This is a genomic window from Pseudomonas sp. PDM30, from assembly GCF_019218985.1.
Lineage (GTDB): Bacteria > Pseudomonadota > Gammaproteobacteria > Pseudomonadales > Pseudomonadaceae > Aquipseudomonas > Aquipseudomonas jessenii.
This window is the reverse complement of the sequence record NZ_JAHUWM010000005.1, coordinates 286,012-401,354: the sequence shown is the minus strand read 5'-3', so window position 1 is coordinate 401,354 and position 115,343 is coordinate 286,012. Positions and strand designations below refer to the sequence as shown.

Annotated in this window: 89 protein-coding genes and 1 pseudogene (2 of these 90 only partly in view); 40 read left to right on the top strand and 50 right to left on the bottom strand. The window is 60.9% G+C overall.

Going from position 1 to position 115,343, the window contains the following annotated elements:
- The 9 genes and pseudogenes from KW840_RS15205 to KW840_RS15165 form a co-directional block, all read right to left on the bottom strand.
- A protein-coding gene (locus tag KW840_RS15205) for a BatD family protein (RefSeq protein ID WP_218496011.1) crosses the window boundary here: on the bottom strand, nt 1–1,022 show its 5' portion. It extends 406 nt beyond the left edge of the window; only the first 1,022 of its 1,428 coding nucleotides appear in the window; it begins with the start codon at nt 1,020–1,022; the stop codon falls past the left edge of the window.
- Complete coding sequence (locus KW840_RS15200) at nt 1,019–2,599, bottom strand: VWA domain-containing protein (protein ID WP_218496010.1); 1,581 nt, start codon at nt 2,597–2,599, stop codon at nt 1,019–1,021. The genes KW840_RS15205 and KW840_RS15200 overlap by 4 nt, the downstream gene beginning before the upstream one ends.
- A gap of 1 nt (nt 2,600) precedes the next feature.
- Nucleotides 2,601–3,593 carry a VWA domain-containing protein gene (locus tag KW840_RS15195; RefSeq protein WP_154860080.1) on the bottom strand — a complete coding sequence of 331 codons (993 nt, stop codon included), beginning with the start codon at nt 3,591–3,593 and terminating at the stop codon, nt 2,601–2,603.
- Entirely contained in the window at nt 3,580–4,164 is a 585-nt protein-coding gene (locus KW840_RS15190; RefSeq protein ID WP_218496008.1) for a DUF4381 domain-containing protein, read from the bottom strand. Before KW840_RS15190 ends, KW840_RS15195 begins: the two co-directional genes overlap by 14 nt.
- Nucleotides 4,161–5,096 (bottom strand): DUF58 domain-containing protein, encoded by a 936-nt coding sequence (locus KW840_RS15185; protein WP_057714978.1) that lies wholly within the window; start codon nt 5,094–5,096, stop codon nt 4,161–4,163. The genes KW840_RS15190 and KW840_RS15185 overlap by 4 nt, the downstream gene beginning before the upstream one ends.
- Complete coding sequence (locus KW840_RS15180) at nt 5,093–6,073, bottom strand: MoxR family ATPase (protein ID WP_218496007.1); 981 nt, start codon at nt 6,071–6,073, stop codon at nt 5,093–5,095. Before KW840_RS15180 ends, KW840_RS15185 begins: the two co-directional genes overlap by 4 nt.
- 8 nt (nt 6,074–6,081) lie before the next feature.
- Nucleotides 6,082–7,029, bottom strand: a complete 948-nt coding sequence (locus KW840_RS15175; RefSeq protein ID WP_218496006.1) for a transporter — start codon at nt 7,027–7,029, stop codon at nt 6,082–6,084.
- A gap of 115 nt (nt 7,030–7,144) precedes the next feature.
- Nucleotides 7,145–7,558: pseudogene (locus KW840_RS15170) on the bottom strand (hypothetical protein); the annotation flags it as partial.
- Between the two features lie 302 nt (nt 7,559–7,860).
- Nucleotides 7,861–8,286 carry a YciI family protein gene (locus KW840_RS15165; RefSeq protein ID WP_057714975.1) on the bottom strand — a complete coding sequence of 142 codons (426 nt, stop codon included), beginning with the start codon at nt 8,284–8,286 and terminating at the stop codon, nt 7,861–7,863.
- 178 nt (nt 8,287–8,464) lie between these two features.
- Between KW840_RS15165 and KW840_RS15160 the strand changes: the two genes are divergently transcribed.
- From KW840_RS15160 to KW840_RS15125, 8 genes are all read left to right on the top strand, one after another.
- Complete coding sequence (locus KW840_RS15160; RefSeq protein ID WP_057714974.1) at nt 8,465–8,908, top strand: hypothetical protein; 444 nt, start codon at nt 8,465–8,467, stop codon at nt 8,906–8,908.
- 147 nt (nt 8,909–9,055) lie between these two features.
- A complete protein-coding gene (tpx, locus tag KW840_RS15155; protein ID WP_057714973.1) occupies nt 9,056–9,556 on the top strand; it encodes a thiol peroxidase in 501 nt (166 codons plus the stop codon).
- Nucleotides 9,557–9,733: 177 nt separating this feature from the next.
- A complete protein-coding gene (locus KW840_RS15150) occupies nt 9,734–11,050 on the top strand; it encodes an MdtA/MuxA family multidrug efflux RND transporter periplasmic adaptor subunit (protein WP_218496005.1) in 1,317 nt (438 codons plus the stop codon).
- A complete protein-coding gene (locus KW840_RS15145) occupies nt 11,047–14,142 on the top strand; it encodes an MdtB/MuxB family multidrug efflux RND transporter permease subunit (RefSeq protein WP_218496004.1) in 3,096 nt (1,031 codons plus the stop codon). The genes KW840_RS15150 and KW840_RS15145 overlap by 4 nt, the downstream gene beginning before the upstream one ends.
- 148 nt (nt 14,143–14,290) lie before the next feature.
- Nucleotides 14,291–17,398, top strand: coding sequence for an efflux RND transporter permease subunit (locus KW840_RS15140; protein ID WP_090455060.1), 3,108 nt, complete (start codon nt 14,291–14,293; stop codon nt 17,396–17,398).
- The gene (locus KW840_RS15135; protein ID WP_057714969.1) at nt 17,395–18,876 is read left to right on the top strand and encodes an efflux transporter outer membrane subunit; all 1,482 of its coding nucleotides are present in this window, start codon (nt 17,395–17,397) and stop codon (nt 18,874–18,876) included. Before KW840_RS15140 ends, KW840_RS15135 begins: the two co-directional genes overlap by 4 nt.
- A 284-nt stretch (nt 18,877–19,160) precedes the next feature.
- Nucleotides 19,161–21,278: a bifunctional diguanylate cyclase/phosphodiesterase gene (locus KW840_RS15130; protein WP_218496003.1), complete on the top strand. Its 2,118-nt coding sequence runs from the start codon at nt 19,161–19,163 to the stop codon at nt 21,276–21,278.
- Nucleotides 21,279–21,363: 85 nt separating this feature from the next.
- A complete protein-coding gene (locus KW840_RS15125; RefSeq protein ID WP_218496002.1) occupies nt 21,364–22,110 on the top strand; it encodes an SDR family oxidoreductase in 747 nt (248 codons plus the stop codon).
- A gap of 150 nt (nt 22,111–22,260) precedes the next feature.
- On the opposite strand, the gene mapR is transcribed toward KW840_RS15125, so the two are convergent.
- The 3 genes from mapR to KW840_RS15110 form a co-directional block, all read right to left on the bottom strand.
- Nucleotides 22,261–23,670: a GntR family transcriptional regulator MpaR gene (gene mapR / locus KW840_RS15120; protein WP_218496000.1), complete on the bottom strand. Its 1,410-nt coding sequence runs from the start codon at nt 23,668–23,670 to the stop codon at nt 22,261–22,263.
- Nucleotides 23,671–23,849: 179 nt separating this feature from the next.
- Complete coding sequence (gene ccoG / locus KW840_RS15115; RefSeq protein WP_218495998.1) at nt 23,850–25,262, bottom strand: cytochrome c oxidase accessory protein CcoG; 1,413 nt, start codon at nt 25,260–25,262, stop codon at nt 23,850–23,852.
- 195 nt (nt 25,263–25,457) lie between these two features.
- A complete protein-coding gene (locus tag KW840_RS15110) occupies nt 25,458–25,691 on the bottom strand; it encodes a DUF3203 family protein (protein ID WP_057714965.1) in 234 nt (77 codons plus the stop codon).
- A gap of 121 nt (nt 25,692–25,812) precedes the next feature.
- Here KW840_RS15110 and KW840_RS15105 point away from each other — a divergent pair, with 121 nt between their 5' ends.
- Complete coding sequence (locus tag KW840_RS15105; protein WP_057714964.1) at nt 25,813–26,310, top strand: MgtC/SapB family protein; 498 nt, start codon at nt 25,813–25,815, stop codon at nt 26,308–26,310.
- 37 nt (nt 26,311–26,347) lie between these two features.
- Here the strand turns inward: KW840_RS15105 and KW840_RS15100 are convergent, their stop codons facing one another.
- Nucleotides 26,348–26,515, bottom strand: coding sequence for a hypothetical protein (locus KW840_RS15100; protein ID WP_167362862.1), 168 nt, complete (start codon nt 26,513–26,515; stop codon nt 26,348–26,350).
- Between the two features lie 215 nt (nt 26,516–26,730).
- Here KW840_RS15100 and KW840_RS15095 point away from each other — a divergent pair, with 215 nt between their 5' ends.
- The 3 genes from KW840_RS15095 (at nt 26,731) to glgB (ending at nt 34,468) form a co-directional block, all read left to right on the top strand.
- The gene (locus KW840_RS15095; RefSeq protein ID WP_218495996.1) at nt 26,731–28,725 is read left to right on the top strand and encodes an alpha-1,4-glucan--maltose-1-phosphate maltosyltransferase; all 1,995 of its coding nucleotides are present in this window, start codon (nt 26,731–26,733) and stop codon (nt 28,723–28,725) included.
- Between the two features lie 167 nt (nt 28,726–28,892).
- On the top strand, nt 28,893–32,234 hold the full coding sequence (gene treS, locus KW840_RS15090) for a maltose alpha-D-glucosyltransferase (RefSeq protein WP_218495992.1): 3,342 nt from the start codon (nt 28,893–28,895) through the stop codon (nt 32,232–32,234).
- A 2-nt stretch (nt 32,235–32,236) separates the two neighbouring features.
- A complete protein-coding gene (gene glgB / locus KW840_RS15085) occupies nt 32,237–34,468 on the top strand; it encodes a 1,4-alpha-glucan branching protein GlgB (protein ID WP_218495989.1) in 2,232 nt (743 codons plus the stop codon).
- A 175-nt stretch (nt 34,469–34,643) separates the two neighbouring features.
- On the opposite strand, the gene KW840_RS15080 is transcribed toward glgB, so the two are convergent.
- From KW840_RS15080 to glgA, 9 genes are all read right to left on the bottom strand, one after another.
- Complete coding sequence (locus tag KW840_RS15080) at nt 34,644–37,232, bottom strand: autotransporter outer membrane beta-barrel domain-containing protein (protein WP_218495986.1); 2,589 nt, start codon at nt 37,230–37,232, stop codon at nt 34,644–34,646.
- A gap of 181 nt (nt 37,233–37,413) precedes the next feature.
- Complete coding sequence (locus KW840_RS15075) at nt 37,414–38,178, bottom strand: endonuclease/exonuclease/phosphatase family protein (RefSeq protein ID WP_218495984.1); 765 nt, start codon at nt 38,176–38,178, stop codon at nt 37,414–37,416.
- A gap of 114 nt (nt 38,179–38,292) precedes the next feature.
- The gene (locus tag KW840_RS15070; protein WP_057714959.1) at nt 38,293–39,051 is read right to left on the bottom strand and encodes a PIG-L deacetylase family protein; all 759 of its coding nucleotides are present in this window, start codon (nt 39,049–39,051) and stop codon (nt 38,293–38,295) included.
- A 213-nt stretch (nt 39,052–39,264) separates the two neighbouring features.
- A complete protein-coding gene (gene glgX, locus KW840_RS15065; protein WP_057714958.1) occupies nt 39,265–41,427 on the bottom strand; it encodes a glycogen debranching protein GlgX in 2,163 nt (720 codons plus the stop codon).
- 229 nt (nt 41,428–41,656) lie between these two features.
- On the bottom strand, nt 41,657–41,974 hold the full coding sequence (locus KW840_RS15060) for a DUF2934 domain-containing protein (protein ID WP_218495982.1): 318 nt from the start codon (nt 41,972–41,974) through the stop codon (nt 41,657–41,659).
- A 21-nt stretch (nt 41,975–41,995) separates the two neighbouring features.
- Nucleotides 41,996–44,791 (bottom strand): malto-oligosyltrehalose synthase, encoded by a 2,796-nt coding sequence (locus KW840_RS15055; RefSeq protein ID WP_218495980.1) that lies wholly within the window; start codon nt 44,789–44,791, stop codon nt 41,996–41,998.
- Nucleotides 44,788–46,866: a 4-alpha-glucanotransferase gene (gene malQ, locus KW840_RS15050; RefSeq protein WP_057714955.1), complete on the bottom strand. Its 2,079-nt coding sequence runs from the start codon at nt 46,864–46,866 to the stop codon at nt 44,788–44,790. Before malQ ends, KW840_RS15055 begins: the two co-directional genes overlap by 4 nt.
- Nucleotides 46,863–48,659 carry a malto-oligosyltrehalose trehalohydrolase gene (treZ, locus tag KW840_RS15045; RefSeq protein WP_218495978.1) on the bottom strand — a complete coding sequence of 599 codons (1,797 nt, stop codon included), beginning with the start codon at nt 48,657–48,659 and terminating at the stop codon, nt 46,863–46,865. Before treZ ends, malQ begins: the two co-directional genes overlap by 4 nt.
- A gap of 12 nt (nt 48,660–48,671) precedes the next feature.
- Nucleotides 48,672–50,255 (bottom strand): glycogen synthase GlgA, encoded by a 1,584-nt coding sequence (gene glgA / locus KW840_RS15040; protein WP_218495976.1) that lies wholly within the window; start codon nt 50,253–50,255, stop codon nt 48,672–48,674.
- 559 nt (nt 50,256–50,814) lie between these two features.
- On the opposite strand from glgA, the gene KW840_RS15035 reads away from it, so the two are divergent.
- On the top strand, nt 50,815–51,627 hold the full coding sequence (locus KW840_RS15035; protein ID WP_057714952.1) for a crotonase/enoyl-CoA hydratase family protein: 813 nt from the start codon (nt 50,815–50,817) through the stop codon (nt 51,625–51,627).
- Nucleotides 51,628–51,633: 6 nt separating this feature from the next.
- Nucleotides 51,634–52,464, top strand: coding sequence for an NAD(+) diphosphatase (nudC, locus tag KW840_RS15030; RefSeq protein WP_057714951.1), 831 nt, complete (start codon nt 51,634–51,636; stop codon nt 52,462–52,464).
- Here nudC and KW840_RS15025 read toward each other — a convergent pair.
- The 3 genes from KW840_RS15025 to KW840_RS15015 all read right to left on the bottom strand — a co-directional run bounded on the left by KW840_RS15025 (nt 52,432) and on the right by KW840_RS15015 (nt 54,497).
- On the bottom strand, nt 52,432–53,211 hold the full coding sequence (locus KW840_RS15025) for a TSUP family transporter (protein WP_057714950.1): 780 nt from the start codon (nt 53,209–53,211) through the stop codon (nt 52,432–52,434). The genes nudC and KW840_RS15025 overlap by 33 nt on opposite strands.
- 190 nt (nt 53,212–53,401) lie before the next feature.
- Complete coding sequence (locus tag KW840_RS15020; protein ID WP_020799197.1) at nt 53,402–53,878, bottom strand: nuclear transport factor 2 family protein; 477 nt, start codon at nt 53,876–53,878, stop codon at nt 53,402–53,404.
- 55 nt (nt 53,879–53,933) lie between these two features.
- Complete coding sequence (locus KW840_RS15015; protein WP_218495974.1) at nt 53,934–54,497, bottom strand: TetR/AcrR family transcriptional regulator; 564 nt, start codon at nt 54,495–54,497, stop codon at nt 53,934–53,936.
- 217 nt (nt 54,498–54,714) lie between these two features.
- On the opposite strand from KW840_RS15015, the gene pssA reads away from it, so the two are divergent.
- Nucleotides 54,715–56,058 carry a CDP-diacylglycerol--serine O-phosphatidyltransferase gene (gene pssA, locus KW840_RS15010; protein WP_218495972.1) on the top strand — a complete coding sequence of 448 codons (1,344 nt, stop codon included), beginning with the start codon at nt 54,715–54,717 and terminating at the stop codon, nt 56,056–56,058.
- A gap of 183 nt (nt 56,059–56,241) precedes the next feature.
- Entirely contained in the window at nt 56,242–57,258 is a 1,017-nt protein-coding gene (locus KW840_RS15005; RefSeq protein ID WP_218496088.1) for an AraC family transcriptional regulator, read from the top strand.
- 35 nt (nt 57,259–57,293) lie between these two features.
- Here the strand turns inward: KW840_RS15005 and KW840_RS15000 are convergent, their stop codons facing one another.
- From KW840_RS15000 to KW840_RS14980, 5 genes are all read right to left on the bottom strand, one after another.
- Complete coding sequence (locus KW840_RS15000) at nt 57,294–57,764, bottom strand: LEA type 2 family protein (protein WP_218495971.1); 471 nt, start codon at nt 57,762–57,764, stop codon at nt 57,294–57,296.
- Between the two features lie 57 nt (nt 57,765–57,821).
- Nucleotides 57,822–59,294, bottom strand: a complete 1,473-nt coding sequence (locus tag KW840_RS14995; RefSeq protein WP_218495969.1) for a nucleobase:cation symporter-2 family protein — start codon at nt 59,292–59,294, stop codon at nt 57,822–57,824.
- 97 nt (nt 59,295–59,391) lie between these two features.
- Nucleotides 59,392–60,099 carry an HPP family protein gene (locus KW840_RS14990; RefSeq protein WP_057714944.1) on the bottom strand — a complete coding sequence of 236 codons (708 nt, stop codon included), beginning with the start codon at nt 60,097–60,099 and terminating at the stop codon, nt 59,392–59,394.
- Nucleotides 60,100–60,257: 158 nt separating this feature from the next.
- On the bottom strand, nt 60,258–61,469 hold the full coding sequence (locus KW840_RS14985; RefSeq protein ID WP_256353334.1) for an MFS transporter: 1,212 nt from the start codon (nt 61,467–61,469) through the stop codon (nt 60,258–60,260).
- A 183-nt stretch (nt 61,470–61,652) separates the two neighbouring features.
- Nucleotides 61,653–63,032 (bottom strand): UDP-glucose/GDP-mannose dehydrogenase family protein, encoded by a 1,380-nt coding sequence (locus KW840_RS14980; protein ID WP_218495965.1) that lies wholly within the window; start codon nt 63,030–63,032, stop codon nt 61,653–61,655.
- Between the two features lie 461 nt (nt 63,033–63,493).
- Here KW840_RS14980 and xerC point away from each other — a divergent pair, with 461 nt between their 5' ends.
- Nucleotides 63,494–64,432 carry a tyrosine recombinase XerC gene (gene xerC / locus KW840_RS14975; RefSeq protein ID WP_057714942.1) on the top strand — a complete coding sequence of 313 codons (939 nt, stop codon included), beginning with the start codon at nt 63,494–63,496 and terminating at the stop codon, nt 64,430–64,432.
- 4 nt (nt 64,433–64,436) lie between these two features.
- Here the strand turns inward: xerC and KW840_RS14970 are convergent, their stop codons facing one another.
- From KW840_RS14970 to KW840_RS14925, 10 genes are all read right to left on the bottom strand, one after another.
- Complete coding sequence (locus KW840_RS14970; protein WP_057714941.1) at nt 64,437–65,507, bottom strand: ABC transporter ATP-binding protein; 1,071 nt, start codon at nt 65,505–65,507, stop codon at nt 64,437–64,439.
- Nucleotides 65,504–67,102: an iron ABC transporter permease gene (locus KW840_RS14965; protein ID WP_218495963.1), complete on the bottom strand. Its 1,599-nt coding sequence runs from the start codon at nt 67,100–67,102 to the stop codon at nt 65,504–65,506. The genes KW840_RS14970 and KW840_RS14965 overlap by 4 nt, the downstream gene beginning before the upstream one ends.
- A gap of 3 nt (nt 67,103–67,105) precedes the next feature.
- Nucleotides 67,106–68,119 (bottom strand): iron ABC transporter substrate-binding protein, encoded by a 1,014-nt coding sequence (locus tag KW840_RS14960; RefSeq protein ID WP_218495961.1) that lies wholly within the window; start codon nt 68,117–68,119, stop codon nt 67,106–67,108.
- A 376-nt stretch (nt 68,120–68,495) separates the two neighbouring features.
- Nucleotides 68,496–69,053, bottom strand: a complete 558-nt coding sequence (locus KW840_RS14955) for a membrane integrity-associated transporter subunit PqiC (RefSeq protein ID WP_090455082.1) — start codon at nt 69,051–69,053, stop codon at nt 68,496–68,498.
- 17 nt (nt 69,054–69,070) lie between these two features.
- The gene (locus KW840_RS14950; protein ID WP_218495958.1) at nt 69,071–70,747 is read right to left on the bottom strand and encodes an intermembrane transport protein PqiB; all 1,677 of its coding nucleotides are present in this window, start codon (nt 70,745–70,747) and stop codon (nt 69,071–69,073) included.
- Nucleotides 70,728–71,384 carry a paraquat-inducible protein A gene (locus KW840_RS14945; RefSeq protein WP_090455084.1) on the bottom strand — a complete coding sequence of 219 codons (657 nt, stop codon included), beginning with the start codon at nt 71,382–71,384 and terminating at the stop codon, nt 70,728–70,730. The genes KW840_RS14950 and KW840_RS14945 overlap by 20 nt, the downstream gene beginning before the upstream one ends.
- Nucleotides 71,381–71,977, bottom strand: a complete 597-nt coding sequence (locus KW840_RS14940; protein WP_057714935.1) for a paraquat-inducible protein A — start codon at nt 71,975–71,977, stop codon at nt 71,381–71,383. The genes KW840_RS14945 and KW840_RS14940 overlap by 4 nt, the downstream gene beginning before the upstream one ends.
- Nucleotides 71,978–72,216: 239 nt before the next feature.
- Nucleotides 72,217–73,518 (bottom strand): FAD-binding oxidoreductase, encoded by a 1,302-nt coding sequence (locus tag KW840_RS14935; RefSeq protein WP_218495955.1) that lies wholly within the window; start codon nt 73,516–73,518, stop codon nt 72,217–72,219.
- The gene (locus KW840_RS14930; RefSeq protein WP_218495953.1) at nt 73,515–74,603 is read right to left on the bottom strand and encodes a polyamine ABC transporter substrate-binding protein; all 1,089 of its coding nucleotides are present in this window, start codon (nt 74,601–74,603) and stop codon (nt 73,515–73,517) included. Before KW840_RS14930 ends, KW840_RS14935 begins: the two co-directional genes overlap by 4 nt.
- 170 nt (nt 74,604–74,773) lie before the next feature.
- Nucleotides 74,774–76,132, bottom strand: coding sequence for a glutamine synthetase family protein (locus KW840_RS14925; RefSeq protein ID WP_090455086.1), 1,359 nt, complete (start codon nt 76,130–76,132; stop codon nt 74,774–74,776).
- Between the two features lie 162 nt (nt 76,133–76,294).
- Here KW840_RS14925 and KW840_RS14920 point away from each other — a divergent pair, with 162 nt between their 5' ends.
- Nucleotides 76,295–77,227 (top strand): helix-turn-helix domain-containing protein, encoded by a 933-nt coding sequence (locus KW840_RS14920; RefSeq protein ID WP_218495951.1) that lies wholly within the window; start codon nt 76,295–76,297, stop codon nt 77,225–77,227.
- Here KW840_RS14920 and KW840_RS14915 read toward each other — a convergent pair.
- Both KW840_RS14915 and KW840_RS14910 read right to left on the bottom strand, forming a co-directional pair.
- Nucleotides 77,224–77,820: a cupin domain-containing protein gene (locus KW840_RS14915; RefSeq protein ID WP_057714930.1), complete on the bottom strand. Its 597-nt coding sequence runs from the start codon at nt 77,818–77,820 to the stop codon at nt 77,224–77,226. The two genes, KW840_RS14920 and KW840_RS14915, sit on opposite strands and share 4 nt — an antisense overlap.
- Before the next feature lie 179 nt (nt 77,821–77,999).
- Nucleotides 78,000–79,961: an FAD-dependent oxidoreductase gene (locus tag KW840_RS14910; protein WP_218495948.1), complete on the bottom strand. Its 1,962-nt coding sequence runs from the start codon at nt 79,959–79,961 to the stop codon at nt 78,000–78,002.
- Nucleotides 79,962–80,276: 315 nt separating this feature from the next.
- Between KW840_RS14910 and KW840_RS14905 the strand changes: the two genes are divergently transcribed.
- The 21 genes from KW840_RS14905 (at nt 80,277) to KW840_RS14805 (ending at nt 106,921) form a co-directional block, all read left to right on the top strand.
- Nucleotides 80,277–81,326, top strand: coding sequence for an ABC transporter substrate-binding protein (locus KW840_RS14905; protein ID WP_218495945.1), 1,050 nt, complete (start codon nt 80,277–80,279; stop codon nt 81,324–81,326).
- Between the two features lie 75 nt (nt 81,327–81,401).
- Nucleotides 81,402–82,190, top strand: coding sequence for a class II aldolase/adducin family protein (locus KW840_RS14900; RefSeq protein ID WP_218495943.1), 789 nt, complete (start codon nt 81,402–81,404; stop codon nt 82,188–82,190).
- A 245-nt stretch (nt 82,191–82,435) separates the two neighbouring features.
- Entirely contained in the window at nt 82,436–83,083 is a 648-nt protein-coding gene (locus KW840_RS14895) for a TetR family transcriptional regulator C-terminal domain-containing protein (protein WP_007981565.1), read from the top strand.
- 92 nt (nt 83,084–83,175) lie between these two features.
- Nucleotides 83,176–83,892, top strand: coding sequence for a response regulator (locus KW840_RS14890; RefSeq protein WP_057714926.1), 717 nt, complete (start codon nt 83,176–83,178; stop codon nt 83,890–83,892).
- 5 nt (nt 83,893–83,897) lie between these two features.
- A complete protein-coding gene (locus KW840_RS14885; protein ID WP_090455092.1) occupies nt 83,898–84,671 on the top strand; it encodes an ABC transporter substrate-binding protein in 774 nt (257 codons plus the stop codon).
- Nucleotides 84,668–86,923, top strand: coding sequence for an ATP-binding protein (locus KW840_RS14880; RefSeq protein ID WP_218495940.1), 2,256 nt, complete (start codon nt 84,668–84,670; stop codon nt 86,921–86,923). Before KW840_RS14885 ends, KW840_RS14880 begins: the two co-directional genes overlap by 4 nt.
- Nucleotides 86,924–87,131: 208 nt before the next feature.
- On the top strand, nt 87,132–88,556 hold the full coding sequence (locus KW840_RS14875; RefSeq protein WP_218495937.1) for an amino acid permease: 1,425 nt from the start codon (nt 87,132–87,134) through the stop codon (nt 88,554–88,556).
- Nucleotides 88,557–88,806: 250 nt separating this feature from the next.
- Nucleotides 88,807–89,292, top strand: a complete 486-nt coding sequence (locus KW840_RS14870; protein ID WP_057714922.1) for a hypothetical protein — start codon at nt 88,807–88,809, stop codon at nt 89,290–89,292.
- Nucleotides 89,293–89,676: 384 nt separating this feature from the next.
- Nucleotides 89,677–90,468, top strand: coding sequence for an enoyl-CoA hydratase/isomerase family protein (locus KW840_RS14865; RefSeq protein ID WP_150813208.1), 792 nt, complete (start codon nt 89,677–89,679; stop codon nt 90,466–90,468).
- Between the two features lie 40 nt (nt 90,469–90,508).
- Nucleotides 90,509–91,669, top strand: coding sequence for an acyl-CoA dehydrogenase family protein (locus tag KW840_RS14860; RefSeq protein WP_008021395.1), 1,161 nt, complete (start codon nt 90,509–90,511; stop codon nt 91,667–91,669).
- 18 nt (nt 91,670–91,687) lie between these two features.
- Nucleotides 91,688–93,787 (top strand): acetate--CoA ligase family protein, encoded by a 2,100-nt coding sequence (locus KW840_RS14855; protein ID WP_218495934.1) that lies wholly within the window; start codon nt 91,688–91,690, stop codon nt 93,785–93,787.
- Nucleotides 93,788–93,797: 10 nt separating this feature from the next.
- Nucleotides 93,798–95,405: a 5-guanidino-2-oxopentanoate decarboxylase gene (locus tag KW840_RS14850; protein ID WP_159389885.1), complete on the top strand. Its 1,608-nt coding sequence runs from the start codon at nt 93,798–93,800 to the stop codon at nt 95,403–95,405.
- 24 nt (nt 95,406–95,429) lie between these two features.
- Nucleotides 95,430–96,620 carry a pyridoxal phosphate-dependent aminotransferase gene (locus tag KW840_RS14845; RefSeq protein WP_090455099.1) on the top strand — a complete coding sequence of 397 codons (1,191 nt, stop codon included), beginning with the start codon at nt 95,430–95,432 and terminating at the stop codon, nt 96,618–96,620.
- Nucleotides 96,613–98,028 (top strand): aldehyde dehydrogenase family protein, encoded by a 1,416-nt coding sequence (locus tag KW840_RS14840; RefSeq protein WP_218495931.1) that lies wholly within the window; start codon nt 96,613–96,615, stop codon nt 98,026–98,028. Before KW840_RS14845 ends, KW840_RS14840 begins: the two co-directional genes overlap by 8 nt.
- Nucleotides 98,029–98,127: 99 nt before the next feature.
- Nucleotides 98,128–99,729, top strand: coding sequence for an ABC transporter substrate-binding protein (locus tag KW840_RS14835; protein WP_218495929.1), 1,602 nt, complete (start codon nt 98,128–98,130; stop codon nt 99,727–99,729).
- A 135-nt stretch (nt 99,730–99,864) separates the two neighbouring features.
- The gene (locus KW840_RS14830) at nt 99,865–100,824 is read left to right on the top strand and encodes an ABC transporter permease (protein WP_057714915.1); all 960 of its coding nucleotides are present in this window, start codon (nt 99,865–99,867) and stop codon (nt 100,822–100,824) included.
- A 3-nt stretch (nt 100,825–100,827) separates the two neighbouring features.
- On the top strand, nt 100,828–101,655 hold the full coding sequence (locus KW840_RS14825) for an ABC transporter permease (RefSeq protein ID WP_057714914.1): 828 nt from the start codon (nt 100,828–100,830) through the stop codon (nt 101,653–101,655).
- Between the two features lie 2 nt (nt 101,656–101,657).
- Nucleotides 101,658–103,304 (top strand): ABC transporter ATP-binding protein, encoded by a 1,647-nt coding sequence (locus tag KW840_RS14820; protein WP_102669585.1) that lies wholly within the window; start codon nt 101,658–101,660, stop codon nt 103,302–103,304.
- Between the two features lie 9 nt (nt 103,305–103,313).
- Complete coding sequence (locus KW840_RS14815) at nt 103,314–104,024, top strand: NAD(P)H-dependent oxidoreductase (RefSeq protein WP_057714912.1); 711 nt, start codon at nt 103,314–103,316, stop codon at nt 104,022–104,024.
- 536 nt (nt 104,025–104,560) lie between these two features.
- Nucleotides 104,561–105,016, top strand: coding sequence for a YMGG-like glycine zipper-containing protein (locus KW840_RS14810; RefSeq protein WP_057714911.1), 456 nt, complete (start codon nt 104,561–104,563; stop codon nt 105,014–105,016).
- Between the two features lie 288 nt (nt 105,017–105,304).
- Nucleotides 105,305–106,921 carry a mechanosensitive ion channel family protein gene (locus tag KW840_RS14805; RefSeq protein WP_218495926.1) on the top strand — a complete coding sequence of 539 codons (1,617 nt, stop codon included), beginning with the start codon at nt 105,305–105,307 and terminating at the stop codon, nt 106,919–106,921.
- Between the two features lie 86 nt (nt 106,922–107,007).
- On the opposite strand, the gene KW840_RS14800 is transcribed toward KW840_RS14805, so the two are convergent.
- The 8 genes from KW840_RS14800 to KW840_RS14765 form a co-directional block, all read right to left on the bottom strand.
- Nucleotides 107,008–107,508, bottom strand: a complete 501-nt coding sequence (locus tag KW840_RS14800) for an outer membrane beta-barrel protein (protein ID WP_057714909.1) — start codon at nt 107,506–107,508, stop codon at nt 107,008–107,010.
- A 70-nt stretch (nt 107,509–107,578) separates the two neighbouring features.
- Nucleotides 107,579–109,174, bottom strand: coding sequence for an EAL domain-containing protein (locus tag KW840_RS14795; RefSeq protein WP_218495925.1), 1,596 nt, complete (start codon nt 109,172–109,174; stop codon nt 107,579–107,581).
- A gap of 263 nt (nt 109,175–109,437) precedes the next feature.
- Nucleotides 109,438–110,451, bottom strand: coding sequence for a helix-turn-helix domain-containing protein (locus tag KW840_RS14790; RefSeq protein WP_218495924.1), 1,014 nt, complete (start codon nt 110,449–110,451; stop codon nt 109,438–109,440).
- A gap of 127 nt (nt 110,452–110,578) precedes the next feature.
- A complete protein-coding gene (locus KW840_RS14785) occupies nt 110,579–110,911 on the bottom strand; it encodes a hypothetical protein (protein WP_057714906.1) in 333 nt (110 codons plus the stop codon).
- A gap of 646 nt (nt 110,912–111,557) precedes the next feature.
- Nucleotides 111,558–112,040 carry a hypothetical protein gene (locus KW840_RS14780; protein WP_057714905.1) on the bottom strand — a complete coding sequence of 161 codons (483 nt, stop codon included), beginning with the start codon at nt 112,038–112,040 and terminating at the stop codon, nt 111,558–111,560.
- Nucleotides 112,037–112,858 (bottom strand): transcriptional regulator, encoded by an 822-nt coding sequence (locus KW840_RS14775; RefSeq protein ID WP_218495923.1) that lies wholly within the window; start codon nt 112,856–112,858, stop codon nt 112,037–112,039. The genes KW840_RS14780 and KW840_RS14775 overlap by 4 nt, the downstream gene beginning before the upstream one ends.
- Before the next feature lie 625 nt (nt 112,859–113,483).
- Nucleotides 113,484–113,945: a hypothetical protein gene (locus KW840_RS14770; RefSeq protein ID WP_154946491.1), complete on the bottom strand. Its 462-nt coding sequence runs from the start codon at nt 113,943–113,945 to the stop codon at nt 113,484–113,486.
- 159 nt (nt 113,946–114,104) lie between these two features.
- Nucleotides 114,105–114,785 carry a DUF3313 domain-containing protein gene (locus tag KW840_RS14765; protein WP_057714902.1) on the bottom strand — a complete coding sequence of 227 codons (681 nt, stop codon included), beginning with the start codon at nt 114,783–114,785 and terminating at the stop codon, nt 114,105–114,107.
- A 333-nt stretch (nt 114,786–115,118) separates the two neighbouring features.
- Here KW840_RS14765 and KW840_RS14760 point away from each other — a divergent pair, with 333 nt between their 5' ends.
- Nucleotides 115,119–115,343, top strand: the 5' portion of a protein-coding gene (locus tag KW840_RS14760) for a GFA family protein (protein WP_218495922.1). It continues 168 nt past the right edge of the window; only the first 225 of its 393 coding nucleotides appear in the window; the start codon lies at nt 115,119–115,121; its stop codon lies off the right edge, out of view.

The window sequence follows — 115,343 nt, the reverse complement described above, 5'->3', positions numbered from 1 at the left end:
GTCAATAGTCCGAACCAGTGCCCTGAAAGGTGCAGGCGATTCTGCTGGCCGAGTTTTTTCAGGTCTTCGGTAATGGAAAACACCGGCTTGTAGGCGCTGTTGGCCACCGCGTCGAAGGTCACGGCAGGCACCGTGGCCGTGCGGGTTTGCTGGCTGCTGGCATCCCACCATTTGATTTCGACGGATGGCAGGCTGTAGTGGCCTTCGGTGTCGATTCGATAAGTCACGCTGTCGATGCGCTGGCCGCCATTGAAGTTGCCGCGACCGTCATCCAGATTGCGGATCTGCGGTGCTTTCGGGTAGCGGCTCAGGCCCTTGATGACATCCTGCGTCGGTGTCGGCAGTGACATGGCCAGGGCACCGTCGGCCTGCAAGGTCAGTTCCCGGGTGATGCTGTCGCCGACCTTCAGCGGCGTGGCCGAATTGACGGTCTTCTGGGTAAACCGCAGCCCTTGAGCCACCAGCACTGTCTCACCGGGCTGGAACCCCGGTGGTTGCGCGGCATTGAAATGCAAAGGCTGGCTTTGGGCGCTGAGTTCGTGGCTGGCCTGACCCGGTGTGGCTTGTACCGTCAGTGCCGGAATGTCAAAGCCTTGGGCCAGGTTCGGGGTGATCAGGTAGCTGTAGCGCATGCCGCTGAAGGACTGGCCGTCGAAGGTCTGGTTGATGTGCTGGGCATGGCCGTCCGGTGGCATCACCAATGCGCCGGGCAGTTTCAGGTCGGGCAGGGTGGGGGCGCTGGTGAACCAGGAGTCGGTGAAGACATCGAGTTGCAACTTGACCAGGCTGCCGACCATGACGGGGTCGGCGGCTTGCAGGGTGGCTTGGACTTTCAACTGAGGGTCGGCGGCGAATGTGTTGAGGCTGATCAGGCTAATGAGCAGGGCGCAGAGTGTTGTGGTGATTGATCTGGCGCCATCGCGAGCAGGCTCGCTCCTACAGTGGATTTGTGGGGTGCTTGGATCAAATGTGGGAGCGGGCTTGCCCGCGATGGCGGCGACGCGGTTTTTGAGGCTGATCATGGCTTGACCCCCGCCTGATCCTGCAAGCTGAATTTCTGCTTGAGGAATTTCGCCGGAGATGTGGTGAGATTCTGCAACCATTGCTCATCCGAGGCCGCTTGCTGGGTTTCCACCTTTTTGCTTTGGCCTTTACCCGGCGCCTTGTCCATCTTGATTTCGTCGGGTTTGACCTCTGGCGTGTTTTTCTCGGCGCTTTCGGTGTCTTTCTGCAAGGCAATGGCCAGGGCCAGGTTGGCCGTGGCTTCCGGGAACTGCGGTTGCAATTTCAGCGCCTGGGTATAGGACGCGATGGCCTGATCGAACTTGAACCGGCGCACGTAGATGTTGCCCAGGTAGAAATACGCCTGCGGTGTATCGAGCCGAGCGAAGCTGGCCAGTGCCAGATCGAAATCGGCGGCGTTGTAGGCGGCCACGCCTTTCCAGTACGGATCGACAAATAGCGCCGCCGCCTGAGGGTAGTGCTCATGTTCGAAGGCCCAGCGACCTTGCTGGTCGCGGGTGAAAAAGGCATCGGTCAGCGCGTTGGCCTGTGCCGGCGCCGGTTGCAGGCCCAAGCCCACCGCCAGCAGTAGTGCAGCCATCCAGTTCAGGCTCCAGCCCCTGCGTACGCTGAAGAAGGCGAGCAACAACAGCGGCCAGCACAGCCAGTAACCGGCGTCTTTCCAGTGCAATTCGCGCTGCTCGTCACTGGCTGCCTGGAAGTGCTGCTCGGCGTGCAGTTCGATCCAGTCCAGATCGTCATCGTTGAGGGTCAGGCTGCCCAGCGGGGCGTCCAGCGTTGAGGCAAGCTGCTTGAGGGCGTCCTGATCGAAGCTGCCGAGTTGCGGGCGACCGTCGCTGTCGGTGCGTGGCTGGCCGCTGGCATCGCGGATGATCCCGCCGTCGCTGCTGCCGGCCGCCAATATCAGCACTTGCAGCGCACTGTCTGCCAGTTGCTTGTCCAGCCCGGCCAGTGCCGAGGTGTCGGCGCCATTGGTGATCAACAGCAGGGTGCCGGGCGTTTTCTCGGCGGCGAGCAGGCGCTTGGCCTGATCGATGACCGCGCTGACATTTTTCCCCGGTTTGCTGATCAGGTCGGTGCTCAGGGCCTGAATGAACGTATCGAGCAGCGCCGGGTCGTCGGTGGCGGGCAACACCAGATGCGCGCTGCCGGCGTAGGCAATCAAGGCATTGCGCGAACCGGCGCGGCGCTGGATCAAGTCGTGGAGCTTGTGCTTGACCGCTTCCAGGCGACTGGGTGGAACGTCGCTGGCGTCCATGGTGGGCGACAGGTCGATGGCAATGATCAGCGGCGCACGGTTTTCCAGAAAGTCCGGCCGATCCTGCTCCCAGGTCGGCCCGGCGGCGGCGATGGCGCCCAGTACCAGCTGCGCACATACCAGGTGCACGGGACGCAGGCGTTGCCGATCCTGCGGGGTGATCAGCAGATGCGGCAGCAGGTGCGCCGCGATGTTGCTGCGCAAACGCCGTTGCAGGTCCTGGTTGCGCCGCCACAGCAATGGCAGCAATGCGCCGAACACCGCGAGCAACAGCCACAGTGGGCGCAGGAAATGGAAGTCGCTGAGGTTGATGTCCATGTCAGGCTTCCTGCCGTTGACGGGCGAGCATCAGCCGTGGAAGCAGCAGGGCGCCCAGGTGATAAAGCGCCAGCAGGGCAATGGCAGCGCCCAGCGGCCACCAGAACAGATCGCGTTTGGGCTGGTGGCTGAGGGTTTTCACCTGATGCGGGGTGAGTTTGTCCAGAGTGCTGTAGACCTGATCCAGGGCGTTGCGGTCTTCGGCGCGGAAGAAACGCCCGCCCGTGGCTTGGGCAATGTCCTGCAAGCCTTGCAGGTTGACCCTGGCTTCGCCCTCGGCAGTCGGGTCGCCGATGCCGATGGTGTGAATCACTACGCCTTTGGCCGCGGCCATGGCGGCCGCGTGATCCGGGGTGATGGCGCTGCTGGTGTCATTTCCATCAGTGAGCAGGATCAGCACTTTTTCCTGCTCGTGGGCCTGGGCCAGCAGTTTCAGGCTCAGGCCGATGGCGTCGCCGATGGCGGTGTTGGGGCCGGCCATGCCGATGCCGGTGTCGTCCAGAAGTAGCGACAGGCTGGCGTGGTCGAGGGTCAGCGGTGCCTGCGGATAGGCACCTGTGCCGAACACGATCAGTCCGATTCGATCGTCTTTACGTTTGTCGATGAACCCGTGCACCACTTCCTTGACTGCGGCCAGGCGATTGATTTTCTGGCCGTTGGCGTCGGTGAAATCGGTGGTTTCCATCGACTGGGAAATGTCGATGGCCAGCATCAGGTCCCGCACCGGCTGCTGGCGCTCGATGGGCTTTTCCACCAACACAGGCCGACTCGCCGCCACCAGCAGCAGCGTCCAGACCAGCAGATTCAGGAGCAATTGCCAGCCGTTGCTGCGGGTGCCGGCCTGGCTCGGTGCCTGGCCGACGGCGCGGCTCATCGCCCCGAAAAACGGTACACGCACGGCGCTGCGCGCTTCGCGGTAGTCGGACAGGTAGCGATAGCCGAACCACGGCAGCGGCAGCAGGATCAGCAGCCAGGGGTAATCAAGCTGCCACATGATGACGCTCCACCCAGGTTTTGCAGGTGCTGAACAGCTGTTGGCGCTGTTCATTGGGCATGTCCCGCAATGTTGCGTCGGGGGCGTAGGCCAGCAGCGACAGTTGTTGGCTGAAGTCGACGGGTAGCGGCTGTTTACTGTGCCGCTGCAAAAATGCCTGCCAGTCCTCTTTCCCCAACCCCGCTGGAGAGTCCTGTGGGAGCGAGCTTGCTCGCGATGAGACCGTTACATTCAAAGGTGGTGGTGACTGACCGGACGCCATCGCGAGCAAGCTCGCTCCCACAGGTTTTGCGGAGGGCATCGAGAGGGCCACGCGCTTGAGCAACTCAGGAAGCTCGCGCAACGCATTCAGGTCATTGCTGCGCTGCTGCAATTCCTCCAGCCGCACCAACGCCTCGCGCCGATAGCGATCGCGCCGCCATTGCCGGTAGCGCCGCGCGCCGGTCACCACCAACGTAACGATCAACAACGCCAGCAACGCCCACCACCCCCAGGTTTGCGGTGCATAACTGACCGGCGCCGGCAGCGCCATTTCCTTGAGCTGGTCGATGCTCGGGATAGCGGGGTTCATCGGCGCCCTCCGGTAAGCTTGCCCAGTTCGGCGCGCAGTTGTTCGTGGGCTTCTGTTGCGGTGCTGAACATCATCAGTGGCACCTGGCTGCGGCGCAGCAAAGTCGCGACATCCTTGAGCCGCCCGCTGAGAAAGTCCCCAAGCGGCTGGTGCACCTGTTGCCGATCCACCGCCAGCTCCACCTGCAATTGCCCTTGGGTGACCAGCACGCGGCCATTTTTCGGCAGGTTAAGCGCCAGCGGGTCATACACCTGCATGGCAATTACATCGTTGTGCGCCGCCAGTTGCCGCATCAGTTGCAAGGTGCGTTCGCCGGCCCCGGCGAAGTCGCTGACGATGCAGATCAGGTGATCGTGACCGGCCACGGCCAGGCAATGCTGCAGGACCTTGTCGAGCCGGTCTTCGCCCTCGGCGTCCGGGTTGGCGGCATTGAGCGCCTGGTTCTGCTGGGCGATGCGGCTGCACAGCGCTTCGATCCGTTTGCGGCTGCGCAGCGGGGCGATGCTGTCGATGCGTTGATCGTTGAAGACCAGTCCACCGACGCGGTCGCCGGCGTTGAACACCATCCACGCCGCCAGGGCACCGAGCTCGGCGGCGACCGCGGATTTGAAGCTGCGTTGCGAACCAAAGAACATCGACATGCGCTGGTCGACGAGGATCAGCGCCGGGCGGTCGCGCTCTTCGGTGAATGTCCGTACCACCGGTTTGCCGGTGCGCAGGGATGCGCGCCAGTCGAGGTGACGCAAATCGTCCCCCGGCTGATAGCGCCGCAGTTCATCGAAGTTCAGGCCCCGGCCACGCAAACGCGAAGCGTGGTTGCCGGCCAGGATGCTGCCCTGGGGCTGACGCGCCAGAAAACTCAGGTCACGGGCCTTGAACTCCAGGGCCATCAACTGCGCCAGAGAGACATACACCAGGCCGTCGGTGTTCACGCAGGAATCGCCACTTTATCGAGCAGACGGTCGAGCACCTGATCGGCGCTCACGCCATCGGCCACTGCGTCGTAGCTCAGTTGCAGACGATGGCGCAGCACCGGGTGCACCACGGCGCGGACGTTGTCCGGCGAAACGAAATCCTGGCCCTGCAACCAGGCGTCCGCCCGGGCGCAGCGGTCCAGACCGATGCCGCCGCGAGGGCTGGCGCCGATGCTGATCCAGCGCCCGAGGTCGGCGTCGTAATCGGCCGGGTGGCGAGTGGCGTTGATCAGGTCGATCAGGTAGCGGTCGATGGCCGGGGAGACGTGCACGGCGCTGACTTCACGGCGCGCGGCGAACACCACGTCCTGAGACAACGAGAATCCCTGCACCGCAGCGGTCCTGGCGCCGAGGGCCTGTTCTTCTTCGCGCAGCAGACGCAGCACCTGGCTTTCGTTTTCCGCGCTCGGGTAATCGAGCAACACCTTCATCAGGAAGCGGTCCATCTGTGCTTCCGGCAGCGGGTACGTGCCTTCCTGTTCGATCGGGTTCTGAGTCGCTACCACAATGAACAGTTCCGGCAGCACATGGCTGTTGCCGGCCACGGTGATCTGGCGTTCTTCCATGGCTTCGAGCAACGCCGCCTGGACCTTGGCCGGCGCACGGTTGATTTCGTCGGCGAGAATCAGGTTGCCGAACAGCGGGCCGGGCTGGAAGCGGATTTCGTTCTTGCCTTCGACCTGATGCAGCACCTCGGCGCCGGTGATGTCCGACGGCAGCAAATCCGGGGTGAACTGGATGCGACTCATCTTCGCGTCCAGGTGTGTGGCCAATGCTTTCACCGTACGGGTCTTGGCCAGGCCGGGCAGGCTTTCCAGCAGCAGGTGACCGTTGGCCAGCAGGCCCACAAGGATTTGTCGAATGACCTGATCCTGGCCGAGCACGGCTTCGGCGATGCTGGCTTGCAGGGCATTGAGGTCGTTGAGTGCGGTCATGGGGTCTCCTAGAAAAACGCCAGGGTCATGTTGACGCTGAAACCATTGCCTTCAGGTCGGTTCTTGGTATCGAACTCCGGGACCCAGCGAGCACTGATATTGGCCTGGGCGTCGGCGAACTTGCCGGTCCAGCCCACTGTCGGGCCAGCGCCGACGGAGCGCCCGCGAAAGCCACTGGTTGCGCCGGATCCGGAGTCATCGGTGACCTGCTGGATATAGCCTGCCACCATGCCGGCGTTCCAGCCGTTGCCGAATCCATGGGTCCACAGTGCATCGAGGGTGAAAATGTTGCCGTTGCGATAATCCGTGGCGTCGTTCTCGGTGTAGAACTCCAGGCCGCTCGACAGGGTGAATTCGCCGCCCTTGCCATCCAGGTGGGTGAACGCCACGGTAGGCATGAAGGTGTAATTGTTCTGCCCGGGGTTGGCCAGGCGATCGACGTTGTAGGCGCCTGTCGGCACGTAGATCGGTAGCGAGAACGAGATGTGGTTGAGTTCGTCGAAGTGGTAGCCGGCCGCAATCGGGGTCACCAGCATGTCGGCGAACTGGGTGCCGGTGTCCGAGGTGCCCAGGGTACGGCCACGGGGGCCGGTCACGTTGGCGGTGATGTCGGTGTACTGCACTGGCACGCCTATGGCCGAGGCATAGTTCCAGGGACCTTTGCCGGTGTCCCAGACATGGGTGAAGTTGGCCATGGTGTAGGAAACCTTCATGTCCAGCCCGGTACTGATGGCACCCACGATCGGCACTTGAGCGCTGCCCTTGAGTTCGCCGTCGTACCAGATGCTGGTCAGGGACATGACCCAACCCGGCTCCGGGGGCACGACCCCTGCGTTGGAAAACACTTGCTGCCCGGTGATGGGGCGACCGACACCACCCTCGGCCGCCAGTACCAATGGACTACCGCTGACCATGCACAGCGCCAACAAGGGGCGCACTACGAGAGGCCTGAACATGCCTGACTCCGTTTATTGTTTTGGGGTGACAGGAGTCAGCAACGGCATGTGCCATTGGCCGTTGGTGACTTCCGGTTTTGGCAGATACAAACGCAAAATCCCGTAGAACGGACCACCCCAGTTCATCCTGCTCGGCGGTTGGCGCAGTGATTTGCGGGCCGATGCCCAGCTGCACGCCTTTGGTCTTGAGCAGGAAAATGTCGAATACGTTCAGGTCGCCGATGCCGGTGCTGTAGCCGTTGTGCGGATCGGGTCGGGTGCTGACGGGGAGCGTGACGCGCAGCAACTGCGGGACGCCTATGACGTCATTGGCTGCCATCGGAAGGGCGCCGCGCAGCAGCGCATCATTGGTGTGAGCGTTGGTATCGAACAGCTTGGGTGTGTAGTAATCCTGCAGGTTTATACCGGGTGCCAGGTTCAGCGGGTTGTTGCTTTTGTTGGCGGTCTCGGCGTTATCCGCGTGAGCACAAAAAGCAGGTGCGAATGAAGTCACCCATACAAAGGCGTACTTCCGCAAATTCTTAGACATTAATCCCCCCGTTCCCTGGTGGCTGATTGGGCAGACGGCCCCTGAATCTGGCCGTAACTGCGTGATCCCTTTCCGATCAAGCCTGTAGGACTCGTCAGATGAACTTAGCAGTTAACCGCGGGTTAACCAGTAGGAAGGATTAATTCTTTCGTTTTGTGGGCGGTTTCTCGTGAATTTCGTGTACTAAAAAGTTAATACGGATCAAGCGTTTGCCCAAACAAGTTAAGTAACTATCTAGCCGATGCAGGAGCGAGCCTGCTCGCTCCCACACGAAACTCAAGCAATAGCCGGTTCAGTCAACCTCAGTTCTTTTTCGCCTGTTCCCAAACCCGCTGTTCCTGCTCGCGCAGTTCCGGTGTGAACTCTGCACCAAAATCTTCCGCTTCAAACACCTGGCGAATCTCGATCTCGGCCTCGGTGCCCGGCATCGGGTTGGGGCAGCGCTTGACCCATTCGATGGCTTCTTCCTTGGACTTCACTTTCCACAACCAGAAACCGGCAATCAGTTCCTTGGTTTCGATGAAGGGGCCGTCGATCACCGTGCGTTTGTCACCTGAAAACTTTATACGAGCGCCTTTGCTGCTCGGGTGCAGGCCTTCGCCCGCGAGCATGATGCCGGCCTTGACCAGTTCTTCGTTGTAGTTACCCATGGCGGTCAGCAGTTCCTGGCTGGGCATCACGCCGGCTTCGGAATCCTGGCTGGCCTTGATGATGATCATAAATCGCATGGTGATGTCTCCGTTGTAATTGAGTGACTCGCTTAATAGTCGAATGGCTGCGTTGCAAATCGACAGCCCCTCAAAAAAATTGTCGTAGCAGACACTTTGGCAGGTTTCATTTCGACCGCCATTTCGCTACACCGTATTTCTGGCGCGCCTGTCCAGCGATCAAAGGAATGTTTCCTGTATGCCAATTCTGGAACTCACCACACTCATCCCAGGTCGCACGCCCGAACAGGTCCTCGATTTCTGCCTGGAAGGCGTCAATTTCCCAAGGATTTTTCCCGAACGCATTACCCCGCTGGGCGATATCGATCTGAACAACTTGCGGATTGAAGCCGGGCGGCAATTCCGCTTTCGCCACTGGATGTTCAATGTGATTCCGTCGGACTGGACGGTGGTGATCCGTGAAGTCGGTGAAATGCATTTCATCGACGAGATGCTAAAGGGACCGATGCGTGCCTTTCGTCATGAACATCGGGTCGAGGCGGGAGAGGGCGGTACGCTATATACCGACCGGGTGACGTATTCGGCGATGGGGGGGGCGCCATTGGAGTGGTTGCTGGTCAATGGCTACATGCGGAGGATTTTCGAGGCGCGACATCGCAATATGCTGCAGTTACTCAAGTAGCACCGCTCCCACAGGATTGTGGGTTGTATCCAGTTTTGTGCTCTGATACATGACAATTTATGTTTGACCATAGGTCGTCGGACAATTTCGTGGTTAACTTCGGCCTCGTCAAAATTCTCCACCACAACGTTCAGAAGGACTCCGTTCATGGCTCAAGTCACTCTCAAAGGCAACCCGGTTCAAGTCAACGGCCAACTGCCACAAGCCGGTTCCAAGGCGCCAGCCTTTTCCCTGGTTGCCGGCAATCTGTCCGACGTCACCCTGAAGGACTTTGCCGGCAAGCGCAAAGTGCTGAACATCTTCCCAAGCGTTGATACCCCGACCTGCGCCACCTCCGTGCGCCAGTTCAACGCCAAGGCCAGCAGCGTCGACAACACTGTCGTGCTGTGCATCTCCGCTGACCTGCCGTTCGCCCAGGCCCGTTTCTGCGGTGCCGAAGGCCTGGAAAACGTACAGAACCTGTCGACCCTGCGTGGTGCCGAGTTCATCCAGAACTACGGCGTGGCCATCGCCGACGGCCCGCTCAAAGGCTTGACCGCTCGTGCCGTCGTGGTTCTGGACGAAAACGACAACGTGCTGCACAGCGAACTGGTTGGCGAAATCGCTGACGAGCCGAACTATGACGCGGCACTTGCTGTTCTGAAATAAGCCGGGCTTTACAATGTTTAACGGCCTGGCCCTGTCCAGGCCGTTTTCATTTGTGTTTCAGTGTCTTGGATAATTCTCCTGTTACGTAAGCCGAAGGTAAATTGCCGGTAAAGGCGCTTTGCTTAAAACCCGCCAGTGCTTATCGTTCAGCCTCATGTAAAAAAGCCCACGCGCCCAATGGTTGATCACTCAATGCAATCCTCCGCTTCCCGTAGTCCTCGTCGCTGGCTGTTCGGCCTGCTTGTCCTGTTGGTCATCGCTGGCCTGTGCTGGAAATTCTGGCCCGGCAGCGCTGCACCCAAAGAGGCTACGGGGCAGAAAGCCGTCGCCGGGCATACCGGCAGGTCGGGCGGGATGCGCCCGGGATTCGGTGGCGCGTCCGGGCCGGTGCCGGTGCGAGTGGCTCCGGCAGTCACCGGTGACTTCCCGCTGTATTTCAAGGCGTTGGGCACGGTCACGGCGCTCAACACCATCAATGTCCGCAGTCGCGTTGGCGGTGAGTTGGTCAAGATCTATTTCGAAGAAGGGCAGATGGTCAAGGCCGGCGACATGCTCGTCGAAATCGACCCGCGCCCTTACCAGAATGCCTTGCTTCAGGCCGAGGGCACCTTGCTACAGAATCAGGCGCAGCTGAAAAACGCCCAGGTCGACGTCGAGCGCTATCGCGGCCTGTACCGCGAAGACAGTATTGCCAAGCAGACCCTGGACACCGCCGAAGCGCTGGTCGGTCAGTTCCAGGGCACGGTCAAGACCAATCAGGCGGCGGTCAACGACGCCAGGCTCAACCTCGAATTCACCAGGATCCGCGCCCCGATCACCGGTCGCGTCGGCCTACGTCAACTGGACGTCGGCAACCTGGTAGCGGCCAACGACACCACCGCATTGGCGATCATCACCCAGACCCAACCGATCAGCGTGGCCTTCACCCTGCCGGAAAACAGCCTCGACACCGTGCTGGCCCGTTATCGCAGCGGCGCCAAACTGCCGGCTGAAGCCTGGGACCGCGGTGATACCAAACTCCAAGCCACGGGCGTGCTGCAGAGCCTGGACAACCAGATCGACGTCACCACCGGCACCCTGAAATTCAAGGCCCGTTACGAGAACCGCGATCAGTCGCTGTTCCCCAACCAGTTCGTCAATGTGCGCCTGTTGGCCGACACCCTCAAAGACGTGGTACTGGCGCCTTCCGCCGCGATCCAGTTCGGCACCAACGGCACGTTCGCCTATGTCCTGGACGGTGACAAGAAGGTCAAGATCCGTCAGTTGAAAGTCGGCGCCAGCGACGGCCTGAACACTGTGGTCACCGAAGGATTGTCGACGGGCGATCGGGTCGTACTGGAAGGCACTGACCGCCTGAAAGACGGCAGCGATGTGGAGGTGGTCAACGACAGCCAGGACGTGCCGACCTCGCCGACCGAACACCTGCAAGGCAAATCGGCGGTCAACGCGGCTGAGCCTGTGACCACCGACAAGGCGAAAAAGGGCGGCGCATGAATCTCTCGCGGCTGTTCATCCTTCGCCCGGTAGCCACCACGCTGAGCATGCTGGCGATTATCCTGGCCGGCGTCATCGCCTACCGGTTGCTGCCGGTGTCGGCGTTGCCCCAGGTCGATTACCCGACCATTCGCGTCATGACCTTGTACCCCGGCGCCAGTCCGGATGTCATGACCAGCGCGGTGACCGCGCCACTTGAGCGGCAGTTCGGGCAGATGCCCGGCCTGACGCAAATGGCGTCCACCAGTTCCGGCGGCGCGTCGGTGCTGACCCTGCGGTTCAGCCTCGACATCAACATGGATGTGGCCGAGCAGCAAGTGCAGGCGGCGATCAACGCCGCGACCAACCTGTTGCCCAAGGACCTGCCGGCACCGCCGGTGTACAACAAGGTCAACCCGGCCGATACGCCGGTGCTGACCCTGGCCATCACTTCCAAGACCATGTTGTTGCCCAAGCTCAACGATCTGGTCGATACGCGCATGGCGCAGAAGATTGCCCAGATCAGCGGCGTCGGCATGGTCAGCATTGCCGGTGGTCAACGCCAGGCCGTGCGGATCAAGGTCAATCCCGAGGCTTTGGCGGCCAACGGCCTGAACCTGTCGGATGTGCGCACGCTGATCGGCGCCTCCAACGTCAACCAGCCCAAAGGCAACTTCGACGGCCCGACCCGGGTCTCGATGCTCGATGCCAACGATCAACTGACGTCGCCCAAGGACTACGCCAACCTGATCCTGGCCTACGCCAACGGCGCGCCGTTGCGGCTCAAGGACGTGGCGGAGATCGTCGACGGCGCCGAGAACGAGCGGCTCGCGGCGTGGGCCAATGAGAACCAGGCCGTGCTGCTGAACATCCAGCGTCAGCCCGGCGCCAACGTGATCGAGGTGGTGGACCGGATCAAGGCCCTGCTGCCGAGCATCACCGACAACCTGCCGGCCGGCCTCGACGTGGTGGTGCTGACCGACCGCACCCAGACCATCCGCGCCTCGGTCAAGGACGTGCAGCACGAATTGCTGATCGCCATCGCCCTGGTGGTCATGGTCACCTTCCTGTTCCTGCGTCGCGCCAGCGCCACGATCATTCCGTCGGTGGCCGTGCCGCTGTCGCTGATCGGTACGTTCGGCGTGATGTACCTGGCTGGGTTCTCGGTCAATAACCTGACCCTGATGGCCCTGACCATAGCCACCGGTTTCGTGGTGGACGATGCGATCGTCATGCTGGAGAACATTTCGCGTTTCATCGAGGAGGGCGACAGCCCGCTGAACGCGGCGCTCAAGGGCGCCAAGCAGATCGGTTTCACCCTGATCTCCCTGACGTTGTCGCTGATCGCCGTGCTGATTCCGCTGCTGTTCATGGCGGACGTGGTCGGGCGGTTGTTCCGCGAATTTGCCATTACGCTGGCGGTAGCGATCCTGATTTCCCTGGTCGTTTCCCTGACCCTGACGCCGATGATGTGCGCGCGGTTGCTCAAGCGTGAACCCAAGGAAGCAGAGCAGGGCCGTTTTTACCGTGCCAGCGGTGCGTTCATCGGCTGGATGATCGCCGCCTACGGGCGCAAGTTGCAGTGGGTGCTCAAGCACCAGCCGCTGACCTTGATGGTGGCCATTGGCACCTTGGCGCTGACGGTATTGCTGTACATGGTGGTGCCCAAGGGCTTCTTCCCGGTGCAGGACACCGGCGTCATCCAGGGCATTTCCGAAGCGCCGCAATCGATTTCCTTCGCCGCCATGAGCGAGCGCCAGCAGGAACTGGCCAAGGTCATCCTGGCCGACCCGGCGGTCGAGAGCCTGTCCTCCTACATTGGCGTGGACGGCGACAACTCGACCCTCAACAGCGGCCGGTTGCTGATCAACCTCAAGTCGCACAACGACCGCGACCTGAGCGCCATGCAGGTGATTGCCCGCCTGCAACCGGAACTGGACAAACTGGTCGGCATCCGCCTGTTCATGCAGCCGGTGCAGGACCTGACCATCGAAGACCGGGTCAGCCGCACGCAGTACCAGTTCAGCATGTCGTCGCCGGACTCGGAGCTGCTGAGCCTGTGGAGCGGGCGTCTGGTCGAGGCTTTGGCCGACCGGCCGGAATTGACCGACGTCGCCAGCGATTTGCAGGACAAGGGCTTGCAGGTCTATCTGGTGATTGACCGCGATGCGGCGTCGCGGGTCGGTGTGTCGGTGTCGAACATCACCGACGCGCTGTACGACGCCTTTGGTCAGCGGCAGATTTCCACGATCTACACCCAGGCCAGTCAGTACCGCGTGGTGCTGCAATCGCAGTCCGGCGAGAAGATCGGCCCGCAGGCGCTGGAGCAGATTCACGTCAAGACCACCGATGGCGGTCAGGTGCGCCTGTCCAGCCTGGCGCATGTCGAGGAGCGTCAGGCGCAACTGGCGATCACCCACATCGGCCAGTTCCCGGCGGTGATGATGTCCTTCAACCTCGCGCCCGGCGTGGCGCTGGGGCATGCGGTCGAGATCATCGAGCAGGTGCAGAAGGACATCGGCATGCCGATTGGCGTGCAGACCCAGTTCCAGGGCGCGGCGCAGGCGTTCCAGGCTTCGTTGTCGAGCACCTTGCTGCTGATTCTGGCGGCGGTGGTGACCATGTATATCGTGCTGGGTGTGCTTTACGAGAGCTACATCCACCCGATCACCATTCTTTCGACCTTGCCTTCGGCGGCGGTGGGCGCCTTGCTGGCGTTGATCCTCAGCGGCAACGACCTGGGCATGATCGCGATCATCGGCATCATCCTGTTGATCGGCATCGTGAAGAAGAACGCGATCATGATGATCGACTTCGCCCTCGACGCCGAGCGCAACCAGGGCATGGACCCGCAAACGGCGATCTATCAGGCGGCATTGCTGCGTTTCCGGCCGATCCTCATGACCACCCTGGCGGCTTTGTTCGGCGCCGTGCCGTTGATGCTGGCCACCGGTTCCGGCGCGGAACTGCGCCAACCGCTGGGTCTGGTGATGGTCGGCGGCCTGTTGCTGAGCCAGATTCTGACGCTGTTCACTACGCCTGTGATCTATCTGTACTTCGACCGTCTCGGTCGGCGTTTTGGCAAGGCCGACGCTCAGGAGGCGACGGTATGACGCCCCGCAGAACCTGTGGGAGCGAGCTTGCTCGCGAAGGCGTCCGGTCAGTCGACAGGGATGTTGAATGCAAGGCCCTCTTCGCGAGCAAGCCCGCTCCCACAGGGGGGCAGCAGGGCTCGTGGGTTGGTGCGGGGGGCAATCATCGATGAACCTTTCAGGACCTTTCATCAAGCGCCCGGTCGCGACCATGCTGCTGAGCCTGGCGATCATGCTGCTGGGCGGCGTGAGCTTCGGTTTGCTGCCCGTGTCGCCCCTGCCGCAAATGGACTTTCCGGTGATCGTGGTCCAGGCCAGCCTGCCCGGGGCCAGCCCCGAGGTGATGGCGTCGACCGTGGCCACGCCTTTGGAGCGCTCCTTCGGCAGCATTGCCGGGGTCAACACCATGAGCAGCCGGTCCAGCCAGGGTTCGACCCGGGTGATCCTGCAATTCGACCTGGACCGCGACATCAACGGCGCGGCGCGGGAAGTGCAGGCAGCGATCAACGCCTCGCGCACCCTGCTGCCGAGCGGGATGCGCAGCATGCCGACCTACAAGAAGGTCAACCCGTCCCAGGCGCCGATCATGGTGCTGTCGCTGACGTCGGACGTGCTGGAAAAAGGCCAGCTCTATGACCTGGCATCGACCATCCTGTCCCAGAGCCTGTCCCAGGTGCAGGGTGTCGGCGAGGTGCAAATCGGCGGCAGTTCGTTGCCGGCGGTACGTATCGAGCTTGAACCGCAGTCATTGAACCAGTACGGCGTGGCCCTGGACGATGTGCGCAACACCATCGCCAATGCCAACGTGCGCCGGCCCAAGGGCTCGGTGGAAGACGATCAGCGGCTGTGGCAGGTCCAGGCCAACGATCAGCTGGAAAAAGCCAAGGACTACGAGTCGCTGATCATCCACTACAACGGCGGCGCGGCCCTGCGCCTGAAGGATGTGGCCAAGGTCAGCGATGGCGTCGAGGACCGTTACAACAGCGGTTTCTTCAACGACGACGCGGCAGTGCTGCTGGTGATCAACCGCCAGGCCGGTGCGAACATCATCGAGACGGTCAACGAGATCAAGGCCCAGCTGCCGGCGTTGCAGGCGGTGCTGCCGGCCAGCGTCAAGCTGAACCTGGCCATGGACCGCTCGCCGGTGATCAAGGCCACGCTGCACGAGGCGGAAATGACCCTGCTGATCGCCGTGGCGCTGGTGATCCTGGTGGTGTTCCTGTTCCTCGGTAACTTCCGTGCCTCGCTGATCCCGACCCTGGCGGTGCCGGTGTCGCTGGTCGGTACCTTTGCCGTGATGTACCTCTACGGTTTTTCGCTGAACAACCTGTCGCTGATGGCGCTGATCCTGGCCACCGGGCTGGTGGTGGACGATGCCATCGTGGTGCTGGAGAACATTTCCCGGCACATCGACGAAGGCGTGCGGCCGATGAGGGCCGCGTACCTCGGCGCCCAGGAAGTCGGTTTTACCTTGCTGTCGATGAACGTGTCGCTGGTGGCGGTGTTCCTGTCGATCCTGTTCATGGGCGGGATCATCGAAAGCCTGTTCCGCGAATTCTCCATCACCCTGGCGGCGGCCATCGTGGTCTCGCTGGTGGTGTCGTTGACCCTGACCCCGATGCTCTGCGCTCGCTGGCTCAAGCCGCACACGCCGGGGCAGGAGAACCGCCTGCAACGCTGGAGCCGGCGGACCAACGACTGGATGGTCGGCAAATACGCCACCAGTCTCGACTGGGTGCTGCGCCACAAGCGCCTGACCTTGCTCAGCCTGTTCGTGACAATCGGCGTGAACATTGCGTTGTATGTTGTTGTTCCTAAAACATTTTTACCACAGCAAGATACCGGTCAGCTGATCGGTTTCGTGCGCGGCGACGACGGCCTGTCGTTCAGTGTGATGCAGCCGAAGATGGAGATTTTCCGTCGGGCGGTGTTGAAGGATGAGGCGGTAGAAAGCGTCGCCGGGTTCATTGGCGGCAATAACGGCACCAACAACGCCTTCATGCTGGTGCGCCTCAAGCCGATCAAGGAGCGCAGCATTTCCGCGCAGAAAGTCATCGAACGCCTGCGCAAGGAAATGCCCAAGGTTCCCGGGGCACAACTGATGCTCATGGCGGACCAGGACCTGCAATTCGGTGGTGGCCGTGAGCAGACCACCTCGCAATACTCGTACATCCTGCAGAGCGGGGATCTGGGGGCATTGCGCGAGTGGTATCCGAAAGTCGTCACCGCGCTCAGGGCCTTGCCGGAGCTGACGGCGATCGATGCGCGGGAAGGCCGGGGCGCCCGCCAAGTGACCCTGATCGTCGACCGTGACCAGGCCAAGCGTCTGGGTGTCGACATGGACATGGTCACGGCGGTGCTGAACAACGCCTACAGTCAGCGGCAGATTTCGACCATCTACGACAGTCTTAACCAGTATCAGGTGGTGATGGAGGTCAATCCGAAATACGCCCAGGACCCGATCACCCTCACGCAAGTCCAGGTGATCACCGCTGACGGCGCGCGAATCCCGCTGTCGACCATCGCCCATTACGAAAACAGCCTGGAAAACGACCGGGTCAGCCACGAAGGCCAGTTTGCTTCGGAGAGCATTGCCTTCGACATGGCCGAAGGCGTGACCGTGGAGCAGGGCGGTGCCGCCATCGAGCGGGCGATTGCCAAGGTCGGCCTGCCGGAAGACGTGATCGCGAAAATGGCCGGCACAGCCAACGCTTTCGCGGCGACCCAAAAAAGTCAGCCGTGGATGATTCTGGGGGCGCTGGTGGCGGTGTATCTGGTCTTGGGTGTGCTGTACGAAAGCTACATTCACCCGCTGACGATTCTCTCGACCCTGCCGTCGGCCGGGGTCGGCGCGTTGCTGTCGATCTATGCGCTGGGTGGCGAGTTCAGCCTGATTTCGTTACTGGGGCTGTTTCTGCTGATCGGCGTGGTGAAGAAAAACGCGATCCTGATGATCGACCTGGCGTTGCAACTGGAACGAAACCAGGGCATGGCACCGCTGGAATCGATCCGCAGCGCCTGCCTGCAACGTTTGCGACCTATCCTGATGACCACCCTGGCGGCGATCCTCGGTGCCTTGCCGTTGCTGCTGAGCCGCGCCGAAGGGGCGGAAATGCGCCAGCCGCTGGGCCTGACCATCATCGGCGGGCTGATCTTCAGCCAGGTACTGACGCTTTACACCACCCCGGTGGTTTACCTCTATCTCGACAACCTGCGCCATCGCTTCAATAAATGGCGCGGGGTGCGTACTGATGTTGCTCTGGAAACTCCGCTATGACTGACCGTTCGCTTTTCAACCTGGCTGCACCGCTGATCACGGCTCGAGGCTCGCGCCTGTTGAGCCTGTCACTGTGCGTGGCGATGCTCAGTGCCTGCGCCGTCGGCCCGGATTACCAGCGCCCGCAAACCGCGGAGCCTGCGCAGTACAAGGCAGCGGAGGGCTGGCGTCAGGCCAACCCGAGTGATGCCCTGGCGCGTGGCGCGTGGTGGGAGTTGTATGGCGACCGGCAGCTCAACGACCTGATCGAAAAACTCAACAGCGCCAACCAGACCGTCGCCCAGTCCGAAGCGCAGTACCGCCAGGCCCAGGCCTTGGTGCGCAGTGCACGCGGGGCGTTTTTCCCGACGGTGGACCTGAACGTCAGCAAGAACCGTTCAAGCCAGGGCACCGGCAGCAGCAGTTCCAGCCTGAGCAGTTCGTCCAGCGGTATTCGCGACACGTACTCGGCCCAGGCGGGCGTCAGTTGGGAAGCGGACGTATGGGGCAAGCTGCGCCGAGGCCTCGAAGCCGACACCGCCAATGCCCAGGCAAGCTTTGCCGATCTGGCGGCCATGCGCCTGAGTCAACAGTCGGAGCTGGTGCAGAATTACCTGCAACTGCGCGTGATCGATGGCCAGAAACGCTTGCTCCAGGACACGGTCGAGGCATATCAGCGTTCGTTGAAGATGACCGAAAACCAGTACCGCGCAGGCGTATCGGGCAAGGACGCGGTGGCCCAGGCCCAGACACAGCTCAAAAGCACCGAAGCCGATATGATCGACCTGATCTGGCAACGCGCCCAGTTGGAGAACGCCATCGCTGTGCTGATCGGCCTGCCGCCGGCCGAGTTCAGCCTGGCGCAAAGCCAGGACATCCCGCAATTGCCGCAAGTACCGCTGGCGCTGCCTTCGCAGTTGCTGGAGCGTCGCCCGGACATCGCTTCGGCCGAGCGCTCGGTGATGGCCGCCAACGCCAACATCGGTGTGGCCAAGGCTGCCTATTACCCGGACCTGACCCTGAGCTTGAACGGTGGTTACAGCAGCAGTACCTCGAAAGACTTGTTCAGCCTGCCGAACCGCTTCTGGTCGGTCGGACCGCAATTGGCCATGACCCTGTTCGACGGTGGCCAGCGCTCGGCGGAAGTCGACCGCAGTGAAGCGGCCTATGACGAAACGGTGGCCAAGTACCGCCAGACCGTACTGGACGGATTCCGCGAAGTGGAAAACTACCTGGTGCAGCTCAAGGTGCTTGAGGATGAAGCCGTCGTGCGCCAACAGGCACTGGATGCCGCCCGTGAATCATTGCGCCTGACCCAGAATCAGTACAAGGCCGGTTTGATCGCGTACATCGATGTGGTGGTGACCCAGGCGGCGGCACTGAACAATGAACGCAGCAACCTGGACCTGTTGCAAAGCCGCCTGATAGCCAGTGTGCAGTTGATTGCCGCGTTGGGGGGTGGCTGGGACGGGCAGCTTGAGGTGAGCGAAAACCGATAGCGTAATCCCTGTGGGAGCGAGCTTGCTCGCGATGGCTGCGTCACATTCAGCATGGATGTTGCCTGACCCACCGCTATCGCGAGCAAGCTCGCTCCCACAGGTTTTGTCAGGTGCCGGCAGCTTGAAGCAAGTTAATGTAAAACCTTAAAACAAGCGTTTCATCGGACTGATGGCCCTTTGCTCATTTTGTGAGTGCGTTCTCATTTGGAATCAGTACAATCGCCGCATTTGCCCCCACCCGAGAATGAAAGCCATTAACAAGGGGGCTTTCGCGAGAAGTCTCCATGCTCATCGGCAGCTATTCCCCCACCCTGGTCATCATTTCGCTCTGTGTAGCGATTCTCGCCTCATACACCGCATTGGACCTGACCGGACGCATTGCCACCGCCAAAGGCCGCGCCGTGCATTTGTGGACTGCGGGCGGGGCCGTTGCCATGGGCATCGGCATCTGGTCGATGCACTTTATCGGCATGCTCGCGTTCAAGTTGCCGATCGACCTGGGGTACGACGGGACCATCACCCTGTTGTCGTTGCTGATCGGCGTGCTCTCCAGCGGTTTTGCGCTGTGGCTGGTCAGCCAGCCGCAATTGCCGGCCTGGCAACTGGCCTTTGGCGCGTTGGTCATGGGCGCCGGCATCAGCGCGATGCACTACACCGGCATGGCCGCCATGCGCATGCAACCGGGCATCGACTATGACCCGACGCTGTTCGGCGCCTCGCTGCTGATCGCTGTCGGTGCTTCGGGCGCAGCATTGTGGATCGCTTTCCATCTGCGCCAGCACACGCCTTATGTCCGTCTGATCCGTGGTGGCGCCGCCGTGATCATGGGCATCGCCATCGTCGGCATGCACTACACCGGGATGGCCGCCGCACGCTTTGCCGACGGCAGTTTTTGTGGCGCGGCGGTCAATGGATTGAGCGGCAATGGCCTGGACAACCTGGTGCTGATCACCACGTTGGCGGTGCTGAGCATTGCCCTGCTGACCTCGATCCTCGATGCACGCCTGGAGGCTCGCACCGCGAGCCTGGCCCAGTCGCTGACCGAGGCCAACCGTGAACTGACCCAATTGGCCCTGCACGACACCCTCACCGGATTGCCGAACCGGACGTTGCTCGCCGATCGAATCGATCAGGCCATGTCGCGGGTCCGGGAAGAAGGGGGGTGCTTTGCCCTGATGTTCATCGATCTGGACGGCTTCAAACCGGTCAACGATGCCTTCGGCCACCACATGGGTGATCTGTTGTTGCGCGAAGTGGCCCTGCGCCTGCGCGAAGACTTGCGCAGCCAGGACACCCTGGCACGGATCGGCGGCGATGAGTTCGTGTTGCTGGTGCAATTGAGCGAACAGAACGACGCCTTGAACCTGGCGGCCCGTCAGGTCGGGTTGATCGCGCGCGCGTTCCGGGTTGTCGAACATGATTTGCACATTTCCGCCAGCGTCGGCATCGCGCTCTACCCGGGTAACGGGCAGTCCGCCCACGAACTGCTGATGAACGCCGACGCGGCGATGTACCACGCCAAGGGCGCGGGTAAAAACGGCTACAGCTTTTTCGATGTCTCGATGAACAACAACGCCCGCAAACAGCTGCAATTGCTGCAGGATCTGCGCAATGCCGTGGAACAGCAGGAATTCAGCCTGCATTACCAGCCCAAGTTCGACGCCGCCAATGGCCGACCAGTGGGCGCCGAGGCCTTGTTGCGCTGGGAACACCCGACTCAAGGAATGCTGTTGCCGGACAAATTCATCGAGCTGGCGGAAAAAACCGGGCTGATCATTCCGATCGGCGAGTGGGTGCTCAACGAAGCCTGCCGTCAGATGCGCGAGTGGTACGTGCTGGGCTACACCGACTGGCGCATCGCGGTGAACCTTTCGGCCATTCAGTTTTGCCATGCCGGGCTGGTCCAGAGTGTTGCCAAGGCGCTGGCGACGCACCATCTGCCACCCAACAGTCTGACCCTGGAAATCACCGAAACCACCGCCATGAGCGATGCCGATGCGAGCATGACGGTGCTGCAGGAACTGTCGGAAATGGGTGTCGACCTGTCCATCGACGATTTTGGTACCGGCTATTCGAGCTTGATGTACCTCAAACGCCTGCCGGCCAACGAGCTGAAGATCGATCGCGGTTTTGTCCGGGACCTGGAGCGCGACAGCGATGACGCCGCCATCGTTTCGGCCATCGTTGCCCTCGGTCAGGCGCTGGGGTTGCGCATCGTCGCCGAAGGCGTGGAAACCGGTGTGCAGCAGGACTTCCTGACTCAGCTCGGCTGCGATTCGTTGCAGGGTTACCTGCTGGGGCATCCGCTGCCGGCCGCAGGCTTCATGGTGGAAATCCATCGAGGGGAGCAGTTGGTCGAGCAGTTGAAAGCCAGTGCCAGGCGCGAGATGTCGATGACATGACAGCTGATGTGAAGCCATGCAAAAACCGCCAATGGCGGTTATTCTTGCCCCCGACCGCTTAAGCTTTGATTGGGGGAAAGCTCGCATGGACAAAGTCATCGTCATCACCGGCGGTAGCCGCGGCATCGGTGCCGCCACCGCTCTGTTGGCCGCCGCGCAGGGCTATCGGATCTGCATCAACTATCAGGCGGACGAACGGTCTGCATTCGGCGTGCTGGAGCAAGTCCGCGCCCTCGGTGCGCAAGCCATTGCGGTACGGGCCGACGTCAGCATCGAAGACGAAGTGATCGCGCTGTTCAATCGGGTGGACAGTGAACTGGGGCGGGTCACCGCGCTGGTGAACAACGCCGGCACCGTCGGGCAGAAGTCCCGGGTCGACGAGATGTCCGAGTTCCGCATTCTCAAAATCATGAAAACCAACGTCCTGGCGCCGATGCTCTGTGCCAAGCACGCGATCCTGCGCATGTCGCCCAGGCACGGCGGGCAGGGCGGCAGCATCGTCAACGTATCGTCGGTCGCCTCGCGTTTGGGATCGCCCAACGAGTACGTGGATTACGCAGCGTCCAAAGGCGCGCTGGACACCTTCACCATCGGCCTGTCCAAGGAAGTGGCGGGTGAGGGGATTCGGGTCAACGCCGTGCGTCCGGGTTACATCTACACCGATTTCCATGCCTTGAGCGGCGATCCGGATCGGGTCAGCAAGCTGGAATCGGCGATCCCGATGGCGCGGGGCGGGCGTCCGGATGAAGTGGCGGAGGCGATTGTCTGGTTGTTGTCGGACAAGGCTTCCTATGCGACGGGGACTTTTGTTGATCTTGGTGGTGGGCGTTAGTTCCTGAGACAAGCGTTGTCTGCGCTGGCCTCATCGCGAGCAAGCTCGCTCCCACAGTGGATCTCAAGTGCTCACAAATCTTGTGTGTACAGAGAAACCTGTGGGAGCGAGCTTGCTCGCGATAGCAATTTATAAAACGACATGGCGCTGTCAGAACGACCGCACAATCCGCCCCAACGTCTCCATCGCCTTCTCCGAGTCCTCGGTCCACGGGCTGCCGTAATTCAACCGAATACAATTCCTGAAGCGCTGGGTCGGTGAAAAGATCGGCCCCGGTGCAATGCTGATGCCTTGCGCCAATGCCATCTGGAACAATTTCAACGAATCCATCTGCTGTGGTAATTCCAGCCACAGAAAGTACCCGCCGGCCGGTTGGCTGACCCGCGTCTGCGCCGGGAAATAGCGGGCGATGGCGGCGAGCATGGCGCTTTGCTGGTCTTCCAGGGCGTGGCGCAATTTACGCAGGTGCCGGTCGTAGCCGCCGTGTTGCAGGTAATCGGCGATTGCCGCCTGGGCCGGCATCGAGGCGCACAGCGAGGTCATGAGTTTCAGCCGTTCGATCTTTTGCGCAAAACGCCCGGCAGCCACCCAGCCGATGCGGTAGCCAGGGGCCAGGCTCTTGGCGAATGAACCACAGTGCATCACCAGGCCTTCGGTATCAAAGGCCTTGGCCGGTTTCGGTGCTTGCTGGCCGTAATAGAGTTCGGCGTAGACATCGTCTTCGATCAGCGGCACGTGGTGGCGCCGCAACAACTCCACAAGCTGCTGTTTCTTGGCCTCGGGCAGGGTCGCGCCCATGGGGTTCTGGAAACTGGTCATGCACCAGCAGGCCTTGATCGGATGCCGCTCCAGGGTTTGCTCGAGCACGCCGAGGTCGATGCCATCGCGCGGGTGCACGGGAATTTCCACGGCCTTGAGTTTCAGGCGTTCGAGTACTTGCAGACAGGCGTAGAACGCCGGGGCTTCGATGGCCACCAGATCGCCGGGTTCGGTCACCGCTTGCAGGCAAAGGTTCAAGGCTTCGAGGGCGCCGTTGGTGATCAGCAGTTCCTCCATGGGCAACATCAGCCCGCCGACCATATAGCGCAGGGCGATTTGCCGGCGCAGTTGCGGGTTGCCCGGTGACATGTCGGTGACCACCATGCGCGGATCCATGTCGCGGCTGGCGCTGGCCAGAGAGCGGGACAAACGTTGCAGGGGAAACAGCGTCGGGCTGGGGAACGCCGAGCCGAAGGGCACGGTGTTCGGGTCCTTGATCGAGTCGAGCACCGAAAACACCAGTTCGCTGACGTCTACTTCCGTCGACTCGTTGACCTCATTGCTGATCACCGGCTCGGAAAACGGCCGGGGTGCGTGGGCGTTGACGAAATAGCCGGAGCGCGGCCGAGCGCGGATCAGGCCGCGACGCTCCAGCAGGTAATAGGCCTGGAACACCGTCGACGGGCTGACCCCGTAGGTCTGGCTGGCGTAGCGCACCGACGGCACCCGCTGGCCGGGACCCAGGACGCCGGAGCGGATCAGTTCTGCGATGTCGTCGGCGAATTTTTCGTAGCGTTTCATCGGTGTCCCGCAATGGAGTCTGTTCGATTAATTGTGGCGAGGGGGCTTGCCCCCGTTGGACTGCGCAGCAGTCCCATTTTGGGGCCGCTTCGCGACCCAACGGGGGCAAGCCCCCTCGCCACAGTGGATTGCATTGCCAAAACAAGACTGCACTTCACAAAGGTCAGCATCTTAAAGGCTCAGCGATTCATTGGCGCCACAAACCGGCTCTTCGCCACGCTGTAGACGCCAGGCTCATCGCTGTCGACCACCTTGAAGCCGATGCTCTGTGAACTGCTGGCCGGACGCTCCGTGAGCATCGCCACCGACACCGGCACATCGACAATTTCGCCCGGCGCCAGGCTGAATTCGGTCCTGCCCTGCAACTGGAAATCATCGGCATCCACCAGGCTCAATTGATAGTCCTGACGCTGCTGGGTTTTGTTGATCACCTTCAGACTGTAGATGTTTTCGATCTGCCCCTGGCTGTTCTCGCGGAACAGGCCCCGGTCCTTGCTGACATCAAGGGCCACCATCGGTCGTTCCACCAGCGCCATCACCAGGGCTGCGATCATCACCAGCAGCACGGCGGTGTAGCCGACAAGACGTGGGCGCAGCAGGTGCGTCTTGCCACCCTGCAACTGATGCTCGGAGGTGTAGCTGATCAACCCTGGGGCGTAGCCCATTTTGTCCATGATCGAGTCACAGGCGTCGATGCACGCCGCACAACCGATACATTCCATCTGCAAGCCGTCGCGGATATCGATGCCGGTGGGACAGACCTGTACGCACAGCTGGCAGTCGATGCAATCACCCAGCCCGACCTCGGCCGGTTTGACTTCGCGCTTGCGTGGGCCACGACTCTCGCCACGGGCCGCGTCGTAGGAAATGGTCAGGGTGTCCTTGTCGAACATCACGCTCTGGAACCGCGCGTAGGGACACATGTGCATGCACACCGCTTCACGCAGCCAACCGGCATTGATGTACGTGGCGCCGGTGAAAAACAGCACCCAGAACAGGCTGACGCCACTCATCTGGAAGGTCAGCAGCTCTTCGGCCAACGGCCGGATCGGCGTGAAGTAGCCGACGAAGGTCAGGCCGGTCAGCAGGCTGATGGCCAACCACAAGGTGTGCTTGGCCGCGCGACGCATCAGCTTGTTCAGGCCCCACGGCGCGGCTTGCAACTTGATCCGCTGGTTGCGTTCGCCTTCGGTGATCTTCTCGCACCACATGAAGATCCAGGTCCATGAACTTTGTGGGCAGGTGTAGCCGCACCAGACCCGGCCCGCGAACACGGTGATCGCAAACAGGCCGAACGCGGCAATGATCAACAACGCCGAGAGCAGGATGAAATCCTGCGGCCAGAAGGTCGCGCCGAAGATATGGAACTTGCTTTGCGAAAGATCCCAGAGCACCGCCTGGCGGCCGCTCCAGTTCAGCCACACGGTGCCGAAAAACAGCACAAACAGAAAACCCGCGCCGCTGATGCGCAGGTTGCGGAACAGCCCGGTGAAGCTGCGGGTGTGGATCAGGTTGTCGCTGGATTTGGCCTTCATCTTGGGGCGCGAAGGCTCGAATGTTTCTACGGTTCGGACGGGGATTCTTTCGCTCATGGTCTTTCGCTCATCAGCCTCCATCAGGCACGAGTACTATGAGCGGCGATCTGTTTGCATAACAGACTCAGGTATTGCATTAAAAAGCGGATCAGATGGTCGTGTTTGCACGGACTGCGACAACTTGAAGCAGCCGACGCTGCGGGGTCCATGGGGCTTTGCAAAACAGCGGCGGCAAGTGCGGATCAAACCCGGTCAAATCACCGAACCACTGTCGGTAGCTTTCAGGTGCCGGCGTCCATCCACCGCGCCTGCGACGGTCAAGGCGTCGGCCTCGGCTTCCGTGATGTAGATGCGCTCGCCTTCGATGTCCACTGCCGACATGGCCATGGCACCGTCGGTGATGATGGTGACGTCGGGACACAGACGAATGAGTTCGCCATTTTCAGTGGTGAAAAAGCAGGTCTGGTTCTCGATGCGTACGGTCATGGCGGGATCCTTTTTTCAGTGGAAACTAAAGTTTCAGGCCGCAACCGCCGGTCATCGTTCTGTGCAACTGATTAATGGTCGCTGCGGTCCACCGTCCATGGCCCCTCACAAGGACAATCCCATGAACACTTGGTGGCACGAAGTCTGGGTGACGCTGCAAGGCGAGTTCGCCGACATTGGCGATGCCTCGCAATTGACGCGAGTGACCGTGCGCCTGTTGATGGCCGCGGTGTTGGGCGGAATTCTCGGGTTCGAGCGTGAACACCAGGGCAAGGCCGCCGGCGTGCGCACCCACATGCTGGTGGCGATGGGGGCGGCGCTGTTCGTGTTGGTGCCGCAGATGTCCGGCTCACAGGCCGATGCCATGAGCCGGGTGGTGCAGGGCGTGATTGCCGGGATCGGCTTCCTGGGGGCTGGCACTATCCTGAAAAACCGCGACGGCGATGAGGGGCACGTCAAGGGCCTGACCACCGCCGCCGGCCTGTGGATGACCGCCGCCATCGGCGTCGCGGCCGGGCTGGGCCGGGAGGCGACGGCGGTGTTCAGTACGTTGTTGGCGCTGGGAGTGTTCAGTGTGATGCCGGGGATTGTGAAACTGATCGACAAGGATCACCAATGAGATCGTTCCCCGTCAGTATGGGAGCGATCAACTGTCGTCATTCAGGGGGCACAATCACCGGCGGCATCGTCGTTGGCGGTTCTTCCCTTGGTGGCGGGTTCGTGCCGGGCGGATCCTGTTCGGGCACCGGTTGCGGATCGCTGGGTGGGATCACCGGGTTGTCGATGTTGGGATCGGGGGTTTCAGCCGGGAATGGATTGTTCATTGTTCAAGCCTCCAGTGGCACATGGCGTGAGTCGTGCTTAAGTAGGTGGACTGATTGGTTGACCGCAGCGCGAAGCACTTGATTCCGGGAATTGCCGATGAAACTTTCCCGGCGGTTGTCGCTCGGAACCTAAGTGAGTGCATCCCGGGGCGGATTGCCCGGCGGGGTGGCGACCAGACACAAGCGCGTCCATGGGGCGTAAGGAGAGAGGCTCGATGACGGCTGAAAAACCGACTGAGTTGAGCTACAACCCGCACATGCCGCTGTCGCAGGCGTTGTTGCTGCCGCGTATCGTCATTGAAAACATCATGCCGATCCTTGAAGGCGGACAATTCGCCGTCAAGGCCGTGGTGGGGCAGGACGTGGTGGTGACGGCCAAGGTCTTCGCCGACGGGCATGACAAGCTGGCGGTGCGCGTGCGCTGGCGGGCCGAGGACGAGGACGCCTGGCAAAGCGCGGCCATGAACGACCTGGGCAATAACGGCTGGCAAGGGCAGTTCCGGGTCGACAGCCAGGGCCGTTATCTGTTCTGTATCGAAGCCTGGATCGATCAGTTCGCCAGTTTTTGCCATGAGCTGGAAAAGAAGCATGCGGCAGCAGTGCCCGTCAGTCTGGAATTGCAGGAAGGGCGGATTCACGTCCAGCAGGCCGCCGAGCGTAGCGAAGGGCTACTCAGCGAGCAACTGGCGGCCTTGCACCATGAACTGTCAGGACTGCTCGAAACCGAGCAGGTCGCACTGTTTTTGCACCCCCGTAGCGCCGACCTCATGGCCCGCGTCAATCATCGCGCCTACCTGAGCCTGAGCCCGGAGTACCCGGTGGATGTCGAGCGCGAACTGGCGCAGTTCGCCAGCTGGTATGAATTGTTCCCGCGCTCGATCACCGACAGCCCGACGCGCCATGGCACCTTCAATGACGTGCATACGCGGCTGGCGATGATCCAGGACATGGGTTTCGATGTGCTGTATTTCCCGCCGATCCACCCGATCGGGCGCAGCTACCGCAAAGGCCCGAACAACTCGCTGACGGCGGGTCCCGATGATCCGGGCAGCCCCTATGCGATTGGTAGCGAGGAAGGCGGGCACGAGGCGATTCACTCGCAATTGGGTACCCGCGAAGACTTTCGCCGACTGGTGGCGGCCGCTGCGGCCCATGGTCTGGAAATCGCCCTGGATTTTGCCATCCAGTGTTCCCAGGACCATCCATGGCTCAAGCAACACCCCGGCTGGTTCAACTGGCGGCCGGACGGCACGATCAAATATGCCGAGAACCCACCGAAGAAATACCAGGACATCGTCAACGTCGACTTCTATACCCCCGAGGCGATTCCGAGCCTGTGGGTGGAACTGCGAGACATCGTGGTGGGCTGGGTCGAGGAGGGCGTGAAGATCTTTCGCGTCGATAATCCGCACACCAAGCCGTTGCCGTTCTGGCAATGGCTGATCGCCGATGTACGGGCGCTGTACCCCGAGGTGATCTTCCTCGCCGAAGCCTTTACCACCCCGGCAATGATGGCGCGCCTGGGCAAGGTCGGTTACTCCCAGAGCTATACCTATTTCACCTGGCGCAACACCAAGGCCGAACTGGCGACCTACTTCACCGAACTCAACGAGTCGCCGTGGCGAGAATGCTACCGGCCGAATTTTTTCGTCAATACACCGGACATCAACCCGGCGTTCCTCCACGAATCCGGGCGTCCCGGGTTTCTCATTCGCGCCGTGCTGGCGACCATGGGCTCGGGCCTTTGGGGCATGTATTCGGGTTTCGAGTTGTGCGAGTCGGCTCCGGTACCGGGTAAGGAGGAATACCTCGATTCCGAGAAGTATGAGATCCGCCCGCGGGACTTCAACGCGCCGGGCAACATCATTGCCGAGATCGCCCAGCTCAACCGCATCCGACGGCAGAACCCGGCGTTGCACACGCATCTGGGCCTGAAGGTCTACAACGCCTGGAACGACAACATCCTGTACTTCGGCAAGCGCAGCGCCGATGGAGGCAATTTCATTCTGGTGGCGGTCAGTCTCGATCCGCACAACGTGCAGGAAGCGAACTTCGAGTTGCCATTATGGGACATGGGCTTGCCTGACTACGCCAGCACCCAGGGCGAAGATTTAATGAATGGTCATCGCTGGACCTGGCACGGCAAGCAGCAGTTCATGCGGATCGACCCGGCGTATCAGCCGTTCGGGATTTGGAGGATAACTGTTTAAACGCAAAACCTGTGGGAGCGAGCTTGCTCGCGATAGCAATTTTGTGGGCAACCTCTTTATTGAATATTCAATTGTCATCGCGAGCAAGCTCGCTCCCACGTAGACCTCATTGCGTTTGACTCGAGTGACCAGCCCGGCGGAACTTTCGAATTCACCAGGAGTTGCACATGGCGAAGAAACCCAAGGCAGCCACGTTCATCAAGGACCCGCTCTGGTACAAGGACGCGGTGATCTATCAAGTCCACGTCAAATCGTATTTCGACTCCAACAACGACGGGATTGGCGACTTTCCCGGCCTCATCGCCAAGCTCGATTACATCGCCGACCTGGGCGTCAACACCATCTGGCTGTTGCCGTTCTACCCCTCGCCACGGCGCGATGACGGCTACGACATCGCCGAATACCGTGGCGTACACAGCGACTACGGCACCATGGCCGATGCCAGGCGCTTCATTGCCGAGGCGCACAAACGCGGCCTGCGGGTGATCACCGAACTGGTCATCAACCACACCTCCGACCAGCACCCGTGGTTCCAGCGGGCGCGCAAGGCCAAACCCGGATCGGCGGCGCGGGACTTCTACGTGTGGTCCGATGACGATGAAAAATACGATGGCACCCGCATCATCTTTCTCGATACAGAGAAGTCCAACTGGACCTGGGACCCGGTCGCCGGCCAATACTTCTGGCACCGTTTCTACTCCCACCAACCGGACCTGAACTTCGATAACCCGCAAGTCATGAAAGCGGTGCTGTCGGTGATGCGTTACTGGCTCGACATGGGCATCGACGGCTTGCGCCTGGACGCGATTCCCTACCTGATCGAGCGCGACGGCACCAACAATGAGAACTTGCCGGAAACCCACGACGTCCTGAAAAAGATCCGCGCGGAAATCGACGCCAACTACCCCGACCGCATGTTGCTGGCCGAGGCCAATCAGTGGCCGGAGGATACGCAGCTGTACTTCGGCGACACCGACAAGAAAGGCCTGAACGGCGATGAATGCCACATGGCCTTTCACTTCCCGTTGATGCCGCGCATGTATATGGCGCTGGCCCAGGAAGATCGTTTCCCGATTACCGACATTCTGCGCCAGACCCCGGATATACCCGCCAACTGCCAATGGGCAATCTTCCTGCGCAACCACGATGAGCTGACCCTGGAGATGGTCACCGACAAGGAACGCGATTACCTGTGGAATTACTATGCCGCCGACCGCCGGGCGCGGATCAACCTGGGGATTCGTCGGCGTCTGGCGCCGCTGATGGAACGCGACCGCCGTCGGGTCGAGTTGCTTAACAGCCTGCTGCTGTCCATGCCCGGCACGCCGACCCTGTATTACGGCGATGAGATCGGCATGGGCGACAACATCTACCTCGGCGACCGCGACGGTGTGCGTACGCCGATGCAATGGTCCATCGACCGCAACGGCGGTTTCTCCCGAGCCGACCCGGCGAGTCTGGTGCTGCCGCCGATCATGGACCCGCAATACGGCTACCTGTCGGTCAACGTCGAAACCCAGGCTGGCGACCCGCATTCGCTATTGAACTGGACCCGGCGCATGCTTGCCGTGCGCAAGCATTCCAAGGCCTTCGGGCGCGGTACGTTGAAGATGCTGTCGCCCAGCAACCGGCGGATTCTGGCCTACACCCGTGAATACACCGGGGTGGACGGCAAACACGAAATCATTCTGTGCGTGGCCAACGTGTCGCGCAGCGCCCAGGCCGCCGAGCTGGATCTGTCGGCCTACGTCGGCATGGTGCCGGTGGAAATGCTCGGGGGTAACGCATTCCCGCCCATTGGCCAGCTGAATTTCCTCCTCACGCTGGCGCCTTACGGCTTTTACTGGTTCGGCCTCGCCGCGGAAAATCAGATGCCGAGCTGGCACGTGGAGCCTGCACAGAGCCTGCCGGACTTCACCACGCTGGTGCTGAAAAAACGCATGGAGGAACTGCTCGAAGCGCCGTCACGCACCACGCTGGAGCAAAGCATCCTGCCCAACTGGTTGCAGAACCGCCGCTGGTTTGCGGGTAAGGACGCCGCCATCGAACAGGTCGAACTGGCCTATGGCGTGCGATTCGGCGATCCGCAGCACCCGGTACTGTTCAGCGAGATCAATGTCACCAGCGGTGACCAGAGCAGCCGCTACCAGTTGCCGTTCGGTTTTATCTCGGAAGATCAGGTCGGTACTCCCTTGCCGCAGCAATTGGCATTGTCGCGGGTACGGCGTGGGCGCCAGGTCGGCCTGATCACCGATGCCTTCAGCCTGGACACCTTTGTGCATGCCGTATTGCAGGGCATTCAGGCCGGCACCGTATTGGCCTCCAGCGATGGCGACATTCGCTTCGAGTCCACCGCCGAACTGGAAAAACTCGGCCTCAATGCCGAGTCGCCAGTGCGTTACCTGTCTGCCGAACAGTCCAACAGCTCGGTGGTGATCGGCAACAGCCTGGTACTGAAGCTGATCCGCAAGGTCGCCTGCGGCGTGCACCCTGAGCTGGAAATGAGCGCGTACCTGACGCAAGCCGGGTTCAGCAATATTTCACCATTGCTGGGGGCCGTGGTGCGCCGGGACGGGGCGGGGGAAGATAATTTGCTGATGATCGCCCAAGGCTACCTGAGCAATCAGGGCGACGCCTGGGAATGGACCCAGAACAACCTCGAACGGGCGCTTCGTGATGAATTGGCCGACGCCGTGTCCGAGCAGGAACAGCATTACAACGCGCTCGGCGAACTGAAAGATTTCGCCGCTATGCTTGGTCAGCGTCTGGGGGAAATGCACCAGGTGCTGGCGACGCCGAGTGCCAACCCGGACTTCTTGCCCCAGGTCACTACGCAGAAGGAGGCGCTGGCCTCGGCCAAGGATGTCGCGGCGCAAATCGAGCGCGCGCTGAACTTGCTCAAGCAGCATAAAAATCAACTTGACCCGGCGGACCAGACCCTGGTCGGCCGTTTACTGGACAACAAGAAAGCCATCCTCGGCCATGTACAGGCGTTGGGCAAAAAGACCGCGGGCGGCTTGCGCATTCGTGTGCACGGCGACCTGCACCTGGGGCAGGTGCTGGTGATCAAGGGCGATGCCTACCTGATCGACTTCGAAGGCGAACCGGCCCGGCCATTGCATGAACGACGGGGCAAACACAGCCCGTACAAGGATGTCAGCGGCGTGCTGCGGTCCTTCGACTATGCGGCGGCGATGGCGATCAACGTGCAGAGCGTCGATAACACCGCAGCGGCCGATGCCGCGCGCTTGCGGGTCACCGATCGCTACTTGAGCGAGGCGCGGCAAGCATTTGTCGACGCTTATCGGCTGGCGGCAGCTAGTCTTGCCCATGCATGGCAAGATCCCGAAGGCGAGGATGCCGCGCTGGCGTTGTTCGGTCTGGAGAAGGCGGCGTATGAAGTGGCTTATGAGGCGGAAAATCGCCCCGCCTGGTTGCCCGTGCCGTTACACGGTTTATATGGATTATTGAGTGGGCTTAAACCCTTTTCCGATCTTGATGGAGAGTAGTCATGAGTGTCTCGAACAAGGAACAGGGTCATCACAAAGAAGCGCTGCTGCCCAAGGCGCGGGATATCGACGCATTGGTGCGCGCCGAGCATATCGATCCTTTTGCGATTCTTGGCCCCCACGCTGATGGCGCTGGCGGGCAATTCATTCGCGCGTATCTGCCGGGTGCCTTGAGTGTGCAGGTGCTGGCCAGGGATACCGGACAAGAGCTCGGCCAACTTGAGGCCACAGAGACGCCGGGATTGTTTGTCGGGCATTTCGAACGTGCGCAAGCGTATCTGCTGCGTACCCGTTGGGCCGGCGGCGAGCAAACGGCAGAAGATCCTTACAGCTTCGGTCCGTTGTTGGGCGAAATGGATTTGTATCTGTTTGCCGAAGGCAATCACCGCGACCTCAGCGGGTGCCTGGGCGCGCAACTGAAAACCGTGGACGGCATCGACGGCGTGCGTTTCGCCGTGTGGGCGCCGAATGCCCGGCGGGTGTCGGTGGTCGGTGATTTCAACGTCTGGGACGGGCGCCGGCACCCGATGCGCCTGCGTCACCCCACAGGCGTCTGGGAATTGTTCATCCCGCGCCTGCAAGCCGGGGACACCTACAAATACGAGATTCTCGGCGCCCACGGCATCCTGCCGTTGAAGGCCGATCCCGTGGCGTTGGCCACCAGCCTGCCACCGGACACCGCCTCGAAAGTCGCTTCACCCTTGAACATCGACTGGCAGGATCAGGACTGGATGATGACCCGTGGTGACCGCCAGCGGGTGATGGCGCCGTTGTCGATCTACGAATTGCACGCCGGCTCGTGGCAATGCGAGCTGGACGATCTGGGCGAAGTGGCCCGCCAGTACACTTGGCCCGAGTTGACCGAGCGGCTGATTCCCTATGTCAAAGACCTCGGTTTCACCCACATCGAACTGATGCCGATCATGGAGCACCCGTTCGGCGGCTCGTGGGGTTATCAGTTGTTGTCGCAATTCGCGCCGAGTGCGCGGTATGGCACGCCGGACGAGTTCGCCGCGTTCATCAACGCCTGCCACCAGGCCGAACTCGGGGTGATTCTCGATTGGGTGCCGGCGCATTTCCCCACCGATACCCACGGCCTGGCCCAGTTCGACGGCACGGCGCTGTACGAGTACGGCAACCCGCAGGAAGGTTTCCATCAGGACTGGGACACGCTGATCTACAACCTGGGTCGCACCGAAGTGCATGGTTACATGCTGGCGTCGGCGCTGCACTGGCTCAAGCATTTCCACGTCGACGGCCTGCGGGTCGATGCGGTGGCCTCGATGCTCTACCGCGACTACTCGCGCAAGGCCGGCGAGTGGGTGCCGAACCGCCATGGCGGGCGGGAGAACCTGGAAGCCATCGACTTCCTGCGTCACCTCAATGACGTGGTGGCCCTCGAAGCGCCCGGTGCGCTGGTGATCGCCGAGGAATCCACCGCATGGCCCGGTGTAAGCCAGGGCACGCAACAGGGCGGCCTGGGCTTTGCCTACAAATGGAACATGGGCTGGATGCACGACTCGCTGCATTACATCCAGCAGGACCCGGTGTACCGCGCCCATCACCACAACGAACTGAGTTTCGGCCTGGTGTATGCGTGGTCCGAGCGCTTCATCCTGCCGATCTCCCACGATGAAGTGGTGCACGGCAAACACTCGCTGATCGACAAGATGCCCGGCGACCGCTGGCAGAAATTCGCCAACCTGCGGGCTTACCTGAGTTTCATGTGGGCGCATCCGGGCAAGAAACTGCTGTTCATGGGCTGCGAGTTCGGCCAGTGGCGCGAGTGGAACCATGACCAGCAACTGGACTGGTACCTGCTGCAATACCCCGAGCACCAGGGGGTGCAGAAACTGGTGGCCGACCTCAACCGCTTGTACCGCGAAGAGCCGGCGCTGCATGAGCAGGACGACGTGCCGCAGGGTTTCCAATGGCTGATCGGCGATGACGCGATCAACAGCGTTTATGCGTGGTTGCGCTGGAGCAAGGATGGCGAACCGGTGCTGGTGGTGGCCAACTTTACGCCAGTACCACGCGAGGCTTATCGCGTCGGGGTGCCGTTTGCCGGGCAGTGGAACGAGGTGCTCAACAGCGACTCGTCCATCTATGCCGGTTCCAACTACGGCAACAGTGGCGGGGCGGTTGCCGAGGAAACGCCGAGCCATGGCCAGGCGTTGTCGCTGGTGCTGAATTTGCCGCCGTTGGCGGTGTTGATGTTAAGGCCGCAGGGCTGATCCAGAGCCGCGTTGCTGCCTTTCGCGAGCAGGCTCGCTCCCACATTGGATGACTGTGGGAGCTGGTTTGCTCGCGAAGGGGCCAGCCTGGTCAAAACATCTTTTGAAGTATTCCCTCACCAGCGCAACCGTACACCCAGGCTGCCAATCAACCCGTTAGCGTGGTTGTCTTTCATCACCACTCCACCCGGACCCCCAGGTTACCGAACGTTTTCCGTTGTTGGTTGCTGTCGATATTGCTGGTGTAGTCGAGTCCGGCGTACATGCTGACCGAGGCCGCAACGCTCAGCACCATGCCGATACCGAGGTCGGCGGACGAGGTGCGTTGTTGGGTTTCGATCTGATCGAGATGGTCAAAGGTGACCGTATCCGTACCCGTAAAGGTGTGCCAGATGTTGGCCCGCAGATAGGGTTCCACCGGCCGCCCGCCGACCTCGTAACGACCCTTCAGGCGTGCGCCGACGCGGCCAGTCCACGCACTGTCGGAATCGAACGATACATGGGAAACGCCGTCGTCCTGACTGTCGAGTTTGACCTTCTGGTAAATCGCCTGGGCCTGGGGTTCGACCACCCAGTTACCGGCCACCGGGATCGGGTAGCCGACTTCTGCCGATAACGTCGTTACGTGCCCGTCATTGTCGATCTTCAGTCCACTTTCGGAACGGTTGTCGCCATTGAGCCAGGTGTACATGGCCACGGTATCGAGATACGCGCCGGCGGGGTCGGTCAGGGTCCAGTAAACGCCAAGGCTGTCGCCTTTCAACTCGACGTTGCCGGAGCGCTTGCCTTCGAAGCCCTGATTGAAACCGTCGACATCGCCTTGCAAGCGGCTATGGCCGATGAAGAAACCGCTGCGCTGGGTTTGCCCACCCGCCAACGCTGAGCCGAACAGATCATTGCCGACCTGAAAGCCATTGAGCGAGCCGTCCAGTCTTGGCGTAACGGTGCCGGCCCAGGTCTGCTCGAGGTTCTTGCCGTAGACCCGGCCCCAACCTGCACTGAGCGCACCGGTTTGCGTCAGCAGGCGCTGATCGCCCTGACGGTCATGGAAGGTGCCCAAAGCGGTAAGGCCCAATTGTGCTGCCGCCGGCGGCACCACCGACCAGGTTGGCACCGCCTCGCGATACAGGGGGATTGGTGCGGCGCCGGGTACGGCAGCCGGCAACACCGGGGCTTCGACCGTTGCCACCCCTTCAGCCGTTGTGGCCACAACCACTGGTGCAGCCACCGGCACTGCCACGATGGGCACCAGCGTCGGCGGCAAGGCGGGATCAGGGTTGGCGACGGCTACCACTGGCGGTGCCACCACAGAGGAGCGCAAATACCAGCTGTTTTCGCTGCCCGGTGTGATACCGCCTTTGAACAGGCGGTAATCGAAGGCGCCAACCGACACCGGGGCTTTGAGGGCGAACGCGCTGTTGTCGCTGACTGCCGTGCCTTGGGCCTGTACCAACTGGATACCGTTTTGCCGGGTCAGGGCACCCGCGCCGCCAACATTGGTGACGCTGATCAGGGTGTTGCCGGTCAATGTCCCGTTGTTGACCACCAGCTTGTCGCTGGGAGAACTGTCATCGCCCACGGCGCTTTGCAACAGCAATTGGCCGCCATTACCTACGTAGTTGCCTTCAACCGTCAGGCTGTCATTGGTGCGCGAGTTGCCACGAGTGAGGTCGATGACCCCGCTGTTGTTCAAGGTCGCGAGCCGGCCCGCGGTCAATGGCGTGATGCTGCCCTGCACCGACGTCAGCGTACTGCTGCCATCAACATTGAACACGCCGGTGCCCGTGGTGCTGTCCCCCAGTTGAAAAGTGCCATCGAGATCAAAGCGCGAGCCGTTGCCGAGGTTGACCGTTTCCCAGTGGATATACCGGGCGGCGCCGGACGAGGTGGTGTGATCGAAGGTCAGCAGGTCATTGCCGACACCGCCATCGATGCTCGGGGTGAGGGCCAGGGTGCTTTCGCTGAGGTTGCGCAGGGTGGCGCTGTCGTTGCCTGCCTCCAGCAGGATTTGCGAGCGGATGATCCCGTCGCCGTCCCACACCAGGGTGTCATCGCCATTGCCGGCGCGGATCTCGCCGACGATTTCGCCACCGGTGACTGTGATGCTGTCGTTGCCGTTGCTGACACTGATGTTGCCGCCGATACGGCCCCCGGAAACGATGATGGTATCGGTGCCTAGACCTGTCACCAGGTTGGCGAGGATCTGCCCGCCGGACATATCGAAAATATTTTTATCGAGCTTCATGTCGACCCGGCCGATGGTGCCGCCTGTCATCCTGGCGATGTCGCCGTCCTCGAAGGCGCGAACGATGGTGCCGCCGGTCATCAGGAAGGTGTCGCGGCCGTCGCCCTGGGCCAGGGACTGAAGGGTCCCGCCAGACATGCTGAAGTTATCGATGCCATTGCCCTGGCTGACCGCGCCGGTGACTTGCCCGGCGCTGATCGTGAAACTATCCGCCCCCTCGCCCTGATCCACAGCGCCGGCCACGGTACCGGACGCCATGTTCACCGTGTCGGCGCCGGCGCCGAAGGTCAGGTTGCCGTTGATCCTGCCGGTGCTGTTGGCAGGAAAGGTCAGGGTGTTATTACCGGACAAGTCGGTCAACGGCCCACTGGTGGCGCTGTCGCAGACGAAGTTGTCGTTACCGGCGGTGGGGGTGAGTGTGCAGGCGGCGTCGGCAGCCTGGGGCCAGTTCGTGCATAACCAGATCGAGAACAGGCAGGCGCTGAAACGGTATTTGGGCAGATCTGTCGAAAACTCCATGGTTGCCTCCGCGATGGGATCAACGTCCGTTCCTTTGGCCGCCAGGAATGGCCAGGACCGACTTCCCCTGTCGGCATCGGCAGGGCATCACCAACGTAGCAGGCACCGCTTGAATGTGGCTACTGTCAGAAATAACAGGTGGGGGGCGGTTTCACAGGAGCAGACGCCTGATGGCCGTGATTCAGAGATGCACTTCCACCGCCAGCGGCAAATGGTCGGACAGGTGCGTCCACGGCTTGTTTCCCAGTATTTGCGGCTCATGGCTGCTGGCGTTGCGCAGGTAGACGCGGTCCAGGCGCAGCAAGGGAAACCGCGCGGGGTAGGTTTTGGCAGGACGACCAAGGTGGCGTTCGAAGGCTTCGTGCAAGTCATCGCGGCGGGCAAGGGTGGCATTGCCCTGCATCTGCCAGTCGTTGAAGTCGCCGGCAATGATCACCGGCGCATCATCCGGCAGGGACTCGAGGAGCTGACAGAGCAACTGCAACTGCAGCTGACGATGGCTTTCCAGCAGGCTGAGGTGAACGCAGATCGCATGCACTTCGCGATGCCCCGGCACGTCCAGCACGCAGTGCAACAAACCACGGCGTTCCGGGCCGGTAATGGAAACATCCAGGTTTCGATACTCGCGGATCGGATATTTCGACAGCAGGGCATTGCCATGGTGACCGTCGGGATAGACGGCATTGCGCCCATAGGCGAAGTCGCTCCACATGCTGTCGGCGAGGAATTCATATTGCGAGGTTTGTGGCCAATCGTTGTAGCGGGAGGAGTGGCGGTCGTGCTCGCCGACGACCTCCTGCAGGAACACCAGGTCTGCCGACGTACTGCGCACCGCTTCACGCAATTCAGGAAGGATGAAGCGCCGGTTGAGTGCGGTAAAACCCTTATGGGTGTTGACCGTCAGCACGCGAAGCCGATGAATCGCCGGGGGCGTGTTCAATGGCATTGATTCGGTTACCTGCGGTTTTGAATGACTGGCCACATGCACTCCTCTGACTCAGGGCTGCTTATGTATGCGACTGATGCGATGGCAGGCAGTTCAGTCCAATGGGCTGCGTTTTCAAACCAGCACAATTTCATAAGGCAAACGGATACGCTCCAGCAGCGGCCGGGGCAGCAACGGCGCGAGGCCGATGGCCGGTTCGCCGTCCAGTTGGCTGGCGTAGGCATGGGTGGCGTGACTCTTGCGGGCGACGGTCCAGGTATCGAGGCGCACCTTGCGGGCACGGTGCCAGGGAATCAGCTCCCGGTCCCGTGCCGGCCAGTGCCAGGCCCAGAACGGTACGTCGTTGTAGGTGGCCCCGATATTGGCCGCCGCCCTGGCGCTCGCGCGGCCAACAGTGTCGTGGTCGACATTGCCGTCCTGGCGCCAGGTGCTGAACACCACATCACCTGGGCGCAGGTAGCGCGTGATGAATCGGGCGATCTGATCTTCCTGCTCCGCCAGCGCGTTATCGGTAAACCCGCCACGAATCCACTTCAGGCTGTGCATCGGCAACCCGAGTCGACGTATGGCTTCCACGCTTTCCTGGGGACGAAATACGCTGAGGCGTTTTTCCGACCACTGCTGTGACCCCGGATGGCTGGCGCTGCCGTCGGTGATCGAGATCAATTGCAGCGGGTGGCCCAGGTTACTGAGCAATTGCAGCAGGCCGCCGCAGGTCACGACTTCATCGCCGGGGTGCGGGGCAATGAGCACCACGCGTGCGCCAGTGGGTACCAGGGATTGGGTGTTGATGACCGGAATGCTGTCCAGTTGCGGGGCGCTGTTCCAGATCTGTGAGGGCAGGCTGACTTCGCTCAGGGAAACGGGTTTCATGGTGGATACGTCCTTGTTCTGCGTCGCCTTCAGTCGTGCATGGGACAAGCCCGGCAGACCCTTGAGGGCTGGTGGATAGCGGCGCGACAAGCCAAACCCTGGATTGCCGCGAATCGAGTATTGCTCATGTAACGCTATTCGTCGCGTCGTGAAGTTGTCCGCAATGATATTTCCGCCCTGCGGTGTCACGGCTATGAATACCTGGCGTCTCTTTTACTCTTCTTCCTCATGCTGCAATTCGAACAGCAGCAACGAACGGCCGGTGACCGAGTACTCGTGGCCAAACTCAAAGCGCTCCTGGCCGCGGATCGACGGTTGGTTGGTGTCGATCATGCATGTCCAGAAACCGCCGTCAGGCACTTCAGGCAGCCGGAAATTGACGATGTCGTGATGTGCGTTGACCACCAGCATCAATGTCGCGTCGACGCCTTTGCGGCGAATGCCGGTTTCCTGGGCGCGGCCATCGAGCAGCATGCCCAGGCATCGATTGTGCGCATCGTGCCAATGCTCGGTGGTCATTTCCGTACCGTCCGGTGCCAGCCAGGTCACGTCCTTGACGCCGATGTCCTCGTTGTAATTACCCACCAGGAAACGCCCGCGCCGCAGGACCGGGTAGGTCAGGCGCAATTTGATCAGGCGTTTGACGAACTTGAGCAGGGCCTTGCCGTCGTCGCTGAGGTCCCAGTTGACCCAGCCGGTCTCGCTGTCCTGGCAGTACGCATTGTTGTTGCCGTCCTGGGTGCGGGCGAACTCGTCGCCGGCCACCAGCATTGGCGTGCCTTGGGCCAGCAGCAGGGTGGCGAAGAAATTGCGCATCTGCCGATGGCGCAGCGCGTTGATCTCGGGATCGTCGGTGGGGCCTTCGACGCCGTGGTTCCAGGACAGGTTGTTGTTGCTGCCGTCTTGATTGTTTTCGTCGTTGGCTTCGTTGTGCTTGTCGTTGTAGGACACCAGGTCGTTGAGGGTGAAACCGTCGTGGGCGGTGACGAAATTGACCGATGAGTAAGGCCGCCGGCCACGTTGGTTGAACATTTCGCCCGAAGCGGTCAGGCGGTTGGCAAAGTCCGCCAGTTGCCCGTCGTCGCCTTTCCAGAAGGCGCGCACGGTGTCGCGGAACTTGTCGTTCCACTCGACCCAGCCCGGCGGAAAATTGCCGACCTGATAACCGCCGGGGCCGCAGTCCCATGACTCGGCGATCAGTTTGACCTGGCGCAGTACCGGGTCCTGGCGGCAGGCCACCAGGAAACTGTGGCGCTCGTCGAAACCATCGTGATAGCGCCCAAGGATGGTTGCGAGGTCGAAGCGAAAGCCGTCCACGTGCATTTCCGTGGCCCAGTAGCGCAGGGAGTCGGTGACCATTTGCAGCACGCACGGGTGGCTCAGGTCCAGGGTGTTGCCGGTGCCGGAATCGTTGATATAGAAGCGTTTGTCATCGGGCATCAGGCGGTAGTAGGAGGCATTGTCGATGCCGCGCATGGACAGGGTCGGGCCTTGTTCGTTGCCCTCGGCGGTGTGGTTGTAGACCACGTCGAGGATCACCTCCAGATTGGCTTCGTGCAGGTGCGCGACCATTTCCTTGAATTCGGCAATCTTGCCACTGGCCAGGTACCGCGGGTCGGGGGCGAAGAACGCAATGCTGTTGTAGCCCCAATAGTTGGTCATGCCCTTGTGCAGCAAATGCTGGTCGTTGACGAACGCATGGATCGGCAGCAGCTCCACGGTCGACACACCGAGTTTGCGGATGTGCTCAACCACTTCATCGACCATCAACCCGGCAAAGGTGCCGCGCAGATTCTCGGGGACGGCAGGGTGACGCATGCTGAAGCCGCGCACATGGGTTTCATAGATGATCGTCCTGTCCCACGGCACGCTGACACGATGATCGTGGCCCCAGGTGTGCGCCGGGTCGATGACCTTGCATTTGGGCACGAAGGGCGCGCTGTCGCGCTCATCGAAGCTGAGGTCGGCGTCGGGGTGGCCGATGGTGTAGCCGAACAGCGCTTCGGACCATTTCAACTTGCCCACCAGTTGTTTGGCGTAGGGGTCGATCAGCAGTTTGTTGGGGTTGAAGCGATGGCCGTTGGCCGGGTCGTACGGACCGTAGACGCGATAGCCATAAACCAACCCCGGATGGGCGTCGGGCAGGTAGCCGTGGTAAATCTCGTCGGTGTATTCGGGCAGTTCGATGCGTTCGAGTTCCACTTCGCCGGCGTCGTCGAACAGGCACAGTTCAACCTTGGTGGCGTGGGCGGAAAACAGGGCGAAGTTGACTCCCAGTCCATCCCAGGTGGCACCCAGCGGAAAGGGCAGGCCTTCGCGGATTCGTGTGGTTTCGGCACGAGGGGCTGGCGCGGCGGCTTTCTTCGGACTGGTCATGGGTACTCCTGTAAACGGGGGTTACCTGTAGGAGCGAGTTTGCTCCGGGCGGCGCTCCGACGAAAACGGTGTGTCAGGCAACATCAATGCTGGAAGTGATGGCCTCTTCGCGGGCAAGCCCGCTCCCACAGGTATTGTGAGTTGCCACAGATTGCAGCCACACCTTCAAACACTGTGGGAGCGGCGGTGCGGCGGTCCGACTTGCCCGCGAAGGGGCCTCAAGACATATTCAAACCGCTGGCGGTTTTCGCGCAGCCCGGGGCTTTTTCTCGACGGCCTTTTCCCCCGGTGGGACCACTTTTGAAGCCGCTGCCGGTTTGGCCTTGGCTTTTGGCGCGGCGACCTTGGCATCGCCAGCCTTGCCATTGGCCGTTTTGCTGACCGGGGTTTTCGGGGCAGCCTTGGCCGGTTTTTTCGGGGCCAGGGCTTCGGCGTCCGCCAGTTTGCACGCCATCTCCCAGTGGCGGGCTTCCTGGCCTTCGGGTTTTCCTTCGGATTCCCAGATCTGATAGGCAAATTCGCGGATGCGTTTTTCGTCGGTACTCATCGCAATGCTCCTGAACTGAACTCAAGTGTGGGTAGTTTGAATAATGAGATTGACCGGGAAATCCCCCAGCGCGGCGCTGATCAACAGCTCCCTGTGTTTTGTGACTGTGATGCCGGAAAAAAGTCCCTGCAGATGTTCGTCAGGGTCGGCGAACGGCAGTTTGACCCGGGTTTCGCCCCACCGCGGCGCGTGGACCTGTGGTTCGGCACCGTTTTCCAGCAGATCGGCACAACGTATCGGCACAATCACAATGGCGCGTTTCCCCTCCCGTTCACGGACAAATCCCAGCACTCGATGGGCCTCGCTGCCCACCACTTCCAGGGCCTGGTAGGTGCCACGCCGAAACAGCTCGGCATGCTCGGCGCGCAGGCCCAGGGTGCGCGCAATCAAGGTTTGCTTGATGCGCCCGTCACGCCAGTTCTGCAACAAGTCCGGCAGGTCCACCGCTTGCTGCAACGCCTGCTGGCGGCTGGCGTAATCCACGGGACGACGGTTGTCCGGGTCGACCAGGCTGAAGTCCCAGAAATCGTTGCCCTGATACAAATCCGGCACGCCGGGCACGGTCATGCGCAGCAAGGTTTGCGCCAAACCATTGAGTGCGCCGGGGGCGGCAATCGAACGGGCAGCCTTGGCCAGGGCCGTACGCAACAGCTCACCTTCGGGGCTGAGCAACAGGCGCTGGATGAAGTCCTCTGTCGCTTGCTCGTAAGGGTCATTGGGCACGCTCCAGCTGCTTTGCAGTTTGGCTTCACGCAGGGCCTTGCGTTGCCACTGCCAGATACGTTTTGCATAGTCCTCGAGGGACGGCGGATGATCGATCCCCAACTCCAGCGGCCAACTGCCGAGAATCGTCTGGTACAGAATCATTTCATCGCCCGACGATGGCATTTGATCGTCGATGCGCAAGGGCCGGGCGAGGGCGCGCCACAGGCCGATCTGGTCGACGTACCAGGCGCTGCGCTCGCTCAGTACCGCCAGCCGCGCCCGTGAATCTTCGCCGCGCTTGTGGTCGTGGGTGGCGCTGGCCAGCAGATTGTCCGGGAAGGTGTCGAGGCGCTCGATGCAGGCCTGATGAAAGTCGGCGGCCGGTGCGCTGAACTGTTCGGTGTTGAAGCCAACGTCATTGCGCGAGAGCAGGACGGCCGATCGATAGAGCGCGGTGTCTTCCACCGATTTCGCCGCCGCCGGCGAGGTCAGTTGCTGGAAACGTACGCAGGCGTGCTTCAGACGCTTGCGTTCACGCCCGGCCGGGCGCGAACGCCAGGGTTCACCGCCGAGCCAGCCGGCCAGGCAGTCGAGCACCGGCCAGTCCGCTTCGCCCAGGGTTTGGCGGGCACCGTCCATGGCCTGGCGGAAAAACGCCTCGTCCCGGGCTGAACGGCCAAGGGGGCCTATGTAGGTGCGGTACACCGGGAAATGCACGATCAGCGCCTGCAAGGCCCGGCGAATGGCGCCGAGGGTCAGGTCGCGGGTCATGAGGTTGTCCCGGGCCACTTGCAGCAGGGCCTGGGCGACGCTTTCGAAATCTCCGGCCAGGGAACCACCGAGGACTTGTTGACGGGCCAGTTGTGCTTCCTGGCAGAAGTCGGCGGGCCGCTCGCTGTGACGATGCCAGAGTTCGGCCAGTGTCTGCGCGCCCCGTGGATCCTGTTGCAACAGTGACAACTGGTTCATGAATTCGTAGCCGGTGGTGCCGTCCACCGACCAGTCGCGATGCAGGGTTTCCCCTTCGCCGAGGATTTTTTCCACATAGATGGGCAGGTGGCGGCCCGCTGACAGGCTGTCGACCCGGCGGCGCAGTTTTCGGCAGTAGCCCCGCGGGTCGGCGAGGCCGTCGATGTGGTCGATGCGCAACCCGTCGATCAGCCCTTGAGCCACCAATTGGAAGATCTTCGCGTGGGTGGCTTCGAACACGGCGGGACGCTCGACGCGCAGTCCGCCCAACTCATTGATATCGAAGAAGCGCCGCCAGTTGATGTCATCGGCGGCGGTGCGCCAGCTGGCAAGGCGATAGCTCTGGCGTTCCAGCAGGTTGTGCAGGCGCTGGAAGCCTTCGCCGGTCAGTGAGACGTAGTTGTTCAGGTGCTGCTCAATGGCTTGGGCAATGGCCGGATCGCTGACCAGATCGCGAAGTTCTGCTTTCAATGGCAGGGCCAGGCTGTGGGCGTCGGTCTGGTAGCTCAGGGTGCTGAAGCGATCGGCCAGGTTTTTCAGTTGTTCGGCCTGTTGCGTATCGAGCGGTGCATCGGTCCTGAGCAGCTCCCCGTAATCGCTGGGGCAAATGGGAAAGCGGTGTTCGTAGTGCTCGACATGGAAGGTGCCGTGCCAGGCATCGAATCGCAGGGGCAGGGTGCCGTCCTGCAACGCGACGCCGTAGTCGCTGCCCAGAAACGGCAGGAGCAACTGGCCTTCCATCAACGGGTCGGATGAGTGCCACTGGATATCGAAAAACTCTCCGTAAGGACTCAGGCGTCCCCACTCCAGCAAATCCAGCCACCAGGGATTATCGTTGCCGCCGACCGCCATGTGGTTGGAGACGACGTCGAGGATCAACCCCATGTTGTGCCCATGCAGGGCGCTGACCAGGCTGTTCAGCGCCGCTTCACCACCCAGTTCCGGATTGACCCTGGTCGGATCCACCACGTCGTAGCCATGCATCGACCCGGCGCGGGCGCGCAACAGCGGGGAGGCGTAGACATGGCTGATGCCGAGGCGGGCGAAATACGGCACCAGTGGCACCGCATCTTCGAGCGTGAAGCCTTTGTGAAATTGCAGGCGCAAGGTGGCGCGCAGTGGTCGGGTCGGCACCTGGGTCATCGATCACGCTCGGCCGCCTGGAGCCGTGCGCAGGCGAGCAGTTCCAGACGTCGCGCGGCATCCGCTCCGTCGAGCAGGGCTTCGCTGTAACCGGGCAAGCGCCGCGACCAGTTGGGGTGGGTGTCGGTGGTGCCGGGCAGGTTGGCTTGCTGTTCGACGCCAAGGGCATCTTCCAGGGGCAGCAGCACCAAGGGTGCCCGGGTATGACCGAGGAAGCGCACGCTGGCATCGAGCACCTGGTCGGTTTCGTGGGACTCTTCGCGAAAGTTCTGCGGGTCCTGGCTCAACGCCCGGCGCAGGCCTTCGCGCTCGCGTTCGCGGTGCTGGCGCCATTCGATTTCACCGCTGGCATCGACCATGCCGAGCCGGGCATTCCAGTCGATATCGCGACCATGCCACCAACCGTTGAGGGTCGGCAGGTCATGGGTGCTGGTGGTGGCCAGGGCGTTGTCGGGCCAGTCGAGGATCGGCTTGAAGTGCGTGTTGTCCTGTTCGAACAGCAATACCCGCATGCCCAGCATCGAACGGGCGATGAGTTTTTCCCGCAGGCCGTCCGGCACAGTGCCGAGATCTTCGCCGAGGACGATGGCCTGGTGACGATGGGATTCCAGGGTCAGCAAACGCAGCAGATCGTCCACCGGGTAGTACAGGTAAGCGCCGTCGGCTGGCGGCGATCCGTTGGGGATTACCCATAGACGCTGCAAGCCCATGACGTGATCGATGCGCAAGCCGCCGCAGTGGGCGAAGTTGGCCCGCAACATTTCGATGAAGGCCCGGAAACCATTGCGCACCAGGCCTTCAGGGGAGAACGCGGAAATCCCCCAGCCCTGGCCGGTGCGGTTGAGAATATCCGGTGGCGCGCCGACGGTGAGGGACGCGAGCAGTTCGTCCTGACGGCTCCAGGCCTGACTGCCGCCGCCATCGGCGCCAACGGCCAGGTCGGCGATCAGGCCGATACTCATGCCGCTGGCGCGGGCGGCGGTTTGCGCGCGCTCCAGGCAGCGCGTGATCAGCCACTGGCAGAAGGCGAAGAAGCCGATGCGCCCGGCATTCTCTTCGGCGAATGCCGCCAGTTCGGCGCTGCGCGGGTTGCGCCAGGGTTCGGGCCACTGCCGCCAGTCGAGGTGTTCACCCCGGGCGGCGCGTGCCTCCTGGATGGCTTCGAAGCGGCAGTGGTTTTCCAGCGCTTCGCCAGCGGCGTGACGAAAGCTGCTGAAGTCTTCGTGCAAGGGGTGTTCACCCTGGACGAAACCTTCGTACAGCGACTGCAACAGCCGATGCTTGGCTTCGGCGGCGGCCGGCCAGTCAATCAGCGGACGCTCCTCCAGCGCCTTGAGTTCAATGGCCAGCCCGGTTGCATCGATGGCGGTACGCAGCGCGCGTTCGCCGAGAATGGTGCCGGGGGCGCAGTAAAGGCTGTTGAGAAACAAACGGCTGGACGGCGAATACGGGCTGTAGCGTTGGGTGTCACTGGAAAACATCGCATGCAGCGGGCTGATCGCCAGCGCCTCGGCACCACGCTCGCCGGCTACCCGGGCGAGGTCCTCCAGCGCCTGGGTGTCACCAAACCCGCCGTCGCCGGGGCGGCGCAGTCCATACAACTGCACGCTCAGGCCCCAGGCTCGGGGGATCGGGTTGTCCACGGCATCGGCCACGCTATAGCAACGGGCCGGGGCCACGGCGAGAGTGAAGGTTTGTCCGTCCATGCTGATCTGTTGATAGCCGACCGGTACCAGCCCCGGCAGCACCGCGTTGGCGTCCAGTTTCAGGTTGAGCCGCGAACCGTCCTCCAGGTGGATTTCGCAAGGGGTCCCGGGCTCGAAAAAGCGCGCCAGGTCCAGGCCCATCCCCGCATCGGCGGTGATCAATGGCGGCAAGTGATGGGTCTGTTGCGCCTCTTGCAGTTCCAGCAGGCTGGCGTCGATTTCCTGGGCACTGCCGGCCGGGTGGCCCAGGCCGGCCAGCACGTTGCGCAACACGGACGGCGCGACTTTTTGCGGGCGGCCGTTGGCGTCGATCCAGTCGACGGCGAGGCCGGCACGGCTGGCCAGGATTTCCAGTTGCGCATCACTCATGGACGCTCTCCAAACGAGGTAGCAAAGGGGACTGCGGCGGCGAGGCTGACGAGCGCGCAATACGGGGCAAGAGTGTTTGTAGCCGGCAGGTCGGGGTTCTGTGGCGGGTATTCGAACAAGCGCATGGCATCGGTCTGTGAGGTATGGACTACAGGCCTGGCGCTGAGGTTCAGGTCAATGCGCAGCTGGCTGCCATCGCCCAAGCGCCAGGATGCACTGACCGCGCCTTCGCCCAGCACATCGGTTCCCAGTGCCTGGGCGCCCGGCAGGCGCGGGATGATGTGCCGGTGACGGATCTGCAACAGGCGGCAATACAGGTCGTGCATCTCGCAATGGCCGGTCGATGGCAGGACCGGGCGGGACGCTGCAAACGTCTGCGGATCATTCGGGTCCGGAATGTGTTCGCGCAGGATCGGGTCGGCAAAGGCGCTGAGCGCCGCGAACTCGCTGCGCCGGCCGTCGCGAACCTGCTTGGCCAATTCACCATGATGGCTGGTGAAAAACAGGAAGGGTTGCTCGACCGCAAACTCGTCGCCCATGAACAGCAGCGGAATCATCGGCGATAACAGCAGCAGCACCGTGGCGGCCCGCAGCGCTTGCGGGTGGGCGAGTTGATGCAGGCGCTCGCCGAAGGCCCGGTTGCCGATCTGGTCATGGTTCTGCAAAAACAGGATGAATGCACTGGGCGGCAGATGCCCGCTGGGTTCACCCCGCGCCACACCATGGCGGTTGAGATGCCCCTGGAACACGAAACCCTGGCTCAGGCAGCGCGCCAGTTGTTCGGTGGGGTTTTGCGCGTAATCGGCGTAATAGGCGTCGGTTTCCCCGGTCAGCAACACATGCAGGGCGTTGTGGCCGTCATCGTTCCACTGCGCGTCGTAACCCTGTTCGAGCAGGCTGGCCTGGTTGTGTTCGTTCTCCACCATCAGCCACACATGCCGCGTCGGGCCCGTCTGCTGGCGCACCCGTCGTGCCAGTTCCTGGAGGAAATCCGGGTCTTCGATGGCATGCACCGCGTCCAGGCGCAAACCGTCGAAACGATATTCCAGCAGCCACATCAAGGCGTTTTCGATGAAAAAGTCCCGTACTTCGCGACGGCGCAAGTCGATGGCCGCGCCCCACGGCGTGTGTTTGTCTTCGCGAAAAAAGCCCTTGGCATAACGATGCAGGTAATTGCCATCCGGGCCGAAGTGGTTGTAGACCACGTCGAGAATCACCGCCAGGCCGTGGCCGTGGGCGGTGTCGATCAAGTGCTTGAGCTGCTCGGGGGAGCCGTATGACGCCTGGGGCGCGTAGGGCAGGACGCCGTCATAACCCCAATTGCGCTCACCGGGAAACTGCGCGACGGGCATCAGTTCGATCGCGGTGACACCCAGTTCGACCAGCCGCGCCAAATGCTGCTCGACGGCGCTGAAGCCGCCGAGCGCACCGACATGCAGTTCGTAGATCACCGCTTCGTTCCATGGCCGTCCCAGCCAGGCACTGTGTTGCCAGGCATAGACCAGCGGATCGACCACCACACTGTGCCGGTCGATATCGCCGGCCTGAGCGCGGGAGGCCGGGTCGGGCACTTCCAGTTCGCCGTCGATGCTGTAGCGGTAACGCGTGCCCGCCGCGCATCGGATGTTGCTCACGAACCAGCCGTCGGCCTGGGGCAGCAACGGCAAGGACTGTCCATTTTCCAGTTCGACACTGACGTAGAACGCATCTGGCGCCCACAACGCGAATCGCGTGTGCTCTGCGTCCAGCATGATTGCGCCGTGGGGCCAGGTCTCAAGGGTCCGTAACGGCATCTTGAAAGCCTCTTACTGTTTGTGCGATTTCCCCAATGCCTTGGCCACAAGCTGTTCGTAGAGCTCGGCGTAGGGTTCGACCGCCTTGCACCAGTTGAACGGCGCCGCCATGGCCCGGCAGCGCATGGCGTGCAGCAGGTCGGGAAAGGCGAACACCTTGAACGCGCGGCTCAGGGCTTCCTGGTAGCTCTGCACCGTGGATTCATCGAACAGGAAACCGGTCACGCCGTTTTCGATGGTGTCGGCCAGGCCACCGGTGTTGCGCGCCACCGGCAACGAACCGAAGCGCTGGGCGTACATCTGGCTCAGGCCGCATGGCTCGTAACGCGAAGGCATCAGCAGGAAGTCGCTGCCGGCGAACATGCGCCGGGCGTCGGTTTCGTTGAAGCCGATGCGCACGCCGATCTGCCCGGGGAAACGCAGGGCAAGCTGGCGCATCGACTGTTCTTCTTCGGGTTCGCCACGGCCGATGATCGCGATCTGGCCGCCGGACTTGACGATGTACTCGGACACCGCTTCGGTCAGGTCCAGGCCTTTCTGGTAGACCAGGCGCGAAACCACGGCGAACAGCGGCCCTTGGGAATCTTCCAGACCGAACAGCTCGCGGACATGGGCGGCGTTCACGGCCTTGCCATCCCAGTCGCCGATGCTGAACGGGCAGAACAGGTGCGGATCGGTCGCCGCATCCCAGCTTTCATCGATGCCGTTGGGAATGCCGCTGAGCAGGCCTTGCTGGGTCTTGGCGGCGAGGAAACCGTCCAGGCCGCAGCCGAAATCCGGGGTGGTGATTTCCTGGGCGTAGGTCGCGCTGACGGTGGTGATGTGGCTCGAATAGGCCATGCCGGCCTTGAGGAACGACATCTTGCCGTAGAACTCCATACCTTCCTGTTGCAGCGCGTGATGGGGAATGCCCAGTTCGGGGCACGAGCCCAGGCTGGTCACGCCTTGATAGGCCAGGTTGTGAATGGTGAACAGCGTCGGCGTGCGCTGCCCACGCCAGTGCATGTAGGCCGGGGCCAGGCCGGCCGGCCAGTCGTGGGCGTGCACCAGATCCGGGCACCAATGGATCTGCGCGAGGTTGGCGGCAATATCGGCCGCCGCCAGGCCCAGACGGGCGAAACGGATATGGTTGTCCGGCCAGTCGCGGCCGTTGTTGGCGCCGTAGGGCGAACCTTCGCGCTCGTAGAGTTCGGGGCAAATCAGTACGTAAATGACCAGACCGTCGGGCATGTCCATGCGCCCGATCTTGCACGGTGGCAGCGCAGCATGACCGCCAAGCTCGCCAATGATATGGATCGGATTTTCGCTGTTCAGCACCTGCGGGTAACCCGGGATCAGTACCCGCACATCGTGCAGATGGGCCATGGCCCGTGGCAGCGCTGCAGAAACGTCGCCCAGGCCACCGGTCTTCACCAGGTCGGCAATTTCCGAAGTGACGAACAACACTTTTTTACGGTTCGGATTCTGGTTGGCTGCCGGAGTCAGCGTCCTGGTGCCAGGAACGCCGACGGGTTGGGTGTTTGCGGCAGTTACGGCGCTCGATTCGCCGACCTGATGAGCACGCTCTCCCTGTATTTCCAAAGCCGTACTGATCATATGAATCTCCCGTGTTGTTGATCTAATTCTTAGGTCTGGCAAACGGTGTTTCATGGCCAATTGCTGTGGCCGGGCGCAATCGCGCTGCGCATCAGTGAGCAGGCGCTGCCCAATGCGTCGAAGCAAAAGGGGTGAATGAGCCATTGCAAGGATTGCACCAGTCGCAACGCACCTTCTTGTCAGAGGACCGATCGGGATTGGAAAAAGTTTCGACTATTTTTCCACTTTGTGACCGACCGGTTTCGCCTCAAGAAAATGAGTCTAGGCCAGAACTTAGAGCGGTAAAGGCCAGATGGCAAAATTGTTCGACAATCGGTTTGTAGCGGTACGAACGTGCCTGATCGAGGTGCAAACGCCCCGACGAAGTGCAGGTTTTTTTGCGTTTTGGCATCAAAAAGTCACTGGGCAGTCACATAAATGTGCGACGTGATTTATCAGGAACGCACTGTTCTGGTGCGCCGGTTTGAGTCCCGCATTTGGCCGAACCGCTGCCTTACTGCCCACCTTGATGCCTTGTTATAGTTCGGGCCTCATTTTTGCCCGCAAAAGGATCATTGGCATGTCTCAATACAGCGCGTTCAACGTCGAGCTGGTCGATAAAATCGCCCACGTACAGATCAACCGCCCGGAGAAGATCAACTCGATGAACGCGGCGTTCTGGAGCGAGATCGTCGAGATCTTCCAGTGGATCGACGACACCGATGAAGTGCGCGTGGTGGTCCTCAGCGGGGCAGGCAAGCATTTCTCCTCGGGGATCGACCTGATGATGCTGGCCGGTGTGGCCAATGAGCTGGGCAAGGACGTCGGACGCAATGCGCGCCTGTTGCGGCGCAAGATCCTCACCCTGCAAGCGTCCTTCAATGCAGTCGATAACTGCCGCAAACCGGTGCTTGCGGCCATTCAGGGTTACTGCCTGGGGGGCGCCATCGACCTGATTGCCGCGTGCGACATGCGTTATGCCGCCGAGGACGCACAGTTTTCGATCAAGGAAATCGACATCGGCATGGCCGCCGACGTTGGCACGCTGCAACGCTTGCCGCGGATCATCGGTGACGGCATGCTGCGCGAACTGGCTTACACTGGTCGCACCTTCGGCGCCGACGAAGCGCGAGGCATGGGCTTGGTCAATCGCGTCTACAGCGACAACGCCAGCCTGCTCGACGGCGTCATGGGCATTGCCTACGCAATCGCCAGCAAGTCGCCGATCGCCGTCACCGGCACCAAGGAAATGATCAGCTACATGCGCGACCATCGCATCGATGACGGCCTCGAATACATCGCCACCTGGAACGCCGCCATGCTGCAATCCACCGATCTGCGCGTGGCCATGGCCGCCCATATGAGCAAACAGAAACCCGAATTTCTGGATTGATTAACCATGATTCCTCGCTGGACCACCGCAGTACTGGACACCGATCAACCCGGCGGCTGGGCCATCGCGCGCAGCCCCGAAGGCTTTCTGTTCGATGACAACGGCGCACTGTTCGCTCGCGAATGGCTCAAGCGCCAGGACCTGTCGATTCTTGCCGAGCATGGCATCGGTCATCTCGATGGCGAGCCGGTCTATCTGCTGGAGTTGCGCAGTCACAGCGAAGTGTCGGGTTGCAACTGGAAAGGCCTGCGGGCGTTCATGCTCGAAGGCGATCACACGCTCTACAAGGTGCTCGGTTACGCCGCACAGATCGGCACCTGGGCCCGTGAACACCGCTATTGCGGTAACTGCGGTCAGGCCATGACCCAGGTGCCACGCGAACGGGCGATGTACTGTCAGCCGTGCGATCTGCGCAGCTACCCACGGATTTCGCCGAGCATGATCGTACTGGTGACCCGAGGCGATGAAGTGCTGTTGGCGCGCTCACCGCGTTTTGTCAGCGGTGTCTACAGCACCCTGGCCGGGTTTGCCGAGCCGGGCGAATCGGCCGAGGACTGCCTGATTCGCGAAGTTCGCGAAGAGGTGAGCATCGAGGTCAGGAACATCCAGTACATGGGCAGCCAGTGCTGGCCGTTCCCGCACTCGATGATGCTCGGCTTTCACGCCGAATATGCCGGTGGCGAGATCGTCTGTCAGGAAGACGAGATCGAGGACGCCCAGTGGTTCAACGTGCACGAGCTGCCGCCGTTACCGGCGTCACGCTCGATTGCCCGTTACCTGATCGACGTCTACGTGGCGCGGCGCTTAGGCCACGCTGAACCAGTGCTGCCAGGCTAGGCGCACGGTCAGGCCCAGCACCACGGTGATGAACACCGGACGAATGAATTTCGCGCCGCCGCTGATGGCGGTGCGGGCGCCGAAGAAGGCGCCGACCATCAACGACAAGCCCATGCACAGGCCGATGATCCAGTCCACCTGACCGGAAAAGATGAAGATCGACAGCGCCGCCGCGTTGCTGACGAAGTTCATGCTGCGTGCCACACCGCTGGCTTTCACCAGATCGATGGGGTAGAGCAGCAGGCTGCTCACGGTCCAGAACGCGCCCGTGCCGGGACCCGCTACACCGTCATAGAAACCGAGGCTGAAGCCTTGGGTCGACTGCCACTTTTTCTTGATCGGTGCCTCGCTGTCCAGTGGCGCTTTTGGCGTGCCGCCAAACAATAGATAGACACCGCAAGCGAAGACGATCACCGGCAGCATCTTGTTCAGCCATTCCGCCGGCAGGTAATGCGCGACCACGGCACCGGTCAGCGCTCCGACCAGGGTGCCGACGATGGCATGAATCCATTGCGCGGGGTGGAACAGCTTGCGGCGGTAGAAGGTGAAGCTGGCGATGGCCGAGCCGAAGGTCGAGCTGAGTTTGTTGGTGCCCAGCACCAGATGCGGCGGCAGGCCGGCGGTCAACAAGGCCGGGGTGGTCAACAGCCCACCGCCACCGGCGATGGCGTCGATGAAACCGGCAACAAAAGCGACTAAGGCCAGGATGGCCAGGGTGGAGAGGTCAACGCTGAGTTCGAAAGGCATGGGATCGGCTTATTCGGCGGGTGCAGAAAGAGGCTGCGGGGAAGGGCAGCATCTTACTCATCTGTACAACACAAAACCAATGTGGGAGCGAGCTTGCTCGCGATGGCGGTGTGACAGGCAACAGATCTGTTGAATGTACAACCGCTATCGCGAGCAAGCTCGCTCCCACAGGGTTTAGCGTGAAGCTGAATTACAAGCCCAGATCCGACAAACTCGGATGATCGTCAGGTCGACGCCCCAGCGGCCAGTGGAACTTGCGCTCGCTTTCCTTGATCGGCATGTCGTTGATGCAGGCGAAGCGGCGGGCCATCAGGCCGTCCTCGTTGAACTCCCAGTTTTCGTTGCCGTAGGAGCGGAACCAGTTGCCCGAGTCGTCATGCCATTCATAGGCATAACGCACGGCAATTCGGTTGTCGGTGAACGCCCACAGCTCCTTGATCAACCGATAATCAAGCTCCTTGGCCCACTTGCGGGTCAGGAAGCCTTTGGCTTCTTCGCGGTTATAGGCGAACTCGGCGCGATTGCGCCACTTAGTGTCCAGGGTATAGGCCAGGGACACCCGCTCCGGGTCCCGGGAGTTCCAGCCGTCTTCGGCCAGGCGAACTTTTTCAATGGCCGATTCACGGGTGAAAGGGGGTAATGGCGGACGAACTTCGGCATTAGACATTTAAAGTCTCCGTATCAAGTTAAAGTTAAAACAACAGTCGAGCTTGATCAGGTTGCTACAGGTCCAATAACTTTCGCGCCATGCATTGCGCATTATCGGCGGCACTGTGATCACCCATGACAAGCGCCACGGTAATGGCACCGTCGATCAGGATCAGCAGCTGTTTGGCCAGCAGTTGCGGATCCTCGGCGCCATGTTCGGTACACAGCTCGCACACGTAGTCGAGCAGCTTCTGTTTATGCTCTTTGGCGAGCAGGCGCACCGGGTCTTGCGGGTCGCCGGTTTCGCCACTGGTGTTGATGAACGCGCAGCCGCGGAAACCGTCGGAGGCGAACCACGATTTGAGTACGGTAAACAGGTTGAGCAGTCGCTCGGCCGGGGTTTGTGCCTGGCCGACTGCGTCTCTGTACCAGTGCATCCAGCGCTGGTCCCGGCGTTGCAGGGCGGCCACCACCAGTTCGTCCTTGTTGGCGAAGTAGCGGTAGATGCTTTTTCTGGAGACGCCGGCGGTTTTCACCAGAAGATCCATGCCAGTGGCGGCTATGCCACTTTTGTAGATCAACTTTTCGGTGACATCCAGAATGATGTCGCGTGTGTCGTTGCTAGTGATTTCGTTCATGTTGTCGACTGTAGAACGATCGTTCTCCTTGGTCAATCGGTTTTTTGTGGCGTTTGACAAATGGTCTTCGCGAGCAAGCCCGCTCCCACACTTTGACGCGCGCTTTTCCGTGGGAGCGAGCTTGCTCGCGATGGCGTCATTACAGACAGTAACAAGACCCGAACCCATCGATGGTGTAAGCTCTCTGGTTCTTCGGATTCGACCCATTGCGAGCCCTATGCCGTCGCTTTTCAAACGCTCCCTGCTGCCCAAGTTGCGCAGTTTTCCGCTGACGGCCGATGCCGTTGGCATCCTCTGCGGCGCTGCCGAATTCCGTCGTTGCCTGCTGGAGAAAATCGCCAGCGCGACCCGGCGCATCTACATCGTTGCGCTGTACCTGCAACAGGATGAAGCCGGCCAGGAAATTCTCGATGCCTTGCACGCCGCCAAACTGGCGCGTCCGGAACTGGACGTGGTGGTGGTCGTCGACTGGCTGCGCGCCCAGCGCGGCCTGATCGGTGCCGGCAAGCAACCGGGCAACTCCGCCTGGTATCAGGAAATGACCCGCATCCATGCCAGCGAAGTGCCGATCTACGGCGTCCCGGTACAAACCCGCGAACTGTTCGGTGTGTTGCACCTTAAAGGCTTCGTGATCGATGACTGCGTGATCTACAGCGGTGCGAGCCTGAACAACGTGTATCTGCACAAGTTCGACAAGTACCGCTACGACCGCTATCACCTGCTGCACAATCGTGAGCTGGCCGATTCGATGCAACATCTGGTGCAGCACGGCCTGGTGGCTTCCAAAGCGGTACACCGCCTCGACCTGCCAAACCTGCCGACCACCCGCAGCCTGCGCAATGACATCGGTGACCTGCGCAGCCGCCTCAAGCACGCGGCGTACGACACCACGCAGGGCACCACCGACAGGACCGGTTTGTCCGTCAGCCCGCTGCTCGGCGTCGGCAAGAACAATCCGCTGAACCGGGTGATCTGCGAACTGATCGCCAGCGCCCAGCAGCAACTGACCATTTGCACACCGTACTTCAACCTGCCGCTGGCGATCATCCGCGAGATCAACCGCGCGCTGGCCCGCGGGGTGAAGATCGACATTGTGGTCGGCGACAAGACGGCCAACGACTTCTACATTCCGCCGAGCGAACCGTTCCGGGTCATTTCGGCGCTGCCGTACCTGTACGAAATCAGCTTGCGCCGGTTTGCCAAGCGTCATCAGCGCAACATCGACAGCGGGCAGTTGAACCTGCATCTGTGGCGTGACGGTGACAACACCTACCACCTCAAGGGCATGTGGATCGACCGGCGCTATACCTTGCTGACCGGTAACAACCTCAACCCGCGAGCGTTTCGACTCGATCTGGAAAACGCCTTGTTGCTCGATGATCCCCATGGCGAACTGCTGGAACCGCGTGGCAAAGAGCTGGCGGAGATCTTCCAGCACACCCGGCGAATCGAGCACTTCCAGAACCTGGAAACCCTGGCCGAATACCCGGCGGGCGTGGCCAAGTTCCTCAAGCGCGTGAGTCGTGTGCGGATCGAACGGTTGCTCTACCGCATTCTGTGAATTCAGAAAAGCCATCGCGAGCAAGCTCGCTCCCACAGGAATACGGGTGTTCACAGCATTTGTGAACAACGCAGATCCAGTGTGGGAGCGAGCTTGCTCGCGATAGCGGTGGATCAATCAACAGGGATACTGTTTCAGCTAAGATGCCCCCCACTCGAACAAGAACAGGGCTTGCCGCGATCCATGTCGGAAAAAGACACCATCTCCATTCAACTGGTGCGTGAAGCACTGTTGCAAAGCTGCGCGCCAGGAATCGCCACGGACGAGGTGTTGAGCAAGGTCGGCATCGACCCGCAACTGTTGGGCAGCACCGACGCCCGCGTTCCGGCTACGGCTTATGCGCGCCTGTGGCGGTTGCTGGCACGGCGCGGGGATGATGAGTTCTTTGGCATGGACCCACGCAAACTCAAGTCCGGCAGCTTTGCGTTCCTGTGTCGCAGCGCCATGCTCCAGCCCAACGTGGCGGCGGGAGTGGCCAGCGGCCTGGCGTTTCTGTCGTTGATCCTCGAATACTTGCCGGCGCAGTTGGTGCGTCAGCAAAGCCTGGCGGAAATCGTCCTGCTGGAGGACGACAAGGACCCGCGCCGGGCCTTCACTTATTTCACTTACTGGATGATCGTGCACGGCGTTGCCTGCTGGCTGGCAGGACGGCGGATTCCGATCCTTGCCATCGAGCTGCGCTGTTCCAAACCGGATTTCTGCGATGACTATCAGGTGATGTTTTCCGAGAACCTGCGCTTCGACCGCCCACGCACCCGGATGATTTTCTCCGCCGATTGCCTGGACCTGCCCATCAAGCGCAGCCCTGAAGAACTCGAGCGATTCCTGGCCCGTGCGCCGGCGAACATTCTGGTGAAGTACCGCGATCCGCAGAGCCTGGCCAGCCGCATCAAACACGACCTGCGCCACCTGCCGGCCGAACACTGGCCGGAAACCGAAGCCCTGGCGCAACGCCTGTGCATGTCGGCTTCAACCTTGCGCCGCCGACTGGCCGAAGAAGGGCAAACCTATCAAGGCCTCAAGGACAGCGTGCGCAAGGAGTTGGCGATTGTCTGGCTGGCGGAACCCACGATCAGCTTCAGCGAAATCGCCACACGGCTCGGGTTCGCTGACGTCAGTTCGTTCTACAAGGCGTTTCGCAAATGGTCGGGGTCAAATCCGGGGCATTACCGCAGCCTGATTCTCAATGACACCGAGTGAATTCAGCGGCGCAACAGCCAATTCATCCAAGGCGTTTAACGGCTGCCAGTGGTCGGTCCAGGCAGATTGAGCGTGCCACTGTCCACGAACCGCTTCGTGTTGAACACCCCACCCGAGAGCTTGCCGCGAAGGACATAAGGCATGTTGTTGAGGGTTTCCATCTGGCTGATGCCATAGGTCTGGCGGATCACCGAAAACGCCGAAACGCTGACCGGTACGCTGACGATGGTGTCGGAAAAGCGCCCGATCGTACCCCTCTCATCGGTGACGCCAGAGGCGAAGGGCTGGCCGTTGATGTCCAGGTCCAAGGCAACGCCGCTGTAGGTGAGGGTGTAGTCATTGGGGTTCTGCACGCGGATTCTCACGGCAAAGCGCACTTCCATGCCTTCGCCTTGCAGGGGTTCGACACCCACGACGTTGATTTTCAACGGGTCTCGATTGGGCAGCGAGGAACAGGCGCTCAGGCAGAGCAGGAGGGAAATCAGGACCGCGTGGAGGCTGCGCATGGACGTGTTCTCATCTGAAAAAGGCTGAACCGCCAGCGGCTCAGCCCTTGAGCCCACCTAGTGGTTCGACTGTGCAACCACCGTAGCCTTTGCGGGTTCATCCCTGGCGGTCACATCGGGGTTCTGCATCACCTGAAGCACGGAGGCTTCCGGATCGAATTCGTCCTCCTCCAGCTCGATGAACTCCTCGGGCAGGAAGATATTAAGAACGATAGCGCACAGCGCGCCGACGGTGATGGGCGATTCGAAAATGTTGTGCAGGGCCTTGGGCAGTTCACGCAAGACTTCCGGCACGGCGGCCACGCCCAGGCCCATGCCGATGGAAATCGCCACGATCAGCATGTTGCGTCGATGCAGGCCGGCCTCGGCGAGAATCTTGATCCCGGCCACGGCGACGGTGCCGAACATCACCAGTTCCGCGCCACCGAGCACCGGTTTCGGCATCAGTTGCAGTACCGCGCCGATCATCGGGAACAGGCCAAGCACCACCAGCAATCCGGCAATGAAAAACGCCACGTAGCGGCTGGCCACGCCGGTGAGCTGGATCACCCCGTTGTTCTGGGCGAAGGTCACCATCGGCATGCTGTTGAACACCGCGGCCATGGCCGAGTTGAGGCCATCGGCGAGCAGGCCGGACTTGATCCGTCGAATGTACACCGGGCCTTTAACCGGTTGCCGGGAGATCATCGAGTTGGCGGTGAGGTCACCGGCGGCCTCCAGCGGCGACACGAGGAAAATCACCGCCACCGGAATGAACGCCACCCAATCGAAGGAGAACCCGTATTTGAACGGCACCGGTACGCTCATCAGCGGCACTTCGGGCAGGCTGTTGAAATCCACCTGGCCCATGAGCCATGCCACCCCGTAGCCCAGGGTCAGGCCGATGACAATCGCCCCCAGGCGCAGAAACGGCACATCCACCCGGTTCAACACCACGATGGTTCCCAGCACCAGCGCCGCCAGGGCCAGGTGACTGGCCGCCCCCAGGTCCGGGGCGCCGAAGCCGCCGGCGATGTCGGTCATCGCCACCTTGATCAGCGACAAGCCCATCAGCGTGATGATCGTGCCGGTCACCACCGGGGTGATCAGCATGCGCAATTTGCCAATGAACTGGCTCAACACCACCTCGATGAACGCGGCAAAAAAGCACACGCCGAAAATGGTCGAGAGAATCTCATCGGTACCGCCACCACGAGCCTTGACCATGAAGCCGGCGCTGAGAATCACACTGATGAACGAGAAACTGGTGCCTTGCAGGCACAACAGGCCAGAGCCCACCGGGCCGAAGCGCCGCGCCTGCACGAAGGTGCCCAGGCCGGAGACGAACAGCGCCATGCTGATCAGGTAAGGAATTTCGCTTTGCAGGCCCAGGGCGCTGCCCATGATCAGCGTCGGGGTGATGATGCCGACGAAACTTGCCAGCACGTGTTGCAGGGCGGCGAAGACGGTGGCGGTCAGATGCGGGCGGTCATCGAGGCCGTAGATCAGGTCGCTGTGGCGTGGAGCGGGGGCTTTTTCGGAGGCGGTCATGGTGGTTTGCGTGCCAGAAGGCGGGCCGGGTCAGAAAATGGAGGCGCAGGATGCCAGAACCGCCCGGCCACGGCAAAAGAACCTCCAGAACAGCGACTTACAGTCGTGGGGCGAGCACTTCGCCAACGCTGCGGCGTTTGGCGTGCAGTTCGCTGGCCTGGATCAACTGTTCAAGGTCTTCGGGGGTCACGTCATAGAACGCTTCCATGTCGGCCAACGCCAGTTTCAGGTCTTCGGCGGTGATGGCCTGACGGTCGACCGGCGGGTGATCGGCAGGAATCCTGGCCGCGGGCTCGCTGGCGCTCTTGGGGTAACGAACGCGGGTCAGGTTGTTGTAGGCCAGGGCGCACAGCAGCATCGTCGCGGCGCTGAGCATCACCGGCCCAATGGCTTTCCAGTCCATGGCAATGGTTGCCGGATCGGCCAGCACCAAGGTCAGGGCCAACGCACCGGCCGGTGGATGCAGGCACCGCAGCCAGCACATCAGGATCAACGCCATGCCCGCCGCCAGGCAAGCGCTACCCAGGGTTCGGCCCAACACATGGGCCACCAGCAGGGCAATCACACCGGCGCTCAAGTACCCACCGAGAATCGACCAGGGCTGGGCGAGCGCGCCCGAAGACACGGCAAACAACAGCACCGCCGACGCCCCCAGCGGGCCGATCAGGTGCTGGGCCACCTCAATGCCGAACACCTGGCTACAGAGCCACACGCTCATCAGTGTCCCCAGGGCCATGCCGATGGCGGCGCGGCTCCATTCGGTGGGGCGGGTGTTGATGGCGGCGGGCAACCAGCGAGCAAGCATTTCGAGAAGACTCCGGCAGAAAATCCAGGCAAAAAAAAGGGCTTGGCTGGGGAACCCAGAAAGCCCTTGAAGTTGTTCCAACTGTTGGGGGAGGAACGCGCACAGTGTGCCGTCCAATCCTGCTACTGACAAATTCATATTAATGAGCTTTCAGTGCATTAATTTTGCTGTAATTTGCTCCGTCGACCGCTTGTGTAGCACAGCAAACCACCCAGGGCCGCGAGTGCACTCAAGGCATAAAACATCGTCGGCGCCGGGGTGTGCATCAGCATGAAGCCGCAAATCACCGGGCTCAACGCACCGCCAAGGGCAGCAAGGTTTTGCGCGCCGTAGTAGCTGCCCCGCAGTTCTTCCGGCGCCAGGGTGTCGACGAAGAGAAACTCGGCCGGGTAAATGATGATTTCACCGAGGGTGAAGACGAACATCGCCACGCACCAGCTCACCATGCTGTCCGCCAGGCTGAAACCGATCAGCCCGAGGATGAACAGGCCGGTGCCGGCCATGATCCATTGGCGCAGTTGCTCGCGCTTGAGAAAACGCCCGATCTGGTATTGCAGCAAGATCACACTGATGGCGTTGCAGGCGAGCAGGGCGGCCATGATTTCCATGGTGTGTTGGGGATTGCTGGTCACCAGCAGGTACTGCGACAGGTAAAAGGTAAATCGCCCGTGCACCACGGTACTGAGCAGGCAACCGGCGGTGAACAGGATCAGGGTGCGGTCGTTTTTCAGGGTGATCAGGGTTTTGAGGAAACTCTGCCCCTGGCCGCCGACAGGCGAGCGCGCCGGGTCCTTCGCGATCCCGGTCATCAGGAAAATACTGAAAAAAGCGATGGCCGCAGCGATCAGGAAGGGTGCACTGGCAAAGGCCCCGGCAATCAGCACACCGAACATCGGCCCGACAGCGTAGCCAATGTTGGTCAGCGTATAGCTCAGGGAAAACGCCTTGGCGCGTTGACCCACCGGGAGGTTGTCGCTGAGGATCGCTTTCGAACCGATGAGGAACAGCGATGAAGCGGTTTCGGTGACGATCAGGGTGATGGTCGTCAGGTAGAGGTTTTCAGCAAAGGTCAGCAACACCAGGCCGACAGCGCTGGACGCCATCGAGAGAATCAGCAACCGGCGCTTTTCGAAGCGATCGATGATGTAGCCGCCATACAGGGAGAGCAGGGTGGCGACGAACACCGCAATGCCGAGCAGCAAGCCAACGTCCTGCTGGTTGAGTCCCAGCTTGTCGCTGACGAATAGCGTGAGCAAAGGGCTGGTGATGGCGCGGCTGACGACGATGGTCAGCGAGCAGATCAACAGGCGGCGGATGAGGGGGGAGTAGCTGGTCACGGCGCGAATATCCTTATTCAATCGGGCCGGCATCAGCCCGATCGTGAGCGCTACTCTAGCAGTCAGATACGCGGTCGTTGCTACGGGATTTGCTTGAGGTGCCGCAGCACAAAATCATTCTTGTCGAACCGCCCGCCCAGCACTGGCGGCAATGCCCCCGACGGCCGTGCAGACCCAGCGCGGGAGACTGTTGGCGGATGTGAGGGAACAGGCTGTTCAGGCGACCACTGACTCGGCAAACCATTGCTGGTACGGAATCGGCAATTTGCTCGACTCGCCCCGACCGATCGGGAAGTAGGTGAAACCGATGCGTGCCAGACGGTCTGTGTCGTAAAGGTTGCGGCCATCGAAGATCAGCGGTGCGTTGAGCCGCTGCCGGATCAGTTGAAAGTCCGGCGCCTTGAACTGTTGCCATTCGGTGCAGATGATCAGTGCATCGGCACCGGACAAGACCGACTCGGGTGTACCCATGAGCATCAGCTTCGATTCATCGGGATACAGCTTCTGGGTTTCCTGCATGGCTTCCGGATCGAACGCACGGACATGCGCTCCGGCGGCCCACAAGGATTCGAGCAACACCCGGCTCGGCGCATCGCGCATGTCGTCGGTGTTTGGCTTGAATGCCAGGCCCCACAGAGCAAAGGTCCTGCCACGCAAGTCGCCCTTGTAGAACGCGTTGATGCGCTCGAACAGCTTGTATTTCTGCCGCTCGTTGATGGCTTCCACCGCTTGCAGCAGGTCACTGGAGCAATGGGCCTGTTCAGCGCTGTGGATCAGGGCGCGCATGTCCTTGGGGAAACATGAGCCACCGTAGCCGCAACCGGGGTAGATGAAGTGGTAGCCGATGCGGGAGTCGGCGCCGATGCCCAGGCGTATCGATTCGATGTCGGCACCCAGGTGTTCGGCCAGTTCTGCGATCTGGTTGATGAAGCTGATCTTGGTCGCCAGCATGCAGTTGGCGGCGTACTTGGTCAGCTCGGCGCTGCGCAGGTCCATGAACATGATGCGCTCATGGTTGCGGTTGAAGGGCGAGTACAGATCACGCATCACCTCACGCACTTCTTCGCGTTCACAGCCGATGACGATACGGTCCGGGCGTCGGCAGTCGGCCACGGCCGAACCTTCTTTCAAGAATTCCGGATTGGAGACAATATCGAACTGCAATACGCGCCCGACGCTGATCAGGCATTTGTCGATGTGTGCTCGCAAGGCATCGCCGGTGCCGACCGGGACGGTGGACTTCTCCACCAGGATCGCCGGTTGCTCGCGATGACGGGCCACGGCGTCGCCCACCGACATCACGTAGCGCAAGTCCGCCGAGCCGTCGTCCCGGGACGGAGTGCCAACGGCGATGAACAGCACCTGCCCGTGCTGGACGGCGAATTTTTCGTCGCTGGTGAACTGCAACCGCCTGGCGTCAAGGCCTTCGCGTACCAGGCTGGCCAGCCCGGGTTCGAATATGCTCACGTGGCCCTGTTGGAGCAGTTCGACTTTATTCTCGTCAACGTCCATGCAGACCACGTCGTGGCCGACTTCCGCCAATACCGCTGCCTGCACCAGGCCGACATATCCGCTACCGAATACACTGATTTTCATGGGTCACTCCTTGATTCAGGCGCACGAGCAGGTCGGGATATTGATGGTTATGACGCCGAGGAAGAGCAATGGCACGCCAAGGTTTTTCCAGACAGGTCAGCAGACAGGCGACCAGTAGCAATACCAGGCTCATGGTGCCGCCTGAGGAATAATCAAAACCGAGTCAGGATAGGCAAGGTCATATTTCAATTTGTCTATCGTGTTGAAAAAAGCCACATCCGGCCGTTTCAAGCGTCAGGACAATGCCGACGCTGCCCAGTACTGCAACGGGCGCAAGGCCTGAAGAACCGCGGCATGCTCTACGGCAGCGATTTCCTCGTCGCCGATACCGTGCCGGGAAAATGGGAGAAATGCCTGACTCTTGGGCAGCCCTGGGGCTGTAAACGTAAATAGCCTTTACATCATTGTTTTTTTACTTATTAGTTGTTTCACTTAACTGTTTTAATTCAAGGCCGTTTCGTTTGATTGACTTACCTGTATCTGATTCACGTACACCCCTCACCAATCCACTGACCCTGTATCTGGCGCGACTGGCGCCGTCCAGCCAACTGACCATGCGTTATGTGCTGCAGGATGCCGCCGACCGCCTGGGCTTCGAAGACCACGATATCGAGGAAATTCCCTGGCACAATCTGCAGCCAGAGGACGTCATTGCGTTGGTGGCCACCTTGCGTTCGGACGGCTATGCGCCGAACACGTCTTCGCTCTATGTCAACGCGGTGCGCGGGGTGATGAACGAAGCGTGGCGCATGAGCCTGATCTCTCAGGAGCATCTGTTGAAGATGCGTACGGTGAAGGGCATGGCCGGTACACGGCTGTCCCAGGGGCGCAATCTCAGGCGTACGCTGATCCAGGAACTGATGGCGGTCTGCGCTGCCGATCCGCGGCCGCAAGGCCTGCGGGATGCCGCGATCATCGGGATTTTGTACGGTTCAGGGATGCGCAAATCCGAATCGGTGAACCTGGAGCTGAACCAGGTCGACTTCACCGAGCGCAGCCTGCGGGTGACGGCCAAGGGCAACAAGCAGTTGATCAAGTACGCACCGGCCTGGGCCTTCGCCAAGCTTGAAGCCTGGCTCGAGCTGCGCCGTTCGATGCTCAAGGACGGCGAGTCGGACGACCCGTTCCTGTTCAACCGCATCCGCCGTGGCAGCCACATCACCCGGGAGCGCATCACCAAACACGCGATTTACTACATCGCCCGGCAACGGGGCGCGCAGGTCGGGGTGAAAATCATGCCCCACGACTTCCGGCGTTCATTCATCACCCGGGTGATCGAAGAGCATGACTTGTCGATTGCGCAGAAGCTGGCGCACCACAGCAATATCCAAACCACGGCCAACTACGATGTGCGCGATGACAACGAGCGGCGTCGAGCGGTGGATCGATTCGATCTGTGAACGATCACACCTCGCTCAGTACATGGGCATGGCCGATGGTCGAGACCTGAACCGAGCTGCCGGCGGGTGGTGCATACATGCCTGAACTGCGCACCAGCAGTGATCGGCCCGACTGCGCGTTACGGGTCAATGGCTGCAGTTCCACCGTCAGCGTGCAGGTGTTGCCGCTGAAATCCCGATCGGTGACCACGGCCCGGCAACCGCTGGCTTCCGGGTCGCTGGGGAGGATGCTGGCCAGTTGAAGTTGTTCGGGGCGCAGCATGATCTGCGCCGAACTGTTGTTGCGGTGGTTGTTGACGGGGATCCGGCCCAGGTCGCAGTGGGCCCAACCGGCCTCGATGCGTGCGGGCATCACCACGGCATCCCCCAGGAACAGCGCGGTTTGCTCGTCTTCGGGATAGCGGTAAAGGTCCAGCGGATGCCCTGACTGGACCAGTCGGCCATGACGCATCACCGCCAACTGGTCGGCGAACGACAGGGCTTCACTCTGGTCATGGGTGACCAGAATGGTGGTGACGCCCGCGTCCTCCAGCAGCCGTGCAACCATCTTGCGCATGGCGGCGCGCAATCCGGTATCGAGCGCCGAGAACGGCTCGTCCAGCAGCATCAGTCGTGGCTGTTGCGCCAAGGCTCGGGCCAGGGCCACGCGCTGTTGCTGGCCACCGGACAATTCATGGGGCCAGCGCTCGGCCATCTTCGCGTCCAGCGCCACGCTGTCCATCAGTTCGGCAACGCGCTGCTGTTTTTCAGTGCCCTTGGTCGCCAGGCCGAAGCCGATGTTCGCTGCCACGGTCATGTGCGGGAACAGTGCGCCGTCCTGTGGCACGTAGCCGATCAGGCGTTGATGGGCCGGCACTTCGTGGGTGCCGTCGACCAGGGTCTGGCCATTGAGCGACAGGCGTCCGGAATCGGGGAACTCGAAACCGGCAATCATCCGCAGCAACGTGGTCTTGCCCGAGCCGGAGGGGCCTACGATGACCGTGCGACTGCCGCTGGGCACCGAGAGGCTGACGTTGTCCAGGGCGCAATGGGCGCCATAGGACTTGTAGAGGGCATTCAATTCAAGAGTGTTCATCGGCCAGCCGTTTTTTTCGATTGGTGATAAAGAAGTCCGGTCAACGGAAGCGACAGCACAACCATCAATAAGGCGTAGGGCGCGGCGGCCGCGTAATCGATTTCGCTGGTCAAGGCCCAGAACCCGGTCGCCAGGGTGCGCGTGCCGTTCGGGGCCAGCAGCAGTGTGGCGGTCAATTCGTTGGTGATCGCCAGGAACACCAGCGCCGCGCCGGCGGCCGCCCCCGGGGCAGCCAGGCGCAAGGTGATCAGCCACAGTGCCCGGGCTGGCGAGCGGCCAAGGCTGCGGGCAATGTTTTCCAGTTCCACCGGGGCCTGGGCAATGCCCGCGCGCAGGCTCACCAGGGCACGGGGCAAGAACATCAACAGGTACGCCAGCAGCACGGTGAAGGTGGTCTGGTATATCGGCCGGGCAAAGTGGATCGTGACGGTCACCAGTGCCAGCGCCACGATAATGCCGGGCAAGGAACTGGTGATGTAGTTGCAGCTTTCCAGCACCCGTTGCAGTCGACCGGGGTAGCGGATCGACAGCCAGGCAATCGGGATCGCCGCGCAGGTGGTCAGCGCCGCCCCCCCGATGCCCAGCAACAGGGTTTGCTCCAGTGCAGGCAACAATTCGGCCATGTCCCAGACTTCCACGCCTCCGGCGATGAGCCACTTGCCCAGGGTGATCAAGGGCACGCCAAGGGCCAGGGCGCAGGTCATGATCTGCAGCGTCAGCGAGAGCAGGGTGGATACCGGTTTCAGGCGTACAACCCGTTGCTCCCGGGCGCTTCCCGAACCGACGCGGGCGTAACGCGCCGAACCCCGGGCGGCGGATTCGGCCGTCAACATCGCCAGGCAACACAGCGCCAGCACACTGGCCAGCATGTGCGCCGCTGCGCCGTTGAAGGTCGATTTGAACTGATCGAAGATCGCGGTGGTAAAGGTGTCGAAGCGGATCATGGCGTACAGGCCATATTCGGCCAGCAGGTGCAGGCCGACCAGCAAGGCGCCGCCGCAGATCGCCAGGCGCAATTGCGGCAACACAACGCGGAAAAACACTTTCCAGGGTTTGAGTCCCATGGACTCGGCGACGTCTTCGATGGCCGGATCGAGCCGGCGCAAAGTGGCGGCTACCGGCAAATACAGGAACGGGAAGTAGGCGATGACCGAGACCAGGACACCGGCAAACAAGCCGTGAATCGGTGGCACCAGGCTGACCCAGGCGTAGCTGTGAACGAACGCAGGCACTGCCAGCGGCGCGGTGGCCAGCAACGACCACCAGCGCCGCCCCGGCAGATTCGTGCGTTCCGTGAGCCAGGCCAGCGTCACCCCCAGCGCGACGCACAAGGGAATCGTCAGCAGCACCAGTAGCACGGTGTTGGCCAGCAGTTCACCGACCCGAGGGCGGAACACCAGGGTCACAACGGTTGACCAGCCGGTTTGCAGGGACACACCAATAACGTAGGCGATCGGTAGCAGTGCCAGTAATGAAACCAGCACCGACAAACCGATCACCCATACACCGCCACGTCCCGCAAAGACTCCGCGGGAGCGTCGACGTAAATGTGCGGGTGTCGCCTCAGCGACCTCCGCAGGCAGGGTTTCTGGCATCAATTAGAGCAGTCCGGCCTGTGTCATCAGCTCCACGGCTTTTTTACTGTCGAGTTTTGACGCATCGACAGTCGGCGCATCGAGTTGATTCAGAGGCACCAGTTTAGGGTTGGATTCAGCGCCTTTGCCCACGGCGTATTCAAACGACTTGCCGTTCTTCAGGACAGCCTGGCCATCCTTGCCGGTAATGTACTTGAGGAACGCCTGGGCTTGGTCCTGGTGTTTACTGGAAGCGAGGACGCCGCCGCCGGAGATGCTAACAAAAGCGCCCGGGTCTTTGTGCCTGAAATAGTGCAGGGCGGTGTTCTTGCTGTTTTCGCCGGTCTTGGACTGATCCACCAGGCTGTAATAGTGGTAAATCACGCCGCTGTCGATCTGCCCGGCATTCACGGCCTTGAGTACCGAGCTATTGCCACGGTAGTTGGCATAGTTGGTTTTCATCGCCTTGAGCCAATCCAGCGTGGCGGCTTCACCCTTTTGTTGGAGGATGGCAGCGACGATGGCCTGGAAGTCAGCACCACCGGGCGATGCACCCCAGCGACCCTTCCAGCTCGGTGAAGCCAGGTCCATGATCGATTTCGGCAGGTCGGCTTCTGGCAGTTTGCTCGGGTTGTAGACGAACACCGTGGAGCGCGCGGCGATGCCTACCCATTTGCCGTGGGCCGGACGGTAGGCGGAGTCAATCTGCTCCAGCGTGGCCTTATCGACAGGCGCAAACAGCCCGGCATTGTCGACCAGGACCATGGCCGGGGAGTTCTCGGTCAGGAATACGTCCGCTGGCGAAGCCGCGCCTTCCTGCACGATCTGGTTGCCCATTTCGGTGTCATCGCCGTTGCGCAAGGTGACGGGAATACCTGTCTCCTGGGTAAAACCCTCGACCCAGGCCTTGGTCAGGCCTGCGTGTTGCGCGTTGTACACCACGATGCCGACGGAGTCGGCTGCATAGGCCTGGCCAGCGCTCAGCAAAGCGGCGGCCAGCAGGGCCTTTTTCAAGAACGAAGGGATTTTTGGAATCATTCTGTGGGCTGCTCCTGGTACATTTTTTTGAAAGTCATGGGCATAGAAACGCCAGTTAACCAATGCGAATCATTTGCATGTTTTTGAAGTGCGGGAAATGTAGAGATCCAAATGAGAAAATAACGTCAAAAAAACCGTTAATACATGTAATTTTCATTCAGATTAGCAGCACTGTGCCCGCTGTGTTTCGACTCGTCGATCAAACGATGCCGCCGATCAGAATATGACGCTGCCCCGGCTGCCTTTTTGTCGTGTGCCTCGGCGTATTTGACGTTGCCAGTTGCTGCGGGCCGCCTGTCGCGGGGAATGACAGCAGGAAACAGGAGGGACGGATTAACGGCGAACTTGTCGCCGTTAATCCTGGGGATGAATACATTCAGGGCGCAGGGCAGGTTGCCTGTGGTCTGACGGCAGCCTGGCTGATCAGCGCGGCCAGGCGTTTGACGTTGTTTTGCTGGGCAAGCACCAGGTCATCGATGCTGGCACCCGAGGGCGTTTGCAGGGTGCTGCGGCAAATCAACCGTGCCGTGTCGCCGGTGCTGGCGCTGCGCAGGCGCCATTCCACGTCCATCAAGGCGTACTGGCCGGGCACCGAGTCGAAACGCTGCACATCGACCCGCACCGAGTGTCGGCCTTGTACAGGACTGTTGCTCAGTTGATCGACCAACGCACTGCGCAGTTCGTCCACCAGGGTCGCGCCCCACCATTGGGTTTCCAGGATCGCCAGGCCACTGTTGCCCTCGCGAATGACGATCTGCGCACGATCGACCTGGGGCGGCACGCTGATCGACTCGATCTGGATCACGCCGACGGTGGTCCTTGAGTGATTGCCCTCCTGGGCCGGGGTCAGGGTATGGAATTGAATCGGGTCACTGCGGCAGGCGGCGAGCAGCAACATCGCGGTGACCAGGGTGAACTTCAGCGGTAAAGCCATGGGTGTTGCTCCTGTGTTCAATTGCGCGGTGGCCCTTGCAGATCCATGGGGGCGGCATTATTCGGACGACCGCGAAGCAGCGATTCCGGATGCCGTCCCAGGTAATCCGAAAGATCACGCAAGGATCTGGACGTACGTCCCAGTTCATCCAGGGTTAGCCCCAGTTTTTCCCGTTGCGGCGAATCCTCGGCCAAGGTCGAACTGGCCGACTGCAGGGTCGAATTGGCCGTTTCCAGCGTCTTGCTGACTTCCGACAAAGTGGTTTGCACGCCAGGCAAGATCTTTCCGTTGAATTGCATCATGCCTTTGCGCAGTTCGACGAGATTGCCATCGAGATTGCCGGCAATACGCTCGATCGGTAGTTTGTTGATCTTGTCGACCATGGATTCGAGTTTTTCCTGCAATTGCTCGAGGCTGCCGGGAATGGTCGGAATCATGACCGGGCGTGCGTTTACATCGAAGGCGACCTTGTCGGTTTTGGGGTAGAAGTCAAGGGCAATGTACAACTGGCCGGTCAAGAGATTACCGGTGCGGGCCTGGGCGCGCAGGCCGTTTTCGATAAAGGTACCCATCAAGCGTACGCCAGCGGCTTCGTTATCAGGGTCATGATTGAGCGCCTTGAGCATTTTGACATGGGCCTGGCCCAGGCGCTGCGGGTAGATCACGATACCGACGTTGACCGGAAAGGAGCGCTTTTTCTCGTCGTAATCCAGATTGACCGCCACTACCTTGCCGATTTCCACACCGAGGAACTCCACCGGGGCATCGACCTTGAGCCCGCGCAGTGCCTGGTCGAAGCGCATGGCCAGGAACTGCGGCTTGCCGTTTGGCGGGGCCAGGGCGGTTTGTTGGTCGTCGAACAATTCGTAGGCGTACTCTGCGGCAGCAGGCTTATCGTTGGGGCTGTAGTCGGGCGCGCGGAAGGCGATGCCGCCCACCAGCAAGGAAGACAGCGACTCGGTCTTGACCGCAAAGCCATTGGCGCCGACGTTCACGTCAATGCCGCTTGCGTTCCAGAAACGGGTGTTTTCGGTGACGTACTTGTCATTGGGTGCATGGATGAACAGTTCAATGTTCACGCCCTTGCCATCCGGGTCCAGCGCGTAGGCCACCACCTGGCCCACGGGGATCTTGCGGTAGTAGACCGGAGAGCCGATGTCCAGCGACCCCAGGTCCTGGGTGAACAGCGTAAAACGCTTGCCCGGTTCGCCGTAGGTGATGGGTGGCGGATTCTCCAGTCCGATGAAGTTTTTTGCCCGGCCGTTGGCCTGGCCGATATCGGCCCCGATGTAATCGCCCGACAGCAGCGTATCGATCCCCGATACACCGCCCGCGCCAATGCGCGGCCGCACGACCCAGAACTGCGAATCTTCGCGGGTAAAGCTTTCGGCCTGCTTTTCCAGTTTGATGGTGGCGTTGACGCTTTTCTGGTCACTGCTGAGCTCCACATCGGAGACATGACCAATCACGACATTGCGGTATTTGACCTCGGTCTTGTTCGCGGTCAGGCCGTTACCGGTCTTGAACGTGACAACGATGGTCGGGCCCTGCTGCAAAATGCTGTGGACCACCAGCGAAATACCCACCAGCACCGCGACGATCGGGACGATCCAGACCAGCGAAACGCTGAAACGGCGGGTCTTGATCGGCGCCTGCCCGGGGGCTTGTGGCCCGTCAGTGGCTTGTGACTTCATCAGTGACCTCCTCATTGTGTGGGTTTTCCCGTTCTTTATCCCAGATCATGCGGGGATCGAAACTCATTGCCGAAAGCATGGTGAACACCACTACCAGACCAAAAAACAGAATGCCCGGGCGCGGTTCGATGTCGGCCAGGGCCTGGAATTTCACCAGCGAGGCCACCAGGGCGACCACGATCACATCGAGCATCGACCAGTAACCGATGACTTCGACGAAGCGGTACAGCGTCGACCGCTCCTTGCGTGCCCACTCGCTGTCGCGTTGCACGGTGACCAGCAGCAATGTGATGGCGACGAACTTGATTCCCGGTACCGCGATACTGGCAATGAATATGATCAGGGCGATATCCCAGGCCCCGGCTTCCCAGAACTCCAGCACGCCGCTCATGATCGTGCTGTCGGCGCCGTTGCCGACCATCTCGGTGTTCATCACCGGCAACAGGTTGGCCGGGATGTAGAACACCAGGGCCGCGATCATGTAGGCCCAGGTGCGGGCCAGAGAATTGGCTTTGCGCCGGTGCAGCGGTGCACCGCAACGCTCGCATTCGTGGGGCTCGCAAGTCATGTCGCAGGCCAGGCCGCAGGTGTGGCACAGGCACAGGTTGAGCTCGTCGGCGTAAGGAGGCGTGCTCATACAATGTCCCATAGTTCGCGAATGTCGCGCCCGGCGATGCGGATCATCATCAGGCTCAGCGCCGCCAGGGCAAACAACCCTATGCCGGGCAGCACATCGAGCAGTCCGGCGAGCTTGATCACCGCGACCATGGCGCCCAGCAGGCAGACTTCGAGCATGCTCCAGGGCCTGAGGGTTTCCAGCCAGCGCATGCAGAATTTGAATCCGGGCGAGCGTCGCCCGCCGAGTGCAAAGCCCAGCACCCAGATCAGCAGCAGCAACTGGAAAATCGGCGCGATGATCATGGCGATTGCCGCCACCATGGCGATGAAGGTGATAGGCCCCAGGCTCAGGGCCAGCACCGAGTCCCAGAGCGTTGCGCTGTTCTTCACGCCTTTGAGGTTGATGCTCATTACCGGATAGAAATTGGCGAATATCCAGAGCATCAACGCGGTGAAGGTCAACGCAAGACGCTGCTCCACAGTGAGGCCGTTATAGCGCTGAAGCACGCCGCCGCAGCGTGTACACAGGGTTTTTTGATGTTTGGCGAGCGTTACTTTTTGGTACACGCTGTCGCAGTGCTCGCAGATGATCAGCTGATCAGTAGTTGCCATGGGTCAAGCTCGACAGAAGGCAGGAAGTTCAGAGCACTCCCTCAATATAGAAGTGACTCGCAATTGAGCAAATCGAAAGTCGAAACAAGGGGATGGTAGAAGAGGGAATACGTAAAACAGTGTGGGAGCGAGCTTGCTCGCGATAGCGGTGTGCCAGACAACCCAATCATTGGATTTCAGGTCGCTATCGCGAGCAAGCTCGCTCCCACAGTGGTTAGCAGGCGCCCGGCAGGACTACGTCAGCCCAGCATTTCCCGCATCCGATACCAGAACATGCCAAGGGCCAGCAAGGGTGAACGCAGTGCGCGTCCGCCGGGGAAGGTCATGTGCGGCACGGCGCTGAACACGTCGAAGCCTTTGCTGTGGCCGGCATGGATCGCTTCGCCCAACAACTTCGCGCACCAGTGGGTCACGTTCAGGCCATGGCCTGAGTAGCCCTGGGCGTAGAACACGTTCGGGTGCTGGCTCAGGCGCCCGACCTGGGGGAAGCGGTTGGCCGAGATGCCGATCTTGCCGCCCCACTGATAGTCGATGCGCACATCGGCCAGTTGCGGGAACACCTTGAGCATCTGCGGGCGCATGTAGGCGCTGATGTCCGAAGGATCGCGCCCGGAGTAATGGCAGGCACCACCGAACAACAAGCGCCGGTCAGCCGAGAGCCGGTAGTAATCCAGGCCGACCTTCTGGTCGCACAGCGCAACATTGTGCGGGATCAGTTTTGCAGCGGCATCTTGCGACAAGGGTTCGGTGGCGATGATGTAGCTGCCTGCCGGGAGTACTTTGCCGCTGAGCTTCGGTTCGAGCTCTTCCAGATGGGCATTGCAAGCAAGCACCAACGTGCCTGCACTCACAGTGCCACCGGCGCAGCGCACTTGCACCGTGCTGCCATGGATTAACTCCAGCACCGGGCTCTGCTCGAAAATCCGCACCCCAAGGGACTCGGCGACTTGCGCTTCGCCAAGGACCAGGTTCAGCGGATGCAAATGCCCCGATCCCATGTCCACCAGGCCGCCGGCGTACACACCGGAGTTCACCACCTGTTCACGGATTTGTTCTGGCGCCACCAGTCGGGTTTCAAAGGCGTAGCCGGATTCAATCAGTTGCACCTGCTCGGCCTTGAGCGCCTTGAACTGGGCCGGGGTATTGGCCAGTTCGCAGAAGCCCCAGCTCAGGTCGCAATCGATGCCGTGCTCGCGGATGCGATTGGCCACGACTTGCACCGACTCGTTCCCGGCGTGTTCCAGGTATTGCACGCCATCGGCGCCGATGTGCTTGGCGAAACCGCTGACGTCATGGCCGATACCACGAATCAACTGGCCGCCGTTGCGCCCGCTGGCGCCCCAGCCGATCCGTCGGGCCTCCAGCAGGACCACCGAGAGCCCACGCTGGGCCAGCTCGATGGCGGTGTTGATGCCGGTGAAACCCGCGCCGACCACGCAGACATCGGCCACCAGGTCCGAGGCCAGCGCGGGGCGCTGCCTCATGCCCTTGGCGGACGCTGCGTAATAGGAGTGGGTGTGTTCCTTGGTGTACTGATTCATTTGTTGGACTTCACTTTGCTCCACGAACGGGTCATCAGGCGCATGATCGACTGCGGCGGCGTGGTGGAGATGTAGAGTTTGTCGAGGACTTCCTGGGACGGATAAACCTCGGGGTTGCTGACCAGCTCAGGGTCCATGTACTGCTTGGCGGCCGGGTTCGGGTTGGCGTAGCCGACCGACTCACTGACCTTGGCGATCACTTGCGGGTCCAGCAGGTAGTTGATGAAGGCATGAGCTTCCTTCGGGTTGCTGGCGTCGGCGGGGATGGCCAGCAGGTCGAACCACAGGTTGGCGCCTTCCTTGGGAATGGCGTAGGCGATGTTCACGCCGTTGCCGGCTTCCTTGGCGCGGTTGGCGGCCTGGAACACATCACCCGAGTATCCGAACGCTACGCAGATATCGCCGTTGGCCAGGTCCGAGACGTACTTGGAGGAATGGAAGTAGGTGATGTACGGGCGAATGCTCAGCAGCTTGGCTTCGGCCTTCTTGAAGTCCTCGGGGTTTTCGCTGCGCGGGTCCATGCCCATGTAGTTGAGCATCGCCGGGAACACTTCGTCCGCCGAGTCCATCATCGACACGCCGCAGGCGCTGAGCTTCTTGATGTTCTCCGGTTCGAACAGCACGGCCCAGGAGTCGATCTTGTCGATGCCCAGCACAGCCTTGACCTTGTCGACGTTATAGCCGATGCCGTTGGTGCCCCACAGGTACGGCACCGAGTGCGCGTTGCCCGGATCGTTTTTCTCCAGCAGCGCCAGCAATTTCGGGTCGAGGTTCTTGAAATTCGGCAGTTGCTCGCGATCGAGCTTGAGGAACGCGCCGGCCTTCACCTGGCGGGCCAGGAAGTGGTTGGACGGCACCACCACGTCATACCCGGTACGACCGGCAAGCAGTTTGCCTTCAAGGGTTTCGTTGGAATCGAATACGTCGTAGATCACCTTGATCCCGGTCTTGGCCTGGAAGTCGGCGAGGGTGGTTTCGCCGATGTAGTCGGTCCAGTTGTAGACGCTGACCTGTGGCTGGGCCTGGGCAACGGCGCTGAACAGTGCTGCCAGCGCGACCGGGACCATGGATTTCAATAAGCGCATATCGATACCTTCTTGGAATTATTGGATTCTTCAGGTGATCACCTACCTGTGGGAGCGAGCTTGCTCGCGATGGCGGCCTGTCAGTCAACGAAGATATTGGATTCACTGGCCTCATCGCGAGCAAGCTCGCTCCCACAAGGGATGTGTGATCCCATGCGAGAGCGGGTTTTTTAGACGCTGAGCATCAGGAACTCACGCTCCCAGGAGCTGATCACCCGTTTGAAGTTCTCGTGCTCGGCGCGTTTGACCGCGACATAGCCCCGCACGAACTTGCTGCCCAGGTAGCGGCTGATGGTGTCGCATTCTTCCATCTGGGTCAGGGCGTCTTCGATGGTGATCGGCAGGCGCAGGTTGCGACGCTCATAGGCGCGGCCCTGTACCGCAGCGCTTGGCTCGATGCGTTCGACCATGCCCAGGTAACCACACAGCAGGCTGGCGGCGATGGCCAGGTACGGGTTGGCGTCAGCGCCCGGCAGACGGTTCTCGACACGCATGGCGTCCGGGCTGGAGGTCGGCACGCGCAGGCCGACGGTGCGGTTTTCTTCGCCCCACTCGACGTTCACCGGTGCCGAGGTGTCCGGCAGGAAGCGGCGGAACGAGTTGACGTTCGGCGCGAACATCGGCAGCACTTTCGGGATGTACTTCTGCAGACCGCCGATGTGATGCAGGAACAGTTCGCTCATGTTGCCATCGGCATCGGCGAAGATCGGTTGGCCGGTGGCAATGTCCACCACGCTCTGATGAAGGTGCATGGCGCTGCCAGGCTCGTCGCCGACCGGCTTGGCCATGAAGGTTGCCGCCACGTTGTGCTTGAGCGCCGCTTCACGCATGGTGCGCTTGAACACGGTGATCTGGTCGGCCAGGTCCAGGGCGTTGCCATGACGGAAGTTGATTTCCATCTGCGCCGGGCCGTCTTCGTGGATCAGCGTGTCGAGGTCCAGACCTTGCAGTTCGCACCAGTCGTAGACGTCTTCGAACAGCGGGTCGAATTCGTTGGCCGCGTCGATGGAGAACGACTGACGACCGCTTTCGGCGCGGCCCGAACGGCCCATCGGCGCCTTGAGCGGCAGGTCCGGGTCTTCGCAGCGCTGGGTCAGGTAGAACTCCATTTCCGGCGCGACAATCGGCCGCCAGCCTTTATCGGTGTACAACTGCAGGACTTTCTTCAGCACATTGCGCGGCGACAGTTCGATCGGGTTGCCGAACTTGTCGAAGGTGTCGTGGATCACGATGGCGGTCGGCTCGATGGCCCATGGCACCACGTAGACGGCGTCGGCGTCCGGCTTGCAGACCATGTCGATATCGGCCGGGTCGAGCAGGTCGTAGTAGATGTCGTCGTCGACAAAGTCCCCGGTTACCGTTTGCAGAAGGACACTTTCCGGCAAGCGCATGCCTCGCTCATGCAGGAACTTGTTGGTCGGTGCAATTTTGCCGCGTGCAATGCCGGTCAGATCGCTGACGACGCACTCGACTTCGGTAATCTTGTGATCTTTCAGCCAAGTGAACAGCTGATCGAAAGGGACATTCATAAAGACCTCGTTATTGGTTTTATTAACGCCAGGAGAGACCGGTTTCATCCGCCGGACACTTCCCCTGTAGCGCGTTGACGACTATCTTGTGCGAGCCTTGCGGTTCCATCTATCCACTTTAAGCAGCACAAAACGCACCAAAAGAGTGCGTAAGGTCGCCCCATGACAGGTTCCAGTTCCCTCCAGGTCCAAGCGTTCAACACCGCCGATGTCGCCGAGCAAATCCGCGCCACGCCGGGCTGGGTGCAGCAATACCAGCAGATGTCGCCGGGGCACTTCGCGGGTCGGGTGCGTTATCTGGATCTGCAGGGCGTGGAGATTTACGAAGAGTCGATGAACACCCGGGTCGAGCAGAATTTCAGCGCGCCCCAGGGTTCGTTATCGTTCTGTTTCGATCGCGGTGACAACGCGCTGTACGTGTTGAATGGCGAAAGCCGCAACATCTGGATCACCCCGGAGAACTACCAGGAAATCGCCGTGGTGTTCGGGCCGGAGTTTGTAAAGCGCCACAGCCTGGACATCGCCAGGCTTGAAGGGTTGTTCATGGCACCGCTCAACGCCCAGCAGAACGCGCTGTTTTGCCGTTGGCTCAGCGGAACCTTGACGCGGCTGTCGCAGACCTTCGATCCACCGAGCCGCGAAGCGCTGACCCAGCAACTGCTGGAAGATTGCCTGTTCATCCTCGACAACGCGTGTGTCGGCCTCGACCAGGGCGCCTTGCAGCGTCGGGCCGGGGAGCGCTCGATCATGAAACGGGTAGGGGAATGGGCCGCGGACACCCCGGAAGAACATCTCAATCTGCTGCAGTTGTCCCAAATCGCGGGGTTTTCACTGCGTCAGTTGCAGCATGCGTTCAAGACCTACACCGGCATGTCGCCGACCCAGTGGCTGCGCCTGCGCCGACTCAACAGCGCCCACCGCGAATTGCTGAGTCGCACGCCGACGCAAACCACCGTGGCTGAAGTGGCGATGCGTTGGTCGTTCTGGCATCTGGGGCGGTTTTCCAGCAGCTATCGTGCGCTGTTCAAGGAATTGCCGAGCGACACCCTCAAGCGTGCGAGTGTCACGCCGTCCCCTGGTCGCGGCCGACGTTAGAACGTCGGCGGTGTAATCACCCAGATCACCACCGCATCGACATCGCCAGGGTTGCCATAGCGGTGCGGTTCCTGGCTGGAAAAGCTGAAGCTGTCGCCTTCATTGAGCTGGAAATGGCGCTCGCCCACCCACAACTCGAAACTCCCCGAGAGCAAGTAGCCGGCTTCTTCACCGTCGTGGCTGTAGCTTTGCTGGCTGTAGGTGCCGGGCGGGAAACGCGAGTGGAGCATTTCCAGTTGGCGGTTGGCTTGCGGTGTCAGCAACTGGTCGACGATGCCGTCTTCGTAATGCACGTTCAGGCGGCTGTTCTTGCGCACCACGATGCCATCGTCTTCGGGCGCGGTGACCGCTTCACTGGCGAAGAACCACTGGATGGTGACGCCGAGGCTGCGGGCAATGTTGAACAGCGCCGGAATCGACGGGTAGGCGAGGTTGCGTTCCAGCTGGCTGATGTAGCCGGCGGTGAGCTCGCTCTGTTGCGCCAGTTCCGTCAGGGTCATGCCCCGACGCTTGCGCAGGCCGCGAATGCGCGTGCCGAGAAAGTGCGGTTCGGCGCTGCCGGGTGCGGGCTGTGTGGTGCTGCTGTTGCTCATGGTCAAATCCGAACCGGGAGGAGTGGCGCAAATCCCTTGTAGGAGCGAGCTTGCTCGCGATGGTCGCCAACGATAACGCTGGAAGCCTGACACCCAGCGGTGTTCTCGGGTTCATCGCGAGCAGAGCTCGCTCCTACAGGGTTGGTGTTAGCCGTCTAAGCCCCGGAGTATAAACAGCCTTAAAGCTCCCACGCGACTTTAAGGCCTTCATAAATTGCTTCTTCGGCGGTGCGCGGCGCCAGGCAGTCACCGATCCGGCGAAACTCCACCAGCCCTTGCAACTCCGCGCCTAGGGTATCGACCGGCTGATGCCCCTGGCACAGCACCAGCGTGTCGATGTTCTCCATCAGCATCGGTTCGCCACTGGCGGTGTGTTGCAGGTAAACCGTGTTGTCATCGCAGCCATACAACCGCGCATATGGCGTGATCGGCACGCCCAGTTTATGCAGCTCGCCGGCCAGTTGATCGCGCACGTACAGCGGCAGGTTTTCCCCGCAATGGGTGCCGTTGACCGCCAGTTGTACCTGGTGCCCGGCGCGAACCAGGCGTTCGGCGATGCCGGGGCCGATCCAGTCGCAGCGCCAGTCGACCACCACCACCGAACGACCGATCCGTACTTCATCGCGCAATACCTGCCAGGCGTCCACCACCTGCAACTCACCACCGCGCTCGAAGGGTGGCCAGTAGGGCTCGGCACCGGTAGCGACGATCACCATGTCCGGTTTTTCCTGCTCCACCAGTGCCCGGTCGACTCGGGTATTGCGCACTACGCGCACGCCGGCCAGTTCCATTTCCCGCTGCAGGTTGGTGCTGGCACCGCCGAATTCGCTGCGCCGTGGCAGCAATTGCGCGAGCAACACCTGACCGCCCAGTTGCGAATTGGCTTCGTACAACGTCACCTCATGGCCGCGCTGGGCCGCGACGGTGGCGGCTTTCATCCCGGCCGGGCCACCGCCGGCGATCATGATGCGTTTGCGCTGTGGCGCTTGTCGCCGTTCGCCGAAGATCAGTTCGCGTCCGGTTTCCGGGTGCTGGATACAGGAAATCGGCAAGCCCTTGTGGAAGTGGCCGATGCACGCCTGATTGCAGGCAATGCACGCCCGCACGTCTTCGACGCGGCCGGTGTCGGTCTTGTTGGGCATTTGCGGATCGCAGATCAGTGCCCGGGTCATGCCGCACACATCGGCCTGACCACGAGCCAGGATCAGCTCGGCTTCCTGGGGCTGGTTGATGCGCCCGGTGACGAACAACGGAATGTTCAAGCTGGCCTTGAACGTTCCGGCTTCCCTGGCCAGGTACGCGGCTTCGATCGCCATGGGCGGCACGATATGCACCGCGCCGCCAAGGGAAGCCGAGGTGCCGGCGACGATATGCACGTAATCGAGCTGCGCTTGCAGTGACTGCACGGCGGCCAGGGATTCGTCCTCGGTCAGGCCTTCCGGGTCGCGCTCGTCGGCGGAAATGCGCAGGCCGATGATGAACTGCTCGTCGGTCGCCGCGCGCACGGCGGCGATGACCTCGCGCAGAAAGCGCAAACGCTGGTCCAGCTCACCGTTGTAGCCATCGGTACGCCGGTTGACCCGCGGATTGATGAACTGTGCCGGCAGGTAACCGTGGCTGGCCACGACCTCGACGCCATCAATGCCTGCCTGATGCAGGCGGCGGGCGGCAGCGGCATAACCGGCGACGATCTCGTCGATCATTGCCTGGTCCAGCGCGCGGGGCATCACCCGGAAACGTTCGTTGGGCACTGACGATGCGGAGTAGGCCACCGCCAGCAGGCCATCGCTGGACTCCATGATCTCCCGCCCCGGATGGAACACCTGGGACAACACCAGGGTGCCGTGGGCATGGCAGGTTTGCGCCAGTTTGCGGTAGCCCTCGATGCACGCATCGTCGGTGGCCATCAGCACGTGGGAGGTGTAGCGCGCACTGTCATGCACCCCGGCCACTTGCAGCACGATCAGCCCGGCTCCGCCTTCGGCCCGCGCCCGGTGATAGGCGATCAATTGCTCATTGACCAGGTTGTCGGTGGGCATCGAGGTGTCGTGTCCGCTGGACATGATGCGGTTCTTCAGGCGCTTGCCACGGATCTCCAGGGGTTCGAACAGGTGCGCGAAGGCGGGTGCAGAGGTCGTCATGTGGCGGGTACTCCTGGCAGGCTACCTCTGTAGGAGCGAGCTTGCTCGCGATGGACCTGAGGGCGACGCGTTCATCCAGACAACACGCGTTATCGTTAACGTCCATCGCGAGCAAGCTCGCTCCTACAGAGGCATAAGGTTTTCGGTGTTGTTATTTTTATCTATAGAAATTTACCTTCAGTAAAAAATCAACTTGTTTTTTTACTATGCCTTGCAGTAGTTTCGTCTCGAGCCCGCTCCAGGGCCAAACCTCACAACAATAAAAAAGGGCTGCGCGGGCCTTGGGTCCCGTGGCACCTGCAAGAGGAACCACTGATGAAATCGCACAAGCTCAAGCACGGTTTTTATCCCTTGGTGTTGTCCGTGGCCATGGGCCTGGGCAGCGCTCAGGCAGCATCGGACATGGTGGTGGTCGGATACGGCGGAGCCGGACAAAAAGCCCAGGACGTGGCGTTCTTTCAACCCTTCGCCGCCGTGGATCAAAGCAAAGTGATCCAGAGCGAATACAACGGCGAAATGGCCAAAATCAAAGTGATGGTCGATACCGGCAACGTCGACTGGGACGTAGTGCAGATCGAAGGCCCGGACCTGATGCGCGGTTGCGAGGAAGGCATGTACGAGCGCCTGGACTGGACCCGTCTGGGCCATGCCGACCAGTTGATCCCCGAAGCGGCACAGGAATGCGGCTCCGCTGCGCTGGTGTGGAGCGTGGCCATTGCCTACGACACCGACAAACTGGCCCAGGCCCCAACCTCATGGGCAGACTTTTGGGACGTGAAGAAAACCCCCGGCAAGCGTGGGCTGCGTAAACGTGCGGTGTACAACCTGGAATTCGCCTTGCTGGCGGACGGGGTCAAGACCGAAGACGTCTACAAGGTACTCAGCACCCCGCAGGGCGTGGACCGGGCATTCGCCAAACTCACTGAACTCAAGCCTTACATCCAGTGGTGGGAGGCGGGCGCGCAACCGCCGCAATGGCTGACCGCCGGCGATGTGGTAATGACCTCGACCTACAGCGGGCGCATCGCCGACGCCGCGCAGAAAGGCAGCCACCTCGGTCTGGTCTGGCCCGGCAGCCTGTACGGCATGGATTACTGGGCGATCATCAAAGGGTCCAAACATGTGGATCAGGCCAAGCGATTCATTGCCTTCGCCAATCAACCGGACGCCCAGGTCAACTACGTGCAACAGATCCCCTACGGCCCGACCAACACCCAGGCCGCCGCACGGCTGGACGACAAACTGGCGCAATGGGTGCCCACCGCGCCGCAGAACCTCAAGGGCGCACTGTCGATGAACGTCGGTTTCTGGGTCGACCATGGCGAAGAACTCGAAGAGCGCTTCAACGCCTGGGCCAGTAAATAAACACGGACGGCTGGACGTGTCCAAGCGTCCAGCCTTACTGTCTGCCCCAGCCGATCAGCCTGGAGAACCACAAGAATGAACAACATCGCCACCCACCTGGCACCCGAACGCAGCGCCACCGAGCAGCGCCTGCGTGAGGAACTGGCGGCCTGTTACCGCTTGATTGCGCACTTTCGCATGACCGATTTGATCTTCACCCACATCTCGGTGCGCATTCCGGGGCCGGAGCATCACTTTCTGATCAACCCTTACGGGCTGATGTTCGATGAGATCACCGCGTCCAACCTGGTGAAGATCGACCTTGATGGCCACGCCGTGGAACCGTCGCCGTACCCGGTGAATCCGGCTGGCTTCGTGATCCACAGTGCTATTCATGGCGCCCGCGAAGATGCGCAATGCGTGCTGCACACCCACACCAAATCCGGTTGCGCGGTGGCGGCGTTGAAGTGCGGGCTGTTGCCAGTGAACCAGATTTCCATGGAGTTCTATGGCCGGGTCGCCTACCACGACTATGAAGGCGTGGCGCTGGATTTGAGCGAGCAAAAAAGGCTGGTCGCGGACCTGGGCGACAAATCGGTACTGATGCTGCGCAACCATGGTTTGCTGACTGTTGGCGAAACCGTGAGCCAGGCATTCCTGCGCATGTATTACCTGGAAAGGGCCTGTGAAATCCAGTTGGCCGCCCAGGCCGCCGGTGAAGTCGTACTGCCGTCTGACGAGGTCTGCGCGCATACCGAGCGGCAGTTCAATGATCCGGGGCGGCCGTTGGAGGAGGGTCAGCTGGCTGATCCGGATGCCATGCAACTGGCCTGGGCTGCGTTGTTGAGAATGCTGGATCGAGTGGCGCCGGGTTACCGCGACTGATCCAGATCCAGTGTTGTATGGACTGACGCCATCGCGAGCAAGCTCGCTCCCACAGGGTGAGTGGGTGGATGCAAGATCTGCGAACAACCCAGACCACTGTGGGAGCGAGCTTGCTCGCGACGGGCGCGCCACGGTCCCCCGGGCTTACACCCGACTAGAGAAACTGCCCGCTCTTGCTGTACATTCGTTCAGCCCGCCGCTACCCCGCGCGGGCCTAAACGATTGAACCAAGGAGCGTGTCGCCCATGAATCAGGAAGCCCGTTTTTCCCGCATGGAACCGGAGTTGCGCAAAGCCAACCTGATCGAGGCGACGCTGGTGTGCCTCAAGCGTCATGGCTTCCAGGGCGCGTCGATCCGCAAGATTTCCGCCGAGGCCGGAGTCTCGGTGGGGCTGATCAGCCATCATTATTCCGGCAAGGATGAACTGGTGGCCGAGGCTTACATGGCGATCACCGGGCGGGTCATGACCTTGCTGCGTGACGCCATGGAGCAAGCCGCGCCGAATGCCCGGGAACGCTTGTCGGCGTTTTTCCGCGGATCGTTTTCCGCCGAGCTGCTCGATCCTCAGCTGATCGATGCGTGGCTGGCGTTCTGGGGCGCAGTGAAAACCGCCGAGGCCATCAACCAGGCCCACGATCATTCCTATGGCGAGTATCGCGGCATCCTGCGCAAGGTTCTGGCGGAACTGGCCCAGGAGGAGGGCTGGGAAAACTTCGACGCCGACCTCGCCGCCATCAGCCTCAGCGCCTTGCTCGACGGCTTGTGGCTGGAGTCCGGGCTGAACCCCGGCACCTTCACCCCGGAGCAGGGAATCCAGATTTGCGAGGCCTGGGTCGATGGTTTGCAGGCCGGCGGACGACAGCGCTTCTGCGTGCAGACGAGCGACTGTTGATCAGTCGTTCAGCAATCGATACTCTCTGGCGCCGACGCAGGAAAACACTCTAATAAGAAACTGGCCTTCGGGCCTATGCCGGACACCAAGCGATGACTCCTCGGGTATTGATCGTCGATGACGATCCGCTGATTCGCGATCTGCTACACGCCTACCTGTCCCAGGAAGGTTACGACGTCCATTGCGCCGCCACGGCGGAACTGGCGGAAACCTTCCTCGCTAGCCAGACCGTCGACCTGGTGATGCTCGACATCCGCCTGCCGGGCAAGGACGGCCTGACCCTGACCCGCGAGTTGCGGGTACGTTCGGAGGTCGGGATCATCCTGATCACCGGGCGCAACGATGAAATCGACCGCATCGTCGGCCTCGAATGCGGCGCCGATGACTACGTGATCAAACCCCTCAATCCAAGGGAGCTGGTGTCCCGGGCGAAAAACCTGATTCGCCGGGTACGTCATGCGCAAACGCCAGCGCCCGCCATCGCGGCGGCAAAACCGGTCAAGCAGTTTGCCGACTGGGCGCTGGACACCGACCGCCGTCGCCTGATCGATCCGTCCGGCAGCGAAACCCTGCTGACCCACGGCGAATACCAGTTGCTCAGCGTGTTCCTGCGCAACAGCGGCCACACCCTCAGCCGCGATCAATTGATGGACCAGATCCGCAACCGCGAATGGGTGCCCAACGACCGCTCCATCGACGTGCTGGTCGGGCGCCTGCGCCGCAAGTTGCATGACGATCCGGCCGAACCCCAGTTGATCATCACCATTCACGGCGCCGGTTACCTGTTCACCGCCAGCGTGGCGGCCTGAAGCTGATGGCGCGATGGCTTTGCCTGCTGGCGATACTGGTGGCCGGCCATGCCGTCGCGGCGGACAAGGTTCGCTATTGCGATTACCCGGTGTACCCGCCGATCTCCTGGAGTGATGGCAAGCAGGTGCGTGGCCTGGCGCCCAGCGTGGTGAAGCACCTGTTCGGTCAACTGGGGTATGAAGTCGAGATGGTCGTGCTGGGCAACTGGAAACGCTGCCTGCTGGACGCCGCCGAAGGCCGGGTCGATGTGGTACTGGCCTACAGCACCGCGCAACGGGAGCAGAGCATGCTGTTCTCGACGGTGCCGGTATTGCGTGAAGAAGTGGCGTTGTTCGTCAACCGCCAGCATCCGGTGAAATTCGAACAACTGGACGACCTGGCCCGTTACCGCGGTGGCCTGTTGTTCGGTGAGAGCTACGGCGTGGAGTTCGATCGTATGGTCGCGCGCAACAACAATATCGAATGGGTTTCCGACAGCCACCAGAACTTCGGCAAGCTGATTCGCGGGCGCATCGACTTCATCACTCAGGAGCGGCGCACCGGCCAGCTGTACGTGGAAAACCTGCCCGGCGGCCAGGACATCGTCGCCTTGCCCAAGGCGTTGAACGTGGACTACCTGCGGGTTGCCGTGTCGCGGCGCTCGCCCTTGGCCACTCGCATGCCCGAGATCAATGCGCAATTGCAGCGCATGGTCGATGCCGGTGACATCGAGCGCTGGCTCAACGAAAGCGAAGTGACCTACCGTGACATGATCAACCTGCCGGCGGATGCGCAATGATTCGCGCCCGTCCCGGTGGACTGTTGCGACGCCTGTTGCTGTTCATTCTGTTGTTCAGCCTGTGCTTCACCGTGCTGGCCAGCAGCGTGCAACTGTACATCGAGTATCGACGGGAAATGCGCGACATCGATTCGCGCATGGAACTGATCCGCGCCGGGTACCTGGCCAGCCTGGAACGCAGCCTCTGGGACTTGAACCAGGAGCAGTTGAATGTGCAGTTGCGCGGGCTGGTGGACTTCTCCGACGTCGCGCGGGTGCACTTGACCAGCGCCGATTTCGACCTGGTACAGGGCAATCCGGCCCCTGCGGGACCGCTGCGCATCGAGCGCTTTGCCCTGGACTATCAGCCGCCGTCCGGCCCTTTGCGCAACTTGGGTGAACTGGAAGTCAGCACCGATCTGGGAGCGGTGTACCAGCGTCTCTACGCCACCGGTTTGACCAGCCTGTTGTGGATGGCGGTGTTTCTCTGCGGTCTGGCCGTTGCCTTGTCGGGCTTGTTTTATCGACTGGTGACCCGGCACCTGAAAGTCATGGCCGAGTTTGCCCGGCGTATCGCCGCCGGTGAATGGCAGGAACCCTTGCACCTGGACAAACGCCGCGGCAGTGACGAAATCGACACCGTGGCCCATGCGCTGGACGACATGCGCCGGGCGATCCTGCGGGACATCGAGCGCCGGGAAACCGATCGGCTGGCCTTGCAGGACAACCGTGACGGACTGCTGAAAATGGTCGAGCGCCGTACCGCCAGCCTGATGCGCGCCAAGGACGAAGCGGAAGCGGCCAACCTTGCCAAGTCGCGGTTCCTGGCGACCATGAGCCACGAACTGCGCACACCCCTCAATGGCATTCTCGGCATGGCCGAATTGCTGCGCGGTGCTCGGCTGGATGCCCAGGACGGCAAACGCCTGGATGCCTTGCACAAGGCCGGCGAAGGCTTGCTGACAATCCTCAACGAAGTGCTGTATTTCGCCAAGCTGGAGGAGGGCGTCAGCCATCCCGAACCGGTGGATTTCTCGCTGCGCCAGTTGCTCGACGAGGTACTGACTCTGTTGGAACCGCGAGCGCTGAACAACGACACAATCCTCAGTTGCCGCGTCGATCAGCGGATTGCCGAGCATCACCACGGCGCCGAGCAGTTCCTGCGCCAAGTGCTGAGCAACCTGCTGGCCAACGCGATCAAGTTCACCGAAGGCGGCGAAGTCAGCGTCGAGGTGGCGCTGCTCAGCGAAACCGGCGAACAGTTGGGACAGCGGCTGCGGGTCTGTGTCACGGACGACGGCATCGGCATTGCCCCGGCGATGCAGGCGAAGATTTTTGAGCGCTTCACCCAGGCCAGCGAAGAAGTCGCGCAACGTTTTGGGGGCACGGGGTTGGGGTTGGCGATCTGCAAACACCTGGTGGAGCAGATGGGGGGCTGCATCGGCGTGGACAGTGAAGAGGGGCGCGGCAGTTGCTTCTGGTTCGAGTTGTCCTTGCAGCCGGCCAGCGGCGTGGCTGAGGCCCCGCCGGTTCGGGCGGCGGGGCCGGCACTGAACATCCTGGTGGTCGAAGACGTGGCGCTCAACCGCGAAGTGGTCCAGGGCTTGCTGCAACGGGACGGCCACCGGGTGTGGCTCGCCGAAGAAGCGGATCAGGCGCTGCAACACTGCGCGGCGCAGGTGTTCGACCTGATCCTGCTGGACGTGCATCTGCCGGGCATTAGTGGTGTCGAGCTATGCCGCCAGATCCGCCTCAGCGACGGGCCGAACCGCCATACCCGCATTTTCGCCCTGACCGCCAGCGTGCAACCGGCACTGGTGCGCGGTTATCTGGAGGCCGGCATGGACGGTGTCCTGGCCAAGCCCTTGAAACTGGAAAACCTGCGCCAGGTGCTGGAAGGGCATGTGCCTGTGGTCGAATCGCTGCTCAGCGATGACGCAGTGGACTGGCCGCTGTTACAGACCCATCGCAGCCTGCTCGGTGCGCAAAAGGTCCAGGGTCTGCTGGCGGTTCTGCGTGACTCGATCCTGCAGCACCGCGAGGCGCTGAATGAAGCCATGGCCGCCGATGACTGCACAGAGGTCGCGCAACTGGCTCACCGCCTGGCCGGTAGCTGCGACTCCCTGGGTTTTCGGGGCTTGGCCAGCACGTTAAGGGCGCTGGAGACCTTGGCGCTGGCAAACGATGAATCGGCGATCCGCCGCATGAGCCTCACCCTCGATGAGCAATTGCAGCACTCGCTCGATACCCTCAAAGGCCTGTTGCAGAGCTGACGTACAAGTTTGTTACGACTTTGTACAACTTCGATCTTTACGGTCAACGCGAACTTACATGGCTTTCCAATAATCGACGCAACCGCCGCAGCGCGGTCTTCGAAGCTTATTGGAGATAATAATAATGAATTGCCGTAAAGCTGATCCCTCCCTGCGCCGTGACGTCCTGTCGCGCGCTGCGCACCTCTCTGACTGCTGAGGTGCCGACATGAACGAAAACACTGATCACAGCACTGATCGTAAAGGCATCCAGCTGACCCGGGCCCTCAAGAGCCGGCACATCTTCATGCTGTCCCTGGGCGGCGTCATCGGCACCGGGTTGTTCATGGGCTCCGGAGTGACCATCAACCAGGGCGGCCCGGTGGGGGCGATCCTGGCTTACCTGGTCGCGGGTTTCCTGATGTATCTGGTGATGGTCTGCCTGGGTGAACTGTCGGTGCAGATGCCGGTGTCCGGTTCGTTCCAGACCCACGCCACAAAATACATCGGCCCGGCCACCGGGTTCATGATCGGCTGGGTGTACTGGATGAGCTGGGCCACCACCGTGGGTCTGGAGTTCACCGCCGCCGGCATGCTGATGACCCGTTGGTTCCCGGAGGTGCCAATCTGGTACTGGTCGGCGCTGTTCGTGGTGGTGCTGTTCGGTATCAATGCCATGGCGACCCGCGCCTTTGGTGAAGCCGAATACTGGTTTTCGGGGATCAAGGTGGCGGCGATTCTCGGTTTCATCGTGGTCGGTGTGCTGGTGATCTTCGGCGTGATGCCCCTGAGCAGCGGCGCACCGGCGCCGATGGCGACCAACCTGATCGGCGATTCGTTGTTCCCCAACGGCCTGTCAGCCGTGTTCGCGGTGATGATGACCGTGGTCTACGCGTTCCAGGGTTGCGAGATCATGGGCGTGGCCGCCGGTGAAACCGACCAGCCGGAGAAAAGCATTCCTCGCGCCGTGCGCAACGTGGTGTTCCGCGTGCTGATCTTCTACGTGCTGGCGATCATCGTGCTGTCGGCCATCGTGCCGTGGCAGCAGGCGGGCCTGATGGAAAGCCCGTTCGTGCAGGTGTTCGACATGGTCGGCATTCCCTATGCGGCCGACCTGATGAACTTCGTGATCCTTACCGCGATCCTGTCGGTGGGCAACTCCGGCCTGTATGCCTCGACGCGCATCCTGTGGGCGATGTCGAAAACCGGCATGGCGCCCAAAAGCCTGTCGCCCTTGAGCAAGCGTGGCGTGCCGCTGCGCGCCTTGAGCATCACCCTGTGCTTCGCGCTGGTGTCGCTGATGACCAGCTTCGTCGCCGCCGACACCTTGTTCATGGTGCTGATGGCGGTGAGCGGCATGTCCGGCACCGTGACCTGGATTGTCATCGCGCTGGCGCAGTACAAGTTCCGCAAGGCGTATTTGCGTGACGGCGGCAAACTCAGCGACCTGAAATACCGCGCGCCGTGGTTCCCGGTGCTTCCGCTGATGTGCATCACATTGTGCTGCTCGCTGTTCGTGTTCCTGGCCCTGGATGAAACCCAGCGTCCGTCGCTGTATTGGGGCTTTGGATTCATTGCGCTGTGCTATGGCGCGTACTTCCTGATTCATCGCAAGCGCGGGGCGGTGCTGGCGCCGAGCTTGCCGGCTGCATAACACCTCCAGATAACCACTTCCCCCCCTGTGGGAGCGAGCTTGCTCGCGATGGCGGCATCAGGTCCAACATCACTGTTGACTGGTCTACCGCTATCGCGAGCAAGCTCGCTCCCACAGTTGTTTCAAGCGATTAGCCGCTGGTCGCGACTGTCAGATCTGACAGTAGATTGCATCGGAACTCCACAGCCTAATGATGCGGAATTCGTCGGTCTGCCGTGCGAGATTAAAATCAACCAGGAAGGAGCACCCAATGGACAGCAATCGGATCAGGAACGGTGACTTTACCACCGGAAACTTCGAGCATTGGACGGTGAGCGAAAATGACGGGACAGCGAAAGTCGTGAGGGATGGAAGTGGCTACAGAGCCAGAGTCACTCTGGGTAAAGGAAAGCCGGTATTGCTCGAAACAGCGCGCTTCTCAATCAGGCGGCCACAGTTCAAGCTGTCCCTTGAAGTTTCCGTGCCTGAACCCGGTGATGAAGACGCTACCACCAAGTTGTATTGCACGCTCTCCGGATTCGAGCCTTCCCAACCGATGCCAATCATATTGCTCATACCCTTCACGTTATCCGGAACCAGCACAGTATTTGAATACATCGGCGATATGCGATCTAGTGTCACTGAAGTGCAATTGTCTATTGCACTTGCGCCTGTATCTCAACCAACAGCGTTGGGACCGATCTACCTCAACAACGTGAAGTACACAGTGGATCTTTCGGATAAATCGGTCGGTTAAAACAATTCCATAGTCAGTTCCGACAACATCACCCTCAAACCCGGTTACATCTCCTGTGGGAGCGAGCTTGCTCGCGATTGCGGTAAGTCAGTCAACTGTGATGTTGAATTTGACGCCGTCATCGCGAGCAAACTCGCTCCCACATTGGTTTGTGGTGGGCAAAAGATCTGCGACTGACGTCCTGTCGCCAGTTGTTCGAAGTTGTAACAGCACCAACGGTTCACGCTCGCCAATCAAAAAATAATTCAAAAAAAACAATAGGTTAAGTATCTATTGAGCTTGTTACAGCCCATTTCCCCGCCGATTGCCGCCTTACTGAACACTCGTTTAGTATGGCCTCAAGTCGCATCACCTCAGACCAAACACAATAATTCGAGGATTCCCATGACCACTCAATCGTCGCTGCTCAGCCAGGTCGAAGCAGGCGTTGCCTGGATCACCCTCAATCGCACTGCCCAGCGCAATGCGCTGGACATTCCGACGCTGAAAAACCTGCACGGCTTGCTCGACGGTTTCAACGCCGATCCAGCGGTGCGCGTGGTGGTGCTCACCGGTAGCGGCCGCAGCTTCTGCGCTGGCGCGGACCTTGATGAATGGGCCGATGCCGAAGCCCGGGGTGCGTTGGAAACCTACGGCTGGACCGAAACCGCCCACGCCCTGATGACTCGCCTGCACAGCCTGGAAAAACCGACCATCGCCGCCATCAACGGCACCGCCGTCGGCGCCGGGATGGACCTGACCCTGTGCTGCGACCTGCGCATCGCCGGGCAATCGGCACGCTTCAAGGCCGGCTACACCAGCATGGCGTACTCGCCGGACGCCGGCGCCAGTTGGCACTTGCCGCGCCTGATCGGCAGCGAACAGGCCAAGCGTCTGCTGTTCCTGGACGAATTGTGGGGCGCCGACCGTGCCCTCGACGCCGGTCTGGTCGGCGATGTCTGTGCCGACGATCAACTGCTGACGGTCACCAGCGAACTGGCCGCACGCCTGGCCGCTGGCCCGACCTTTGCCTTCGCCCAGACGAAGAAACTCATGCGTGAAGGCGCCGAACGCAGCCTGGCCGAACAACTGCAAGCCGAACTCGCCGCCGGCCTGCTCTGCGGTCGCAGCGAAGACGGCAACGAAGCCCTGCGTGCCGCCATGGAAAAACGCCCGGCACGCTTCATCGGTCGTTGATTCCTCTCCATCTCCCAGAACACGAACAACAGGTAGCACCATGAATTTCCAACTGACCCAAGAACAAGAAATGTTGGTGGACTCGGTACGCAGCTTCGTCGAGAAGGAACTGCTGCCCTATGAAGAGCAAGTCGACCGCGCCGACGAGGTTTCCCCGGAACTGGCAGCGCAGATTCGCGGCAAGGCCATCGCGGCAGGTTTCTACGCCTTCAACATGCCCGAAGAAGTGGGTGGCGGTGGCCTGGACTACCTGTCCCAGGCGCTGATCGAGCGCGAGCTGTCCAAGGTGTCCTGGGCGCTGCACGTGTTTGTCGCACGGCCGTCGAAAATCCTCATGGCTTGCAAGGGCGAACAGATCAACGACTACCTGTTGCCGTGTATCCAGGGCGAAAAAATCGACTGCTTCGCCTTGACCGAACCGGGTGCCGGCTCCGATGCCAATGCGATCAAGACCCGCGCCGTGCGTGAAGGCGACGACTTCATTCTCAACGGCAGCAAGCACTTCATCAGCCACGCCGGCCACGCCGATTTCGCCATCGTCTTCGCCGTCACCGACACCTACGAACACAACGGCAAGAAACGCAACGCCGTGACCTCGTTCCTGGTCGACCGCAACACTCCGGGAATGACCATCCGTCGTGGGCCGAAGTGCGTGAGCAACCGTGGCTATCACACCTTCGAAATGTTCTTCGACGACTGCCGCGTGCCGGCCAGCAAAGTGCTGGGCGAAGTCGGCAAGGGTTGGGACGTGGCCAACGCCTGGCTGACCGCCGGGCGCGTGATGGTCGCGGCCAACTGTGTCGGTCAGGCCCAGCGCGCACTGGACGTGTCCTTGCAATGGGCGGCGGACCGCAAGCAATTCGGCCAGCCGATCGGCACCTATCAAGGCGTGTCTTTCAAGCTGGCGGACATGGCCACGCAAATCCGCGCCGCGGAACTGCTGACCCTGCACACCGCCTGGAAAATGGACCAGGGCACCATGACCGATGGCGAGGCCGGCATGGCCAAGCTGTTCGCCAGTGAAGTGCTCGGCCGTACCGCCGACGAAGCGGTGCAGATCTTCGGCGGCATGGGCCTGATGGACGAAGGTCCGGTGGAGCGCATCTGGCGTAACGCGCGGATCGAACGGATCTGGGAAGGCACTTCGGAAATCCAGCGCCACATCATTTCCCGCGAGCTGCTGCGGCCGCTGCTGCGCTGATCGGCCCGGAGAACTCCCATGTCCCAAACCATTCGTGACAACCTCAAACGCATGCTCGCGCCGCAACACGTGGCGTTCGTCGGCGGCCGCAGCATGGCGCGCGCCCTCAAGCGCTGTGCCGAAGGCGGCTACCAAGGGCAAATGTGGCTGGTCAACCCGCAACACGACAGCCTCGAAGGCGTTCCTTGCGTGCGCAGCGTTGCCGAGCTGCCTTGCGGCCCGGACGCGGTATTCATCGCCACCAACCGTGAGTTGACCCTGACTTGCGTGGCCGAACTGGCCGCCATCGGCGCAGGCGGCGCGATCTGCTACGCCTCCGGCTTCGCCGAGACCGGTGCCGAAGGCCAGGCCCTGCAACAGCAACTGCTCAAGGCCGCTGGCGACATGGCCTTGCTCGGCCCCAACTGCTACGGCTTGCTTGACTACCTGCACAGCTCCGCTCTGTGGCCGGTGGCCCACGGCGGCAAGGTAGTCGAGAAGGGCGTGGCGGTGCTGACCCAGAGCGGCAACTTTGCCTACAACCTGTCCATGAGCGACCGCTCGCTGCCGGTGGCCTACATGGCCTCGGTGGGCAATCAGGCGCAACTGGGCGTGGCTGAACTGATGGACGTGTTGCTCGACGAACCTCGGGTCACCGCCATCGGCCTGCATCTGGAAGGCCTGAAGAATGTGCCGGGTTTTGCCCGCGCTGCGCACAAGGCACAGGAGAAGGGCATTCCGATCATCGCCCTGAAAACCGGCGTGTCGCAGATCGGTGCCGAACTGGCCTTGAGTCACACCAGTTCACTGTCCGGCTCCGATGCGCTGTATGACGCGCTGTTCGACCGTCTCGGGGTGATTCGCGTCAGCGGCCCGGTGAGTTTTGTCGAAACCCTTAAAGCCGCGGCCTGCGGCAATCTGCCGGCGGGCAACAGCCTGATTGCGCTGGCCTGTTCCGGTGGCGACGCCGGGCTGATTGCCGACTACGCCGAACGCAACGGCCTGGGCCTGCCGAAACTCGATCAAGGGCAGGTCGGCGACCTCGCGCAAGTGCTGCCGACCTACGCCAACCTGGTCAACCCGCTGGATTTCACCACGGCGATCTGGGGCGACGGCGAAGCCTTGAACCGCATGCTCGACAGCGCGCTGCGCACCGAAGCCGACGCGGCGATGCTGGTGCTCGACTATCCGTCGGAGTTCACCGGCGAGCGCAAGGAATGCGACCTGCTGCTGGAGTTGTACAGCGCGGCACTGCAACGTCACGGCAAGACCGGCTTTGTCACCTCGGCCTTCCCTGAATTGCTGCCGGCCCATGCCCGTGAACGTCTGCACGCCCAAGGCGTCGCAGCCTTGCAGGGCGTTGAAGACGGGTTGGCCGCGTGGGGCCGCATCGCCGGTTATCAGCGCAATCGCCATGCCTTGCTGGCGCTGGGGGAATCGGCGCTGGTGCCGTTGTGCCCGCAGGCGCTGGAAGGCGAGGGACGCTTGCTCAATGAATGGGATTCCAAACAGGCGTTAAAAGCCTTTGGCCTGCCGACGCCCAACGGCGTATTGAGCACGCCGGACAAGGCCCTGAAGGACGCAGAAACCCTGGGCTATCCGCTGGTACTCAAAGCGGTCAGCGCTCAACTGCCACACAAGACCGAGGCCGGTGCCGTGGCGCTGAACCTCAAGGATGGCGCGGCATTGAGCGCAGCACTGGAGAAGATGCGCACCAGCATTGCCGCTTACGCCCCGGGCGTCGTGTTCGATCAGCTGTTGCTCGAACCCATGGCCAAGCCGCCACTGGCTGAGCTGATTGTCGGCATCAAGCGCGAAAACGATTTCGGCCTCGCCCTGGTGATCGGTGCCGGCGGCATTCTGGTGGAGTTGCTCAAGGATAGTCGCAGTCTGTTGCTGCCGACCACCGACGGCGCGATCCGCAATGCCTTGCTCAGTCTGCGCAGCGCACCGCTACTGCAAGGTTTCCGTGGTCGTGAGTCCGCAGATCTCGACGCCCTGGTGGCCGCGATTCGCGCCGTGGCTGATTACGCCTGCGAAAACGCCGCGCAGTTGCTGGAACTCGATGTGAACCCATTGTTGGTCAGTGCCCAAGGCACGACTGCGGTCGATGCGTTGATTCGCTTCGGCCAGGAGTGAGGACATGAACATGCAAAGCAAAACATTGACCGGTGGCCAGGCCCTGGTGCGCCTGTTGGCCAACTACGGCGTCGATACCGTGTTCGGCATTCCCGGCGTACACACCCTGGAGCTGTACCGCGGCTTGCCCGGCAGCGGCATCCGTCATGTGCTGACTCGTCATGAGCAGGGCGCCAGTTTCATGGCCGACGGCTACGCCCGGGTCAGCGGCAAACCCGGCGTGTGCTTCGTCATCACCGGCCCCGGCGTGACCAACGCCGCCACCGGCATCGGCCAGGCCTACGCCGACTCGATTCCGATGCTGGTGATTTCCAGCGTCAACCACAGCGCCAGCCTGGGCAAGGGCTGGGGCAGCCTGCACGAGTGCCAGGACCAGCGCGCAATGACCGCGCCGATCACTGCGTTCTCGGCCGTGGCACTGACTGCAGAAGACCTGCCGGAACTGATCGCCCGTGCCTACGCGGTGTTCGACAGCGAGCGCCCGCGCCCGGTGCACATCTCGGTGCCGCTGGACGTGTTGTCGGCGCCGATTGCCCGTGACTGGAGCAATGAGGTGGTGCGTCGTCCGGGTCGTGGCCCGGCATCGACCACCGCAATTGATCAAGCTGTGGCCAAACTCAACGCTGCCAAGCGACCAATGATCATTGCCGGTGGTGGCGCCTTGAATGCCACCTCTGAGCTGCAAGAAATCAGCACCCGACTGGCCGCGCCACTGTTCACCAGCGTCGCCGGTAAAGGCCTGCTGCCGCCGGACGCGCCGCTCAACGCCGGCTCATCCCTGTGTGTGGAGCCGGGCTGGAACCTGATCGCCGAGGCCGACGTGGTGCTGGCGGTCGGCACCGAAATGGCCGACACCGACTTCTGGCGCGAACGCCTGCCACTCAATGGCGAACTGCTGCGCGTCGATATCGACCCACGCAAATTCAACGACTTCTACCCCTGCGCGGTGGCGTTGCATGGCGATGCGCAACAAACCCTCAGTGGCTTGCTTGAGCGCCTGCCAACCGACGTGCGCGAGGCCAGCGCTGCGATTGCCTCGGTCGCCGCACTGCGTAAAGCGGTCAAGGCCAGCCATGGCCCGTTGCAATCGATTCATCAGTCGATTCTGGATCGCATTGCGGCGGAGCTGCCGGACAACGCCTTCATCAGCACCGACATGACCCAACTGGCCTATACCGGCAACTATGCCTTCGACAGCCTCGCCATTCGCAGTTGGTTGCACCCGACCGGCTACGGCACCTTGGGATATGGCCTGCCGGCCGGGATCGGTGCCAAATTCGGTGCGCCGCAGCGGCCTGGGCTGGTGCTGGTGGGCGACGGTGGTTTCCTCTACACCGCCCAGGAACTGGCCACCGCCGTGGAAGAACTGGACAGCCCGCTGGTGGTGCTGCTGTGGAACAACGATGCGCTGGGGCAGATCCGCGACGACATGCTCGGCCTGGACATCGAGCCCATCGGCGTATTGCCGCGCAACCCGGATTTCGCCGCCCTCGCGCGTGCGTTCGGCTGCACCGTGACCCAGCCGCAAAGCCTCGCCGAGTTGCAGACCGACTTGCGCCATGGCTTCAAGCGCAACGGCGTGACCCTGATCGAACTCAAGCATGCCTGTGCGCATTGATCTGCATTTTAAGGGGATGAAGCCATGCGCTTTTCCGATCTGACTCAACGTATCGCCGGTGACGGCGCCGCCGCGTGGGACATTCACTACCGCGCCCTGGCACTGCGCGAGCAAGGCGAAGACATTCTGCTGTTGTCCGTGGGCGACCCGGATTTCGACACGCCACAGCCCATCGTGCAGGGTGCGATCGACAGCCTGCTGAACGGCAACACGCACTATGCCGAGGTGCGCGGCAAGCGTGCCCTGCGTGAAGCCATCGCCAGGCGTCATCAACAACGCAGCGGCCAAAGCGTTTCGGCCGATCAGGTCACCGTACTGGCCGGGGCGCAATGTGCGCTGTTCAGCGTGGCCCAATGCGTACTCAATCCGGGTGACGAAGTGATCGTCGCCGAGCCCATGTACGTTACCTACGAAGCGGTATTCGGTGCTTGCGGTGCCGTGGTGGTGCCGGTGCCCGTACGCTCGGAAAACGGCTTTCGCGTGTTGCCCGAAGATGTCGCCGCGCGCATCACGCCACGCACCCGGGCACTGGCACTGAACAGCCCGCACAACCCGTCCGGCGCCAGTTTGCCGCGCAGTACATGGACGGCTTTGGCTGAATTGTGCATCGCCCACGACCTGTGGCTGATTTCCGATGAGGTCTACAGCGAACTGCTGTTCGAAGGCGAACACGTCAGCCCGGCGAGTCTGCCGGGCATGGCCGAGCGCACCGCGACCCTCAACAGCCTGTCGAAATCCCACGCCATGACCGGTTGGCGCGTCGGCTGGGTGGTGGCGCCGCCATCTTTGGCCGCGCACCTGGAAAACCTCGCGTTGTGCATGCTCTACGGCTCGCCGGATTTCATTCAGGACGCCGCCGTGGTGGCCCTGGAAAGCAACCTGCCGGAACTCGAAGCCATGCGCGAAGCCTATCGCCAGCGTCGCGATCTGGTGTGCGACAGCCTGGCCGATTGCCCCGGCGTGCGGGCGTTGAAACCCGATGGCGGGATGTTCGTGATGCTCGATATCCGCCAGACCGGGCTCAGCGCCCAGGCGTTTGCCGACCGGTTGCTGGATCGCCACGGCGTGTCGGTCCTGGCGGGCGAGGCCTTTGGTCCGAGCGCGGCGGGGCACATTCGCCTCGGTCTGGTGGTCGGTGCCGAACCGCTGCGCGATGCCTGCCAGCGCATTGCCCGTTGTGCCCAGGAATTGATGGAGGCCCAGGTTCATGCTTAATCACAAGACACTGTTCATTGATGGCCGCTGGCAAACCCCGTCGGGGCGGGGCATCGCCGAGGTGATCAACCCGGCCACCGAGGAAGTCTGCGGCAGCGTTCCGCTGGGTGATGAACTCGATGTTGAAAACGCCGTGGCGTCGGCTCGCCGGGCCTTCGCTTCATGGTCGCGCACGCCGTCCAGCGTGCGTGCCGGTTATATCCGTGCACTGGCCGATCAACTGCGCAATCGTGCCGATGAGATGGCCGCGGTCATCACAACGGAACTGGGCATGCCGGTGCAATGGTGCCGCTCGGTGCAGGTCGACGGGCCGATCACTGGCCTTGAGCAGTACGTCGAACTGGCGCATCTCATGGACGAGGTGCGCGAAGTCGGCAACTCGCTGGTGATCCGCGAGGCCGTGGGTGTCTGCGCGTTCATCAATCCGTGGAATTACCCGCTGCACCAGTTGATCGGCAAACTCGCCCCGGCACTGGCCGCCGGTTGCACGGTAGTGGTCAAGCCGAGTCAGGAAACCCCGCTGCATGCCTTCCTGCTGGCGCAGATGATCGAGGACATCGGCCTGCCTGCCGGGGTGTTCAACCTGGTCAGCGGTCCGGGCTCGAAAGTCGGCGAAGCGCTGGCCAAACACCCGGACGTGGACATGGTGTCGTTTACCGGCTCCACCGGTGCCGGGGTGCGGGTTGCGCAAGCGGCTGCACCTTCAGTCAAGCGCGTGTGCCTGGAACTGGGCGGCAAGTCGCCGTTGTTGATCGCCGAGGATGCCGACCTGGCAGCGGCGGTGCGCTACGGCGTGCAGGACGTGATGATCAACTCCGGCCAGACCTGCACCGCGCTGACCCGCATGCTGCTGCCGGCCAGCCGCTACGCGGAGGCCGTCGAACTGGCGCTGGCGGAAACGTTGAGTCTGCGCATGGGCGATCCCCTCGACCCGCAAAGCTTCCTCGGCCCGATGTGTTCGGCCGGGCAAAAACGCACCGTGCTCGATTACATCAAGGTCGGCCAACAGGAAGGCGCACGACTGCTGTGCGGCGGTGACACGCCATCGACGTTCGAGCGCGGCTTCTATGTCAGCCCGACACTGTTCGCCGATGTCGACAACCGCATGCGCATTGCCCAGGAAGAAATCTTCGGCCCGGTGCTGTGCCTGATTCCCTACGCCGATGAGGCGCAAGCGATCCAGATCGCCAACGCCTCGCCGTTCGGCCTGTCCAGCGGCGTCTGGGCCGGCAGTGCCGAGCGCGCCTTGCAACTGGGGCGTCAGCTACGCGCCGGTCAGTGCTTCCTCAACGGTGCCGCATTCAATTATCAGGCGCCGTTCGGTGGCTACAAACAGTCGGGTAACGGTCGCGAATGGGGTGAGGAGGGGCTGAACGAGTTCGTCGAAGTGAAGGCGATCCAGGTGTGACGGTTGGCGATTCAAACGTTGTATGCACCGGGCCATGGCCCGGTGTTTTGCGTGGTTTTGAACCGGTAATTCATTAGCTTTTTGATCAGGGGCAATGCAATGAGCGATAACAAAAACAAGATTACTCAAGCGAACCATGAATTCAGTTTTCCGCGTAGAGACTTCCTCAAGTACAGCGCCGCTGCCGCAGCGGTGGCCGGGGCGTTCTCCATGGGCCTGCCGTTTGGCGCCTTTGCCGGGGAGGCCACGCCAAAACCCGGCGGTGTTCTGCGTCTGGGCCTGGCCGGTGGCAGCACCACGGACTCCAAGGATCCGGGCTCCTGGGCGGACACCTTCACCTTCGTCGGCTTCTCGGCGGTCTATAACACCCTGACCGAAATTGCCGTCGACGGCACGGCCATCCCCGAGCTGGCAGAAAGCTGGACCTCGACCCCGGACGCGCGCATCTGGACCTTCAAAATCCGTCAGGGCGTGACCTTCCACAACGGCAAGACCCTGACCGCCGATGACGTGGTCGCTTCGATCCAGCACCACCTCGGCGAGAAATCCACCTCGGCGGCCAAGACCGTGCTGGGTGACGTGGCCAAGGTCAGCGCCAACGGCAGCGACAGCGTGGTGTTCGAACTGCACTCGGGCAACGCCGATTTCTCGTATGTGGTCGCCGATTACCACCTGGCGATCATGCCGAGCAAGGATGGCGCGGCGGACTGGCAGGCCGGCGCCGGCACCGGTGGCTATCGCCTCAAGGACTTCGAGCCGGGCGTGCGCATGACCCTGGAACGCAGCCCCGATTACTGGAAACCGGGCCGGGCACACTTCGCCAGTGCCGAGTTGATTGCCATCGCCGACGGCGCGGCGCGGGTCAACGCGCTGGTCACCGGGCAAGTGGATGTGATCAACAAGGTCGACCTGAAAACCGTCGCGCTGCTCAAGCGCAACCCGAACCTGGTCATCGAAGAAACCAAAGGCGCCCAGCACTACACCTTCCCGATGCTCACCGACAGCCAGGTGTTCCAGAACAACGACGTGCGCCTGGCGATGAAGCACGCGATCAACCGCGAAACCCTGCTGGCTTCGGTGCTGCATGGCTATGGCCTGGTGGGCAACGACCATCCGATCCAGCCTGGCAGCCGCTTCATCAACACTGCGCTGGAGCAACGCACCTACGACCCGGACAAGTCGCGCTTCTACCTGAAAAAGGCCGGTCTGGATTCGCTCAAGGTTCGCCTGCAAGCCTCTGACGCTGCCTATACCGGCGCCGTGGATGCTTCGGTGCTGTTCAAGGAACAGGCTCGCGCCGCAGGGATCGACATCGACGTGGTGCGCGAACCGGCGGACGGCTTCTTCTCCAACGTGTGGATGAAGCAACCGTTCACCACTTCGTTCTGGTACAGCAGCCTGACCGCCGACCGCATGTTCAGCATCGGTTACGCCAAGGGCGCGGCGTGGAACGAAACCCACTGGGACAACCCGCGCTTCAATCAACTGCTCAACGCCGCTCGCGGTGAAATGAACGACCCGCTGCGCCGCGAGATGTACAACGAAATGCAGGCGCTGTGCCGGGACGAGGGCGGGGCGATCGTGCCGTTGTTCGCCAGTTCCGTGGCGGCGCGTTCCAACCGCGTGGTTCACGGCGGGCAGACCGCGCCCTATGGCGAGCTGGATGGCCTGCGGGTGATCGAGCGGTGGTGGCAAGCGTAGGCACTGTAGGAGCGAGCTTGCTCGCGATGGAGGCCAACGGTAATGCGGGAAACCTGATTCACCTCGGTGTCTTCGGGTTTTTCGCGAGCAAGCTCGCTCCTACAGGGGCTGCTATCTGTATTGAGGAACTGCACTATGAGAAGTATTTTCAAGCTGTTGGGGCAGCGTCTGGCGCTAGGCCTGCTCTCGCTGTTCGCCGTCTCAGTGATCATTTTCCTGGCCGTCGGCATGCTCCCGGGCGATATCGCCCAGGCCATGCTGGGCCAGTCGGCCACCCCGGAAACCGTGGCCGCCTACCGCGCGCAACTGGGGCTGGACCTGCCGCCATTGTCCCGCTTTGGCCACTGGATCTGGCAGTTGCTGCACGGTGATCTCGGTGTGTCGCTGGCCAACCAGCGGCCGATCGCCGAACTGGTGGGTACGCGTTTGGGCAACACCTTCAGCCTCGCATTGCTGGCAGCGCTGGTGTCGGTGCCGCTGGCTTTGCTGCTGGGGATGCTCGCGGCGTTGTACCGCAACAGCTGGTTCGACCGTTTGCTCAACACCTCGGCGCTGAGCGCGGTGTCGTTCCCCGAGTTTTTCGTCGCCTACATCCTGATCCTGGTGTTCGCGGTGAAGCTCAACTGGTTCCCGAGCATTTCCAACCTCGCGCCGGACGCCTCATTGGGCACGGTACTGGAGCGTTCGGTGTTGCCGGTGGCGACCCTGAGCCTGGTGGTCATCGCGCAGATGATGCGCATGACCCGCGCATCCTTGATCAACCTGTTGGCCAGCCCCTACATCGAAATGGCCCGACTCAAGGGCATCAGCCAGTCGCGGATCATCTTCCGTCACGCCTTGCCCAATGCCCTGGCCCCCATCGTCAACGTGGTGGCGCTGAACCTCGCGTACCTGGTGGTTGGTGTGGTGGTGGTCGAAGTGGTGTTTGTCTATCCGGGGCTCGGCCAGTTGCTGGTGGACTCGGTGGCCAAGCGTGACATCCCGGTGGTGCAGGCCTGCAGCCTGATCTTCGCCGCGACCTACATCCTGCTCAACACCAGTGCCGATGTGCTGTCGATTGCCAGCAACCCACGCCTGATGCATCCGAAGGGGTAGACCATGAGCCTGTTAAAACAAGTGTGGCAGGCGCCCCTGAGCGCCAAGTTCGGTTTGTTGATGATCCTGCTGTACGTGCTGGTGGCGGTGTTCGCGCCGGTATTGGCACCGTTCGGCGAAACCCAGGTGGTGGGCGAGGGTTTTGCCCCCTGGGGCGGGCAGTTCCTGTTGGGCACCGATAACCTCGGGCGCGACATGTTCAGCCGCCTGGTCTATGGCGCGCGCAACACTCTGGGCATTGCCTTCCTCACCACCGTCCTGGCGTTTCTGCTCGGTGGCTTGAGCGGCCTGATCGCAGCGATCAAGGGCGGTTGGGTCGATCAGGGATTGTCCCGGGTGGTGGACATCCTGATGGCCATTCCGCAACTGATCTTTGCCTTGCTGATTCTCAGCGTGGTCGGCACCACGGCGACGTCGCTGGTGCTGGTGATTGCGCTGCTGGATGCGACCCGGGTGTTTCGGCTGTCTCGTGCTGTGGCGATGAACGTGGTGGTGCAGGATTTCGTCGAAGCCGCACGCCTGCGCGGTGAAGGCCTGTGGTGGCTGGTGACCCGCGAGGTGTTGCCGAACGCGGCGGCACCGCTGATTGCCGAGTTCGGCCTGCGTTTCTGCTTCGTGTTCCTGTTCATCAGTGCGCTGTCGTTCCTCGGCCTGGGCATCCAGCCGCCCACCGCCGACTGGGGCAGCATGGTGCGCGACAACGCGGTGCTGATCACCTTTGGCGACATCAGCCCGTTGCTGCCCGCCCTGGCCGTGGCCTTGATCACAGTCAGCGTCAATTTCGTCGTCGACTGGATGCTGCACAAATCCAGCGGCCTCAAGGAATGCTGAACATGACGACCTCAAAACCTTTGCTGGAAATCCGCAACCTGCACATCGAAGGCCACTACGAAGATGCCTGGCATCCGCTGATCAAGGGCATCGACCTGACCCTGCAACGGGGCGAGGTGCTGGGGCTGATCGGCGAGTCCGGCGCGGGCAAGTCGACCCTCGGCCTGTCGGCCATGGGCTACACCCGCGACGGCTGCCGGATCACCGGTGGCTCGGTGCACTTCGACGGCATCGACTTGCTCAACGCCAAACCTGAAGCCCTGCGTAAACTGCGGGGGCTGCGTATTGCCTATGTGGCACAGAGCGCGGCAGCCTCGTTCAACCCGGCCCATCGCCTGATCGACCAGCACGTCGAAACCGCTGTGAAAAACGGCGGCATGAGCCGTGAGCAGGCCATGCGCGAGGCGGTGGAGTTGTACCGGGTACTGCGCTTGCCCAATCCCGAAACCATCGGCCAGCGCTATCCGCATCAAGTCTCCGGTGGCCAGTTGCAGCGGGTCATGACCGCCATGGCGATGGCCTGCCATCCGGACCTGATCATCTTCGACGAACCGACCACCGCGCTGGACGTCACCACCCAGATCGAGGTGCTGGCAGCCATTCGTGACGCAGTCGCGACCTATGGCAGCGCGGCGATCTACATCAGCCACGACCTGGCGGTGGTGGCGCAGATGGCCGACCGCATCATGGTGCTGCGTCACGGCAAGCTGGTGGAAGAGGCCGAAACCCGGCAGATGCTCGGTGACCCGCAGGAGGACTACACCAAGTCGTTGTGGGCGGTGCGCAGTTTCCGCACCGAACCCAAGGCCTGTCCGCAGCAGGAACAACCGCTGTTGGAACTGCGCAACAGTTGCGCCAGTTATGGCCAGCAACCGGTGCTGCACGACGTTTCCCTCAAGCTCTACCGTGGTCAGACCCTGGCGGTGATCGGCGAGTCAGGCAGCGGCAAAAGCTCCACCGCGCGGTTGATCACCGGTTTGCTGCCACCGACCTACGGCCAGGTGCTGTACGACGGCGAACCCTTGCCGGCGGACTTTCGCCAGCGCAGCAAGGAGCAACTGCGGCGCATCCAGATGATCTACCAGATCCCCGACACCGCGCTGAATCCGCGTCAGCGCATCGTCGACATCATCGGCCGGCCGCTGACGTTTTATCTGGGCCTCAAGGGTAAAGCCATGCGCGCCCGGGTTGCCGAACTGCTGGAGATGATCGAACTCGACCCCGCGACATTCATGGATCGTCAGCCCCGGGAGCTGTCCGGCGGACAGAAGCAACGCATCTGCATCGCCAGAGCCCTGGCGGCCGAACCGCAACTGATCATCTGCGATGAAGTGACCTCGGCCCTCGACCAACTGGTGGCTGAAGGCGTACTGAAATTGCTCAACCGCATCCAGCAGCAACTGGGTGTCGGCTATCTGTTCATCACCCATGATGTTGCTACTGTGCGGGCGATCGCCGATGAGGTATTGGTGATGCAACGGGGCAGGGTGGTGGACCACGGCTCGCGCAGCCAGATCTTCACCCCGCCGCATCAGGACTACACCGGGCTGCTGTTTTCTTCCGAACCGCAAATGGACCCCGACTGGCTCGACCGGTTGCTGGCCACGCGCGCTTCCACACCTTCAACCGATACGCTGGAACAAGTCTAAGGAACCACCATGAAAGTACTGATCGTCCACGCTCACCCGGAGCCGCAATCCTTCACCGCCGCCCTGCGGGACCAGGCTGTCGCCACGCTTGAAGCCCAGGGCCACGAAGTGCAGGTCAGTGACCTGTACAAAATGAACTGGAACCCGGTGGCCAGCGACGCGGACTTCTCGAATCGGGAAAACCCCGAATACCTGGTCTATGCCCTGGAACAACGCCTGGGCGTGAAGAGCCAGTCGCTGGCGGCGGACATCCAGGCTGAGCTGGACAAACTGCTGTGGGCCGACCTGCTGATCCTCAACTTCCCGATCTTCTGGTTCTCCACCCCGGCCATGCTCAAGGGCTGGATCGACCGGGTGCTGGTGTCGGGCATCTGCTATGGCGGCAAGCGTTTCTACGATCAGGGCGGCCTGGCCGGCAAGAAAGCGCTGGTGACCGTGACCCTGGGCGGGCGTGAACACATGTTCGGCGAAGGTGCGATTCACGGTCCGCTGGAGGACATGCTGCGGCCGATCCTGCGTGGCACCCTGGCTTATGTTGGTTTTGATGTGCTGGAGCCGTTCGTGGCCTGGCATGTGCCGTACATCAGTGACGAGGCGCGCCAGCAGTTTCTGGTGGATTACGGGCAGCGACTGCAGCATCTGAGCGATGATCAGCCGCTGGTGTTTCCGAAGTTGGCGGAGTTTGATGACAAGCTCTATCCGCTGACAACCAATGCCTGATTAACACCCTAAACCCTGTGGGAGCGAGCTTGCTCGCGATGAGGACATCAGCTTCAACATCTATGTTGACTGAGCCACCGCCATCGCGAGCAAGCTCGCTCCCACAGGTTTTTGGTGTGTGCCAGGTATTCTGCAGCCTGCGTAGGGCGTCTTCGGATGCGCCGGGTTCCTGGGCCGGTCTACCAACCTGCGTATGGCCACCACCCCTCGTTTGGTATTGGCAGTGAATCGGGCGCTGGATCGGCTCGATCCGGCTGAGTAACCGCACATCCGCAGATCACCAATAGACCTGCAGGAGCGAGCCTGCTCGCGATATCGGCCGTACATTCGACATTTATGTGCCTGATACACCGCCATCGCGAGCAGGCTCGCTCCTGCACAACGTCCACCGCTTGTACGGAAGTCCTTCTGTTCGGGGCCGTTGAACTACACTTTTCAGGTGCTCCACCCGATCGGCAGGCGACGCATGGCGCCGCTTGCCGCCCGCCAGTCGACCCAAAGGCTTGCCCGTTGTGGCAAGCCTGTCGGAGGTCATCATGAAACGATTTTCACCGGTCAGCCTGTGTATCGCATTGTCGATTTTGAGTGCCCCGGGTTGGGCGCAATCGGTGGTGCCGATGAAAGGGCAAAGTTCGCAACAAACCCAGGCCGACATCAACGAATGCAACAGCATCGCCGCTAGCCAGAGCGCCTCGACGGCTTCCACGCCTTCCGGCGGGAGGATCAAGGGTGCTGCTGCCGGGGCCGCCGCCGGCGCGGTCGGGGCCCAGGTGCGCGGCAATCAGCATGACGAAGCTTATGATCGTGTCGACGATGACAGGAAACAGGACTATCGCCAGAACCGCGCCAAGGAGACGGCGGCGGCCGGCGCCGTGGTCGGTGCTTCACGTCAGCGCCAGGAACGCCGGGAGCAATCGAAAACCACGCAGGCGAACACCACGACGGCCTACACCAGCTGTTTGCAAGGCAAGGGTTATCAGGTCAATCCTTGAATCAGGTATGGAACACACTGTGGGAGCGAGCTTGCTCGCGATGGCGGCGGCACATTCGACATCCCGGTGTCTGACCTATCGCTATCGCGAGCAGGCTCGCTCCCACAGGGATCTTCAGTGTTTCAAGAATTCGGTCAAGAGCACAATTTCCGGGGCTTGAGCTCGCTGTTTCAAAAAAACAGACGGATAAGGAAACGGCCTGTAGCTCCAATCTGACAACCGTTCATCGGTGAACTACGCTGCGATACGTACTCTGAATTTGAATTTCGTGACGTAAGGATCTGACACATGCGGAGCAGGCTGCTCACTGTATTGTTTACTGTTTTCGGGATGTTTTGGTCGGTGCAACTGTGGGCTGAAGACGCCCCGAAAGTGGTCGATGCTCCCGTTGAATTGAAAGTGGCCAACCGCAGCATCATGGTGTTTCGCGCGACCATCCTCGGTGAAGCCCCGGCCTCGCGGGTCAAACGGGCGAAAGCGGTGATCGGTGAGGCGCTGGATGACGCCGACGACCTCAATGTCACCCTCGACCCGATCATGAAAAGCTACATGGTGCTGCTGGGGTCTCGCCGTGCTTTTATCGTTTCGCCCAAGGATTTCGACGAGACCGAATTCGACTCGGTGCAACTGGCCGCCGAAGCCGCGGCCGACAGGCTGCGCCAGGTCGTGGCTGAAACCCGGGAAGCCCGTAGCCTGCAGTTGATCCTGCGTTCCGTCGTCGCCGCGTTGCTGGCCACCGGCATTTACATCGCGCTGCTGTTCGGCATGTCGTACCTGCGGCGCAGAGTGCTGCAGAAACTGCCTGAACTGATGCATCGGCACACCCAGGCGCTGAAAGTCGGAAAGGTTCCGCTGATCGACGCCAACTTCCTGTATCCATTGGTCAGCCGCGTGCTGGAGTTGCTGCGCTGGGTCATCGTGCTGCTGCTCTCTTACGAGTGGTTGGGGTTTGTCCTGTCGCGGTTTCCCTATACCCGGCCTTGGGGTGAAAGCCTTAACAACTATCTGCTGGAAGTCGCCGACTATTTGCTGCAAGGGATTCTAGGGGCCATCCCCGGGCTCGGCGTGGCGCTGGCGATCTTTTTCATTGCCCGTGGCGCGACAGCGTTCTCTCGCCGGATACTGCGGCGCATGGCCACGCCCGGCACCTTCAACTGGCTGAACCACGAAACCCTGAAACCGACTCAGCGCCTGACTTCGCTGGCGATCTGGTTGTTTGCCCTGGCCATGGCTTATCCCTACTTGCCGGGTGCCGGTACCGATGCGTTCAAAGGCTTGTCGGTGCTGGTCGGCCTGATGATCTCCCTGGGTGCTTCCAGCGTCGTCGGGCAGGCGGCGGCCGGATTGATCCTGACGTACACCCGAACCCTGCGTCCCGGTGAGTTCGTGCGCATTGGCGAGCACGAAGGGACGGTCACTGAACTGGGCATGTTCACCACGAGCATCCGTACCGGCCTGGGCGAAGTGCTGACCCTGCCCAACTCGATGATCACCGGCACGGTCACCAAGAACTACTCACGGGTCGTACAAGGCCCCGGTTATGTGGTCGACACCGTAGTCACCATTGGCTATGACACCCCCTGGCGGCAGGTCGAAGGGATGTTGCTGGAAGCCGCCAGACGCACGCCCGGCGTCCTCGAAACCCCACCGCCGCAGGTGTTCCAGACGGCATTGTCGGACTTCTACCCGGAATACCGGCTGGTGGCCCAGGCCATACCCAGCCAGCCTCGACCGCGCGCCGTGCTGTTGAGCATGCTGCACGCCAACATCCAGGACGTGTTCAATGAGTACGGTGTGCAGATCATGTCGCCGCACTATCTGGGCGATCCGCCACAGGAGAAATGGGTGCCCAGGGACAAGTGGTACATGGCACCTGCGCAGGAATCGAAGGAGACGTTGAAGTAATGGCAGGGTGGGGTAGGTAGGGCGAAGACGAACATTGTGCAAGGGGCGATGAGCGACCCGGGGGAGGCCGCTCAGTTGTAGCGGTGTCAGAAAAGCATGTAGGCGGATGCAGTCGTCTGATTCAGGTCGATCTCTCCGACCTCCAGAACTTCGTATTCAGCGCGCAGGCCGATGTTGCGAAAGACATCGAACTCGACGCCGACGCCGTAGGTCAGGTCAACCCCGGTATCGTCGTCGGTGGCATTGCCGTCGGCGTCCCAGGCGTGAGCACCGACACTGCCGAATACCCGCAACCGATCGCCCAGCGGAAAGCCGACATGGGCGGCAGCCTGAGCCGATTTACCATCGAAATCGACATTCTTGTCCTTGAATTGACCCAGGTCGACGTAGGCCCCCTCGAAGGCCAGGTAGCTATTGACGCGATACCCGGCATAAACCTTGTAGCTGGTGTCGTCGTCGTCCAATCTGGATTCGTCGGTCTGTATGCTGCTTACGCCAGCTCCAAGATATAAACCTTTGTCATCAGCGAGCGCCTGAAAAGACAGCAGCGATAGCAGTGAAGCGAAGCCAAGGTTTCGAAGTAGCATGGGTGGTGGAGTCCTTGTTCAGGTTTGTCTGGTGTTAGGGTTCGGCGAGCATTTGAGGGGCCATGAAGGGTTAATAAAAATCATTGATTGATATTTTTGAGTCGTAAGGCGGGATGTTTTCCGGACATTGAAAGTAGCGTCTTGCCAATGCTTGAATTGGCAGCGCTTTGGAGAACAACCAGCCTTGCGCCAATAGAACCCCCTCCGAGACCAGATGCGGCAGTTGCTCCTGAGTCTCGACACCTTCGGCCACGACCTTGAGTCTCAGCGACCTGGCCAACTGGGCAATGTGGCGCCACAAGGCATCCTTGGCCGCGATCTTGTCGTCGGCGATGAATGAGCGATCTAATTTCAGAATGTCGAAAGGCACTGAATCGAGGAGCGAGAGGTTGGAATAGCCGATACCGAAGTCGTCCACGGCAATGCGATGTCCGCACGCACGAAGCCGTCGCAATTGCAGGGCGGCAGGCTTCTGATCGATCAGGGTCCTTTCGGTGATTTCAAAAGCCATGGCGGACACTGGCATGTTGTAGGTTGCCAGCACGCTGGCCACATAGTCTGGAAAACTTGGGTCCTGAATATCCTGAGCGCAAAGATTGACCGTAATGTAGAAGTCCTTGCACGCCCAAAGGTAGGTGCTGTAATCCTCCGCCACTTGTCGAATCACCGAACGCGTAAGTATGCGGATCAAGTCGGATTTTTCCGCCACCGCAATGAAAACATCCGCAGGCACTTGGGTGCCGTTGTCGTTCCAGCGAGAAAGTGATTCAGCGCCCACCAGATAGCCCGTCGTCAGGTTGACGATAGGCTGGTAGTGAACATCCAGCCTGTTGGCTTTCAGGGCATTGCGAAGCCGTACGGCGGTAGAGGTGTAATGCCGTTTGACACACCATGCGAGCAAAAACAGCGCTGCGAACACGCAGACAAGGCCAATGAATAATTTGAATTTGAGACTCGTCAGGTAGCTCAACGGAAGAGAAATGACCGAGATCAGTTCATTTCGGTTGCCCGCAAAGGCGATGAGGACCTTGTCTGCTGAGGTAACCAGTTCTTCCAGGTGGAACGGTTTCTGCACCGTCAGCGGTTTGTGGCCCGTAGAGGCAATGGGCACTGCGCCGCCGGGGCCGATGAGGTCCAGTTGCAGGTCCCTGGGAAACTTCAAGTTGTCGAGCAGGAGCTTCTTGTTTGCCCAGACGTAGGTTGACTGTTCCGACACAATGATAAAATCGGAGTCCGCAGAAACCGTGTGGCCAGCATCCACCCAGTAGGTTCGCTTTCCAACGGAAAACTTGCGCTTGTCGCTATCGGCCAGTATCGAGGGAGGTGCTTGTCCGTAGGAGGAACAGATCTTGCCATTGGGCAACTGGATTGCCGCTTGATCAACAAATCGCAGGTTCTTGACCAGGTCAGCCAGTTGTGAGTATTGCTCTATGGAGCATTCCTGACCCGAGCGATCGAGATCGCCGAGGGTTTCCAGTACTTTGTCGATCTGCGCATTGGGCTCCACTTGAGCAGCACGCAGATCGGCATAAACGTTATTCAACTTCCGTGCAACGAATTGATCCGCCAGCCCTCCAGCACAGAACCATGCGGCCCAACCTGCGGCAGCAATCAGACATACAGTGACTGCGTGCCTTCCAAGTAACGCTTTATATGCGGCAACCATCGAAAAACTCCGAGGTATCATTAATTCACTGTGCTTTCTGTCGTCACGGATTAAGCGACTTCAGTACCAGTCAATTACCCAAGCCAACAAGATGCCGCTGACATAGACGGTAATACACAGTGCGATTTTCTGCTTGAGTGGCAGTGTGTTTATTCGATGATGCATGCTTATCTCCTTGAGTAGGCAAATAAGCAATTGTGGAAACTTGTGGTTAATCAAGGGAAATCATTAATCATCATTTTCGGGGCTTTGATAAACACCTGTTAACGATAATTTCTATCCCCGACGACCTGGTTGTAAACAGATGTTGTCGTGTTCCTTGGCCTGGCCGAGTTGCGCTTGGCCGTTTCCGACGGCGTCTCTCCGTAAGCCAGTTGATAGGCCTTGGAAAACCGGCCCAGATGGTGAAAATTCCAAAACATCGCGGTTTCTGTGACGGTAGGCCACGTTTTATTGATCAGGTCGCGACGGGCGCTTGCGAGTCTCAAGTTTCTGATATAAGCGATTGGCGATATCCCGAACGTTTCAATAAAGCCAAAATGCAAAGTGCGTGTGGTGGTTTCCAGTTGCCTTACCAGCGATTTTATAGTGAGCGTTTTTTTTGTGTTTTCATGAATGTACTGTATGGCTTGTATCGCCACCTTTCTTCTTGTCGGAACTTTGCGGCTGAAGCGGCCAGCGGGCGTCAACGACTGCAACAGAGAAGCGAGTACCGCACTTTCAATCGCCGAACCCTCTGTTTCGCTGCGCTGTGCTGAAGCTGCGTCGTTGATGTCGACACAGCAAGCGCTGATGGCTTGAATGGCCGATTGTATGAATTGAAAGTTTTCAGCCTGGAAGCGGTGTTGTGTTCTGTTCGCAAGGATATCTATGACAGAGTGATGTTGGCGGCACCGCTCATAGTTTTCCAGTGTCGTGGTGATGGTGAAAAGTGTTTCATTCGGTTCGCAGGTGTAATGCACCGATTCATCACTGTGCAGTACGATGACTTCGTCAGGCCGTAGTTTTTGATTGTTTACGACGGGTCGGCCAATCGGTGCCTGGGAGATGGCGAATGTCACGAATCCGGCAGGGACAGAACTGACCAGCGTCACGGATGAGTCGAACTCAAGGCGACTGCACTGCAGTTGCGGACTGTGAAAGAGTTTGTGTTGCCGAATGCGCGCTTCATGCTCGGTCGGAATAAGGCTCATTTCCCATTTGCCTATTGTTCTATTCAGTTGGCTCGGCAAGGCAGAGGACAAATGAAAGATCTCGTCGGGCGGTGCGATACTCATGAAATTGAAGGCTCATCTGTTAAATGATAAGGGTCAAGCCTGACGGGCAGTCATGGAGAAGATGCGCGATTGGGCGTTCTCGCTGTCGGTGAAATCGACCCCACTGTCATTGGCTTTGAACGGGTTTTCAGAGTCCCCGGATCAGTTCCAGTTCCGCCGAAAATGCGTACTTGCTGTCCAACGGTGAGTCGTCCATGTGTTGAACGTTGCGCGGATCGATTTTCGAACTGAAGATCTGCGATTGGGGTTTCATCGGGTCAATGGCTGCTGCTGTAAAGGCGTAAAAGTCGTCAATACGATAACCGTTTTTTACCTGATAGCCAGTTTTCACAGTAGTTGGGGCCTTTTTGTTGGTTTCGACACTCGTCAATTTGGCACTGTAGACACCCTTGTCGTCGGCCATGGCCTTGAGAGAAAGCAATAAACCAAACGACACGGTGACGAAGTTTTTCAGTAGCATCGAGGCGATTCCTTATTAACAGTTTATTCAGGCAGCGCAGAATGTCAGCTGCATCTCTGCCACGACTTGGGCTGCAAATAATCTCACTTCGATGGTGCCTGCCAAAGTCAATAACTCATATTTGCCAGGTCGTCAGAAGAGGCCAGTCAGCGTTTGCCCGCCCCTCATAGAAGTATGAGCGAACTGGCGTAGCTCATGCCTGTGTCACTTTGTGGTGGGGCGGGGAGAGTAGAATCACTGCTCTGCTCGTCTGTATGATACTCATTCTCACTGTAAATCTTCAGATGCGATAGTTTCTGGCTGTCATCCGGGCTTGTTTCAACCTCATAATATTCAATGGTCGTGCTTTCGACGGAGTGCTCGTCGTGCGCCAACGAATAAAGTGGAATGGCAGACAGAAACAAGACCCCCAGGAATTTGAAAGTCGTCGATTTATGGGCTCGCAGGAAATGCATGGCGTTCACTTGATTCCCTCTGTAGGGCATTGTCCCGGACGAGAATCAAGCGGGCTCGATTCCATGGATTATCGAGGAGGGATTTTTGGCGGGGGAGACGTTTGATTCAAATCAATAAGTATTATTTTTGTTTGAAAATTCTTTGATGTGAACCTTTGCCAGACGGGTGTCGAGCCCGTTCGGGAGGCCGATTAATGGTTCATGCAGCGCAAACGGCCAAGTTCATGGATGTAAAAACACACCGCGTTTTTATCCTGGGTCGGGATCAACTCGTAGTTCAGAATGGCGCCTTCTTGCAAGACGTATTGACGTCTAAAGAACAAGTCAGGGGTCTTTTCAATGGCAAAAAGTTCATTGTCCTGGCTGAGCTTGATGTTGCTGACTTTGATCTCGACGTGTTTATTGGTTTCTCCGATTATGTTCGCTGAGATGGTCGCGTTGCGGATTTTCCCATTCAGGCTTTCCAGCGTGGTCCCCGTGAGCCTGCCATGCCCGATAGTGAGGTACTCTTCGGTGTTGAGTTGGTTGAGATCTTCCAGCCATTGTCGGGATTTTGTCTGGTAACTGATATTTTCCATGTAGTGCGAAGGTGAGTAAACGAAAGAGAAAATGCACAGTGCATTGATCAAGCCTATAAGAGGCCAGTGAACCGCTTGCGAAATTTCAAATTTCATAAAGTGACTTCCAGACATTGACGAATCATCAAGGCGAGGTCCCTTTCGCTGCTGTTCAATTGTAGATTTGCAGTGCTTAGATCCTGGCGGATGCACGAAACGGAATAATTGGCTTTATACAGGTTGATCCAGACCTGGCCCTTCAGGTTTGGTGGCAGCTGTTCGGTTTGTTTGGCCGACAACTCCATCAGCGCTTGCGCCTCGGCAAGATCACTGCCTACGGCGTGTATGACCAGCCCATTCTTGTCGGTACTGGAAATTTCAATTTTTGGCGCGTCGAAGTCGAATTGAAAAACAGTAAAGGCAACGACTGCCAGCGTAACGATATAAGCGATCAGCTGGGCTTTTGTAATGCGCGCGGATTCATTGGTTTTACCTGAGGGTGCAAGCAGCCCGTCACTACCAGCCGGCGGTAGTTGCTCAGGGATGGGGGCGGGGGGCTGCGTTGTTTCCTCCCGGGGTGCCGGTACATCTGCTTGTGCATCGACGACACATTGCCGGTTGAAGCAATACCCTCGTCGAGGAACAGTCATCAAGATCTCGTGATCCCGGCTGTCATTGAGAATATTGCGTAGTGAGAAAACCGTTTGATTCAAACTGCCGGAGGCAACCACGCGGTCATTCCAGGTGTAGTCGATGATTTCATCGCGGCTTTTAGTGACACCTGGCTCCATGAGCAGCAGGTCCAACAGGCGCGACTCAGCTCTACCTAGCGTGGAATTCTGTACATCTCCATGGGGTGTTGTAATGGAAAGCATGGCGCTGTCCGGGTCGAACACCGCGACGGCGCCATTTTTCAACTTGAAGGTGTAACTCATAGAAATCTTCCGTTCAGGCGATGCTGGCCTGAGTATAGGGGCCGGATTTGGCTCGGTACATTCTGGTCTGGGAAGTGAACGAAGATGAGGGCCCAGCGGAAGGTGCACTGTGTGTTGCATTTACGATGCTGGATTGGCTCGTTTCAGAGGCGTGCAGTTCGGCAAACAGCCCTGTCTGTCAGAGGTATCCGTTCAATCATACAAAGGAAAAGCATTGCTGGATGACCCATGGTTTTCGATTTGGACACCATGAATAATGCTTGGAATGGATTAACTGCGCTATCCGAAAACTGCAAGCTCGGGCAGGAGGGGGGGAGGGGCGCGGCCACCCCTCAATGAACTAACCTCGCTGTTGCGCCAGGTTTCTGTATCAGCCTGAACTATCAGGATACAAATCAATGATGGTGTTCTTGTGCACTTGGCTTGTGAAAGATTATTTTTGATTCTTATTAGCTTTTAACCAGGGACGTTACCGATTTAAATGGATCTCGAGGAACGTTGCGTGTTCACGGTTTGTTTGTCGCGGCGTCAACGATCCTCACCTCTCGTTCTACGACTTTGCCCCGAGTCCTTTCATGAAGGGCCCGGGGCTTTTTTTGGTTCTTCACGCCGTTGTCGTCATCGATCAAGGCAAAACATCGTAGCCACGTTGTTGCAGGCAGCTGCTGTAGACGGAGTTGTTGGCGGTGATGCTTTGTTCGCTCTCACTCAGATTCTCCCGGCGCGCCTGGCGTTGCCTGGCGCCCCCGACGACGACGCCGGCAGCCGCGGCACTGCGTGCGTGGTTCTGGCGATAGTCTTGGCGGGTATCGTCGTCGATCTGGTCATAGACGTTTTCATGTTGGCGGCCCCGAACTTCCGCCGCCGTCGCACCGGCTACCGCAGCGGTTGCGGCGCCCTTGGCCCGACCACCGGAGGGCACGGTGCTTTGTACCGGATGCTGCGCGTTGGCCTGGGATTGGCAGGCACTGGTGTCCTGCTGGATGGTCTGGGAGGTCTGACCTTTGAGGGGAATCACGGTTGCCGCCAGGGCGCTGGTGCTCAGCAACAGCATCAGGATCGCCAGGGTATGGGCCAGAATTTTCATCATCGAGTCTCGCGTCAGGCGTCGGCACGGCTAACGGTTTGTCAGAGGGAAAACGCGGCGTGGCGCCACGTTGAAACCCCATGCCGGTCTGCTCGCGATGCCATCCAATGCCGGTGGACGGCAGGCACTTTCACGCTTGCGATGGGGTTTGCTTGAACGTCAATGCTTGAGGAGCAGGGCCTGCATATCGTCTGACATGCCTTTGAGTGCAACCTTGAAGTCATTGGCAACAATCGGCTGCTTGGCATTCTTGATGGTCTCGCCGAACACCTTGCGCACGATCTTCGCTACCGGCAAACCGGTTTTGGCGTCGATCAGGTTGGCTTCGATGTACATCTCGGCGGTCTGGTCCCGGTGCCCGGTGGCTGCTTGTGTCGCCCCGACAATGGCCCCGATTGGTACGACTTCATACCAGTGCATGCCTTCGTTGTTGGCGCTGACGTGAGTGATCGCCGCCTGCAGGATCAGCGACCGTGAATTGGTCGGCGCCAACTGTGGATAAGGGACGATCGCATAGCGGCGGGCAAAGGCGGTCTTGACGCTGTTGCTGGCCATCAATTGCAGGTCTTGCAGGGTTTTCAGGCTGACGCGCGCGGTCGGCTGCGGCGATGGATACAGTTCCATCTGCCTGAACACCACTGTGGAATACGCGCGTGGATCGAACCCTGGCGATACCCAGCGCAATACTTTCTGCTCACTTGGCGTAGTTTGCTCCTCCAGGCCCTGGTAATTGCCCAGGAAGCCCGAGTATTGCTCTTGCTGCGCGACTTGCGAGACACAGCCGACCTGAAATACACAGCTCAAAGCAATACCCGCAATCCATTTATTCGACATGCCCATATGTTTGGTTCTCAAGTGATGAAAGTTGTCATTCGGGTTCCGACCTGGCCCCGGGCATTGGTCCGGGCGCCTTGTTTTCAGGCACTGGTATTTGCCAGTCGGTTACGCAAAGCAGGTGCTTGCACGCCGGTCAATGCGGGCCGAATGCTGCCCGTAGCGGCGGGATAATCCGAATCAATAACTCTCAAAAACTGTTAAACACACGGTCAGGACAAATTGCACATCGATCACAGTTGCCTACGCTAACCCTTTGCAGCGCCGGTTTTGGCGCCGCCGTGACGTTCCTGTTTTCACGCTGATACGCCGTTTCGGACGGCCTGAAGGAGGCACCGCATGGACCGATTCACCGGCGGTTGTTTGTGCGGCAAAGTGCGTCTTGTCGCGTCGGGGCACCCGTTCCGGGTTGGTGTTTGTCACTGTCTCGACTGCCGCAAGCACCATGGGGCGCTGTTCCACGCGTCCGCGATATTTCATCAGGATGCCGTGACAATCGAGGGCGAAACGCGTGACTACGCCGGGCGGCACTTCTGTCCGCAGTGCGGTTCGTCGGTGTTCTCA

Coding starts and splice junctions, on each gene's coding strand:
- KW840_RS15200 (WP_218496010.1), bottom strand. CDS start 2,599: ATGGACATCAACCTCAGCGACTTCCATTTCCTGCGCCCACTGTGGCTG.
- KW840_RS15195 (WP_154860080.1), bottom strand. CDS start 3,593: ATGTGGCAGCTTGATTACCCCTGGCTGCTGATCCTGCTGCCGCTGCCG.
- KW840_RS15190 (WP_218496008.1), bottom strand. CDS start 4,164: ATGAACCCCGCTATCCCGAGCATCGACCAGCTCAAGGAAATGGCGCTG.
- KW840_RS15180 (WP_218496007.1), bottom strand. CDS start 6,073: ATGACCGCACTCAACGACCTCAATGCCCTGCAAGCCAGCATCGCCGAA.
- KW840_RS15175 (WP_218496006.1), bottom strand. CDS start 7,029: ATGTTCAGGCCTCTCGTAGTGCGCCCCTTGTTGGCGCTGTGCATGGTC.
- KW840_RS15165 (WP_057714975.1), bottom strand. CDS start 8,286: ATGCGATTTATGATCATCATCAAGGCCAGCCAGGATTCCGAAGCCGGC.
- KW840_RS15160 (WP_057714974.1), top strand. CDS start 8,465: ATGCCAATTCTGGAACTCACCACACTCATCCCAGGTCGCACGCCCGAA.
- tpx (WP_057714973.1), top strand. CDS start 9,056: ATGGCTCAAGTCACTCTCAAAGGCAACCCGGTTCAAGTCAACGGCCAA.
- KW840_RS15150 (WP_218496005.1), top strand. CDS start 9,734: ATGGTTGATCACTCAATGCAATCCTCCGCTTCCCGTAGTCCTCGTCGC.
- KW840_RS15145 (WP_218496004.1), top strand. CDS start 11,047: ATGAATCTCTCGCGGCTGTTCATCCTTCGCCCGGTAGCCACCACGCTG.
- KW840_RS15140 (WP_090455060.1), top strand. CDS start 14,291: ATGAACCTTTCAGGACCTTTCATCAAGCGCCCGGTCGCGACCATGCTG.
- KW840_RS15135 (WP_057714969.1), top strand. CDS start 17,395: ATGACTGACCGTTCGCTTTTCAACCTGGCTGCACCGCTGATCACGGCT.
- KW840_RS15130 (WP_218496003.1), top strand. CDS start 19,161: ATGCTCATCGGCAGCTATTCCCCCACCCTGGTCATCATTTCGCTCTGT.
- KW840_RS15125 (WP_218496002.1), top strand. CDS start 21,364: ATGGACAAAGTCATCGTCATCACCGGCGGTAGCCGCGGCATCGGTGCC.
- mapR (WP_218496000.1), bottom strand. CDS start 23,670: ATGAAACGCTACGAAAAATTCGCCGACGACATCGCAGAACTGATCCGC.
- ccoG (WP_218495998.1), bottom strand. CDS start 25,262: ATGAGCGAAAGAATCCCCGTCCGAACCGTAGAAACATTCGAGCCTTCG.
- KW840_RS15110 (WP_057714965.1), bottom strand. CDS start 25,691: ATGACCGTACGCATCGAGAACCAGACCTGCTTTTTCACCACTGAAAAT.
- KW840_RS15105 (WP_057714964.1), top strand. CDS start 25,813: ATGAACACTTGGTGGCACGAAGTCTGGGTGACGCTGCAAGGCGAGTTC.
- KW840_RS15100 (WP_167362862.1), bottom strand. CDS start 26,515: ATGAACAATCCATTCCCGGCTGAAACCCCCGATCCCAACATCGACAAC.
- KW840_RS15095 (WP_218495996.1), top strand. CDS start 26,731: ATGACGGCTGAAAAACCGACTGAGTTGAGCTACAACCCGCACATGCCG.
- treS (WP_218495992.1), top strand. CDS start 28,893: ATGGCGAAGAAACCCAAGGCAGCCACGTTCATCAAGGACCCGCTCTGG.
- glgB (WP_218495989.1), top strand. CDS start 32,237: ATGAGTGTCTCGAACAAGGAACAGGGTCATCACAAAGAAGCGCTGCTG.
- KW840_RS15080 (WP_218495986.1), bottom strand. CDS start 37,232: ATGGAGTTTTCGACAGATCTGCCCAAATACCGTTTCAGCGCCTGCCTG.
- KW840_RS15075 (WP_218495984.1), bottom strand. CDS start 38,178: ATGCCATTGAACACGCCCCCGGCGATTCATCGGCTTCGCGTGCTGACG.
- KW840_RS15070 (WP_057714959.1), bottom strand. CDS start 39,051: ATGAAACCCGTTTCCCTGAGCGAAGTCAGCCTGCCCTCACAGATCTGG.
- glgX (WP_057714958.1), bottom strand. CDS start 41,427: ATGACCAGTCCGAAGAAAGCCGCCGCGCCAGCCCCTCGTGCCGAAACC.
- KW840_RS15060 (WP_218495982.1), bottom strand. CDS start 41,974: ATGAGTACCGACGAAAAACGCATCCGCGAATTTGCCTATCAGATCTGG.
- KW840_RS15055 (WP_218495980.1), bottom strand. CDS start 44,791: ATGACCCAGGTGCCGACCCGACCACTGCGCGCCACCTTGCGCCTGCAA.
- malQ (WP_057714955.1), bottom strand. CDS start 46,866: ATGAGTGATGCGCAACTGGAAATCCTGGCCAGCCGTGCCGGCCTCGCC.
- treZ (WP_218495978.1), bottom strand. CDS start 48,659: ATGCCGTTACGGACCCTTGAGACCTGGCCCCACGGCGCAATCATGCTG.
- glgA (WP_218495976.1), bottom strand. CDS start 50,255: ATGATCAGTACGGCTTTGGAAATACAGGGAGAGCGTGCTCATCAGGTC.
- KW840_RS15035 (WP_057714952.1), top strand. CDS start 50,815: ATGTCTCAATACAGCGCGTTCAACGTCGAGCTGGTCGATAAAATCGCC.
- nudC (WP_057714951.1), top strand. CDS start 51,634: ATGATTCCTCGCTGGACCACCGCAGTACTGGACACCGATCAACCCGGC.
- KW840_RS15025 (WP_057714950.1), bottom strand. CDS start 53,211: ATGCCTTTCGAACTCAGCGTTGACCTCTCCACCCTGGCCATCCTGGCC.
- KW840_RS15020 (WP_020799197.1), bottom strand. CDS start 53,878: ATGTCTAATGCCGAAGTTCGTCCGCCATTACCCCCTTTCACCCGTGAA.
- KW840_RS15015 (WP_218495974.1), bottom strand. CDS start 54,497: ATGAACGAAATCACTAGCAACGACACACGCGACATCATTCTGGATGTC.
- pssA (WP_218495972.1), top strand. CDS start 54,715: ATGCCGTCGCTTTTCAAACGCTCCCTGCTGCCCAAGTTGCGCAGTTTT.
- KW840_RS15005 (WP_218496088.1), top strand. CDS start 56,242: ATGTCGGAAAAAGACACCATCTCCATTCAACTGGTGCGTGAAGCACTG.
- KW840_RS15000 (WP_218495971.1), bottom strand. CDS start 57,764: ATGCGCAGCCTCCACGCGGTCCTGATTTCCCTCCTGCTCTGCCTGAGC.
- KW840_RS14995 (WP_218495969.1), bottom strand. CDS start 59,294: ATGACCGCCTCCGAAAAAGCCCCCGCTCCACGCCACAGCGACCTGATC.
- KW840_RS14990 (WP_057714944.1), bottom strand. CDS start 60,099: ATGCTTGCTCGCTGGTTGCCCGCCGCCATCAACACCCGCCCCACCGAA.
- KW840_RS14985 (WP_256353334.1), bottom strand. CDS start 61,469: ATGCCGGCCCGATTGAATAAGGATATTCGCGCCGTGACCAGCTACTCC.
- KW840_RS14980 (WP_218495965.1), bottom strand. CDS start 63,032: ATGAAAATCAGTGTATTCGGTAGCGGATATGTCGGCCTGGTGCAGGCA.
- KW840_RS14970 (WP_057714941.1), bottom strand. CDS start 65,507: ATGAACACTCTTGAATTGAATGCCCTCTACAAGTCCTATGGCGCCCAT.
- KW840_RS14965 (WP_218495963.1), bottom strand. CDS start 67,102: ATGCCAGAAACCCTGCCTGCGGAGGTCGCTGAGGCGACACCCGCACAT.
- KW840_RS14960 (WP_218495961.1), bottom strand. CDS start 68,119: ATGATTCCAAAAATCCCTTCGTTCTTGAAAAAGGCCCTGCTGGCCGCC.
- KW840_RS14955 (WP_090455082.1), bottom strand. CDS start 69,053: ATGGCTTTACCGCTGAAGTTCACCCTGGTCACCGCGATGTTGCTGCTC.
- KW840_RS14950 (WP_218495958.1), bottom strand. CDS start 70,747: ATGAAGTCACAAGCCACTGACGGGCCACAAGCCCCCGGGCAGGCGCCG.
- KW840_RS14945 (WP_090455084.1), bottom strand. CDS start 71,384: ATGAGCACGCCTCCTTACGCCGACGAGCTCAACCTGTGCCTGTGCCAC.
- KW840_RS14940 (WP_057714935.1), bottom strand. CDS start 71,977: ATGGCAACTACTGATCAGCTGATCATCTGCGAGCACTGCGACAGCGTG.
- KW840_RS14935 (WP_218495955.1), bottom strand. CDS start 73,518: ATGAATCAGTACACCAAGGAACACACCCACTCCTATTACGCAGCGTCC.
- KW840_RS14930 (WP_218495953.1), bottom strand. CDS start 74,603: ATGCGCTTATTGAAATCCATGGTCCCGGTCGCGCTGGCAGCACTGTTC.
- KW840_RS14925 (WP_090455086.1), bottom strand. CDS start 76,132: ATGAATGTCCCTTTCGATCAGCTGTTCACTTGGCTGAAAGATCACAAG.
- KW840_RS14920 (WP_218495951.1), top strand. CDS start 76,295: ATGACAGGTTCCAGTTCCCTCCAGGTCCAAGCGTTCAACACCGCCGAT.
- KW840_RS14915 (WP_057714930.1), bottom strand. CDS start 77,820: ATGAGCAACAGCAGCACCACACAGCCCGCACCCGGCAGCGCCGAACCG.
- KW840_RS14910 (WP_218495948.1), bottom strand. CDS start 79,961: ATGACGACCTCTGCACCCGCCTTCGCGCACCTGTTCGAACCCCTGGAG.
- KW840_RS14905 (WP_218495945.1), top strand. CDS start 80,277: ATGAAATCGCACAAGCTCAAGCACGGTTTTTATCCCTTGGTGTTGTCC.
- KW840_RS14900 (WP_218495943.1), top strand. CDS start 81,402: ATGAACAACATCGCCACCCACCTGGCACCCGAACGCAGCGCCACCGAG.
- KW840_RS14895 (WP_007981565.1), top strand. CDS start 82,436: ATGAATCAGGAAGCCCGTTTTTCCCGCATGGAACCGGAGTTGCGCAAA.
- KW840_RS14890 (WP_057714926.1), top strand. CDS start 83,176: ATGACTCCTCGGGTATTGATCGTCGATGACGATCCGCTGATTCGCGAT.
- KW840_RS14885 (WP_090455092.1), top strand. CDS start 83,898: ATGGCGCGATGGCTTTGCCTGCTGGCGATACTGGTGGCCGGCCATGCC.
- KW840_RS14880 (WP_218495940.1), top strand. CDS start 84,668: ATGATTCGCGCCCGTCCCGGTGGACTGTTGCGACGCCTGTTGCTGTTC.
- KW840_RS14875 (WP_218495937.1), top strand. CDS start 87,132: ATGAACGAAAACACTGATCACAGCACTGATCGTAAAGGCATCCAGCTG.
- KW840_RS14870 (WP_057714922.1), top strand. CDS start 88,807: ATGGACAGCAATCGGATCAGGAACGGTGACTTTACCACCGGAAACTTC.
- KW840_RS14865 (WP_150813208.1), top strand. CDS start 89,677: ATGACCACTCAATCGTCGCTGCTCAGCCAGGTCGAAGCAGGCGTTGCC.
- KW840_RS14860 (WP_008021395.1), top strand. CDS start 90,509: ATGAATTTCCAACTGACCCAAGAACAAGAAATGTTGGTGGACTCGGTA.
- KW840_RS14855 (WP_218495934.1), top strand. CDS start 91,688: ATGTCCCAAACCATTCGTGACAACCTCAAACGCATGCTCGCGCCGCAA.
- KW840_RS14850 (WP_159389885.1), top strand. CDS start 93,798: ATGCAAAGCAAAACATTGACCGGTGGCCAGGCCCTGGTGCGCCTGTTG.
- KW840_RS14845 (WP_090455099.1), top strand. CDS start 95,430: ATGCGCTTTTCCGATCTGACTCAACGTATCGCCGGTGACGGCGCCGCC.
- KW840_RS14840 (WP_218495931.1), top strand. CDS start 96,613: ATGCTTAATCACAAGACACTGTTCATTGATGGCCGCTGGCAAACCCCG.
- KW840_RS14835 (WP_218495929.1), top strand. CDS start 98,128: ATGAGCGATAACAAAAACAAGATTACTCAAGCGAACCATGAATTCAGT.
- KW840_RS14830 (WP_057714915.1), top strand. CDS start 99,865: ATGAGAAGTATTTTCAAGCTGTTGGGGCAGCGTCTGGCGCTAGGCCTG.
- KW840_RS14825 (WP_057714914.1), top strand. CDS start 100,828: ATGAGCCTGTTAAAACAAGTGTGGCAGGCGCCCCTGAGCGCCAAGTTC.
- KW840_RS14820 (WP_102669585.1), top strand. CDS start 101,658: ATGACGACCTCAAAACCTTTGCTGGAAATCCGCAACCTGCACATCGAA.
- KW840_RS14815 (WP_057714912.1), top strand. CDS start 103,314: ATGAAAGTACTGATCGTCCACGCTCACCCGGAGCCGCAATCCTTCACC.
- KW840_RS14810 (WP_057714911.1), top strand. CDS start 104,561: ATGAAACGATTTTCACCGGTCAGCCTGTGTATCGCATTGTCGATTTTG.
- KW840_RS14805 (WP_218495926.1), top strand. CDS start 105,305: ATGCGGAGCAGGCTGCTCACTGTATTGTTTACTGTTTTCGGGATGTTT.
- KW840_RS14800 (WP_057714909.1), bottom strand. CDS start 107,508: ATGCTACTTCGAAACCTTGGCTTCGCTTCACTGCTATCGCTGCTGTCT.
- KW840_RS14795 (WP_218495925.1), bottom strand. CDS start 109,174: ATGGTTGCCGCATATAAAGCGTTACTTGGAAGGCACGCAGTCACTGTA.
- KW840_RS14790 (WP_218495924.1), bottom strand. CDS start 110,451: ATGAGTATCGCACCGCCCGACGAGATCTTTCATTTGTCCTCTGCCTTG.
- KW840_RS14785 (WP_057714906.1), bottom strand. CDS start 110,911: ATGCTACTGAAAAACTTCGTCACCGTGTCGTTTGGTTTATTGCTTTCT.
- KW840_RS14780 (WP_057714905.1), bottom strand. CDS start 112,040: ATGAAATTTGAAATTTCGCAAGCGGTTCACTGGCCTCTTATAGGCTTG.
- KW840_RS14775 (WP_218495923.1), bottom strand. CDS start 112,858: ATGAGTTACACCTTCAAGTTGAAAAATGGCGCCGTCGCGGTGTTCGAC.
- KW840_RS14770 (WP_154946491.1), bottom strand. CDS start 113,945: ATGAAAATTCTGGCCCATACCCTGGCGATCCTGATGCTGTTGCTGAGC.
- KW840_RS14765 (WP_057714902.1), bottom strand. CDS start 114,785: ATGGGCATGTCGAATAAATGGATTGCGGGTATTGCTTTGAGCTGTGTA.